The organism is Paenibacillus sp. EKM301P (genome assembly GCF_011800295.1).
GTDB classification, from domain to species: domain Bacteria; phylum Bacillota; class Bacilli; order Paenibacillales; family Paenibacillaceae; genus Paenibacillus; species Paenibacillus polymyxa.
The window spans coordinates 576,713-688,428 of the sequence record NZ_JAALFM010000002.1 but is presented as its reverse complement, the minus strand read 5'-3'; the positions used below and the strand labels follow the sequence as shown (position 1 = coordinate 688,428).

General features: G+C 46.2%; 79 protein-coding genes and 1 pseudogene (1 of these 80 cut by a window edge). 63 read left to right on the top strand and 17 right to left on the bottom strand.

The window, feature by feature from the left end:
• Positions 1-16 precede the first annotated feature (16 nt).
• Positions 17-10,528, top strand: a complete 10,512-nt coding sequence (locus tag HFD99_RS08330) for a non-ribosomal peptide synthetase (RefSeq protein WP_274597396.1) — start codon at positions 17-19, stop codon at positions 10,526-10,528.
• A gap of 29 nt (positions 10,529-10,557) precedes the next feature.
• Entirely contained in the window at positions 10,558-11,865 is a 1,308-nt protein-coding gene (locus HFD99_RS08325; protein WP_019686267.1) for an MFS transporter, read from the top strand.
• Positions 11,866-11,949: 84 nt separating this feature from the next.
• Here the strand turns inward: HFD99_RS08325 and HFD99_RS08320 are convergent, their stop codons facing one another.
• The 3 genes from HFD99_RS08320 to HFD99_RS08310 are packed head-to-tail and all read right to left on the bottom strand — an operon-like array spanning position 11,950 to position 14,527.
• Positions 11,950-12,648: a DUF4097 family beta strand repeat-containing protein gene (locus HFD99_RS08320; RefSeq protein WP_025364135.1), complete on the bottom strand. Its 699-nt coding sequence runs from the start codon at positions 12,646-12,648 to the stop codon at positions 11,950-11,952.
• A 35-nt stretch (positions 12,649-12,683) separates the two neighbouring features.
• Positions 12,684-13,619: an ABC transporter permease gene (locus tag HFD99_RS08315; RefSeq protein WP_025364136.1), complete on the bottom strand. Its 936-nt coding sequence runs from the start codon at positions 13,617-13,619 to the stop codon at positions 12,684-12,686.
• Entirely contained in the window at positions 13,616-14,527 is a 912-nt protein-coding gene (locus HFD99_RS08310) for an ABC transporter ATP-binding protein (protein WP_017426300.1), read from the bottom strand. Before HFD99_RS08310 ends, HFD99_RS08315 begins: the two co-directional genes overlap by 4 nt.
• A 146-nt stretch (positions 14,528-14,673) precedes the next feature.
• Here HFD99_RS08310 and HFD99_RS08305 point away from each other — a divergent pair, with 146 nt between their 5' ends.
• The 15 genes from HFD99_RS08305 (at position 14,674) to HFD99_RS08235 (ending at position 29,989) form a co-directional block, all read left to right on the top strand.
• On the top strand, positions 14,674-16,458 hold the full coding sequence (locus HFD99_RS08305; RefSeq protein WP_025364137.1) for a hybrid sensor histidine kinase/response regulator transcription factor: 1,785 nt from the start codon (positions 14,674-14,676) through the stop codon (positions 16,456-16,458).
• 490 nt (positions 16,459-16,948) lie between these two features.
• Complete coding sequence (locus HFD99_RS08300; RefSeq protein ID WP_013369616.1) at positions 16,949-17,395, top strand: tellurite resistance TerB family protein; 447 nt, start codon at positions 16,949-16,951, stop codon at positions 17,393-17,395.
• Between the two features lie 28 nt (positions 17,396-17,423).
• Positions 17,424-18,017, top strand: a complete 594-nt coding sequence (locus HFD99_RS08295; RefSeq protein ID WP_016821473.1) for a TerD family protein — start codon at positions 17,424-17,426, stop codon at positions 18,015-18,017.
• A gap of 46 nt (positions 18,018-18,063) precedes the next feature.
• The gene (locus tag HFD99_RS08290) at positions 18,064-18,639 is read left to right on the top strand and encodes a TerD family protein (RefSeq protein ID WP_016821472.1); all 576 of its coding nucleotides are present in this window, start codon (positions 18,064-18,066) and stop codon (positions 18,637-18,639) included.
• 31 nt (positions 18,640-18,670) lie between these two features.
• On the top strand, positions 18,671-19,252 hold the full coding sequence (locus HFD99_RS08285; RefSeq protein WP_013369619.1) for a TerD family protein: 582 nt from the start codon (positions 18,671-18,673) through the stop codon (positions 19,250-19,252).
• Between the two features lie 102 nt (positions 19,253-19,354).
• The gene (locus HFD99_RS08280) at positions 19,355-20,620 is read left to right on the top strand and encodes a TerD family protein (protein ID WP_025364138.1); all 1,266 of its coding nucleotides are present in this window, start codon (positions 19,355-19,357) and stop codon (positions 20,618-20,620) included.
• Between the two features lie 26 nt (positions 20,621-20,646).
• Complete coding sequence (locus tag HFD99_RS08275) at positions 20,647-21,381, top strand: TerC family protein (RefSeq protein WP_013369621.1); 735 nt, start codon at positions 20,647-20,649, stop codon at positions 21,379-21,381.
• A gap of 167 nt (positions 21,382-21,548) precedes the next feature.
• Complete coding sequence (locus HFD99_RS08270) at positions 21,549-22,736, top strand: HpcH/HpaI aldolase/citrate lyase family protein (RefSeq protein ID WP_039268856.1); 1,188 nt, start codon at positions 21,549-21,551, stop codon at positions 22,734-22,736.
• Between the two features lie 52 nt (positions 22,737-22,788).
• On the top strand, positions 22,789-24,135 hold the full coding sequence (locus HFD99_RS08265) for a phosphoribosyltransferase family protein (RefSeq protein ID WP_025364140.1): 1,347 nt from the start codon (positions 22,789-22,791) through the stop codon (positions 24,133-24,135).
• Positions 24,132-25,283 (top strand): cysteine protease StiP family protein, encoded by a 1,152-nt coding sequence (locus HFD99_RS08260; RefSeq protein WP_025364141.1) that lies wholly within the window; start codon positions 24,132-24,134, stop codon positions 25,281-25,283. The genes HFD99_RS08265 and HFD99_RS08260 overlap by 4 nt, the downstream gene beginning before the upstream one ends.
• The gene (locus HFD99_RS08255; RefSeq protein ID WP_025364142.1) at positions 25,280-26,107 is read left to right on the top strand and encodes an HAD family hydrolase; all 828 of its coding nucleotides are present in this window, start codon (positions 25,280-25,282) and stop codon (positions 26,105-26,107) included. The genes HFD99_RS08260 and HFD99_RS08255 overlap by 4 nt, the downstream gene beginning before the upstream one ends.
• Positions 26,108-26,132: 25 nt before the next feature.
• Positions 26,133-27,164, top strand: coding sequence for an ATP-grasp domain-containing protein (locus tag HFD99_RS08250; RefSeq protein WP_025364143.1), 1,032 nt, complete (start codon positions 26,133-26,135; stop codon positions 27,162-27,164).
• Positions 27,165-27,222: 58 nt separating this feature from the next.
• Positions 27,223-27,903, top strand: a complete 681-nt coding sequence (locus tag HFD99_RS08245; protein WP_025364144.1) for a hypothetical protein — start codon at positions 27,223-27,225, stop codon at positions 27,901-27,903.
• A gap of 96 nt (positions 27,904-27,999) precedes the next feature.
• Positions 28,000-29,100 (top strand): toxic anion resistance protein, encoded by a 1,101-nt coding sequence (locus tag HFD99_RS08240; RefSeq protein ID WP_016821463.1) that lies wholly within the window; start codon positions 28,000-28,002, stop codon positions 29,098-29,100.
• Positions 29,101-29,440: 340 nt separating this feature from the next.
• Positions 29,441-29,989, top strand: coding sequence for a hypothetical protein (locus tag HFD99_RS08235; protein WP_016821461.1), 549 nt, complete (start codon positions 29,441-29,443; stop codon positions 29,987-29,989).
• Between the two features lie 369 nt (positions 29,990-30,358).
• On the opposite strand, the gene HFD99_RS08230 is transcribed toward HFD99_RS08235, so the two are convergent.
• The 4 genes from HFD99_RS08230 to HFD99_RS08215 all read right to left on the bottom strand — a co-directional run bounded on the left by HFD99_RS08230 (position 30,359) and on the right by HFD99_RS08215 (position 34,501).
• Entirely contained in the window at positions 30,359-30,739 is a 381-nt protein-coding gene (locus HFD99_RS08230) for a DUF3899 domain-containing protein (RefSeq protein ID WP_025364145.1), read from the bottom strand.
• Positions 30,739-32,382: a peptide ABC transporter substrate-binding protein gene (locus HFD99_RS08225; protein ID WP_025364146.1), complete on the bottom strand. Its 1,644-nt coding sequence runs from the start codon at positions 32,380-32,382 to the stop codon at positions 30,739-30,741. Before HFD99_RS08225 ends, HFD99_RS08230 begins: the two co-directional genes overlap by 1 nt.
• 240 nt (positions 32,383-32,622) lie before the next feature.
• Positions 32,623-33,573, bottom strand: a complete 951-nt coding sequence (locus HFD99_RS08220; protein WP_016821457.1) for an ABC transporter permease — start codon at positions 33,571-33,573, stop codon at positions 32,623-32,625.
• Between the two features lies 1 nt (position 33,574).
• Positions 33,575-34,501, bottom strand: coding sequence for an ABC transporter permease (locus HFD99_RS08215; protein WP_016821456.1), 927 nt, complete (start codon positions 34,499-34,501; stop codon positions 33,575-33,577).
• 318 nt (positions 34,502-34,819) lie between these two features.
• Between HFD99_RS08215 and HFD99_RS08210 the strand changes: the two genes are divergently transcribed.
• The 3 genes from HFD99_RS08210 to HFD99_RS08200 are packed head-to-tail and all read left to right on the top strand — an operon-like array spanning position 34,820 to position 37,054.
• Entirely contained in the window at positions 34,820-35,587 is a 768-nt protein-coding gene (locus tag HFD99_RS08210) for an amino acid ABC transporter substrate-binding protein (RefSeq protein WP_016821455.1), read from the top strand.
• A gap of 40 nt (positions 35,588-35,627) precedes the next feature.
• The gene (locus tag HFD99_RS08205; protein ID WP_017426315.1) at positions 35,628-36,287 is read left to right on the top strand and encodes an amino acid ABC transporter permease; all 660 of its coding nucleotides are present in this window, start codon (positions 35,628-35,630) and stop codon (positions 36,285-36,287) included.
• 14 nt (positions 36,288-36,301) lie between these two features.
• Positions 36,302-37,054 carry an amino acid ABC transporter ATP-binding protein gene (locus HFD99_RS08200; protein ID WP_017426316.1) on the top strand — a complete coding sequence of 251 codons (753 nt, stop codon included), beginning with the start codon at positions 36,302-36,304 and terminating at the stop codon, positions 37,052-37,054.
• 295 nt (positions 37,055-37,349) lie between these two features.
• On the opposite strand, the gene HFD99_RS08195 is transcribed toward HFD99_RS08200, so the two are convergent.
• Complete coding sequence (locus tag HFD99_RS08195) at positions 37,350-38,243, bottom strand: AraC family transcriptional regulator (protein WP_016821445.1); 894 nt, start codon at positions 38,241-38,243, stop codon at positions 37,350-37,352.
• A gap of 158 nt (positions 38,244-38,401) precedes the next feature.
• Between HFD99_RS08195 and HFD99_RS08190 the strand changes: the two genes are divergently transcribed.
• The 3 genes from HFD99_RS08190 to HFD99_RS08180 all read left to right on the top strand — a co-directional run bounded on the left by HFD99_RS08190 (position 38,402) and on the right by HFD99_RS08180 (position 40,269).
• Complete coding sequence (locus tag HFD99_RS08190; RefSeq protein WP_025364147.1) at positions 38,402-39,304, top strand: DMT family transporter; 903 nt, start codon at positions 38,402-38,404, stop codon at positions 39,302-39,304.
• 53 nt (positions 39,305-39,357) lie between these two features.
• Positions 39,358-39,690: a chaperone CsaA gene (gene csaA, locus HFD99_RS08185; RefSeq protein WP_016821443.1), complete on the top strand. Its 333-nt coding sequence runs from the start codon at positions 39,358-39,360 to the stop codon at positions 39,688-39,690.
• Between the two features lie 105 nt (positions 39,691-39,795).
• Positions 39,796-40,269, top strand: coding sequence for a DinB family protein (locus tag HFD99_RS08180; RefSeq protein WP_017426319.1), 474 nt, complete (start codon positions 39,796-39,798; stop codon positions 40,267-40,269).
• Between the two features lie 137 nt (positions 40,270-40,406).
• On the opposite strand, the gene HFD99_RS08175 is transcribed toward HFD99_RS08180, so the two are convergent.
• Entirely contained in the window at positions 40,407-41,345 is a 939-nt protein-coding gene (locus tag HFD99_RS08175; protein WP_017426320.1) for an EamA family transporter, read from the bottom strand.
• Positions 41,346-41,454: 109 nt separating this feature from the next.
• On the opposite strand from HFD99_RS08175, the gene HFD99_RS08170 reads away from it, so the two are divergent.
• The gene (locus HFD99_RS08170) at positions 41,455-42,342 is read left to right on the top strand and encodes an AraC family transcriptional regulator (RefSeq protein WP_017426321.1); all 888 of its coding nucleotides are present in this window, start codon (positions 41,455-41,457) and stop codon (positions 42,340-42,342) included.
• Positions 42,343-42,443: 101 nt separating this feature from the next.
• On the opposite strand, the gene HFD99_RS08165 is transcribed toward HFD99_RS08170, so the two are convergent.
• Positions 42,444-43,796, bottom strand: a complete 1,353-nt coding sequence (locus HFD99_RS08165) for an MATE family efflux transporter (RefSeq protein ID WP_016821439.1) — start codon at positions 43,794-43,796, stop codon at positions 42,444-42,446.
• Positions 43,797-43,932: 136 nt separating this feature from the next.
• Here HFD99_RS08165 and HFD99_RS08160 point away from each other — a divergent pair, with 136 nt between their 5' ends.
• The 20 genes from HFD99_RS08160 to HFD99_RS08065 all read left to right on the top strand — a co-directional run bounded on the left by HFD99_RS08160 (position 43,933) and on the right by HFD99_RS08065 (position 73,723).
• Positions 43,933-44,625, top strand: a complete 693-nt coding sequence (locus HFD99_RS08160) for a TetR/AcrR family transcriptional regulator (protein ID WP_025364148.1) — start codon at positions 43,933-43,935, stop codon at positions 44,623-44,625.
• 374 nt (positions 44,626-44,999) lie between these two features.
• Entirely contained in the window at positions 45,000-49,025 is a 4,026-nt protein-coding gene (locus tag HFD99_RS08155) for a DUF5695 domain-containing protein (RefSeq protein ID WP_025364149.1), read from the top strand.
• A gap of 135 nt (positions 49,026-49,160) precedes the next feature.
• On the top strand, positions 49,161-50,459 hold the full coding sequence (gene melA / locus HFD99_RS08150) for an alpha-glucosidase/alpha-galactosidase (protein WP_025364150.1): 1,299 nt from the start codon (positions 49,161-49,163) through the stop codon (positions 50,457-50,459).
• A 13-nt stretch (positions 50,460-50,472) separates the two neighbouring features.
• The gene (locus HFD99_RS08145; protein WP_025364151.1) at positions 50,473-52,299 is read left to right on the top strand and encodes a sensor histidine kinase; all 1,827 of its coding nucleotides are present in this window, start codon (positions 50,473-50,475) and stop codon (positions 52,297-52,299) included.
• Positions 52,300-52,315: 16 nt separating this feature from the next.
• Positions 52,316-53,908: a response regulator gene (locus HFD99_RS08140; RefSeq protein WP_025364152.1), complete on the top strand. Its 1,593-nt coding sequence runs from the start codon at positions 52,316-52,318 to the stop codon at positions 53,906-53,908.
• A gap of 123 nt (positions 53,909-54,031) precedes the next feature.
• The gene (locus HFD99_RS08135; RefSeq protein ID WP_225164849.1) at positions 54,032-55,387 is read left to right on the top strand and encodes an ABC transporter substrate-binding protein; all 1,356 of its coding nucleotides are present in this window, start codon (positions 54,032-54,034) and stop codon (positions 55,385-55,387) included.
• Between the two features lie 33 nt (positions 55,388-55,420).
• On the top strand, positions 55,421-56,326 hold the full coding sequence (locus tag HFD99_RS08130; RefSeq protein ID WP_017426328.1) for a carbohydrate ABC transporter permease: 906 nt from the start codon (positions 55,421-55,423) through the stop codon (positions 56,324-56,326).
• Positions 56,323-57,249 carry a carbohydrate ABC transporter permease gene (locus HFD99_RS08125; RefSeq protein WP_016821430.1) on the top strand — a complete coding sequence of 309 codons (927 nt, stop codon included), beginning with the start codon at positions 56,323-56,325 and terminating at the stop codon, positions 57,247-57,249. The genes HFD99_RS08130 and HFD99_RS08125 overlap by 4 nt, the downstream gene beginning before the upstream one ends.
• 18 nt (positions 57,250-57,267) lie before the next feature.
• Positions 57,268-58,374, top strand: coding sequence for a M24 family metallopeptidase (locus HFD99_RS08120; RefSeq protein ID WP_025364154.1), 1,107 nt, complete (start codon positions 57,268-57,270; stop codon positions 58,372-58,374).
• A gap of 70 nt (positions 58,375-58,444) precedes the next feature.
• Positions 58,445-59,968 carry an Ig domain-containing protein gene (locus HFD99_RS08115; RefSeq protein WP_123796844.1) on the top strand — a complete coding sequence of 508 codons (1,524 nt, stop codon included), beginning with the start codon at positions 58,445-58,447 and terminating at the stop codon, positions 59,966-59,968.
• Between the two features lie 152 nt (positions 59,969-60,120).
• Entirely contained in the window at positions 60,121-61,329 is a 1,209-nt protein-coding gene (locus HFD99_RS08110) for an NAD(P)/FAD-dependent oxidoreductase (protein WP_031462996.1), read from the top strand.
• Positions 61,326-62,327, top strand: coding sequence for a proline racemase family protein (locus HFD99_RS08105; protein WP_031462997.1), 1,002 nt, complete (start codon positions 61,326-61,328; stop codon positions 62,325-62,327). Before HFD99_RS08110 ends, HFD99_RS08105 begins: the two co-directional genes overlap by 4 nt.
• Positions 62,328-62,381: 54 nt before the next feature.
• On the top strand, positions 62,382-63,269 hold the full coding sequence (locus tag HFD99_RS08100; protein ID WP_031462998.1) for a dihydrodipicolinate synthase family protein: 888 nt from the start codon (positions 62,382-62,384) through the stop codon (positions 63,267-63,269).
• A gap of 15 nt (positions 63,270-63,284) precedes the next feature.
• Complete coding sequence (locus HFD99_RS08095; RefSeq protein WP_123796845.1) at positions 63,285-64,721, top strand: aldehyde dehydrogenase family protein; 1,437 nt, start codon at positions 63,285-63,287, stop codon at positions 64,719-64,721.
• The gene (locus HFD99_RS08090; RefSeq protein WP_031463000.1) at positions 64,714-65,121 is read left to right on the top strand and encodes a (2Fe-2S)-binding protein; all 408 of its coding nucleotides are present in this window, start codon (positions 64,714-64,716) and stop codon (positions 65,119-65,121) included. Before HFD99_RS08095 ends, HFD99_RS08090 begins: the two co-directional genes overlap by 8 nt.
• Positions 65,118-65,453: a (2Fe-2S)-binding protein gene (locus HFD99_RS08085; RefSeq protein WP_017426336.1), complete on the top strand. Its 336-nt coding sequence runs from the start codon at positions 65,118-65,120 to the stop codon at positions 65,451-65,453. Before HFD99_RS08090 ends, HFD99_RS08085 begins: the two co-directional genes overlap by 4 nt.
• Positions 65,450-66,676 (top strand): NAD(P)/FAD-dependent oxidoreductase, encoded by a 1,227-nt coding sequence (locus HFD99_RS08080; protein ID WP_031463001.1) that lies wholly within the window; start codon positions 65,450-65,452, stop codon positions 66,674-66,676. The genes HFD99_RS08085 and HFD99_RS08080 overlap by 4 nt, the downstream gene beginning before the upstream one ends.
• Before the next feature lie 61 nt (positions 66,677-66,737).
• Positions 66,738-69,062 carry a glycoside hydrolase family 127 protein gene (locus HFD99_RS08075; RefSeq protein WP_031463002.1) on the top strand — a complete coding sequence of 775 codons (2,325 nt, stop codon included), beginning with the start codon at positions 66,738-66,740 and terminating at the stop codon, positions 69,060-69,062.
• Between the two features lie 429 nt (positions 69,063-69,491).
• Positions 69,492-70,436, top strand: coding sequence for a copper amine oxidase N-terminal domain-containing protein (locus HFD99_RS08070; protein ID WP_103042229.1), 945 nt, complete (start codon positions 69,492-69,494; stop codon positions 70,434-70,436).
• 5 nt (positions 70,437-70,441) lie between these two features.
• Complete coding sequence (locus tag HFD99_RS08065; RefSeq protein WP_123796846.1) at positions 70,442-73,723, top strand: DUF5704 domain-containing protein; 3,282 nt, start codon at positions 70,442-70,444, stop codon at positions 73,721-73,723.
• Positions 73,724-73,882: 159 nt separating this feature from the next.
• On the opposite strand, the pseudogene HFD99_RS08060 reads toward HFD99_RS08065, so the two are convergent.
• Together HFD99_RS08060 and HFD99_RS08055 are read right to left on the bottom strand one after the other, a co-directional pair.
• A pseudogene (locus tag HFD99_RS08060) lies at positions 73,883-75,088 on the bottom strand (DUF4179 domain-containing protein).
• Positions 75,060-75,644 carry an RNA polymerase sigma factor gene (locus tag HFD99_RS08055; protein WP_103042232.1) on the bottom strand — a complete coding sequence of 195 codons (585 nt, stop codon included), beginning with the start codon at positions 75,642-75,644 and terminating at the stop codon, positions 75,060-75,062. The pseudogene HFD99_RS08060 and the gene HFD99_RS08055 overlap by 29 nt, the downstream one beginning before the upstream one ends.
• Before the next feature lie 366 nt (positions 75,645-76,010).
• Between HFD99_RS08055 and HFD99_RS08050 the strand changes: the two genes are divergently transcribed.
• A complete protein-coding gene (locus HFD99_RS08050; RefSeq protein ID WP_167440856.1) occupies positions 76,011-78,449 on the top strand; it encodes a rhamnogalacturonan lyase in 2,439 nt (812 codons plus the stop codon).
• Between the two features lie 332 nt (positions 78,450-78,781).
• Here the strand turns inward: HFD99_RS08050 and HFD99_RS08045 are convergent, their stop codons facing one another.
• The gene (locus HFD99_RS08045; protein ID WP_167440855.1) at positions 78,782-79,828 is read right to left on the bottom strand and encodes a substrate-binding domain-containing protein; all 1,047 of its coding nucleotides are present in this window, start codon (positions 79,826-79,828) and stop codon (positions 78,782-78,784) included.
• Positions 79,829-80,341: 513 nt separating this feature from the next.
• Here HFD99_RS08045 and HFD99_RS08040 point away from each other — a divergent pair.
• The 16 genes from HFD99_RS08040 (at position 80,342) to HFD99_RS07965 (ending at position 102,838) form a co-directional block, all read left to right on the top strand.
• A complete protein-coding gene (locus tag HFD99_RS08040; RefSeq protein ID WP_016821412.1) occupies positions 80,342-81,304 on the top strand; it encodes an ABC transporter permease in 963 nt (320 codons plus the stop codon).
• Positions 81,305-81,319: 15 nt separating this feature from the next.
• A complete protein-coding gene (locus tag HFD99_RS08035; protein WP_013369666.1) occupies positions 81,320-82,201 on the top strand; it encodes a carbohydrate ABC transporter permease in 882 nt (293 codons plus the stop codon).
• Positions 82,202-82,264: 63 nt separating this feature from the next.
• Positions 82,265-83,854 (top strand): ABC transporter substrate-binding protein, encoded by a 1,590-nt coding sequence (locus HFD99_RS08030; RefSeq protein WP_031463008.1) that lies wholly within the window; start codon positions 82,265-82,267, stop codon positions 83,852-83,854.
• A gap of 25 nt (positions 83,855-83,879) precedes the next feature.
• Positions 83,880-85,337 (top strand): glycoside hydrolase family 32 protein, encoded by a 1,458-nt coding sequence (locus tag HFD99_RS08025; protein ID WP_103042650.1) that lies wholly within the window; start codon positions 83,880-83,882, stop codon positions 85,335-85,337.
• Between the two features lie 41 nt (positions 85,338-85,378).
• The gene (locus tag HFD99_RS08020; RefSeq protein ID WP_045244237.1) at positions 85,379-88,636 is read left to right on the top strand and encodes a GH32 C-terminal domain-containing protein; all 3,258 of its coding nucleotides are present in this window, start codon (positions 85,379-85,381) and stop codon (positions 88,634-88,636) included.
• Between the two features lie 233 nt (positions 88,637-88,869).
• Positions 88,870-90,606, top strand: a complete 1,737-nt coding sequence (locus tag HFD99_RS08015; RefSeq protein WP_080942665.1) for an ABC transporter ATP-binding protein — start codon at positions 88,870-88,872, stop codon at positions 90,604-90,606.
• Positions 90,587-92,425, top strand: coding sequence for an ABC transporter ATP-binding protein (locus tag HFD99_RS08010; protein WP_016821407.1), 1,839 nt, complete (start codon positions 90,587-90,589; stop codon positions 92,423-92,425). Before HFD99_RS08015 ends, HFD99_RS08010 begins: the two co-directional genes overlap by 20 nt.
• A 253-nt stretch (positions 92,426-92,678) precedes the next feature.
• Positions 92,679-93,335: a DJ-1/PfpI family protein gene (locus HFD99_RS08005; RefSeq protein ID WP_031463013.1), complete on the top strand. Its 657-nt coding sequence runs from the start codon at positions 92,679-92,681 to the stop codon at positions 93,333-93,335.
• 110 nt (positions 93,336-93,445) lie between these two features.
• Positions 93,446-94,645, top strand: a complete 1,200-nt coding sequence (locus tag HFD99_RS08000) for an MFS transporter (RefSeq protein WP_019686305.1) — start codon at positions 93,446-93,448, stop codon at positions 94,643-94,645.
• Positions 94,638-95,294, top strand: coding sequence for a TetR/AcrR family transcriptional regulator (locus HFD99_RS07995; protein ID WP_019686306.1), 657 nt, complete (start codon positions 94,638-94,640; stop codon positions 95,292-95,294). The genes HFD99_RS08000 and HFD99_RS07995 overlap by 8 nt, the downstream gene beginning before the upstream one ends.
• Before the next feature lie 109 nt (positions 95,295-95,403).
• Complete coding sequence (locus tag HFD99_RS07990; RefSeq protein WP_045244137.1) at positions 95,404-96,315, top strand: AraC family transcriptional regulator; 912 nt, start codon at positions 95,404-95,406, stop codon at positions 96,313-96,315.
• Positions 96,316-96,773: 458 nt separating this feature from the next.
• Entirely contained in the window at positions 96,774-97,454 is a 681-nt protein-coding gene (locus HFD99_RS07985) for a hypothetical protein (protein ID WP_045244136.1), read from the top strand.
• A complete protein-coding gene (locus HFD99_RS07980) occupies positions 97,442-98,866 on the top strand; it encodes a hypothetical protein (protein WP_045244135.1) in 1,425 nt (474 codons plus the stop codon). The genes HFD99_RS07985 and HFD99_RS07980 overlap by 13 nt, the downstream gene beginning before the upstream one ends.
• Positions 98,867-98,881: 15 nt before the next feature.
• Positions 98,882-99,310, top strand: a complete 429-nt coding sequence (locus tag HFD99_RS07975; protein WP_045244134.1) for a DUF4280 domain-containing protein — start codon at positions 98,882-98,884, stop codon at positions 99,308-99,310.
• A 20-nt stretch (positions 99,311-99,330) separates the two neighbouring features.
• Complete coding sequence (locus tag HFD99_RS07970) at positions 99,331-102,594, top strand: phage baseplate assembly protein V (protein WP_045244133.1); 3,264 nt, start codon at positions 99,331-99,333, stop codon at positions 102,592-102,594.
• A 16-nt stretch (positions 102,595-102,610) separates the two neighbouring features.
• Entirely contained in the window at positions 102,611-102,838 is a 228-nt protein-coding gene (locus HFD99_RS07965) for a hypothetical protein (protein ID WP_045244132.1), read from the top strand.
• 603 nt (positions 102,839-103,441) lie between these two features.
• Here the strand turns inward: HFD99_RS07965 and HFD99_RS07960 are convergent.
• From HFD99_RS07960 to HFD99_RS07945, 4 genes are all read right to left on the bottom strand, one after another.
• Positions 103,442-104,842: a sugar porter family MFS transporter gene (locus HFD99_RS07960; protein ID WP_016821403.1), complete on the bottom strand. Its 1,401-nt coding sequence runs from the start codon at positions 104,840-104,842 to the stop codon at positions 103,442-103,444.
• Positions 104,843-105,066: 224 nt separating this feature from the next.
• The gene (locus HFD99_RS07955; protein ID WP_167440854.1) at positions 105,067-106,407 is read right to left on the bottom strand and encodes an AraC family transcriptional regulator; all 1,341 of its coding nucleotides are present in this window, start codon (positions 106,405-106,407) and stop codon (positions 105,067-105,069) included.
• The gene (locus HFD99_RS07950) at positions 106,382-107,827 is read right to left on the bottom strand and encodes a sensor histidine kinase (RefSeq protein WP_017426353.1); all 1,446 of its coding nucleotides are present in this window, start codon (positions 107,825-107,827) and stop codon (positions 106,382-106,384) included. The genes HFD99_RS07955 and HFD99_RS07950 overlap by 26 nt, the downstream gene beginning before the upstream one ends.
• Positions 107,824-108,822, bottom strand: a complete 999-nt coding sequence (locus HFD99_RS07945) for a substrate-binding domain-containing protein (RefSeq protein ID WP_017426354.1) — start codon at positions 108,820-108,822, stop codon at positions 107,824-107,826. The genes HFD99_RS07950 and HFD99_RS07945 overlap by 4 nt, the downstream gene beginning before the upstream one ends.
• Positions 108,823-109,040: 218 nt before the next feature.
• On the opposite strand from HFD99_RS07945, the gene melA (HFD99_RS07940) reads away from it, so the two are divergent.
• Together melA (HFD99_RS07940) and HFD99_RS07935 are read left to right on the top strand one after the other, a co-directional pair.
• Positions 109,041-110,555, top strand: a complete 1,515-nt coding sequence (melA, locus tag HFD99_RS07940; protein ID WP_016821399.1) for an alpha-glucosidase/alpha-galactosidase — start codon at positions 109,041-109,043, stop codon at positions 110,553-110,555.
• 587 nt (positions 110,556-111,142) lie between these two features.
• Positions 111,143-111,716, top strand: partial view of a glycoside hydrolase family 6 protein gene (locus tag HFD99_RS07935; protein ID WP_016821398.1) — the 5' portion only. 1,580 nt of this gene lie beyond the right edge of the window; the window shows 574 of its 2,154 coding nt (coding positions 1-574); the start codon lies at positions 111,143-111,145; the stop codon falls past the right edge of the window.

Below are 111,716 nucleotides of genomic sequence, written 5' to 3'. Positions count from 1 at the left end.
GCTGTTCTCGTGGGCGATTCAGGGAGCGACAGTATGCTTTTTGGAGCCAGGAGGCGAGAAAGACCCGGCAACGATAGTCGAAACGGTGGAGGCCAACGGGGTAACAGCAATCCATTTTGTGCCATCCATGCTGGGAGCGTTCCTGGAGTATATCGAGCACAGCGGAGCCGCCGGGAAAATGCGGAGTGTACGGCGAGTATTTGCCAGCGGGGAAGCGTTGATGACAGAGCATGTCCGCCGATTTAACCGTTTGCTTGGGACCGAAGGAGCTACGCTGCACAACCTGTATGGACCGACCGAAGCAACGGTAGAGGTGGCGTATTACGACTGTCCTGCGGACCAGGAACCGGAGAGTATTCCGATTGGGAAGCCGATTGACAACGTGAAATTGTATATTTTGGACCATAAAGACCGATTGCAGCCAGTCGGCGTACCGGGCGAGCTGCATATTGGAGGGGACTGCGTAGCCCGAGGATATGTGAATCGGAAAGAACTGACGGAGGAGAAGTTCGTAGAAGACCCATATACGTCAGAGGGACGGATGTACCGGACGGGAGATTTGGCGAGATGGCTGCCGGATGGAAACATTGAATATATGGGTCGGATTGACCATCAGGTGAAAATTCGGGGCTACCGGATCGAACTAGGTGAGATTGAAGCGGCCTTACTCGCGTATGAAGGTGTCAGGGCGGCGACGGTACTTGCCCTTGATGATCGAGATGGCAGCAAATATTTATGCGCATATGTTGAAAGCGGAGAAGGTTTGAACACATCTATTTTAAGGGCACATTTGAAGGCACTTATACCGGATTACATGGTGCCAAGTCATTTCGTTCGGCTAGATGTTATGCCGCACCTGTCCAGTGGCAAAGTTAACCGTAAAGCGCTACCCGAACCGGATCATGGGATGCGAGCCACCAGCTATGTTGCACCAAGAAACGAAACGGAAAGAAAACTGGCCGAGATTTGGGAGAAGTTGCTGGACATATCGTCCATCGGTATACATGACAACTTTTTTGAACTGGGTGGACATTCACTAACGGCGACTCGACTCATGTCTCGAATCAATAAGCTGCTCCAAGTTGAGATTCCACTTCGTGATATTTTTGCACATCCGACCATCGAAGAAATGAGTGTTTTGATCTGCGGATCAGAGGTTGCAGCCGGGACGGTGATGGATATTGCTCCTGCCGAGCTACGTGATTCTTATCCGGTGACATCCGTTCAAAAGAGACAAATGATTTTACATCAGTTTGAAGGAGCAGAAACAGCATACAATATGCCCTTTGCCTTACTGATGGAGGGAGAACTGGACATCCAGCGGCTGGAGCGAGTGTTCAGGGATCTAATAGATAGGCATGAGGCATTGCGGACATCATTTGAGTGGGGCACAGAGGAGCCAGTACAAAAAATTCATAGTGAGGTTCCATTTCAACTGAGTTTCCAACAAGCTGATGATATCGGAATAGAAGCACAGGACAAACAGATTCAAGCGATATTCAAAACGTTCGTAAGACCGTTTGACTTAGGTCAGGCTCCATTGTTGCGGGCGAAGCTGGTGCGTATTTCGAACAATAGGCATATTTTGATGGTAGATATGCATCATATTGTTGCAGATGGTGTTTCCATGAGCGTTTTGGCTAATGATTTCACGACATTGTATCACGGGAACTCACTGCCACCATTGCGTATTCAATATAAAGATTACGCCGTTTGGAATAGTGAGTGGATCAAAGAAGGACACTTGATTAAGCAGGAACAATACTGGCTAGATTTGTTTTCGGATGAGCTTCCTGTCCTTAATCTACCAACTGATTTCACGAGACCTCAAGTACAAAGCTTTGAAGGTGACCGGTATTCTTTTCAAGCTGATAAGACACTTCGTGAAGGTCTACAACAATTTGTTACAGAAAATCGGACCACTTTATTTATGGTACTGCTATCGGCTTACAACGTATTGCTGCATAAGTATTCAAGCCAGGAAGATATCGTGGTAGGGTCTCCAATAGCAGGTCGTAATCATACGGATTTAGAAAATATTATGGGGATGTTCGTTAACACACTTGTGCTGCGCAACCGCCCAGCTGCTGACAAAACGCTCAAGCAATTTTTACTGGAGGTGCAAAGAAGCAGCCTGGAAGCATTCGAACATCAGGATTATCCAATAGAAGATCTTGTGGATAAGCTCGAACTTCACAGGGATTTAAGCCGAAATCCTCTGTTTGATACGATGTTCTCTCTAGAAAATACCGATTCGGTAAGCTTACAAGCTGACGGGATATCCATATCGCCCTATTCTGTTGAAGCTGGCATAGCCAAAGTTGACTTAACGTTAACAGCAGAAGCGGATCAAGAGGGACTCTCTTTTCGAATTGATTATTGTAATAAGCTGTTTTACAAAGAAAGTATTGAGAGAATGTCGAAGCATTATTTGCAGATTTTACAGACTATTGTGGACTCTGCGGATGCACGGATTGGCAACGTAAACATGGTAACTGCATCCGAAGAAGAGATTTTGTTAACGAAATTTAATACGGTACCCGCTTCTAACGAGAAAGATAACCGAAAATTGCTGCATCAGCTCTTTGAAGAGCAGGTAGCGAAGACGCCGGAGCGTGTCGCAGTATCGTTCGAAGAACAACAATGGACTTACAGCGAGTTAAACGATAAAGCGAATCAGCTTGCCAGAGTGCTTAGAGAAAAAGGAGTACAGGCCAATACGCTTGTAGGCATGATGGTAGAGCGATCTTTTGAAATGATAGTCGGAATCCTAGGGATTTTAAAGGCTGGGGGTGCGTATGTTCCTGTGGCACCAGATTATCCTGCGGAGCGAATTAGTCTGATGCTATACGATTGCAAGATAACACTATTATTGGCTTCCCATCATGTCCTGACTGAATCAACTTTCATAAAAGAGGCAGGAGCAGATGCGTTTGCAGGGGAAATCCTTGATTTGGATCAGCTCGATACTATCGTTAAGGATTTGGATTCTAGTAACTTACCTTATGTGAATGAACCGGATGATTTGGCATATGTGCTATATACCTCTGGCTCAACAGGTAAACCAAAAGGGAATCTGACCATGCATTATAACGTGGAGAGATTGATTAAAAACTCCAATTATATCGATCTTACGGAACAGGATATTCTCTTGCAGTTATCCAACTATGCCTTTGATGGGTCGGTCTTTGATATATTCGGCGCTCTGGTCAATGGTTCTAAGCTGGTTCTCTTACGTAAAGAGAATATGCTGAATCCAGAAAAACTGTCTTCCTTGATTCGAAATGAAAATGTCTCGGTATTTTTTATTACTACCGCCTTGTTTAACACGTTGATAGAAACCAATATTGAATGCTTTACTACAATTCGCAAAATACTTTTTGGTGGAGAGCGGGTTTCGCTACCGCATGTGAGCAAGTTGTTTGAACATATCGGGCCCCATAAAATGCTGCACATGTACGGTCCTACCGAAAGCACGGTCTTTGCTACCTGTTATGGTGTAGATCAGATTCATGAACGGAAAGGTACAATTCCGATTGGAGCCCCGATTACAGGTACTACTGTGTATATTCTGGATAAAAATCTTAAATTGCAGCCTATTGGTATACCGGGAGAGCTTTGTATAGCAGGGGATGCACTATCCCAGGGCTACTTGAACCTACCTGATTTTACAAACGAAAAGTTTATAGACAATCCATTTAATCCAGGCGAGAAAATGTACAAAACAGGAGATATTGCAAAATGGCTTCCAGATGGAAATATTGAATTTGTAGGCCGCCAAGATCATCTGGTGAAAATTAGGGGATTTCGTATAGAGCTTGGAGAAATTGAAAATCGGCTACTATCCCATGAACGCATTAAAGAGGCAATAGTTGTAGCTAAACCGGATCCATCCGGTCAAAATCGTATTTCTGCATATATGGTGACAGATGGGGAATTAAATACTTCAGCTATTCGCCGTTACTTGGCGAAGTATTTACCAGATTACATGTTGCCATCCAGCTTAATCCTGCTGGACAGTTTGCCGCTGAACGCTAATGGCAAGGTGGATCAGAAGAAACTGCCAGAGCCTCATATTAACTTAGACTTGAGCACGCTGTATGAACCACCAACAAGCCCTACGGAAGAGAAGTTGGTTAAAATTTGGGAAGGCGTGCTGGGACAAGAGGGAATTGGAATTAGTCACAGTTTTTTTGACCTTGGAGGAGACTCTATTAAGGCCATTCAAGTTATCGCAAGGTTGAGCCAAGAGGGATTAAAGCTGGATATGAAGGACATATTTCAGCACCCTACTGTTCAGCAAGTAGCACCATATGTCCAACGTCGTACCAGAATCATTGACCAGAAGGCGGTAACAGGTGAGGTACAGCTAACTCCAATCCAAAGATGGTTCTTCGAAAATGTACAGGATGATCGGAACCATTTTAATCAAGCAGTTATGTTGTTTACTAGTGGTGTATTTGATGAAGAAGCCCTAAAGACTGCTTTGGAGAATATTATTATTCACCATGATGCCCTACGAATGGCGTATGAGATTGGTCAGAGTTCTGTTTGCCAATACCATACGGAGACGCAGTTAAGGCCTTTTCATTTAAATATTTATAATCTACAAGGAAATAACGATGCTGAAAGCAAGATTGAGGAAGAGGCGAGTCGGCTACAGGCTACCATGGACTTAAGAGCAGGTGAGATGATCCGGGTTGGCTTGTTCCAAACAGATCAAGGCCAGCATTTGCTGATTGCTATTCACCATTTGGTTATTGATGGGGTCTCCTGGCGAATCTTATTGGAAGACTTGGAGAGCGCATATACCCAGGCATTACAGGGTGAAGATATCGCTTTGCCGGATAAAACGGACTCTTTTCAGTATTGGTCCGACCGGCTTGCAGAGTATTCGAACAGTCGGACTTTACTGAAGGAGAAGGCATATTGGCAGCAAATTGAAGGTGTTCAATGTGAGTCTCCATTTCCTCAGAAGAGCACAGTTACTGATGAGGGTGGAGTGAAAAAAGAAAGAACGAGCATAGCTGTCCGGTTGGACAAGCAAGATACACAGCTACTGCTTGGAACTGCTCATCAGGCCTATAATACCGAAATTAATGACTTATTGTTATCAGCACTTGGATTGGCTATTAAACAATGGGCGGGTAGTAAAATCTTCGCTATTAATCTTGAAGGACATGGCAGGGAAGAGATTATGGAGGAGATAGATGTTACTCGAACCATAGGTTGGTTTACTTCGATGTTTCCTATTGTTCTGGATATGAGGGATAGTGAAGATATTTCATCTGTTATTCGGCGAACTAAGGAAATGATTCGGCATATCCCTAATCGAGGGATTGGCTACGGAGTTCTGAAGTATTTGACCGATGTGGAACATACTCAAGATTTAGATTTTAACATACAGCCACAAATCAGTTTTAATTATCTGGGACAATTTATGGATGGTACGCAAGAGGGGAGCTTTGAATCGTCACCGCTATCTCCGGGACGTTCTGTTGGTGAAGGGGCAGAAAGTCATTTTACACTGGACATTAATAGTATTGTTTCCCAAGACCAACTGTTACTTGAATTTGGATATATTCGTGGCGAGCATGCAGACCATGCTATTGAACAATTATCCCTTATGTATATTGAGCATTTAAAAATGTTAATTAATCACTGTACAAGCATTTCACAGAAGGTTCTCACACCATCTGATTACCAAGACCATACTCTCTCTATTCCTGAGTTAGATCAGATTCTCAAGCAGTTTGGTGGGACTGAACAAGTAGAGCATATTTACTCGTTAACACCTATGCAGCAGGGAATGCTGTTCCATTACATGATGGAGCCAGAAACTACAGCTTATGTGGAACAAGTAGCGATTGAAATGGAAGGTGAACTGCAGCAGGAACTTCTGGAACAGAGTTTTCAAGAATTGTTGGCAAAATATGAAGTATTACGTACGAATTTTGTGTTTACCAGTATACGTGAACCTCGGCAAGTAGTGCGTAAACATCAACATGCAGAGTTTCAGTTTTATGACCTTACCGGGATGGATGAGCAAGAAATTACCGCTTATCTTGAGGATCACAAAAAACAAGATCTTCTGCGTGGATTTGATTTATCCAATGAAGCACTAATACGTATAAATGTATTAAAAACAACTCCTGATAAGTTCCTTATGATGTGGACCTTCCATCATATGATTATGGATGGATGGTGCGTAGGAATTGTCTACCACGATTTTATGAGCATGTATCTAGATTTGAAAAATGGTAGACCGCTTAAGTCTGAGACAGCCCCTGCTTATTCAACTTATATCCGTTGGCTGGAAAAGCAGGACAAAGGGGAGTCCATGCAATATTGGAAACAGGCTTTGGATGGATATGCGCAATGTGCAGTTATACCGAAGACGTTCAAATTGCAGGCTAAAGAAGGTGGTTACCGGACGAGTCAGCTGGAATTTTCGTTAGACCAAACAATGACACGACGATTAACAGAGATTGCATCTCATAATCGGATTACAGTCAACACGTTGTTCCAATCCATATGGGGGGCATTGCTTCAAAGATATAACAATACCAACGATGTAGTATTTGGAGCCGTAGTTTCAGGGCGACCGCCAGTAATCCCAGACATTGAGAGCATGGTAGGTATTTTCATTAATACTATTCCCGTGCGAATTTATGGCGAGGAGAATGAAAGCTTCATTGAAATGGCCAAGAGAGCTCAACAAAGCTCCATCGAATCTGTTAAGTATGAGTACACATCATTAGCGGACATTCAGTCCGTAACCACACTGAAGCAAAGCCTGTTAGATCATATTATTGTGTTTGAAAATTACCCTGAGTATGGCGAAGAAGAGGCGCTACAGAAGCACAATCTGAAAATTCATGTGCGAGATATGGCCTTTTATGAACAGACAAACTATGACTTTAATCTTATTGTTTCCCTGAAAGACGAACTGAACATTAAATTTCTGTACAACGCTGATACCTTAAGTAGAGAATTTGTGGAACGTATAAAAAATCATCTAAATGGCGTAGTCCGACAAATCGTGGATAATCCAGAGATGAGTATATCCTCGATTGAAGTAACTTCTTTACCGGAGAAAGAAGTGATTTTGAATGAATTTAACAATACGACAGCGATCTATCCGCGAGCGAAGACAATCCATCAATTGTTTGAGGAGCAGGTGGGGCGAACACCGGAACATCCAGCAGCCCTTTACAAAGGACGGCAGTTAACGTATCGGGAGCTGAATGCCCAAGCGAATCGGTTGGCTCATGTGCTGCGGGAAAAAGGAGTAGGACCTGATCGTGTGGTGGGGATCGCGGTTCACCGATCGTTGGAGATGATTATCGGACTACTAGGAATCTTGAAAGCAGGTGGAGCCTATCTGCCGCTGAATCCAGAGGACCCTGAAGAACGACTGGCGTTCATGCTGGAGGACAGTGGAGCATCCATTTTATTGACCCAGCAGGAGTTAGTGGAGCAGCTTCGCTGTCATGGAACAACCAGGGAACTGATCGCTATCGAAGATTTGCTGGTACAGGAAAAGGAGCAAACAGAAAGAGAAAAGAATCCGGAATCGATCAATCGCTCGACGGATTTGGTGTATGTGATTTACACCTCGGGATCTACGGGTAAGCCTAAAGGAGTCATGATTGAGCACGCCTCGCTGATCAATCGTCTGCACTGGATGCAAAAGCGGATTCCGTTTGGAGCGGAGGATGTAATCCTGCAAAAGACACCGTATACCTTTGATGTATCGTTGTGGGAATTGTTCTCGTGGGCCATCCAGGGGGCAACGGTATGCTTTTTGGAGCCGGGAGGAGAGAAGGACCCGGCCACAATAGCTGAAACAGTTGAGTCTAACCGGGTAACGGCATTGCACTTTGTGCCGTCGATGCTGGGCGCGTTTCTGGAATACATGGAACACAGCGGAGCTGCGGGGAAAATGCGCAGTGTACGACGGGTATTTGCCAGCGGGGAAGCGCTGATGACAGAGCATGTGCGTCGGTTTAACTGTCTGATAGGAGGCGGCGGTGCCACGCTGCACAATCTGTATGGGCCAACGGAAGCGACCGTGGAGGTGGCGTATTATGACTGTCCTGTCGAGCATGAACCGGAGAGCATTCCGATCGGGAAGCCGATTGATAACGTAAAATTGTACATTTTGGATAAGAAGGACCGTTTGCAACCGATAGGGATACCTGGCGAACTGCATATTGGAGGCGACTGTGTAGCGCGAGGATATGTGAATCGGGAGGAATTGACGGAAGAGAAGTTCGTAGAAGATCCATACGAGCCGGGAGGACGGATGTACCGAACAGGGGATCTGGCCAGATGGTTGCCGGATGGAAATATCGAATATATGGGCAGAATCGATCATCAGGTGAAAATCCGCGGATATCGGATCGAACTGGGTGAGATTGAGGCGGCTTTGCTTGCGCATGATGGAGTTCGGGCAGCGGCAGTACTTGCCCGTGCTGATGACCGAACGGGGATGCCTAGTTTGGGGGCGTATGTTGTTGCCGAACCTCATGTGACAACGGCAATGTTGCGACAAAATTTATCTGTCTCAGTTCCAGAGTATATGATTCCAGCCTATTTTGTATTCTTGGATCAGATGCCGCTCACGTCGAGTGGTAAGATTAATCGTCGTATGCTATTAGAGATTGAGCTGGAATTTGGTACCGGAACGGAATATGTGGAGCCAAGCAGTGAGCTGGAAAAGGAATTAGTTGAGATCTGGATGAGTGTACTTGGTATTGAACATGTGGGTATCGACGATAATTTCTTTGAACTGGGAGGACATTCTTTAACGGCTATTCAGCTTGCATCCAGGTTACAGGGGATTTGGAGTAGTGAATTACGGTTGAGCAGTATCTATCAATACCCTACGGTCAGAGAGTTGGCACTACATGTGGAAGGGATGGAAGAAAACCATTCTGCACTTGCTCAACAATTTGATCAAATTATAGCGTTGCTGCATCAAAAGCTGAACGTTAAGGGATGGTTACAACAAGAGCAATTCAATGGAAAATCTTATATCGTTCTGCATCTAGAAGATGGAGCCATTTCTTTTGAAAAAGAGATTATGGAACTGTTGGACATGAAATGCGATGAATCAATTCAGCCTCATTACATCACTTGGCATGGAGAAGAAACCCTGAGACTGGAAGAGGCCAATCTTGAAGACATTAAGAGCATATGGACAGAAAGAATTGACAATGATTTGGACGTTTTCTCCAAAGCTATTTTAAGCCTAGGAGTGATAGAGAGGCTGCCTGTTTCTCCAACACAACGTTACCATCTCCAACATAGTGATATTTCTGGCACGATTATTCCGCTAGAAAAACATATGAACATGGAATATGTGGAAGAAGCGATTCGGCAGATTATTCGAGAGCAGGATTTGATGAGAAGTACGCTGTGTGAAGAAAACGGAGAATTGCAGTGGCAAGTAAGGGAAGCACCAGATCATCTTCCTGTACCACTGGTTGATATCTCTATGTACGATGAAGATACACAGCAAGTGATTCTGAATAATATCGTCTGGCCTTATTTTTACAGGCAGCATGAACTGAGCAATTCACTCTTATATCGGATATTGATTGTGAAAAAGAATCTGAAAGACTACATGCTTATATTACCTTTTTCGCACTCGATCTTTGACTTTATGAGCAGTGAGATTATTAAGCACCAGTTCAACACTTATTATGAATGTGTACGAGCTGGAAAGGAAACGCCTAAAGGGAGCAGAAATCGTTACTCTGATTTTACAGCTCATATTATGGAAGGACCTCAGGGTGTTGATGATCTGGAACTAGCTACTACCTATAATCTAGATAAGTTTGATCGTGCAATTGGTCGTATAACCGATTTTGTAAGTCAAAAAGCAGTACTTGAAGGGCATACAACTGTCATTTGGGATTTGAAATCTTCCGAGAGAGCAGTTCACTTGGACAACACAAGTCATTGGGAGGTTGCATTCTTTACGTTCACTGCTTTTTGTAAAATGTATTTCGAGCTTAGTCAGGTACCCATTTGGGTAACGCAGTATGGCCGAAGCTTTGGAGAGAAGCGTTACTATGATGTTATTGGTGAATTTGTGGATCATATCCCGATACTAACAAATTTAGACCAAAACCTGGTATCTCTAGAACAGCAGGTTCGCCAAAGTGTTCAATGGGCAGCTGAACATAATATCAGCTTTGCTAACTTAATGTATAACCCGGATGTACAGAACGATTATCCTTTATCTGGAGGATACTTGCAGCAGGCTTTGGATAGAATGCCAATTGTATTTAATTTCCTTGGTGAGCTGAGAAGTGAGCATCAACTCCTACAAACGGTGGATCTGGGTAATGTCAATGTTGAAGGAAGAACACGAATCTTATGCGAAGTTTGGCATGATAGCGAGTCTAATCTGTTTGTGGCACTAACTCTACCTTTTTCAGAAGACGAAAGTATAGTACGGAATCATCTACAAAGTGCCTTGGAGCAATTGGAAAGACGCTGGGCAACCGTTCTGTAACTCTTGCCCTAACCGAATAGGGGGATCTCATGAATCAGCCAAAGGAATTTTCGTTTTATGCTCGCCGGAACCTATTTATTTTTTCTGTGACCAGGCTTATATCGGAGCTAGGAAGTTCGATTTTTAAGTTTGCTTTAAGTCTATATATTTTGGATATCACCGGATCGGCCACTGTATTTTCAATGGTGTTAGGCTTGTCCATTCTGCCCGGAGTATTTGTCAATATTTTTGCAGGGGTAGTTATAGACCGGAGCAATAAGAAGAAAGTGCTTGTCATAACCGAAATATTAAGCGGAATAGCGCTACTAATCTTTTTACCCATTTTCTTGTTGGATTCAACCAATGTCATGTTACTTGCCGTGTTTTCCGTTATATTAAGCCTAATTCAATCATTTACGTTCCTAACGCTGAACGCCTCAATTCCTAACTTAGTGGAAAGAGACAACGTTCATAGCGTAAACTCTTCCTATCAAAGTATAGGAGCAATCATAAATGTACTGGGCCCGATCCTGGGTGCCATAACTTATCGAGCTTGGGGCTTGGAAACGATTGTGATGATTAACGGAATAACATTTATTTCGGCCGGATTGATGCAACTATGGTTACAATTTAGGAAAACTGATGAACAAACGGTATCCTCAAGTTATTTAGACAGTGTCAAAGATGTGTTTGCGTATATAAACAAGCAAAAAGCCATAATGTATTTACTTGTTATCTTTGTTGGTATCAATTTTATGCTCGCTCCATTAGTCCAGGTTGTGCTGCCGTATGTGACTTATCAGGAACTTCAACTTTCAGCTCAGCAACTATCTGTTATTCAAGGAGCCTGGTTCGTAGGAGTCATTGCGGGAGCCATTGTGGTTTCACGTCGGAAAGTACATCAATTTGTTATTACCAAAATATTTATCCTGTTTCAGCTTCAAGCCATCTTATTCCTAACATGGTGTTTCCCATTATTGTTTCCCTCAACATCAGGAAGCCTGATACAGATGACGTTCATCTTCATTATGATTTTGGCAGTAACCGGATTTTTTAATTCAATGAGCAATGTTCCCATGATTTCTTATGTGCAGCTGTATACTCCAGAACATATCAGAGCCGGGGTGTTTGGTGTAATCAGCTCGATCACTATGCTAGCAACTCCGCTCGGAATCGGGTTGTACGGAATACTATTGGATAGAATCCATTGGGTATACCTTCCTCTGGCATCGGGAATAGTTGCTCTGGTGATGGGGATCATGGCTCATAAGAACAAAGCATTACGTAACTTTTTCAGTCAAAATGCCGAACCAGTCCTTAATAGCGTAGGTGAAAAAGAACGAGTATCAGCATTATAAACTGAATTTCTGCCCATGATGATGTGATTGAAGGACCTGATGTTAATGGAAAGGCCAACTTATGTTGGCCTTTTGGTCTTTCAGTTATTTTTTGCTTTGAGTCACTTTCCCCTTCACATCACCGATGCTTACTTTTCCATTGCCGCTCTGAATAATGACAACATCTTTTGCAACTTGATCAATATCCAGAGAGCCGTCACCTAACTCAATATATGCAGTACCCCCTATTTTATCTGCTTGAATATGTCCGTTTACATTTTCAATATTGACATCAGATGAGCTATTTTGAATAGTAATCCCACCATCTCTGTTGGTTAAATCAATGGCTCCACCGATTTCTTTAAGCGTGATATTACCATTCACATTTTCAATGCTTACATCCGAGGCTAAATTCGTTACTTGAATATCTCCATCTCTATGTGGATGTTTAATTTCTAGTTTCATTTTTTCCGGAATGGTTAGCTTGACATCAACTGTTTGGGGACCTGTTGACATGAATTGTCCCTCGAAAAAAGTATTAAGAGTAGCTACACCATCTTTTCCCTCCAGACTTAATTTTAGCTTATCCATGTTGCTGCCATTAGCAACGACACTGGCTTGTATTTTATCTGTATTCTTGTTTCCGACAACTTCAATTTGACCGTTGCTATTATCTAGAACTAAGCTGGAAATACCGGCAGATGATAATTCAAGTTCCTTGTTTAAAGATGTTGCAGGTTTGGATGAACAGGCTGTAATTAACAGTAACATTGAGATCATCACTAAAGTAGTGAGCCATTTCATTACAATCACTCCGTTTCAGAATAGTTAGTATAGATTTAGATTACATCCCGTTTTGTAAAAATAGGATATGAAACGAGATGCATAGCGACCAGATGAAGTAGAAGGAGGAACAGTGAGAAGCCCAAGGTCATTCCTTCCACTGGCGTCGTTCCAAAAAAATAAGGATTGAGATCTGTACTGGAAAACACAAAGTATTTTGTCCAAGGCCATCCATTCATGGTGATACTCAGGACGAATCCTGCTATAGCTGCCAGCATAGAGAACACAATAGAAAATGTAACACTGCGAAATGCTGCAGAAATCATAAATGCAAATGTCAACACGATAACCATAAAAGGTATATTAAATAAAAACCCTCCTAACAAGGCTTGAATCATATCTGCCTGCTGAATGGTTTGATCCTTGACGAAGAAGTAGGGATCGCCGATCCCCTTAAAGCTAAACATTAATCCACCGAAAAATATGGCAGCCAGAAAAGTAAGCAAAACCAAAAATATTCCAAACAAGAGAGTTGCAATATATTTAGAAAAATAAATTTTTGAGCGTGTAGCTGAACGTGTCAGTAAAAATTTGATTGTACCGGCAGAAAACTCAGAGGCTACAATATCGCCAGCCACGATAAGAGCTAAAAGAGAGATACCTACAATTAAATTTCTGGATTGGCTCACTGTAAAACTCCAAGCATTGGATTGAGGAGCGATGTTATGGTCCAAATAATACTGATTCATCAAAATTTTTTCTGCTGCCATTTTTTTCTCAATGGGTAGAGCATCTGATTTTGCCGCATCTCTCGTTAGCTTTGAATTTTCATGCTGTAAGAGTGTTTTCCAGCCTTCATTGTACTCAGTCATACCAGAACTTTTTAAATTAGCCATCTGGATTAATACATACAAAATAAGCAGTATGATGATAAGCCAGGTACGTTTACGCTTATAAATCTTCATGTTTTCATTGCGAATTAACTGAATCACTTTTCAATTCCCCCTGTGATTTCAATGAATTTATCCTCTAGTGTCTGTTTCGTAATCTGAACGCTGTATATGTTCACCCCCGTATCCATAAGTTTCTTTGTAATACCCGGAATTTGATCCTTTGTAATGTCAACTTGTAGAGTTTGTTGATCTGCAATAATTTCTTTCCCCGCCAGCATGGACTGGAATACAGGAAGAGCCAATTCGGGTCTGTCTACTTCAAACCGAACAGGAGCAAGCCGATTATCCATCATCTCAGCTACATTATGGATACCAATCAGTTTTCCCTTATTTAAAATCGCTACCTGATCACACATCAGTTCCATTTCAGCCATAAGATGGCTAGAAATAAGAACACCAACGCCTTCTTTTTGAGACAGATTGATTAAATGTTCCCGAAGCTCTCTTATTCCTGCTGGGTCTAAACCATTGGTAGGCTCATCAAGTACAAGTAAGGAAGGTTTATGGGCCAGTACAACGGCTAATCCCAGTCGCTGCTTCATTCCTAGAGAGTAAGTTCCCACTTTCTTATCAATGCTGTCCTCAAGTCCGACGAGCGAGATTACTTCCTGAATACGTTCCGAAGAAACCCCTGGAGACATTCTTGAGAAATGAATCAGATTGTCATAGCCGGATAAATATTTGTACAGATCTGGATTTTCGACGATAACTCCAACATGTCTCATTGCCTTTTCAAAGGAGCGATCAATATCTTGGCCGTGGATAAATACCTGGCCTCCCGATTTTGAACTTAACCCCACGATCATCCGAATAGTGGTCGTCTTGCCCGCTCCATTTGGGCCAACAAGACCCATGATTTCCCCCGCCTTTACATCCAAGGACAGTCCTTCAACAATGGTTTTCTTTCCAATCTTTTTACTTAAATTACGAATCTGTAATAGTGACAACAACGATTCCCTCCCCGCCAACAGTTTGATTGTCTATAAAGTATCAGGAGTGCAGTCATACTCCCTAGTGACAAAATGTCATGACCTTGTTATGATGTGAAAAGATTGAAAAAATTACCTTAATTTAAGAAGAATGGGGTACTTACATGCTTGGATGCAATATGCGCTGGTCTTGGCAGGAATGGATTGTTGCTGTATTCCGAATCTTGTGGTTGATTTGCTTTGTTTTGCTATCGTATCAAGACCGCCCATCTTTCCCTTTCACTGTTGTATTTATCTCTGTTCTCGTTTGCTATTCAATACCTTTGTTCATTGATCGAATTCATTACCGCTGGTATTTGTTGGCGGAAGTATTTCTAGTGGGTGGAATTTCTTTGCTATTTGCTCATCAATATGAGCTTGTCCGACTATTTCTGCCAGCTGTTTTTACGATTTCGTTTTATAGCCGTGGCCGTTCACATGCGGTAACTTTTCCTCTTGCGTTGGTGATGTTTTGTCTGGGAGGAAGAGGGGCGTTTCATTGGACGATAGAAGACGTATTCCAGAACCTAGTGGATGCTTCGTTTGTATACGGTATTGGTTTCGGATTACAAATGGCATTTCGTTCTATAGATCGGATCAAACAAAAACTCGAATTAATAAAAAAGCAGTATCAAACCCTGGAGCAGTATTCGACTCAGGTTGAACAAATGACACTATTGGAAGAAAGATACCGCATGGCTCGCGAGTTGCATGACTCGATTGGCCATACATTCACTTCCATTATCTTAGGTATGGAAACATTACGGCCTTATATCTCTTCTGAAGAGGGGACTGAAAGATTGCAGTCTGTTCTTCAACTTGGTCGCACAGGGCTCGAAGATATCCGAAAGCAAGTTCATCAGATGGACCCTATGGAGGAGGATCCATCTTTGGATCTATCCTTGCTAAATATCATTAATGAATTCAAAAAGAATACTGCCATTCGTGTTGTGTTCAGAACGATGGGGGAGCCGCTTCCTGTCATAAAACAGTCAAAACTGACCTTGTACCGCTGTTTACAAGAATTATTGACTAATGCCAGCCGACATGGGCATACCAATTCTATTCAGGTGCTTCTTCACTACGACCGTAACCAGATCATTTTGCAGGTGCAGGACAATGGGAAGGGAAGTGACGAAATTAAGTTCGGGTTTGGTCTTTCAGGAATGAAAGAGCGGCTTTCGTCTCTTCAAGGCAAGCTATACCTTCATTCCAAAGAAGGCGAAGGAACGATTGTGACCTGTTCTATACCATTGCTTCAGGATACAGATGTTAGTAATCCAGAGATCAAGGTATTGTTGGTGGATGATCAATTACTCATTCGGGACAGTTTAGGCCTGTTGCTCAAAAACGAACCTGATTTTCGAATTCAAACGGCGGAAGACGGAAACGTTGCTGTAGATCAATGTGCCAGCGACCCGCCAGACGTTGTATTAATGGATGTACATATGCCCCAGATGGACGGTATTACTGCGACGAAGCTAATTAAAGAAAGCTGGCCTAACATACGTGTAATTATGATCACCACCTTTGATGACATTTCGTATGCTACGAAATCACTTGCTTTGGGTGCTGAAGGTTATGTACTAAAATCAATTGATCCAAGAGAGCTGGCTAATACGATACGGCTAGTGCATCACGGAGGAACGATGATAACCCAAGAAGTAGCAAGTACATTGTTTCAGCAAATGACAGGGACGATGAAGAATCCTTATGGACTGACAGAGCGGGAGTTGGAAATTCTGCATTGTTTAACTGAAGGACACCGTTATAAAGCAATTGCAAGCAAGGTTCACTTATCTGAAGGAACGGTTCGAAACTATATTTCGACCATATACTCAAAAATGCAAGTGCAAAGCCGTGACGAAGCGATTGAAAAAGCTAAAACAGAGTTGCTTACAGACTATTAATAAAATGCAAGATGGGTAGACTGCGTGTGTCACTTGTTTAAACAACGTGAAAGAGATATCCTACATTAGACAGAGGTTTTCAGCTTCGGAATTAAAAGAGTAGCTATATACGACCGAACCTAATAGATTGAAGTGAAAATAGCGTCGTCCTAAATTTGGTCGACGCTATTTTTGTATGCTGTGATCCGCAAGTATGTGCAACGTTTACCTTAGCAAAACCGTATATGTAGAATAGCAACTGTATTTTGTTGCATATCCATAGAAGTCTACCATTCTACAAACTTGCATTTGCGCTATCAAATGGGTGATAATGGAAGAGATACTTTCGACAGAAAATAGGGCTAAAGATAGAGAGGATACCTACAAAAGGTAGATCGGATTTACCGCATTTTTGTATATTATTGTAGAATAAGATCGTAATTCAGGTTATAGTAAAGGAAGAAATTAACTAGGATAGATTATACCCAAATACGTAATTGTGGAGGGAAATATGAGTACATTTAAAAATTGGTTGAATACAACTAAAAAAGGACTGGGCGACCAGGTTAAGAAATTTAAGAACAAAGATTTTATGGAAGCTGTTGTTGCAGGTTGTGCATTAGTGGCATTTGCAGACGGTACTATTAGTCCGGAAGAAAAAACAAAAATGGCCGGATACATAAATATCAGTGAGGAATTGAAAGTGTTTGATATGGGTGAGGTCATCAACCGTTTCAATCACTATGTAGCAAACTTTGAATTTTCACCTGAAATCGGCAAACAGGAAGCATTGAAAGCGATTGGTAAATTGAAAGGCAAGCCTGAAGTAGGTCGACTTGTCGTCGGCGTATGCAGTGCCATTGGTGCAGCTGACGGTGACTTTGATGCCAATGAGCAACGGATTGTTGCTGAGATTTGTGGTGCGCTTGGTTTGAATCCGTCTGAATTTAGTCTGTAAATTTTATGGAAGGGAGGTGTGTTAATCAGTGGCTGTAATTAATCTGGTCAAGGGCCAGAAAATTGATTTGACCAAGGGAAACACAGGACTAACCAAGGTTATAGCCGGATTGGGATGGGACCCCGTGCAGTCCAAAGGATTTTTTGGTTTCAAGAAGCAACCCAATATTGATTGTGATGCTTCTGCCATTTTGCTGGATGCCAACGGGAAACTAACTCAATCTGACAATGTAGTATGCTTCCATAATAAAAAAAGCCCGTGCGGCTCAGTCGTGCATTCCGGTGATAATCTGACCGGACAAGGTGACGGCGATGATGAACAAATTATGATTGACCTGGCACGGATTCCGGCCAATGTCGATAAAGTGCTTGTTGTTGTGAATATATATGATTGCGTAAACCGGAAACAGGATTTCGGCATGATCGAGAAAGCGTATATCCGCATTCTGGACGGTGCTAATTCTAAGGAACTGGTGACGTTTAATTTATCTGATAATTTTGAGGGAATGACTGCACTGATCTGCGGAGAACTCTATCGCCATAACGACGAATGGAAGTTTGCTGCAATCGGTGCAGGCACCCATGCCGTACATATTGATGTGCTGGCTCAGCGTTATATGTAATTTTAGATTGCTCATACAAAACTAATGAGAAACGGGGTACTTACTCATGGCAATTAACTTATCTAAAGGTCAAAAAATCGATTTGACGAAAACAAACCCAGGCTTGTCCAAAATCACGGTTGGTCTCGGCTGGGACACCAATAAGTACGATGGCGGTAAAGATTTTGACTTGGACGTATCCGTATTTTTGGCGAATGCGGACGGCAAAGTGGAAACGGAAAAGAACTTCGTCTTCTTTAATAATCCACAAAACGAGAACGGTTCTGTCGTTCATACCGGAGATAACCGCACAGGTGAAGGTGACGGAGATGACGAGCAAATTAAAGTTGATCTGAGCAATGTACCTGCTAACGTAGAAAAAATCGCTTTTACGATTACGATCTATGATGCACAAGAACGCAGCCAAAACTTTGGACAAGTGTCCCGTGCCTACGCACGTATCGTAAATGAGGCAAACAATGAAGAATTGGTTCGCTTTGATCTGGGAGAAGATTTTTCGATCGAAACAGGCGTCGTGGTAGGCGAGTTGTATCGCCATAGCGGTGAGTGGAAGTTCAATGCCATTGGCAGCGGTTACCAGGATGGTCTTGCAGGCTTGACACGTGATTACGGCTTAGCTTAAAAAATCTACACAAAGAAGGCAGGTATGCAGTATGACGATTAGTCTTTCCAAAGGACAACGTATTGATCTGACCAAAACGAATCCAGGCTTGACTCGTGTTGTCGTAGGTCTTGGCTGGGATACCAATAAATATAGTGGCGGCGCAGAATTTGACTTGGATGCTTCGGCTTTCCTGCTATATGAGGACGGTAAAGCGAAGGCAGCTGACGATTTTGTATTCTATAATAACCCAACAGGTGGAGCGGGTGCTGTTACTCATACAGGCGATAACCGCACAGGTGAGGGCGACGGGGATGACGAGCAAATTATTATTGATTTTGCAAAGATTCCTGCAAATATCCATCGTATTGGAATTACAGTTACGATTTATGACTATGAGGCACGTGCGCAAAACTTTGGACAAGTGTCCAATGCCTTTGTACGTGTGGTAGATGCGGCAACGGATCGTGAAGTGTTGCGCTACGATTTGGGAGAGGATTTCTCCACCGAAACAGCTGTGGTATTCTGTGAATTTTACCGTCACAATGCAGACTGGAAATTCCAGGCTATCGGTAGTGGTTTTGCTGGTGGATTGGGTGCGCTTGCTAAAAACTATGGCTTGGACGCTCAATAATATCCACATGGGGGTGGTGTCCAAAGGGCGCTACCTCTTTCTTTTTAAGCCATTGAAGGGCGTACGCTGAACACGACAAACGGACAGAAAGGTGACACAATCATGGCTGTTATCGTAGTAAAGGGGCAGAAGGTGGATTTGACCAAAACGAATCCGGGCCTGAGCCATGTCAACATAGGGATCGGTTGGGAGTCTTCAGCGGCTCTGGAACTTGATACTTCTGCATTTTTGCTGGGCCCTGGAGGGAAAGTATCAGGCGATGAGGATCTGATCTTTTACAATAATCCGACTACACCTTTTATCACCTATTCAGATGGACAACAGTTTGGTGACAAGAAACAATTTTCCCTGGACCTAACCAGAATACCTTCACATATCGAGAAGATTGCGTTTACGCTGACCATTTATGATGCGGATCAGAAACGGCAAAATTTTGGACAGGTTCAAGGCGGATTTATACGTTTTGCTCATCCGATAAGTGGAGAGGTTTTACGATTTAATTTGGATAGTGGCTTTACAGTCGAGACGGCCATTGTAATAGGCGAGCTGTACCGCCATAACGGTGAATGGAAATTTAATGCGATAGGCGCAGGTTTTTCCGGTGGATTGGATGCGTTGTGTGAAAATTTCGGCATTGAAGTGGAAAATAATCCGGCCCCTCCGGTGCCGGTGCCTACACCACCTCCAGCACCTCGACCAGTACCCACACCGCCGCCTGCACCTCCTGTTCCAAAGCCAGAGCCATCTGCAACTCCGGTAAATCTGAATCTGCGGAAAATTGAGCTGAAGAAAAAGGGAGATACCATTAACCTGAAAAAGGGCTCAGGCGGATTAGGTGAAATCCTAATCAATCTGAACTGGAATCAGGTACAGCAGAGCAAGGGCTTTTTCAGTCGTGGCTCCAAGGGTGTCGATCTGGATCTGGGCTGCTTGTATGAGATGAAGAACGGGGATAAAGGTGTCGTTCAGGCGCTTGGGGAAGTTTTCGGTTCTCTAAGTCGCTTCCCGTACATTGCTCTGGATGGTGACGACCGTACGGGCTCTGTGAAAACAGGGGAAAATCTCCGCATTAATGGGGCTAAAATTTCTGAAATTAAGCGAATTTTGGTGTTTACCTTCATTTATGAAGGAGTCACGAACTGGTCACAAGCAGATGGGGTAGTCACGCTGTACCAGAAGGACGGGCCAGACATTATCGTTCATATGAATGAACATGACAATCGCAAAGGGATGTGTGCGATTGCAATGATCCAAAATGTGAACGATGAAACGTTTAGTATTGAGAGACTCGTACAGTTTTATGGCGGTCATCGTGAAATGGATCAGGCATATAACTGGGGCATGCGCTGGACGCAGGGTAGTAAATAAATTGAATTATCGGAGGCACTCTTTTCATGTTGAATGATTTATTTAAAAATATCAGCGAGAACTACGGGCATTTCTTTTCATGGAGTGATGTGGTAGGTACGCTTACTGACCCGGTGAGTTGGGGGATTATTGGAACTCTCATTTTGCTGGAAGGTCTTTTGTCGGCGGATAACGCCTTGGTTCTCGCAGTTATGGTTAAGCATTTACCAAAAGAGCAGCAGAAGAGAGCCTTATTTTACGGGATTTTAGGTGCGTATATATTCAGGTTTCTGGCCATCGGCTTGGGTACCTTCCTGATTAAGTTCACGCTGATTAAGGTGCTGGGTGCGGCTTATCTGCTCTACATCGCTTACAAGGGCTTATTCAAGTCCGAGGGTGATGGGGAAGTGAAAAACAAACCTACTTCTTTCTGGAAAACCGTATTAATGGTCGAACTGATGGATATTGCCTTCAGTATTGACAGTGTCATTGCCGCTTTTGGTGTGAGCGAGAAAGTATGGGTTCTGTTCCTGGGTGGTATACTCGGCGTTCTGATGATGCGTGGTGTTGCACAAGTGTTCCTCAAGCTCATTGATAAATTTCCGGAACTGGAACAGACAGCCTTTATTATGATCGCCATTATTGGGGGTAAAATGTTGGCTGCTGCTTTTGGCTTTCATATGTCGCAAGTATTATTCTTCGGCATTTTGATTGCCGTCTTTGTAGGCACAATGATTCTTAGCTCGGCGAAAAGAAAGAAAAAGGCCGACAAAGAGGCTTAATGTACAAAGTATAGCGAAATCCCTCCTGAAACTAAGGGGGGATTTCTTTTATACCCGAGGCACAGGGCTTCAGTCAGGCGAGATAGAGCAAGAGGAGGGGAAGGGCCCTGAAATATTTTAATGATTTAACCTCTGAGGAAGTAGAAGCGATCTTCTGTACTCCACCGATGGAGTTTCATAACCGTTCACCCAAAAATATATTGGCTTATGCCATAGGAGCGGCTTTGTACATGCCGGCAACCCGCTCGGAGGTAGCGGAAGAGATCAAAAATGGAAAGCATGAAGGACTAACCACAGTCATTCTGGACTTGGAGGATGCTATAGGGGATCAGCAGGTCGGACAGGCCGAAGAATCGCTGGCACAGCAACTGCTTCAACTCTTGTCCTATGTACGGACAGGGGTGATGAGTGAACAGCAATTACCTTTGCTGTTTGTACGTGTGCGCTCTGTGGAGCAGCTGGAACGACTGCTGAACAGTTTGGGAGAAACCCTGGCGCTGCTCACGGGCTTTGTCCTCCCCAAGTTCTCTTCTGATAATGGACGGGCGTATTTTGCACTCATTGCTGAATATAACCGGACTATGCATACAGGGGCAGGAGACGCAAGCCGTACGCCTGTGTTGTATGGATTGCCGATTCTCGAAAGCTCTAAAATTATTTATCGGGAAACTCGTTGGAAAGAACTGCTGGCGATTAAAGAAATTTTGGATGAGGTTCAGGAATATGTGCTGAATGTACGAATTGGGGCCACCGATTTCTCCAGTCTGTATGGGCTGAGACGCAGCCCGGATATTACGATTTATGAAATTGCCGTCATTCGGGATTGCATCGCAGATATTATTAACTTGTTCGGACGCGTGGACTCGGACTATGTCGTTTCCGGTCCTGTATGGGAGTATTTCTCTCACCGAGAACGTATCTTTAAACCTCAATTAAGAGTATCGCCCTTCGAAGACGCATTTGGGAAGCCGGGACGCTACTTGCGAATGGACTTCATCTCAGATGCAGTGGACGGACTGATTCGCGAAGTCATGATGGATAAAGAGAATGGGATTATTGGCAAAACGATCATTCATCCGTCCCACATTAAGCCGGTACAGGCCATGTATGCGGTGACCCATGAAGAGTATATGGATGCACTTGAAATTGTTGAACGTAACGACGGTAGCCTGGGGGTATTCAAGAGCACCTATGCCAATAAGATGAATGAAATTAAGCCTCATTTGAATTGGGCTTATCGTATTATAAATAGATCTAAAGTATACGGGGTGTTACATGAACAACAACATTTTGTCAGTCTCTTACCCAACCACGAAAACACATCTGCTGCCAATTCTGGAGCAGTTCAGCGTTAAAATTACGGAGACTCATAACTCATTCCGTCTTCCTGTGGACAAGCTGTTTGCAATGGCGGCACGGGTCAACAAAAAGCGTTCGTTTTTGTTTGTCAGCAAGGTGCTGGGCAAGCATATTCCGGTAAATCCATACACCTCTCTGTTAAGTGGGGCGGCCCTGGCGATCCTCCTATATAAAGAGCTTGTCCCACAGTCAGGACAACAGATGGATAAACTGATTGGAGAGGCCGTGAGAGGACTCCTTGACCCGAATTATGCAAAAGAGGCCTATCAAAAGCTGATGGATGAGCGTTTGGCTTTTTCTTTTCCAGAACCGATTAAATTTGTTGGTTTTGCCGAGACGGCTACAGCACTGGGACACAGCATGTATCGGTTGTTTGATGGCGGTGCCACGTATATTCATACGACACGCGAGGATATTCCGGGCCTTCGGCCTATTATTCGGTTTGAAGAAGAGCATTCTCATGCTGTTGATCATCGTTGTTATGCACTGAATGAGGATGCTTTTGCCGGAGATGGACCCATTGTGCTGGTAGATGATGAGATTACGACGGGAAAAACAACGCTTAATATTATACGGGATATTCAGGAACATTTTCCGCGCAAACAGTATGTGATAGCTTCGTTATTGGACTGGCGGACAGACAGCGACGAGCGAGCTTTTGCTGATCTGGAAGCAGAGCTAGATATTAGGATTACGCCTCTAAGTTTGCTCAAAGGAAAGATAGAAATACAGGGAACACCGATACTGGATCACGCAGAATATGCCGGACAGACCGGGAATGTAGAGCATGCAGCCACTAGCACCGCAGAGGTTAATAAAGATTTTTCTGGAACAATTGACCGCTGTTTTGAAGAGGATGCTTCCGCTTTTGAGCGGATATCACATACCTCCATATCTACCGACGGGTACGCCAATACAGCTCCTTATCTTAAATATACTGGCCGTTTTGGTCTACAATCCGCCGACAATCCAGCGCTGGATGCAGAAATCGCGTACACAGCTGAACGACTGAACCAACTTCGTTCAGGACAACGAACACTGGTAATGGGTACGGGGGAATTCATGTACATTCCAATGCGGATTGCAGCGGAGTTAGGCCCGAACGTATATTATCAGTCCACCACACGCAGCCCGGTGTATCCCCATAGAGAAGAAGGGTATGGCGTCGCAAGTGGTGTGACCTATCCCTCACCTGAGGACAGTACGGTACGCAATTTTATTTATAATGTAGAGCCAGGTCAGTATGACGAAATATTCGTTTTGCTGGAAAGAGAGTCGGACCCAGAGCGAATGAAGCCCATGTTGGAGGCATTGAGCCGTCTGGGCTGTGATAAAGTGCATGTCGTTTATTTTAATGGTTTAACTAGGCAGGAGAGTAAAGGAGCGCGGATATGAAGCAAGCACTTATGGAGCAAATACAGCAGAAGAACATTCATCCGCCCGTACCGCTAGGCAGTTATCCTGCCTCGGATGTCACTTTTTTATTAAAGGATTTGAGCCGGGTTGCGTTGGAAAAAGGGACGGAGGATCGGGAAGAAGCGATACAGTCGGGCGTCCATTATTCAGAAATGCTGCCAGTGGAATATCAGCCCACAGCAGAGTATATTGGATTGTTTCACGACACGCTTGCCCAATCTGCCGAAAAGGTTGCATTAGCGGCAGCTTCTGTGGCTGAGATGATTGTGAGAAAAAGAGGCCTAAACACGGCGATTGTTTCTCTTGCCAGAGCAGGGACGCCTATTGGTATCCTGATCAAGCGTTATATTGACTGGAAATATGGCGTATCCTTGCCGCATTACAGTATTTCTATTATTCGTGGCAAAGGCATTGACCGGAATGCTATTTTGTACATTCTACAGCAGCATGGGCTGGGGATTGAACTTCAGTTTGTCGATGGCTGGACGGGGAAAGGCGCCATTCGTCAGGTGTTGATCGAGGCCTGCCGTGAGATGAATGCAGATTACGGGCTGCGCCTAAATGATGATCTGGCGGTGCTGGCCGATCCGGGCAGCTGCTCGGAGACCTTTGGTACACGAGAAGATTATTTAATCCCGAGCGCTTGTCTGAATTCAACCGTATCAGGTCTGATGAGCCGGACGGTATTACGCGATGATCTGATAGGTCCGGACGATTTTCATGGGGCTAAATTTTATGAATCCTGGCGGTCGGTGGATCAATCCAATACGTTTGTGGATACGGTGTCCGGTTATTTTCAAGCCGTGGCTAAAACGGCGGCTGCCTATGCGGAACAGATGACATTGAATCCGCCTGTCGTGACGTGGCAGGGCTTACGGGATATTGAGGCGATTCAGCAGGCATTTGGGATTCGGGATATTAATCTGGTCAAGCCGGGAGTGGGGGAGACGACTCGCGTACTGCTCCGCAGGGTGCCATGGAAAATTCTGATTGACCGTGAAGATAATCCGAATCTTCAGCATATTATGCTGCTGGCCAAGGATCGTGGAGTGCCTGTTGAGGTATTTGAAGGATTGACCTATTCCTGTTGCGGAATCATCAAGCCGCTCAAGGGGGGACAAGAATGATCTACGCCAGTGACCTGGATCAGACGCTGATTTACTCCAAACGCTCGCTTGGCGTGCCGCTGGAGTCCCCTGGTCTGTTGCCTGCGGAACAGATCGATGGGGCGACGTCGGCCTTTATTTCTACACAAGCTTTGCAATGGCTCAAGACACTACCGGCAGATGTCATGTTTATGCCTGTGACGACTCGGACCATGGAACAGTATAGACGAATCACCGTGTTTCAGACGGAGCTGGTTCCCGCATATGCCGTGACGAGTAATGGCGGAAACATCATCGTCGGAGGCGAGGTGGACCGAGAGTGGAACCGACGTATTCACGAACAAGTACGCCGCGATGGTGCTCATGCGGAAGAGGCACGTCAGGTGTTCGGACAGGTTCTTCATGAAGACTGGGTCGTAAACGAGCGTTTTTGCGATGAACTATTTTATGCTTTTGTAATTGAACGGGATCGGATGCCGCTGGAACAGGTGCTGGAGAAGGCGCGGATGATGCATGAAATGGGCTGGGAGGTATCCATTCAAGGGCGCAAAGTATATCTGGTGCCTGCGGCCGTGAATAAACAGGCAGCCGTGGCGCATATCCGTAACCTCACCAATGGGGGAGCTGTGGTTGCATCCGGTGACTCTTTACTGGACCGTTGTCTGCTGGATTATGCCGACTATGCGATTGCCCCGCGTCATGGTGAATTGTATCGGGAACAGCAGCGGGATAAGCTAGAGGTCAATTACCGATTTACGGAAGTGTCGGGGGTTTATGCAGCAAATGAAATTATGGAATATGTCTATGAAGTGCACGGGAGCGTGTCAGCGGCTCGTACTTCATGATTAAACTAATAGGGGACGTGGCGCTGTGAAGAAGGTCAAAGTGTATTTTAACCGCTGGTTTTCGGTGGTGTATCATTATATGAATGCTATTCGTAACAATGAGGACGGTATTCCGTTCGAGATCTATGCCACACACTCTGATCCGCAGCACATGGCACTACAGGCCAGTGATGTAGCTGAAGTTGAGCCGCGCACGAGCGGTGTGGAGTATGCACAGTTTTGTGCTGATTTTTGCAGACGCCATGAAATTGATATCTTTATTCCGCGGTGGAATATGCTCGATATTAGCAAGCATCTTTATTTGTTCGACGATATTGGTACAGAAGTAATGGTGTGCCGGGATACAGCGCTGCTGGAGCAATTGATGGAGAAGGACCTATTTTATGAATCTATTCGTCAAAAGGATATTGTCACCATTCCCGATTATGCCATTGCCAGTAATGCCGAGCAGTTTAGACAGGCTTACGAGTCATTAATGGCGCTTGGGCATAAGGTGTGCTTCAAGCCATGTAATGCAGAAGGTGGAATGGGCTTTCGTATCATTGATAATAAACGTGATCCGCTGGAGGAACTGTTCGGCCATGCACTGAATCATATTTCGTTCGAGGAGGCCTATCGCGTATTGTCTTCCACAGAGACGTTTCCCAATTTGATGGTGATGGAACTGCTGGAGGGATACGAATACAGTATCGACTGCTTGGCTGACCGAAACGGAAAATTGTTAGCAGCTGTTCCGCGTAGGAAGGCAGGAGGACGATTACGGCTGCTGGAGCAGCATCCTGAGCTGTTGAAGGTGGCAGAGAAGGTCGCTGAGGCGTATCACATTCCGTACAATTATAACATTCAAGTGAAATATAACGGCGAGCAGGCCAAGTTGCTAGAGATCAATCCGCGGATGTCTGGAGGACTTCATGTATCGTGCTTGTCTGGTATCAATTTTCCTTACCTGGCGGTGAAATCGGCTTTGGGTTATGAAATCGGTCCACTACACCCGCAATACGACATTCTAGCCAGTCACATCGAGCAGCCAATCACGATACGCAAATCCTTACATTGACATAGGCAAATATTGTTTTCTACAATATGGTAAGGGTTTACGTCAGGAGGTATAAGCTATGACTTCTAAAATGTGGGGTGCCACGATTGCTGTGGTCAGCTACCTGATTGCGCTTTTACTAAGTTATTGGTTGCCGTTGTTTGTGTGTCTGGCAATCCCGATCATTTGTATCGGAGGATACAGTGCTGTCATGGCTGTTCGCCATCCTCGTCCTAATCTGACCGGTTCCGTGATTCCGGTGATGCAGGAGCAGGCTGATCAGGCACAGCAACATAAAGAGGAAATCGCCGCACCGCGAGAGTCTATAACAGGACAAGCACGTTTGCCGGATCAGGTGAGCAGTGAATTTGCTCAGGTCATGGAGTATTTGGAAGTACTGGAGGATATGGTGATCTCCGAGGGACAGAAAGATGCGCTTGATAACGAGATTGTCGAGAAGGCGCTGGCTCTATTTGCACGTTTGCAGCGGGTCATCCCGCTTTTGCATGAATTGAACAACAGCGAAGTGAATCACACGGTTCGGAGATTGATTTTGAAGGACTTGAATGGACTGATTAACCCGTTTCTTCGTCTCAGTGGCGACGCGAAACGGACCAACCGCAGGACGCTACTAAACGGATTGCGAGATGTAGATAGCAAAATATCTGTAATTGTATCCACGGTGGAGCATAAGGACCTGATGGAATTACAGAGCAAAGCAGAGCTTATTCACCAGCGGTACAGCAGCTCCGAATTGTAGGTTATTTTAATAGAATACAAAATCAGCAGCATAGCTGCTCTGAAAAACACTATTAGCCTTGGGCAACAGTTGTTTTCAGAATAGGAGGTTAGCATCATGGCGACCCCATGGGCTGAATTGAAAAAAGAAGATGAACAAAAGGTGACTGAGGAGGCTTCACAGCTGATTCAAAAGGTATCGCAAAGCGATGTTATGAGTCTGGATACCTTAATGGATGACATTGGCAAGCTTGGGGTTAAAACGCAGGAACGGGCGGGACAAACCCTTAAAATGTTGGATCGTCCGGTAAACGACCTCATGTCTGGTGACCGGGCTGAGGTTTCAAATATGATCTTAAAACTCCGGGATGAATGCGAAACGCTCCAGCAGAGTAAAGATGTAGGTTTTTTTGGCAAGCTCCTGCGTAAAAGCCCGTTGAAAAACTATATCTACAAGTATCAGTCGGTGAAGACGAACATCGAGAAAATCATTACTGCCTTGAGAGATGGTAAGGATAATCTGGAAGAGAATATCGTCAGCATGAGACAGTTGAAGAAGGCTTCCATTGAAGAAATCTACAATTTACAGACGAAAATTGCCTTTGGTAATCGCTTGAAAGAGCTGTTCGAAACCGAGATTGCCAAGCCGGAAAATGAAAATCGTAAGCCTCATCTGGAGCGGGGATTGCGCAAAGTGGTTACTCGCACACAGTCGATGACTGAAATGATTTTGTTATACAATCAGGCGATTGCAGCAACGGATATTATTAATGATAACAATGATAAACTGATTGATTCTGTTAATAATGCGATTGATAAAACATCGAATCTGATCACCGTATCGGCTATGATCGCGATGGCACTGGCGGACCAAGATAAAATTATTTCAGCCGTTGATGCGACTAACCGTACGATTGAGGATCAATTCAAGGAAAATGCGAAGCTTCTCAAAACGACGACCGAGAGAACAACGGATCTGCTTAGCAAGCCTTCTATGTCATTGGAGGCTGTGAATCAGGCGATTGGTGATTTGGTATCTGCTTTGGATCTGTCTGAAAAATCGAACCGTCGAATTATTGAAAGTTGCCACGATTATACAAGTAAAATGACAGCAATCAATGCCAATCTTAGCCAGCGTTTGGGCATCGAAGGGAAAGAACAATCCAAACCACTGAAGGACAACCATTCTTCTGAGGGGCTAAGTTCGTTTTTGAACTGATAACTAATACTCAATAAGCACAATAATCTATGAAAAAAGACGCCAGGGTGATTCCAAAAGGCGTCTTTCTTTGGTTTGGCAGCGGAGCATAAAGGACATGATGAACATATATAGCATTCTCGTGCATAAACTCTTAAAAAGTGAAATGACAAAGGAGAGAATGAGCGTATGATGTCCTTTATTTTGGGGTGTGTGATTGTCTTTTTACTCGTGGCTGCCAGTAGTGAAAAAGCAGACTCTATTGTGGAGTTAAATGAAACTGTGAAATAAAATTTTTTATTGAAAATCATGCATTTTCTGATAGGATAGAGTTAAATATTGGAATCCCAAAGGAGAATGCATGCTGGAATTTTCATTTGAAATCATCGATGAATCGAAAATCAACATTGTATATCAGTATGGGAGCAGCAGCTTCAATTTTAATTTATTTTTTAACTACGGTGTGTGGACGCTACATCCCTTTGATGGGATTCTGCTGCAAAACAAGGAAATGTGCCGTCTGATCGTTACGGATCTGTTTAAGAACAAAGATTTTCATGTCATGCTGGCACGTGAAAATATTTTATTGTCAACCCTGCGTACCTCTATTGATCTCAATCCCGAAACTCGGGGAGAGCGATATCAGGAACAGGATTTTGATGAGCTGTCTGAATTTGCTGAGACACACAGCTTTGAAGATGTGCTGCAAATCGAACAGGATTCCATCCGCGAGCGTATGGATTTTTTCCAAAACATTATCCAAAGGATGTATATGGAAGGATTCGGTCCGGAAGACAATGATTTTAACAAGGTGCAAGCGATCCTCCGCATTTATAAGGCTGCACATGACCAACTCGGAGAATTGAGCGACTTTCCCCTAAGTGGCGACGAGCGACGACGCAGATGGTAGATTAGACGAGTTCACGTCATGGCTGCAAGAAGCAAAGGAAAAGCGCATTTATTAAAATAAAAAAGAGAGAGTCCCATGAATAAAATCCACGGAACTCTCTCTTTTTTTGTAGATCAGTTACAAAGCGGCAGGACAAGTGATTTACTCTTGGTCTAATTCACTCCTACACCTACTCTAAAACATGTAGAAGCTCTATTGGCGGTTGCCAGCGGAGCGGGCAGAATTGTTCTGGAGAAGCGAAGCGTTCGCTTTTGTCCCCGGATTTTAACCTTTACAGGTTCTATTTAATAGAAATCCGGGGGCGGTGGCGATCGGAAGAACAATCTGCACGCGCAGCGCCCACCAACCGCAAGAAAGCTCCTCATCCCCCTAACTCATCCCCATTAATACTATCGAGCAAAATATAAGTCCCGTTCCGCACCCCGAAGTATATACCTTGAGGTGGCGGAACATGGATGTTTTCCAGGCTGACAGAGATTCATCGGAACGCAAACGTTCATTTTCCTCCTGCAATGCCTTGGATTGACGAATGAACAACTGCCCGATGTCGGCAAATCCCCGCAGAAAGAGGGTGAGAAAGCCACTTTGCAGGACATGGAAGATGGCACCGATTACCAAGCCTAGCAATCCTAACAGAAATAGCAGATTTGCGGTAGCCAGGTTTTCACGACCGTACACGAGGTGGGGTGCGGCGTATAGAAATCCTAAGATACCAACAATCAGGGCAGTGATCCCAAAACGTAAAATCATTATTTTACGACCCGTTTTGCAAAACGGAGATCTGGATTCGAACGAGCATCGAATACGATGCCTTGAATTTTAGGACTGATTAAGGCGGTGTCCGCAGAGAACTGGATCGGAATAATCGGCAGATCTTCCATCAATACGTCTTCCGCCTGGTGAAGCTGTTCAAAACGTTTTGCCGGATCAAGCTCAAAGGTTGAGGATTCGATCAGCTTGTCATACTCCGGGTTGCTCCAGTTGGTAAAGTTGTTCGAATTTTTGGAAGTATAGTGTCCCAATACGCCAAGCGGATCAAGGAAGTTTCCTTCCCAGCCCATACGGGCAATCTGGAAGTTCTTTTGTTTAAAGGTATCAATGTATGTTTTCCATTCCTGATTCTCCAGCGTCACTTCAACGCCCAGATTCGTTTTCAGCATTTCCTGAATGGCTTCAGCTACTTTTTTATGCTTGTCTGACGTGTTGTATTTGAAAGTGATCGGAGGCAGCTTGCTTAAACCCTCTTCTTTCAGACCTTCGGCCAGCAATTGTTTTGCTTTTGCTGCATCAAACTCATAGTATTTTTTCGGCGCTTCATCACGGAAGTCCTTGCCGGACGGTGTTGTTGTTCCGTATGGAACATAACCGTATGCCGGAGTTTCGCCACCTTTGGTTACGTTGGTAGCCAGTGCTTCACGGTCAATGGCGTAGGCAATGGCCTGTCTGATTTTTTTATTGTCAAACGGCTTTTGTTTTACGTTGAAAGAATATGTGTACACACTGAAAGATGGGTGCGACAGGAATTCCTTGCTGCTCTTTTCCTGATCCAATGTATCCACTGGAAGGCTCAGGATCAGATCCAAATCACCTGTTTTGTACATTTGATAATAGGTTGTGGAGTCTTGCACCATTTTGAAGTTAATCGTTGCCATCGTAATGGCATCTTTGTTCCAGTATTGATCGTTTTTCGTCAGCGTAATTTGTTCGTTATGTTTCCATTCCTTGGCTACATACGCGCCGTTGCCGACAATCGTGTTAGCTTCAGCTGCCCATTTGTCGCTTTTCTCTACAACAGCTTGGTTCACAGGTAAATAGGCGTGACCGACAGCAATCGTAGGGAAGAAGCTCAGCGGTGATTTTAGCTCAACGACAAGCGTCTTATCATCTTTAGCCGTAACACCTACGTCTTCAATTTTACCTTTGCCTGTGTTGTACGCTTCGGCACCTTTGATGTAGTAGAGGGCAGAAGGATCATAAGCAGCCGTTTTCGGATTCAGTACCCGTTTCCAGGAGTATTCAAAATCCTTAGCTGTCAGCGGGTCACCATTCGACCATTTTGCGCCGTCACGAATGGTAAAGGTGTATGTTTTACCGTCAGGAGACACGTCTACTTTGCTGGCAGCACCTTCTACGATTTTACCGGCTTTGTCGTATGTATACAGCCCTTCATACAGGTTATCAATGACAAAATAGGACGTTGTATCTGAGGCGAAAGCAGGGTCCAGTGTATAAGGCTCGCCACCTGCCAGATTGGCTGTAATTTCTTGCGGGACATCTGCTTGAGACGCAGCGGACGAGTCGTTGCTTGCTGTCTTGTCTGCAGTGCCAGAGCATCCTGCCAAAGCCGTTACGGCTAAAAGTAAGATGATCGTCATCCAATGCATTTTTTTCATCGTGGTTTTCCTCCATTATTATGGTTAGTTATTTGAACGTTGTGTTTAAATCCCAAAGCGATTTCAAATCAGTAATATATAGAGAGCGAAACGATCAGCCGGGATTTATTCAACCTCCTTTCCGGCAGGTATGCCGCGTGTGCGCACTTCCATAAAGGAACTGCCGTTTTTTCTGCGGTTAGGCGAGAAGCTGCGGATCATGTTGACACCCCTCCTTGTCCAATTTGGATATCTGTGTTTTTAATGCTGTGAACGCGGGTCAAGTGCATCCTGAAGCCCGTCTCCAAGTGTGTTAAACGCCAGCATGGTGAGCGATATCATCAGACCGGGGAAGAATAGACGCCACCATTGACCACTTAAAATAACGCCGAGCGAATCGTTAGCCATCGTCCCCCAACTGGCCGAAGGAGACTGAATCCCCAGACCAAGAAAACTCAGGAACGATTCGGCAAAAATAGCCGACGGAATAGTGAACGTCAAATTTACGATAATGATTGCTGCTGCATTCGGCAGTAGATGCCTGAAAATGATGCGTGAATGAGATGTTCCCAGGCTACGGGCTGCCAGTACATATTCCTGCTGCTTGAGCTGTAGGATTTGCCCACGTACTACCCGTGCCATGCCGACCCATCCAGTAATAGATAAAGCAATAATCATCGTGAGCAGGCCGGGCTTCATAATGACGAGCAGCAGAATGATGACCAGCAGATAAGGAATGCTGTACAAAATCTCAATAATTCGCATCAGGACATTGTCGATTCGGTCGCCCATTTTACCATGGCCTGCACAATAACCAGCTACACAGCCGACGAGAATGCCAAGCACTAAATCAATGGCAGCAGCAGCAAAACCAATCATAAGTGAAATTCTAGCTCCGGCCCATGTCCGTGCCCATACGTCCCTGCCCAGATCATCCGTGCCAAACCAATGCTCTTTCGAAGGAGAGAGATTCGTCTTCAAAAGGGACTGGTCACTCGGAGCATAAGGAACCATGGAAGGTCCGACAATCGCCAGCACAATAATGATGATAAGTAGGGAAAGCCCCAACAGAGCAAGCTTGTTGTTAAAAAGTCTGCGAAGCCGATCCCGCCATGGTGACTCTTGGGGTCTGGTCAACGCGGGGGTGGGCATCTGGCTGCGGTCTACAAGACTAAAAAGGCTGTCCTTTTCGACAGTAGGTGCTGCTTTCATGTTAATCTCCTTTGCTGACTAATTTGATTCGTGGATCGACAAGGCGATAGGAAATATCAATTAAAAATAAGGTGACGACCAGAATGGCACTGTAGAAAATGGTCGTACCCATAATGACTGGATAATCCCGGTTAAAGATACTGTCTACAAAATATTTACCGATGCCGGGAATGGCGAATATTTTTTCGACGACAAAGGTACCTGTAATCACGGAAGCGAATAGCGGTCCGATAAAGGACAGCACCGGAATCAATGCATTGCGTAGTCCGTGACGAATGACTACTGCCCAAGAGGACAATCCTTTCGCTTTGGCGGTGCGTATGTATTCCTCATGCATGACTTCCAGCATACTTGTCCGCATAAAACGGGCGATAACAGCAAGAGGTGAAACAGCGAGAGCTAGCGATGGAAGCACCGTATGCTGCCAGGTTCCCCATGAGGCGACCGGAAGCAGATGCCATTTGACGGCAACATACTTGATTAACAGTGGTGCCAATATGAAGCTGGGTATGGAAATACCCACAATGGCGATAAACATCGAAATATAATCCAGTGGTCGATTATGGTGTAAAGCAGCCAATGTTCCAAGCGCAATACCGGCTATAATCGCAACCACGATGGATTGAATACCCAGCAGTGCAGAAGGTGGAAAGCCTCTGGCGATAAGCATATTTACGTCAGTCGTTTTCGATTGAATAGACGGCCCCATATCCAGCACGAGGAGATTTTTGAGATACAACACATACTGCACAGCGAGCGGCTTGTCCAGATTGTACCTAGCACGCATGTTTTGCAATACGGCCTCCGGAATCGTCTTGGAATCGTTCGAGAATGGATCTCCCGGAATGATGTGCATGATAATAAACGTTAAAGTGACGATAATCCATAACGTAATGAGCATCGTGAAAAGACGTTTTAAAATGTACATGGGACTTTATTTCTCCTGTCTATCAAGCTGATTTACATTCTATTGCTGCTGAATCTTCGAAATAAATAAAAGTATATAAGAATACTAGGAAATGATAAAACGGATAAGGTAACATGTCAAGGTAAGGTTTTACATTATAGAACACAGGTCAAATTTTCGTCACAAGTTTTCCATGTTTATAAGGCTAAGATTCCGCTGATTCCTCTCGACGAGTATCCTGCGGTATGTTATGATGATACTCTGATAACGTGTTAACGAACTAAAGCGTTTGCCACCTGTTTTTGAATACGGGGGTCACCATTGTTGGAGGGGAATAAGATGAGAAAAGCAGCCATGTTTACGATGATGATTGGGTTGATTATGATCGTGTTGGCCGGATGTTCCGGCGCTAAGGATAGCAGCAAGTTGATTATTGGAATTGATGATAAATTCGCGCCGATGGGCTTTAGAGATGAAAATAATGAGCTGACCGGTTTTGATATTGATTATGCGAAGGCGGCAGGGGAACAAATGGGCAAGCAAGTGGAATTCCAGCCGATTGACTGGTCTGCCAAAGAATCCGAGCTGAACAGTGGACGTATTGATCTCATTTGGAATGGATACACCATTACAGATGAGCGTAAGGAAAAAGTACTGTTCACGAAGCCATATTTGAAAAACAGTCAGGTCATTGTTGTTCCAGCTACCTCCAGTCTTTCCAAGCTGGCTGATCTGGCGGGCAAAACGGTGGGACTCCAGACGTTGTCCTCAGCAGCCGATGCATTGGATGCGAATCCGATTAAAAGTAAATTGAAGTCAGTGTCCGAGTACCCGGACAACGTTCTCGCTTTGACAGACTTGAAAACTGGTCGCCTGGATGCAGTTGTCATTGATGAGGTTGTTGCCAAGTATTATATGTCCAAGGAACAAGGGACGTATAAGCTGCTTGATGAATCACTGGCCCCTGAGGAATACGGCATCGGCGTGAAAAAAGGGAATGAAGAGCTGTTGACGCAGCTACAATCTGCTTTGGATGAGCTACACAAGAACGGAAAAGCAGCTGAGATTTCAAAAAAATGGTTCGGTGAAGATAAAGTATTAAATTAATATGTAGTGTAATGAACTAAGGGTTTAGGAGTCGAAGGTTATGAGTATGGAATATATTTTACGAATTATGAAGCCTATGCTTGAAGGGGCACAGATGACGGTTATTTTATTTTTCATTACGCTCATCTTGTCTATTCCGCTGGGGTTTATCGTTACACTGCTGGCCAAAAGTCGGTTTAAACCTATTGCCTGGCTGATGCACACGTACATTTATGTTATAAGAGGCACGCCGCTATTGCTGCAATTATTGTTCTTTTGTTTTGGTCTACCGATGTTGCCTGTCATTGGGGAATATCTGGTACTGGACCGTACAACGGCTGCGGTACTGGCATTTGTACTGAATTATGCGGCGTATTTTGCAGAAATTTTTAGAGGCGGAATGTTGTCGATTGATAAAGGGCAATACGAAGCTTCGCAAGTGCTGGGCTTGAGTAAGTCGCAAACGCTGATTAGAGTCATTGTGCCGCAAATGGTACGGATTGCTTTGCCTGCGGTAACCAATGAGGCGACGACCTTGGTGAAGGATACAGCTCTGCTGTATGCGGTAGCGGTACCGGAACTTCTGCATTTTGCTAATACAGCTGTAAACCGCGATTTTACGATTGTGCCTTATGTTGTAGCGGCCGTTATTTATTTGTTGATGGCTTTGGTGCTTACCATATTCTTCAGAGCGCTGGAAAAACGCTTTAAATTTGAGTAAAAGGAATGTCGGATATGAACACAAACGCAATAGAAGTAACCGATTTGAAAAAATCGTTCGGCCAACTCGACGTTCTGAAAAGAGTGAGCTTTAATGTTAAAGCGGGCGAGGTTGTAGCTGTCATCGGTCCTTCAGGCTCAGGGAAAAGTACCATGCTCCGTAGTTTGGTACACCTGGAAGATGTGACGGGTGGGACGATCCGCATCCATGATAAAGCACTGGTGGAAAATGGTCACTATGCTCCGGCAGGCGACATTAAGAGCATTACTACCGGAATGGGCATGGTGTTTCAGCATTTTAACCTCTTCCCTCATTTGACGGTGCAGGATAATCTGGAACTGGCTCCAAAGCTGGTGAAAAAGGTGAGCAAGGCTGAGCTGCGACGCCAAAGCGCCGAGTTGCTGGCTAAAGTCGGCTTGGCGGATAAAGCGGATGCGTATCCGTCCCGATTGTCGGGGGGACAGAAGCAGCGTGTAGCGATTGCCCGGGCAATGATGATGAACCCTGATATTTTACTGTTTGACGAGCCAACCTCGGCCCTTGATCCTGAGTTGACAGGCGAGGTGCTGCGAGTAATCAAAAAGCTGGCTGAAGAGCATATGACAATGGTCATCGTGACCCACGAAATGAATTTCGCGAGAGATGTGGCGGATCGCGTCATTTTTATGGACAATGGAGAAATTGCGGAATCCGGTACACCGGAGCAGATTTTTGGCAATCCGCAGTTGGAGCGGACGAAGGTGTTTTTGAATCGGGTGGAGGCTTAAAAACATAGTTCTTTCCAGGGGAGGCGCTGCGCGTGCAGATTGTTCTTCCGATCGCTGTTGCAACGGGATTTTTTCATTTATATGACACCTGGTAAGGTTAAAATCCCGTTGCAAAGGCGAACGCTCCGCTTCTTCAGAACAATTCTGCCCGCTTCGCTCACCGACCACTGTGCATGTAATATGTTTTTAAGCAGGAAGTGTGAGTAGGAATAAGAGAAAGGAGATGGCAAAGCGCCATCTCCCTTTTTTGCAGTTGTTAGGTTGCAATAAAAGCTGACACTGGCTAGTTCATTTCTTAATTCATGAATTCATTTCTTAATTTGCGGAATTCTTTAGGTGTTTTATTATAATGTTTTTTAAACGACTGAATGAAGTGATTTACGTGATTGAAGCCCGCTCTGTGGGCTATTTCAGTGATGGTATATTGTGTTGAGGTTAGTAATTCACTGCTTTTCTTGATGCGGTATTTAATCAAGTAGTCGTAAGGTGTCATATGAATGGTCCTCTTAAAACTACGAGTGCACTCTGAAACACTTAAATGTGCTATATCGGCAATTTCTTGCAGGGTTATGTTGTTGAAGTAGTTTTGATGGATAAAGCTAAGCATCAATTGAAGTCTTTCCTGTTGTATTTTCACGTATTTAGGTGCTTCCTCAGAAGAAAGCGAAATATTAGATATTAAGATGAACCATAATTGTGCTGTTTTGATGGCTACTTCATATTCCCATCCCCAACTTTTTTTCATATCAAACTTCTGTTTCATATCCCACAGCATTTGTAGTATTTGAATTTGCCATTCAGCATCTCCTTTAATTACTAGTGACAGTAAGGAAGAGTTTGTATAAGGCAGTACATAGTTTTTTTCCATCGCACTATCCGCATAAAAGGCCAACAGCTTCTCTGGAAAATTAAAGCTGACATATTGACCGTGATGTGAAAGCTGGGTAGTCACGTGAAGAACACCCTTATTAATTAAAATAGCTTGACCTGTGTCTAATTCATGATCAATCCCGTTCACTTGTATAACAAGTTTCCCCTTAGTAACCAAAGTGATCTGTAGTTCTTCATGCCAATGTAAATCGTTAAATCCTCTACCTTTAGGAATACTTTCATGAACCGAATGGGTGTACATGATGTATGGAAATGAAACATCGGGATAGAGAATGGTCTCGTGCAGTTGTTTTTCCATTGAAGAAAGATTCCTTTCTTATGACGATATTCCTATATAAATGAAAGATATACTTACACAAAATAAATAAAAGCGGTGATATTATTATACTCAGTTCAGTTTATTATTCAATTGTTCTGTGCACAGACAAGGGGTCAAAAACATCTGAGAGGGTCATTATGAAAATAAATAAAACATCGCTATCTTTGAATCCGTATTTTTTACTGTTCATCAGTATTTTGTCGGTTTCCGTCTCTTCCATCATGATAAAATCTTCACATACTCCAACCTCCGTGGCTGGAATGTATAGATTGTATATGTCAGTCATATTAATGCTTCCTTTTGTACCCTGGAAAATGCTCGGTACCTCAGATATGACCAAAAGAGATTGGGGTACCGTTTTCTTGGCTGGTCTTTTTCTCGGGTTACATTTCTTATTCTGGATGGAATCTTTGGTATATACCTCAGTTGCGAGCTCCATGGTCATCTTATCATTACAGCCTTTATTCGTAATGATTGGTTCATACTTTATGTTCAGAGAACGAGTAAACCTATTCACTATTTTTTGCTTGATCGCTGCTCTTATCGGTTCAATCATTATAGCTTGGGGAGACATAGGGACGTCGAAAGGGGCATTAATCGGGGATGGGTTATCCCTATTAGGAACAATCTTGGTTTCGGCTTATATGATAGCAGGACAGAAGGTAAGCCACAAAATAAGTGCAAATTTTTATAGTGTGATTGTCTTTTTTCTTGGCGGCAGTGTCCTGCTAGTCTACAATTTGGTGAATCATTATTCCTTGATCGAATATGACTCGTCGGATTGGACGTATTTCTTATTACTTGCAGTAATTCCAACTATTTTTGGTCAATATATTTTTAATCTGCTGTTGAAGTCAATGGGGGCAACTACGGTGTCAGTGGGTATTATTGGAGAGCCTGTTCTCGCCATCCTTCTCGCCTACTTATTCTTGGGAGAAATCATGTCTGCATTTCAATTCATAGGTGGAATCATGACTTTGTTCGGTATGGGGATGTATTTTTGGGCAAAATCGCTAAAGTTTGCGGTTGCAAAATATTAAAATTGTTTACGGTTTATCGTGAAATTTAAGAAAATAATGAGGAGAATACTTACATGGCAACGATTGATGATTTTTTGAAACTCGATGTTCGGGTTGGAACCATAATTAACGCTGAGTTTTTTGCAGAAGCTAAAGTACCTGCTATTAAGCTTGAAATCGATTTTGGACAAGATATTGGAATAAAAAAATCGAGTGCACAAATTACAAAAAGATATGTGGCGGAAGAGATTATAGGAGAACAAATCATAGCTGTAGTCAACTTTCCTCCTCGGCGGATAGCAGGCTTTAATTCAGAGGTATTAGTCCTTGGAGGTATTCCCGAGAGTGGGGACGTGGTTTTATTGAAACCAGATATTAAACTACCTGATGGAACGCCTATTGGATGACAAATCGTTCCTTTTTCATCTGTGTCCTTTTCATAAAAGAAGGTAATTGGTTGCAAGTATAGAATTATTATCTTAGAAAACTACTAAATTTTGGAGGCTGGTAGCATGTCTGTAGTAGCTCAATATCTTCAGGAATGGCTAAGGCACAGATCGGTGTTGCAAGAATTGGTTGAAGTCATTCCTGATGAGCATATTGACTTTAAGCCTTGGGACAATGCGATGCCCATGGGTTCCCTAATCGTTCACATAGCCAGTTCTATGAAAATGTTCGTGGATACCGTAAAAAATGGTACCTTCACTCCACCGACAAAAATAGACGAATATCACACAATAGCCGATGTACGCAACATCGTCGATCAATTGACGGAGGAAACAATCCGAGAATTGAAGGAATTAAATGCTCAACAGCTAGAACAGGAGATTGAATTTAGGAACTTTCTCGGCACTGGGAGCTTCTGGCTATCCATGGCGAAAGACCATGAGATTCACCATAAAGGTCAATTGTTTACGTATGTACGAATGGTTGGAGTAGAAAATGTGCCTTTTATGATTAAGCAACCACCTCAAAATAAAAACTAACGTTCGATGTATTATCTAACGAGCTCAACACCTCAAACAGTAGATTCATAAATATAATGAAACGGCAGCCATAAAAACGGCTGCCGTTTTCTCCATTAAGGAGCAGCTTTATCCTAATGCCTCTCCATAAGCTTAGCTTACTCTGAGAGCGGGATATCTTCTTTTGATTGGTTATTTGAAGAAGGCTTTTTATTGAATGCCAATAACAATATCAGTCCGATGATACATATTACACCTACCCATTGAAAAAAACCAAAAGGCTCTTTTAACCAAAACACAGTTGTTAGAACAGCAGCTAGAGGTTCCAGACTACTTAGAAAGCTTGTTTCTTTTGGTGAAAGACTCTGTAAGCTTTCTATATAGAACCAAAATGCGATCATTGTGCCGAATATGATCACGAACGCTAGATATAAAATGGTTTCTAGTGACAAGCTTTGAAAGTCTATCTGCCAAGGTGGATGGACCAAGCTTAGTCCAAAACCGCCGATGACCATCGCCCAACCCACAATAACTAGGGAATCGTATTGCTTCAGAAGAGGTATTGCGTATAGGGTATAAAAAGCTAGGGCTATTGCTGATAAGATCCCCCAAACGATTGCGACCGTCGGAACGGATAGCTGAGAAATGGAGCCGTTTGTTAACAAGAAGAAACAACCCACTAAAGCCAGCAAAATCGCTGACAGATCCTTTCGTGTGAAGACAGTGTGCTTTCGCAGAATTAAATAAATGATAATCATTATAGGTGCTAAATACTGTAATAGTGTCGCAACAGCAGCATTACCTCGTTGGATCGATGCCATATACGTATATTGAACTGACAGCATACCAACCAAACCGTAGACAACGAGTTGGAAAGCAGTCCTTCTATTTTTCCACACACCCCATATTTGTGTACGGTCTTTTATTAAAAATTGAAGGGCCAAGAGTAAAACACCAGCAATGAGCAAACGTGTTGTTACAAGCCAATTTACATCGATTTGTTGAAAAAGTTTTTTTGCAACGGTCCCACTGATTCCCCAAAATATAGCTCCTGTGGTAACAAGAAATAATCCTGTTTTTCTAGCTGATTTATCCATGAATGTTCTCCACCTTGAAATATAATAATAGTGTTATAATAGGTGAAAAAAATTTTAAATTATACCTGAATTTGATGTTAAAATATAAATATATTGAGGTCGTGATGATTTGCAAATAAAAGATTTCATAATTGGCCAAAACCTAAAAGAACTAACCGAGCATCGGACGGTCGTACTACCGGTTGCATGTTATGAAACAACGATTAGCCAAAATATACATGGATACATACCACTTCATTGGCATGATGAAATTCAATTTGTTCTGGTTGTAAAAGGGGAGGCGATCTTCCAAATAAATGAGGATAAACGAATCGTACGACAAGGTGATGGGTTATTTATAAATAGTGGCTGCCTACATATGGCGGAAGATCAGAATCAATCGGGTTGCGTCTATGTCTGTTTAAATGTTTCTCCTCATTTCGTTTTATCACAAGAGCTTTACACACCTTACGTAGCTCCTTACATTCAAGCGACAAATTTACCTTATGTATACATAGATTCTAACGAGCTTTGGGGGAAAAACATTTTAGATGCCATGTTGAAGATTAATCAATGTATTCAACATAAATCTCCATACTATGAAATCGATATTACGATGTATTTAACATTAATTTGGAAAAACCTAGTCATGAATGGTTTTCCATTAGAATACGACCAGGTGGAAATGGTAAAGAATCAACGGATCAAACAAATGTTAAACTGGATCTATATACATTATGCTGAAAAAGTCACATTAGATGATATTGCAAAAGCTGGTCAATTGAGTCGTTCGGAGTGCTGCCGATATTTCAAACGAATTTTAAAGGTAACTCCGTTGAATTATGTAATGGATTATCGGATTCAAAAAAGCTTAGTCTTATTGCAACAAGCAGAATCTAACGTTACAGAAGTTGCCTATAAGGTTGGATTTAACAGTACCAGCTATTTTATAGAAAGATTCAGAAAAGCGATGAACATGACACCATTAGCCTACAAAAAATTAAAAATGGATGATTGATATTCAGGGCTTTTTTATCTACCACGCTAAGTAGCGGCGGAATCTAAAAAGACAGGATCGGTTAATGTCCTTATCCTGCCTTCTTGCATGTTATATGTTTTCTACTGTACTAAATGATCCAGCTCTGGCTGCAATCTGTTCCGCAGCACATACAGCATAATAGCTCCAACAAGGAACGCGACGGCATCCGCAATGACGAGCGACCAGACCACCCCGTGGAAGCCACTCATTCGATTGGCAATGTATAGCACGGGGATCAGGGTAATTCCCTGTATGACGGACATAATAAACGCAGCGGTTCCCTGCGCCGTTGCTTGGAAAATCCCCGTAAACAACGTGGTCATCCCCGTAATGAACAAGGATAAGAAGGTCACATGGAGAATGTAGCTGCCCATTACAATTAATTGCGGGTCATTGGTAAATAAACCAATTAGATGGTCGGAAATCAGATAGACGATGATGCCAAACACGACTGCCAAGGCCAAAATCGCTTTGATTGTAAATCCAATGGTTTGTTTCATTCGTAATTTATTCGCTGTAAAACTAAAGGCAATCAATGGTACAACACCCTCGCATAAGCCCATCAAAATAAACTCAGGAAATTGTAATAAACGTGAGGAAATTCCGTAAGCCGCTATGGCCTGATCCCCATACTCGACAAGAAAATGGTTAAAGACGAGTGACATTGCACCCATGAAGAGACTCATAATAAACACGGGAACTCCGATTTTGAATACATTGCTCAGAATATCCTTGGTAGCCTTGAACCATTTTATGGAGATGGTTAAAAATTGACTCTTATATCCCATATGGAAGGCGTAGAATATACTCGCAACCACATTAGAAATAACCGTAGCTGACGCAACGCCGATCACGCCCCAATGGAAAACGAAGATGACCAGCGCATCGAGAATAATATTCACGACAACACTGAGTATCATACCGATCATCGACGTAATTGCAGCACCCTCCGAGCGCACGATATTCTCCAGTGTGAAGAATAATACGACGAATGGCGAACCTATAAGCATAATCGTGACATAGTCCTTCGTGAAGCCGAAGGAGTCAGGTGTCGCCCCCAGACCCTGAACGAGTGAATCGATCAACGGGAGACCAAGGGCCATCAAGATAAGACCGAGAACTAAACTGCTGTAAAAGGCGAATGAAGACACATTCTTTACATCAGCATACTTTTTCTCTCCCAGCAATCGGGAGATAAATGCACCGCTGCCGATGCCAACCAAATTTCCTATCGCCATAATGGCCGCGAATAACGGCAAGGTTAGTGCGAGTGCGGTTAACATGGCGGTATTGTGGAGAGTGCCAAGGAAATAGGCATTTAAGATGGAATAGATGACACTCATTGACGTACCTAGCATCATCGGTACAGCGAAGTGAGCTACGGCTTTAGCGATCGGTGCTTTTTCAAAGTAATGGAGGTTTTCTGCATCCATGCGAGTCACTGCTTTCTTTATTTATTTGGCCTAATCTAACACCGTTAGATTGAACCTTACAGTGTTAGATGTTATCATGAATTAATAAATCTGTAAAGAATAAACTTACACTGTTAGATTAAAGGGCGGATAACCGATGAAAAAGCAGCAACCTCAGATTTCGGAAGATAAGATCTTAGAAGCTTCGTGGGAGCTTCTAGGGGAGGATGGTATCGAGAAATTCAGCTTGAGACGATTGGCCGATCGGCTGGGGATTCAGGCTCCCTCTCTATATTGGTACTTCAAAAGCAAGCAGAATCTCTATCAGCGTCTGGCCAACCAGGTATCGAAAACGATTCTGGAGGAGTTTCATTCCGAGGGGGACTGGAAGGAGCAACTGAGGGAGCTGGCGGTAACGATGCGGAGTGTACTGTATCGGTACCCCTGCTCCACGCAGCTCATGATGATGACGCTGCCCCACGAACCGGACATCATCCGGTTCACCAACCGTATGCTGCTCTGCGTGGAGTCGGCGCCGCTTGAGCAAGAGCAGAAAATGCAAGTGGTTACAACGCTTGTGAACTATGTCTCCTACTTCGTCCTGGACGATTATCAGCATGAACGTAATGTCTCCGCGATCCTTAAGGATAAGGGCAAGGGAGCACTTCCGGGTGAAGAGATGATTCACCTTCTGGATTCCATGAGTGAGACAGAAGTAGGACTATTCCGGCGGATGTTCAAAAATGGGCTGTTCGAACTGATGGGAACCGATAGAGCATTTGAGTTCGGATTGAGGCTGATTTTGTTGGGGATTGAGCAGGTGATCAAGGAGCAGGAAAGTAGTATGTAAAAAAACAGCCCATCCATTAATGGATGGGCTGTTTTAATTAGGTTTGCGTTTACCCTAAATTGTTATTGAATATATAACTTTATTCCCCACTATAGCAGCTCAATATAAATTTCTTGAAAAAATTTCGTTGCAACAGCGAGCGGAAGCACAATCTGCACGCGCGCGCTCACTTCCTTCGTCGTAACTCATCCCACGACACAATTAGGTTGAAATCCTATATAAATCGGTTGAAAATGTTGATTTTACCAATGGACAAGGCTTTGTACAATAGAGTTGTAGCGCTTACATTTCCAAGGAGGTTGCGGCGAAATGAAGAGACTTCAGGTGATTGACAAGCAAATCAGGACCCCGAGATCAAAAAGGAGGCCGTGTTGATGAAATTTAAGGGAATATTGGCGGCGTTTTTGTTTTTAACCACAGCGTCTGTGTTGTTTGGGGCGCATACGGCAGAGGCTCATGAGCTATCTAATGACAAGCTGACGATTCAGACAGGAGAGCATGGCGAGATTTCATCTATCCGTATCAAAGGAGATGCTTTTCCGACGGAATATGTCATGAACGCATCGGTGACACCTGAGCAGAACACGGCAGATCATCAGTGGCTAGGGGAGCTGATGTTCACGTACCGACTGGATGAAGGTAGCTGGACGAAGGCATGGACAAATAAGTCGGCAGACGCACGTAAGATTACGACCAGCGGCAACCGTGTTACGGTCACGTATGAGAACTCAAATAATGCAGAAGGCATACGCAATTTTAAAGTCATTGAAACCTATTCAGCGGAGTCGAATGGTTCAGTACTATGGAATATACAGGTACAGAATACGAGTGGCAAAAAATTAGAGATTGGCGATTTTGGATTGCCTTTACCTTTTAATGAGCAGTGGACCTATGGTGATGCGATTTACGAAACGAGAGTCGTGACGCATTCCTTTGTCGGCAATAACAGCTCCTATATTACAGCTGGGCGACCGAGCGGCATTGGTTCATCGCTGCTACTGATTCCTGATTCCACAACAGGAGCAGGCTTTGAATATCAAGATCATTGGCGAGATGAGGAGCATCCAGGCAGCAAGTGGGCCTGGAACCCGGCCAACGAAGGCAAATGGCTGGAGGGATTGAATGTATTTTATATTCATTCCAATGTGATCAAGTCCACCAACCGTGGATATTTACCCAACACAAGTCTGATCCTAAATCCCGGACAAAGCAAAAACTATGGCTTCAAGTTTCTGGCGGTGAAGGACGAGCATGATGTAAAAGATACGTTGTATCAAGAAAACTTGGTGGATACTACAGTCGTACCAGGCATGATTGTGCCTACGAATCAAAAGGCGAAGGTGGATCTGCGTACCAAGCAAACGATCAACAAGGTGACCTATCCAGACGGAACCGTTATTCCGCAGACGGATAGCAAGGCCGGAGGACACCACATTTATGAACTGAAATTTACTAAGCTGGGCCCGAATTTCATTACGGTGGAATACGGCAATGGCAGCAAAACGGTTTTGCAATTCTATGCCATCGAACCGATTGATCAGGCGCTACAACGGCACGCTACCTTTATGGTAGACAAAACCCAGTGGAACGTGCCAGGTGATTTGCGCGATAAGGTATTTGACGATTGGATGATGCATACCAAATCCAAACGCAACATTTTCAACGGCTATTGGGGCTGGGGGGACGATTGGGGACTGACCCACGGACAGTTCCTGGCTGAGAAAAATACGCTTTCTCCAGTCGCCAAAGAGGTGCGGGCCATAGACGATTATTTGGAGACGGCAATTTGGACGAATCTGATGAATGGACATCATGAGGACTATTTAATTCATGATTTCCTGATGCCGGAGCCGAATGATACACCGACCTACCGGGGATATGCATACCCGCATGTATACAACACGTATTTCAGTATGTATAAGATTGCCAAGGAATACCCGGATCTCGTCACTTACAAGCATCCGAAGGAAACCTATTTGCTGCGGGCCTATAACATTTTCAAAGCATTATATGAAGGACCCGTTGCGTACAACTGGGAAACAGGTTTGATGGGCGAGCTGACCACGCCGGATATTATTCAGGCCCTGCATGATGAGGGCTACGATGATGAAGCGAATGATCTCAAGGAAAAAATGGATCGCAAATATAACAATTTTAAAAATACAAAGTATCCTTACGGTTCTGAATATAGCTACGACAATACAGGCGAAGAGGCTGTATATACGTTAGCCAAGCAGAATATAGATACAGAGGGCGAGCAAAGTAAAGCCCTGGAAATGATGGGGAAAATTAATGCCAAAACTCGTGCGTCACGCGGTCATATGCCTGTATGGTACTACTATACCGATCCGGTGACGATTACCGGGGAGAACTGGTTTAACTTCCAGTACACGACTTCACTTGCGGGATATGCGATGGATGACTGGATTCGTCATCATGAGGACAATCATCGCGAGGAGCAACAACGGCTGTCCTATGCTGCCAAAATTGCCAATGTCGGAGCGATTAACTCCGGGCAAATCAGCTCGGACCCTGAGAACATCGGGGCGGTCGCATGGACGTATCAAGCGGAAAAAGGCAATAACGGAACAAACGGCACCGGCGGCGGTAAAAACGTCCCGCTCTTTAACGGCTGGCGCGGCATGAGCGGTGAGGCTGACCTCGGATTGTTCGGTGCACTTAAAACCTTAAGCGCGGATATCGCGGTTGATCCGATATTCGGATTGACGGGCTACGGTGCAGAGGTGAGCAAAAGCGGTAACGTGTATACGATCAAGCCGCTGGACGGTTTGTTCAAACGGGTCAATTTGATCACGGAAAAGCTGTATATCGAGCTGGAAAAGGATCAGTATACTGAAGCCAAGCTGGCAACATCCAAGGATAATGTATGGCTTCAATTGAAAAATCAAACGCCGGGCCAAGCTCATTCTACGTACGTTACATTTGATGGTTTAAAGAAAGGAACGTACCTGGTTAAAGTGGGGGGACAATCGCAAGGCAAGTTTAATGCGTATGCACCAACCAATAAGCTTAAATTGGAAATTGGTACAGCATCCTCCTATACGGTAGAGCTGACACCAACCACACCAGATCCCAACAAAGCACCTGTCGTTGATGCAGGCAAAGATTCCAAGGTGAAGCTGCCAGATCAGATTATTCTGAAAGGTACGGCTACAGATGATGGGCTTCCGCAAGGAAAAGTGACAAGTGAGTGGAGTCTGGTTGAAGGACCACAGAATGCGAAGGTCACATTCAGCAGCAAGACATCAATACGTACGAAGGTGGATGTTTCCGAGCCAGGAACGTATATCTTCAAGCTGACAGCCAGCGATTCCCAGTTATTAGGAGAGGCTAAAGTAACTGTGATCGCTGAACCGGCGGCACCGTTACCTGAACGGCTTGCCGTTTACAAGTTTGACGAAACAAGCGGTGCTCTTGCTGTGGATTCATCAGATAGCGGCAATGATGCTACCGTTAAGGGGACCGTGGCATGGGCTGTGGGTAAAACAGGCAATGCTGTCAGTCTGAACGGCAAGGACAGCTATGTGCAGCTTCCGGCGGGAATTGTCAGTCGGGCACAGCAATTGACCGTATCCGGCTGGGTCAAAGCGAACAGCCTGAGCGATTATGTGCGGATTTTTGACTTCGGCTCCGGGACCAATGAATATATGTTCCTGACCCCTAAAGCCGGGAACCGGATGCTATTTGCCATTACGAATCAGGGTAACGGGCAAGGACAGGAACAGACGATTGATGCCCCTGTATTGCCGACAGGCGTATGGAAGCATGTTGCGGTCACGCTTTCGGGCTCCACAGGTATTTTGTACGTGGATGGGAAAGAAGTGGGACGCAATACCAATCTGACCTTGAATCCAACCAGTCTGGGACAAACGAAAAATAATTTCATCGGTAAGTCCCAGTACCCTGATCCATATTTCAATGGTCTGGTGGATGACTTCCGGATCTACAGCCGCGCATTGAATGCAAACGAGGTGGCAGGTCTGGCCTCTGGTACAGCACAGAGTCTGGTGGCAACTGAGGACATCACTGCGTTAAAAGAGGTGAGTGTAACCACTCATGTGGGTGAAAAACCTGAACTGCCAAGCGTAGTGGAAGCTACGTATGGAGAAGGCTCCACGAAATGGGTAGCTGTGGAATGGGAGGATATGGACCCTGCACAATATGCTGCTCCAGGTTCGTTTGAATTGAAGGGCAAGGTGGAAGGGACGGAGTTGAAGGCAATAGTCAAGGTGACCGTAATGGAGGCAGGGGCCGTGGCTTCACCGGCAACATCAGTTAGCCCGGAGACTTCAACAACTCCGCCAACTACGACATCCCCGGTAACATCTGTCTTGCCGCCTCGGCTTATCAGCCCAGCTAAATCAGTGGGGGTATCCTGAGTGGGAGGCAACAACGCATAGTTATGGCTAATCTTTCCCATCGTCACTTTCTTCCTGCAAAGGGGAGAGTGGCGATGGGTATCCTTGCATTTGAGGTGCAAAGCTGCGAACAAAAAGCTGAATGGGGGACAAAGTATGAGCAAGATTACATTTCTGGGTGCAGGCAGTACGGTATTTGCTAAAAATGTACTTGGCGATTGTATGTTGACGCCTGCTTTACAGGGCTTCGAACTGGCATTGTTCGATATTGATCCCGTTAGGCTGAAGGATTCGGAAAATATTTTATCCAATTTGAAAAAAACAACGGGGAGTACCTGTGTGATTCGCTCTTACACTGATCGCAAGGAAGCACTGCGTGGAGCAGCCTATGTAGTAAATGCCATTCAGGTGGGCGGCTATGATCCGTGTACGATTACGGATTTTGAGATTCCCAAAAAATACGGTCTGCGCCAAACGATTGCCGATACGGTCGGCATTGGCGGCATTTTCCGCAATTTAAGAACGATCCCCGTGATGCTCGATTTTGCGGCAGACGTGCGCGAAGTATGCCCGGAAGCACTGTTCCTCAACTATACAAATCCGATGGCTGTGTTGACGAATGTAATGAACGTACACGGCGGTGTCCGGACAGTAGGGCTGTGTCATAGCGTACAGGCGTGTATACCGGAGTTGTTCAAAAGTCTTGGACTGGAGCAGGCAGGGGTAAAGGCGAAAATTGCAGGTATCAATCATATGGCATGGCTGCTCGAAGTGAGCAAGGACGGGGTGGATTTGTATCCTGAGATTAAAAAGCGGGCTGCCGCCAAGCAGCAGGAAAAGCATCATGATATGGTGCGCTTTGAAATGATGCTGAAATTCGGCTATTACATTACGGAATCGTCCGAGCATAACGCAGAGTATCATCCGTATTTTATCAAACGGACATATCCGGAGCTGATTGAACGGTTCAATATTCCTTTGGATGAATATCCGCGCCGCTGCGTAAGCCAGATTGAACGCTGGGAGACGATGCGTGAGGAACTTTTGGGCAATCAGGATCTGCGCCATGAACGGTCGAACGAATATGCTTCTTATATATTTGAGGCAATTGAAACCAATCAGCCTTTTGCCATTGGCGGTAATGTGATGAATACAGGTTTGATTACCAATTTGCCGAAGGAAGCCTGTGTGGAGGTGCCCTGCCTGGTGAATCGTAATGGGGTTACGCCGACCTTTGTCGGGGATTTGCCGCCCCAATGTGCTGCACTGAACCGAACGAATATCAACACCCAACTATTAACGATTGAAGCTGCGATTACGGGGAAAAAAGAACATATTTATCACGCCGCTATGCTGGACCCGCACACTTCAGCTGAGTTATCCATGGATGATATCGTTTCTCTGTGTGACGACCTGATTGCAGCGCACGGGACATGGCTTCCCGCTTATGTGTAAGGGAGGCCGATGAATGGGGGGCAGAGGGCGTCAAAAGTTTGCCGGGATTCCTACGATCCGTGGGAAATTTATCGTATTGACGCTGGTACTGACCGTCATTCCGATGGTAGTGCTGACCTTTACCTTTTACCGGATTGCGGCCCATTCTCTTGGTGAGAAGTCAGAAGCACTGGCAATGCAGTCCCGGCAAATGAGTGAAAATTACGTTAATGCGACACTCTCCGATTTGAATGATCTAACCAACGCCATTCTCAGCAATCCTGATGTGCAGTCCACACTGGAGACCAAGCCGGAAGATGATTATGAATACTTGCGGAACGACGAAACACTCAGCATGGTCGTTCGTACGCAAACCCAGACCAAGCCGTATATCACATCCTCGCTCATCTATGCCGCCAATGGCGGACTCAAGCATTCCCTCTATCAAGGGAATGTTTCGGTCCGTTTTGGCGGCCTTCCTACATTAAAGGAAGCACGTGTGTACTACCGCCGTCTGCTCGCCGAGCAACCTATGATGTGGATGGCTCATCCGCCGTTTGAATCAGGACGCGGGATGGCGGAGGATCGTATATACGTCGGGAAGCTGCTGCGAAAAACGACGGGAGATTATGAGCCACTTGGATTTTTGCTGTTGGAAATCGACAAGGACAGTCTGTTTCGGGGGCTTGCTTTTCATGAAACAGACAGCAATACCCAGATGTGGGTGCTGAATCAGGAAGGCGAGCCTGTATACCGATTGCCGGAGCAGAGCATTGCGGACCTATCGCTATTGCGACAAATCGCCAAATCTGCTGTGGATAGACCCGTGCTTACGAAGGACTGGAGAACATGGAACGGCCGCCAGACGATGATTTCCTACGGACCGTTAAACGAGGGACAATGGACGCTCCTACAAAAAGTCGATCAGTCCGTACTATTCGAGGACGCGCGGCAAATTGGGGCCTGGACCATCTGGACCTTTTTGATTGCACTGGTGTTGGGCTGGATGCTGTCTTATCGGCTAAGTGATACAATTCGTCGCCCCCTGCTTCAATTGAGCCGATTAATGGCGGTGGATGGGAGTGTGACCACCACGGCCTCAGCCCAAGCTCCTGAAGCTCCTGCTTCCGTTGTATTTAACCCTAAGGATGAGGTAGGGCAGATCGGGGAGCGATTTCTTCATATGATGCAAAAAAATCATGAGCTGTACGGGCAAGTATACGAAGCGTTGCTGTCGCGCAAACAGGCCGAGTTTCGCGCGCTTCAGGCGCAGATTAATCCGCATTTTCTGTACAACACACTGGAGTCACTGAAGGGAATGGCGCTGGCGAATGGGCAGCGGGATATGGCAGAGGTGATTGGTGCCTTCGGTAAATGCTTTCGCATTTCGCTAAGTTATGGTCGAGAGCAAATCAGTTTGGGACAGGAAGTCGAGCATGTAAGCGCCTATGTAAAGGTACAGCAGTTTAGGTTTCGGAATTCGTTCGAGTGGATATGCGAAGTCGAGGAGGATATTTGCGGGTTTTACGTACCCAAGCTGATTCTCCAGCCACTCGTTGAAAATGCCATTTACCACGGTTTGAAAGGGCGTACCGACCGCGGCTATATTATGTTATCCGGTGCGAGGGAAGGCGATGCTTTGCGTTTAACAGTTAGCGATGATGGGGGCGGTATTGGAGCCGAGCGTCTGGACGATATTCGGAAATCGCTAGATGCCGAGCGGGGGAGTGCGATTGGCTTTGGACTCCGCAATGTACATGAACGTCTTCGGCATTATGGTCCCCAATATGGTCTGTCTGTGACAACCGAGCTGGGTCAGTACACCTCGGTTACCTTACTGGCACCCATTCGAACCGAATAAGAAAGGGGAGGATGGCATGTACCGGCTGCTGATTGTGGACGACGAATATCATATTCGGGAGGGACTGAGGCTGATGGTGGCGGAAAGTGGCCTGTCAGTGGAAGTCAGTGATATGGCGGAGGACGGCGCAACGGCATTACGGTTGTATACGGAGCGGCGACCGGACATGATTTTACTGGATATTAATTTACCGGATATGAGTGGGCTGGACATAGCCAAAACCATTCGGGAAAAGGATCAGCAGACCCCGCTGTTATTCCTGACAGGGTACGAATCCATGACGTATATTCGTCAGGCCGTTTCGCTTCAAGCGGTTGATTATTTACTCAAGCCAGTGACAAGCGAAGACTTTGAAGCGGCTCTGAGACGGGCTGAGGATCGCATTGCGCAATGGCGTAGAAGCGAGGAGGAAGCTATTCACCGTCATCGTTCATTGGAGCCATTGTACAGGGAGCACTTGCTGCTGGATCTGCTCCAGCAGCGGCGCCCCGCAGCCGAGGTCGTTCAGGAGATGGACGGGCTGGGATTTTTCGGCGAGACGAGCAGACCGCCTTATACTGTGCTGTGCTGTGAGCTGGAGGAGGCCTCGCAGCAGGTAGCATCCGCTCCTAGCGAGTCGCAGAGTTCCACCAATAAGAGCACGCATGTATTCGCCGAGTTGGCTTGGGAGGCTGCGGCAGCAGCCGGGACGAAGGCGCATGGTGCGGCGGTTTCCCGTGATCGGCGTGTTGTACTGCTGGCGGCGGCATCTTGCAGGGCAGCGGAGCAGACGGCCCGGCAGATTCGTCAGGCGGTGCAGGAACGATTGAGTCAGGGGATGTCCATCGGGATTAGCCGTCCCGTACAACAGATGGAGCAGCTTCCTGAAGCATATGAGGAAGCAGTACAGGCTGTGGAGCATCGGGGGTGGGTGGGCTATAGCCAGATCATCCCCTTCGAGAGCATTCAGGCGGCTGAGCCGAACAGTAGTCATTTGCTGGAGAAGGAATTGCTGATGATTACGGAAATTCGTGCCGGCAATGATGCTGCTGTACATGCGATTTTGCAGGAATGGTCTGGACAATTAGCGGGCTTGCCTGTCAATCAGGTGAAAATGATCGTCACTCAGCTTGTTCTGTTCGTTATGCGTATTGTTCAGAGCGATGCATCCGAAGGACAAACATCCATACAGCAGCAAGACCCATTATTGGAACTGTCCCGATTGCGGCACGGACCTGAGATGATTGATTATGTATCGCGCTATTTTGTCCGGGTGGGTCGCCAAGTCCGGGAATCGCGCGAAAAGGGGATTCCGCGCAAATTCCAACGGGCCAAGGAATGGATTCGTGAGCACCTTCAGGAGGATGGGGGATTGAACCGTCTTGCAGCGTACATGAATATGAGTCCCAAATATTTGAGTGCCCGTTTTAAGCAGGTTACAGGTGAAAGCTTCGCTGAGTATCAGACGCGTGTGCGCTTCGAGCGAGCCCGGGAATTGCTGTTGGACCCGAATCGCAAGGTGGCAGAGGTGGCGGAGGCTGTGGGCTTCGCAGATACGAACTATTTTAGTATTGCCTTTAAAAAGCATACCGGATTAACGCCAACGGAATTCCGCAAAACATTTTTGTAAACGCGCTGTTAAAAAAATCATACCAAAACAAAGAGAGTCTGGAGTCGTTAGGTGGTCGGCTTCGGGCTCTCGGCGCATAATAGGCTTGTAAGGAGAAACCAGTTCAGGAAGGGGCCGGTTGATTTGCGAAAACGAAGGTTACGGACATGGATGGCTCTGGTGATGACGGCGATGCTGACAGGGCTGACGGCGTGCAGTGGTAGCGCTGGCGAACCGGCTAATCCCAATGCGGTCGAACTCAAGTTTATGTACTGGGGGAGCAATGACGAAAAGCAGGCAATGGAAAAGATGATTCAAAGCTTTAATGCATCCCATCCGAACATTCGGGTGAAAGGCGAGCATGTTCCTGGTGACTACACCACGAAAATTAACACGTTAATGGCTGCCAATCAGCTTCCTGATATCGCCTACCTGGGCGATTCGCTCACGATGAAATGGGCAAGTGAAGGTAGACTCCTAGATTTATCCTCCTATTATGACGAATATCCCGAATTAAAAAACAAGCTCAAATCCTCCTATCTTTACAGCGAACCTGGCAAGTCTATCGGCAATTACACTGCGTTGGAAGTGATGCAGCTATTTTACAACAAGGAATTGTTTACAGAAGCAGGGGTACCCGTTCCTCCGGCTGATCCTGAAAAAGCGTGGACATGGGATGAATTCCTGGAGATTGCCAAAAAGCTGACCAAGGATCAGAACGGCAAGCATCCGGGAGACAGCGGATTTGATCCGAAAAATATTGTGCAATACGGCTTTGCCTTTGGCAACGACCGCAGCTCCTGGGGGCCGCTCTTAGCAAGCAATGGCGGAGGTTTAACCGACAAAACAGGCAAGAAGTATACTCTGAACCGCCCTGAGTCGGTAGAGGTGTTTCAGAAGCTGCAAGATCTGGTTTTCAAGGAGCATGTTTCTCCTGATTTGATCCAACAGCAGGACATGCCGTCCAATACGATTCGGCTCCAGACCAAAAAGGTGGCTATGGTGGTAGACGGAACATGGTCCCTGCTCGATTTTTCAAACAACAAGCAGCTGCAATGGAGTATCGGCGTTTTGCCGAAGCTTAAAGAGCCCAAAACGATGATCGTTGCGGGGGCCACAGTTATTTTCCAGAGCACCAAGCACCCGAAAGAAGCGCTCGAATTTTATTTGTACCATAACAATCCTGAAAAGGTGGATCTGTTCAAGTCCGGTCTATGGATGCCTATCGAAGAGAAATATTATACCGACGAGCAGGCCATCCAGTCGTGGACGAATAATGCCGCACATCCACCGGAATTTCAACAGGCTGGCATTGAGTATGCCAGAGATTATGCGATCAAGCCGTCAACTTCGACTCTTCGCAACTGGCCTGATATTGGTTCCAAGCTGACCCCAGGGCTGGATCTAATCTGGACGAACAAGAAGACGCCGCAGCAGGCGCTGGATGAACTGGAACCCATTATTCAGCCACTACTTCAAGGAGTGTATCCGGATGAATAATGCGGCAGGACAGCTGCGAAAGGAGAACGGCCCATGAAGCGACCAAAATCAGGAATGATGCGCATGGAGCGAAACTGGGGTCTGCTATTCGCGCTGCCTGCCATCCTGGGATTAATGATATTTACGATTGGACCGATTGTGGCATCGTTCGTATTCAGCTTGACCGATTGGACGATTGGTGGACAGATGACCTTTATTGGATTGGATAATTACCGAACCATTTTGACCGAGGATACTACCTTTTCCCAATCCATGTTCGTGACCACGTATTATGCACTGGGCAGCGTACCTCTAGGCTTGGCGGCAGCTTTTATCATTGCACTGCTATTAAATCAAAAGGTAAAAGGTTTGTCGGTGTTCCGCACGATTTACTATTTACCTACCATTGTGCCGAGTATTGCCAACACGATGCTGTGGCTGTGGATGTTCAACCCAGATTTTGGTCTGTTAAACTCGCTGCTGGAGAGTGTTGGACTGCCAGGGAGCAAATGGATTTATGACGAGAATACTGCAATACCCTCGCTCATCATGATGAGCACCTGGGGGATTGGGAATACAGTCATTATCTTTTTGGCGGGACTTCAGTCAGTGCCCACCCATCTGTATGAAGCAGCTGAGGTAGACGGCGGCAATAGACTGCATAAATTTTTTCATATTACGATTCCTTCGATGACACCAACCATCTTCTTCAATCTGGTTATGTCTTTAATCAGCACCTTTCAGGCATTCAATCAGGCGTATGTCATGACAAATGGGGGACCTAACAATTCAACCCTGTTCTATGTGTTCTACCTGTGGCGCACAGCCTTTACGGAGACCAAAATCGGCTACGCCTCAGCGCTGGCCTGGATCTTATTTTTCGTCATTATGGTCCTAACTGTTCTGATTTTCTCCACGTCCAAAAAGTGGGTTCACTATGAAGGGGGGGAACGTTCATGAATCAGGTTACTTCTTCTGTCAAACCTTCAGACACACCGCAACATCCACTTCCACAGCCTGAACGCTCTCGAAGTCCTGCTACCGCCGCCCGTTCCAAACCATTCCAAATCAGCCGCATCGTACTGTATATCGTTTTAATGATAGGCAGTGTTTTAATGCTGTTGCCATTTGTATGGCTCATTCGTAGCTCTCTGATGGGAACATCGCAAATTTTCGTATTCCCGCCAGAGTGGATACCCTCTCCTTTTCAATGGAGCAATTACCCAGAAGCACTGACTTCGGTACCGTTCGGCAGGTATTTTCTGAATACGTTCATCATTGAGGTGTGTGTGCTGGCAGGAGTAATGATGACCTCGATTGTGTCGGCGTTTACCTTTGCCCGCCTGCGCTGGCCTGGACGTAATCTGATTTTTTCTCTGCTGATCGGATCGATGATGCTGCCTTATGCGGTGACGCTCATACCTACTTTCGTCATGTGGCGTGAACTGGGCGGGTTGAATACATTTCTGCCGCTGATTGTTCCTGCATGGTTTGGTGGAGGGGCGTTCAACATCTTTCTGATGCGACAATTTATGCTGACGATTCCGCGCGATCTGGACGAAGCCGCTTATATGGATGGAGGTACACCGCTAACTGTATTATGGCGCGTCATTATTCCTTTATCTTCGCCTGCATTGATCGTGATCGGGATATTTACCTTTATTGATGTGTGGAACGACTTTTTGGGCCCGATTATTTATTTGAGTGACGAAAAGCATTTTACACTGGCGCTGGGGCTGGCGACTTTTCGGGGATTGAACAATACCAATTGGCCTTACCTGATGGCGGCATCCAGCACGATTTTGGCTCCGATCGTCCTGATATTTTTTATCGGACAACGCTATTTTATTGAAGGCATCACACTGACAGGGATTAAAGGCTAGAAGGAGGCTGATGTAGCTTTGGATAAACCCAACGGTTCAGCAAAACGGTTACAGGGTGTTCCAGGCAGACTGGCTCGGTTACGCTCGGAATTCCCGGCTCTAGGGATAGATGCACTACTTATTACACATGGACCCAATCGACGATATATGACCGGATTTACAGGCTCCGCCGGAATTGCGCTCGTTACGCAGGAAGAGGCTTTGTTGGTGACGGATTTCCGCTATATGTTGCAGGCAACAGATCAGGCAGCAGAATATTCAGTTATTCGGCATGAGGCACAAATCTTCCAGACCATCGCTGACCTCACAAGTAAATTGGGTGTTCGTAGACTGGGTCTAGAGAGTCGGCATGTCTCACTTCAACAGTCAGGACAGCTTCAAGCCGCACTAGGATCGTTGGAATACGTGCCAACGGAGGATGTAATTGAACGGCTGCGTGACGTGAAGGACGAGGAAGAGATTCACACCATCCGTGAAGCTGCGCGTATTACCGATGCCGCCTTTACGGAAGTGCTGAATTATATTCAGCCTGGAGTTACAGAGCGGCGGATTTCGGCGGAACTGGAATATCAGCTCCGGCTCGCAGGCGCGGAATCAGGCGGTTTTGCGTTCATTGTTGCTTCAGGTGAACGCTCGGCCCTGCCCCACGGACTGGCCAGTGACAAGGAAATTGGTCAGAACGAGTTTGTCACGATGGATTTTGGCGCAAATGTGCGTGGTTATCTGTCTGATATTACGCGTACCGTATTCGTTGGAAATCCATCAGAACGGCACGAGGAACTGTATGCTATTGTGCTGGAAGCGAATATGACGACGATTGCAGGACTTCGCTCTGGCATGAGCGGTCGGGAGGGAGACAGTCTGGGGCGGAATGTGATTGCCTCCTATGGCTATGGAGAACAGTTTGGTCACGGATTGGGCCACGGCTTTGGCTTGGAGATTCATGAGCAGGTGCGACTGTCCCGTGAGAGCCAATCTGTGCTTGTACCAGGACATGTCATTACCGTGGAACCGGGCATTTATATTCCGGGCTTCGGCGGAGTTCGGATTGAGGACGATGTACTGATCACAGATGACGGTGCCAAGGTGCTGACTGCCTCGCCCAAGGAGCTGCTTTTGTTATAAAACACAGTGGCGTTATAGATAACTATCCATGAATTGAAAAAAATCCCAATAAACGAGATGGAGGGATCAAATGAACACGCATAAAAGGAAAACCAAAGTATGGCTTACCACACTGGCAACTTCTCTCATTGTGGCTTTGACACCAGTTCTTCCGGGTCAACAGGCTTATGCCGAGGCAGAATCGGATGTAAAAGTCATCGACATCTTTAGCCGGACGGTGAACGACTATGGTATAGATCTGGTCGATTGGCAAGGGTATCTGGCGAACCCATATGTGAAGCTAAAAGTGAAGCCGCCTGCCAATGCCGCTTTTCCGTTAACCGTTACGTTAAAAGCGCAAGGCACGTCCCGACTGATGATGGATTTGCCAAGTACGCTGTCGGCGCAAGGAGCAAGCAAAACGCTGACCTTTGCCAATGCACAGGAGGAAAAGGATTTCCGGCTGGCCATTCATCCTGACCGGATTGGAGGAAACGGTGAAATAGAGAACTATACATTGTCTATGTCCGTTGCCGAAAATAACGGTCACACAACCACTCAGTCTATTCCGATTCGTGTGCTGGATCAGGACGATAATGAAGAACCCACAATCCCCCTCCATTTTGACTACAGATTCGATACAATCAAGCCTTATTTCAATGACGCGGCTACCAAAAAAGCCGCAGAGCTGGCAGTGAAGGACTGGTTCTATTTCTTTGATCTGAAGCCGTTTGATGAGGTTCCTGCCAATGCGGAAGTAAACCATCTGCCAGGAGATGATTGGCAAAATGAAATACAGGTGACGAATAACAAACCCTACAAAGGCATGTGGGTATTTATGAGAGGGCTAAACGGGCCGTATTCTACGGGCTTTCCGGCAGCGAATGGCAATTACCATACACGTAACGGTGTGACCGTCCCAGGGAACTTAAACCGTTCCTATAGTCTGATTCTGGATTTCTATGATGATGCCATTCCATTCACATCGGTAGACGATGAAGAATGGTATCAATCTGATCTGTCCAAGGTGACAGATGTGCACGGGCTGATCATGCACGAATTCGGTCATGCAATTGTATTCAGCGACACGTTCCCAGGCGTCAAGGCGCTGAAGGAAGCGGCTGGCAATGACCCCGATATTATGGCCTATCAGCACAGACCGGCTGCATTGGACGACAGCTATCATCTCTCTGGAGAGCTTGCAGAGGTCGATAGATTGAGCGGACAAAATGGAGGCTGGCGCCACCTGTTCCCGACCCGGCGCTGGATGAACACGAAGCTTTCGCTGCTTGTAGCAGAAAAGGCAGGCTGGCCGCTGCGCAAGGACCTGACTCTTTTCCTCGCGCCAGAAATCATAACAAAGCAACTGCCAGCACCCGTCAAAGGAAAGACATACACGGCGAAGCTGGAAGCCAAGGGAGGCGTACCATTTTACGATTGGACGGTGACCCGCGGTCAACTGCCCACAGGCTTTACACTGGACCGCTTTACAGGAACGATTAGCGGAAAAGCAGACAGCGGAGCAGCCAACAAGACGTATACGTTCACCATACAGCTGCGGGATTATGACGAGCTGAGCAAGCCTGTCACACAAACCTTTACGCTCAAGCTGTAATGAATGCCCCCAAGAGGTGGCTGTCCCGAATGTCTTGACTGAACTTGGATGGGGCTGAATGACTATAAAGCAACTTGCCAAAATAGAGCTTTGGGGCAAGCCGCCGGATTGTTTTCCATTCATATGGAAACGGTTGAAGGGAGGGAAAACGAATGAAACACGATGCGGCGGATCTGGTCATTGTAGGCGGTGGAATCATCGGTACAGCTATCGCTTATTATGCAGCTAAATCTGGTATGAAGGTCGTGCTGGCTGAACGAGGGGAAATTGCTGGAGGTACTTCTTCCCGATGTGATGGAAATATATTGGCAATCGACAAAGAGCCCGGCTTTGACAGTCGGATGTCACTGTTATCACAGAAGCTGGTGGCAGAGCTGGCTAAGGAACTGGAAGATGAATTTGAGTATCGTGCGCCTGGAAGTATTCTGGTCTGTGAAAACGACCAGGAGATGCAGGCCGCAGAGCAGTGGGTCACCCGCCAGCAGCAGGAAGGGCTTCCGTTTCGCATGCTGGATCAGCAGGATTTGCAAGAGGAATGGCCGTATCTAGCCAAAGATTTGCCGGGCGGACTGGAGTGTGCGACAGATTCTACTGTAAATCCGGTGCAGATGACGTATGCCCTGGCCAGGGCCGCGCGTCGGATGGGAGCCAGGCTATTGCCGCGCATGCCGATACAGTCGGTTCTCAAGGACGAAAGGGGGAACGCCTGCGGAGTGGAGACGCCAAACGGCGTGATCCATGCTGATGCAGTAGTGTTGGCCGCAGGTGTATGGACACGCAGCATCGGTCATTCGCTAGGTTTGGACCTTCCGATTATACCGCGCAAAGGACATATACTGGTGTCTGCCCGAATGCCTTCGATCGGAAACCGCAAGGTGATGGAGTTCGGTTATCTGATGAGCAAGTTCGGAGGTCAGCGGAGTGTAGATGAGGTTTATGAAAAATACGGTGTAGCGCTGGTATTTGAGCCCACCGCATCCCAGAACATTTTGATTGGCAGCAGCCGTCAGTTTGTCGGTATGGATACAGGAGTTGATCAGCAGGTGATTCGCTTAATCGCCCGCAGAGCCATTCGCTTCTTTCCTGCCTTGGCCAATGTGCCGCTGATGAGGGCGTATACGGGTTTGCGTCCATGGACCCCTGATCATTTGCCCATCATATCCGCAGTGGATGAAGTACCGGGGCTATTTATCGCTTCAGGCCATGAAGGAGATGGTATTAGCCTGGCGGCGGTTACAGGTAAGCTGGTGACCGAAATGGTACGCGGCGAACCCACTTGTATTCCGGTAGAGCCGCTGCGTTATGACCGATTCGGAGAGGCTTTTACCAGCCACGATATTCACGGGGAGGTAACTGGATGAGTGCAGCGGGCAGAATTACTACGATTGATACTCATACGGGAGGCAATCCGACGCGGACAGTCATCCACGGCGCGCCTAAGCTGGTAGGGTATACCATGCTGGAAAAGATGACTTATATGGCAGCGCACCATGATGATTTTCGCCGTCTGCTGATGTTTGAGCCGCGTGGTCATGAGGTGATGTCAGGCTGCATTTTAACAGAGCCTTGTCATCCAGCTGCAGATATGGGTGTGGTCTTTATAGAAACAGGCGGCTATTTGCCGATGTGTGGTCACGATACGATTGGCGTCTGCACGGCACTGGTGGAAGGTGGCCTGATTGCTGCGGATAAAAAATCTATATTGCTGGACACTCCGGCAGGCCCGGTTCAAGTACGGCTGGATATAGATGAGGGCAAGGTGAAACAAGTAACGTTCACCAATATTCCTTCCTTTGTGTACCGCCGTGAGGTGGAGGTTCAGGTAGAGGACATCGGTCGAGTTACTCTTGATATTGCCTATGGAGGAAACTTTTACGGCATTATAGAGGCGGCCTCCTTCGGTCTTGTCCTGGATCAGAGCAATGGAGCAAAAATTGTACGAACAGCGGTACAGATTCGGGAGGCAGTGAATGCTGCTGTTGAGGTAGTACATCCTGAAAATCCGGTTATTCAAGGATTGACGCATATTGAATTTTACGGAGAACCCGTGGCTTCACAGGCCGATTGTCGCAATGTTGTCGTCATTCCGCCAGGCGGTATCGATCGCTCCCCTTGTGGCACAGGAACCTCGGCCAAGGTAGCGGTGCTGCACGCCAAGGGAAAGCTGGGCTTGCACGAGCCGTTTGTGCATGAAAGCATCACAGGCTCCATGTTTCGGGCTGAAATTGTGGGCGAGACGCAGGTAGGTCCTTATCCGGCCGTGATTCCGCAAATTACAGGCTCGGCTTGGGTGACGGGACATCATCAATTTGTGCTGGACCCTGACGACCCGCTGAGAGAGGGATTTTTGCTGATGTGAGCTTTTTGCATCATTTAAATAAGTAAATAAAAATGGGAGAGGGTAGGTGAGCATATGGCACGTTTTGAAGGTGTATATGTGGCCTTGGTTACACCGTTCACGGCAGAGATGGAGGTCGACTACAAGCGTCTGACCGAGCTGTGCGAGCATCTGATTGCAAGCGGTATTAGCGGACTGGTACCTACGGGATCGCTGGGAGAGTATGCTGCCTTGTCTCCAGAGGAACGATCGCAGGTGGTGCATACGGTCATTGACGCTGCGGCGGGACGTGTTCCTGTTGTAGTCGGCTCGGCCGCTCCATCCACTAAACAGGCGGTACATTGGGTGCAGCATGCCAAGGATGCCGGGGCAGCGGGTGTCATGGCGTTGCCGCCCATTAATTATAATCCATTGCCCCATGAGGTAACGACTCACTATGAAGCATTGTCAGAGGTGGGCCTGCCGATCATTGCGTATAACAACCCCCATGATTACAAGGTTGACCTGACCCCGGATATTCTTGTGGACTTGTCACATATTGAGAATATTGTAGCAGTCAAGGAATTTTCCGGGGATGTACGGCGTATTCACGCTATTTTGGACCAGACAGAGCTGGAGGTCATGGTCGGAGTAGATAATCTGGCGATGGAGGGAGCATTGTTCGGCGCGACAGGCTGGATTTCGGGGGTACCTAATGCGTTACCAAAAGAAGGAGTAGAGCTGTTCCGGCTTGCGCAGGCGGGAAATTTGGCGGAAGCGTCCGCGTTGTATCGCAGACTATTACCGCTGTTCCACTACGATGCCAGTCCGCAATTGGTGCAGTCCATCAAATATATGATGGAGCTGGCTGGATTCCCGGTCGGTCCGACACGGCCGCCCAGACTTGCGTTGCCACAGGCGGAATATGACCGGATTCGTGAAGCTTTTGAGGTGGCAGTTCGCCCGAGCGGGGTTTCATCTTGAATGGGGGTGAAGACAATGGAGAGCCGAAATTGGATTGGCGGTGAGTGGCTGAGCCCTTCCGGCGAGGAGATGGTGGTTCGTAATCCTTCGGCGTTGCAGGAAGAAGTGGGGGTCGTCCATTTCTCCAATGAGCGTGATATTGCCCAGGCCGGGGAAGCAGCACGACTGGCACAGGCAGGATGGGCAGCATTAAGCCCGGCAGCACGGGGAGCTTACTTGTTCAAAGCAGCCGGGTTGTTGGAAACAGCCGCACCTGAATTGGCTGAGCTGGCCAGCAGAGAAATGGGCAAGCCAATTACCGAGATGCGAGGAGAGGTGATGCGAGGTGTTCATCTGCTTCGATATTATGCGGCAGAGGGCGTACGTTCCATTGGGACGGTCATTCCTTCGAATGAGTTGGGAGTGCTCCAATACACGAAGCGCATCCCGCTGGGGGTAACGGCTGTCATAACGCCGTGGAATTTTCCAGTAGCAATTCCGCTGTGGAAAATTGTTCCTGCACTCTTGTGTGGCAATACGGTCATTTGGAAGCCTGCCGAACATGCTTCATTAACCGCAGTACGGATCGCTGAGCTATTTGAAGCGGTGCAGCTTCCGCCCGGCGTACTGAATCTCGTCATTGGGCAGGGGAGTCGTATAGGCGATGCCCTACTGGAGCATCCAGCATTGGAGGCGGTCAGCTTCACGGGTTCTACCGCTACAGGTTTGGGCATTGCTGAACGGTGCGCACGTCGGAACATCAAATACCAGACTGAGATGGGCGGCAAAAATGCTGCCGTGGTGCTGAAGGACGCGGATGTGTCACAGGCGGTGGCGATGATTGCCAGTGGTGCCTTTCGGTCAGCCGGACAAAAATGCACGGCCACTAGCCGGGTGATTGTAGAACGGTCTGCCTATGAGACGTTCACAGAAGCTTTACGCCAAGTGGTGGAAAAAATCCAGATCGCTCCAGCGCTTGACCCCGGTGCGTATCTCGGACCTGTGGCATCCAAGGGTCAGTACGAGAAGGTCATGTCCTATGTATCGCTAGCTCGCCGGGAAGCTGATATTTTGGCGGAAGGTGGAGCCGCCGCCGGGACAGATAACGGTTATTATGTGCGTCCACTGCTGGCGGCTGGTCTGGATTCGTCCCATACCTTGATTCAGGAGGAGGTTTTTGGCCCAGTCATCAGTGTCATACAGGCCGACGACTTTGAGGATGCGATTCGGCTGTGCAATGATTCTATTTATGGGTTAAGCGCTTCCCTGTTCACCCGCGATTTGCGGCTTGCTCATCGGTTTCTGGATGAAGCGGACGCGGGAATGGTACGGGTTAATCAGGAGACGGCGGGAGTTGAGTATCAGTCTCCGTTCGGTGGTCTGAAGCAGTCAAGCTCACATACCCGGGAACAGGGTCAGGCGGCGCTGGATTTTTATTCAGCGATTAAGACCTGTGCGATCAGCTATGCGTAAACGCGCGACGGAACGAAGTGTCACGGATAGGACGGAAGTGCAGGGGGAAAAGACCCATTATGCAGAAAATCAGTACGCAGAAAACCAGTATGCTGGATCTCCGGGCGTGCAATCAAAAACATTTGGCGCGTCAGGCCATGTGCTTGTATGTCGATGTGAAGAAGTGAGTATTGCACAGATGGAGCAGGCCTGCCTCATGGGTGTGGACACCGTGCGCCAGCTTAAAATGGCTACGCGGGTGACCATGGGGGCATGCCAGGGCAGGGTATGCCGACAATTAGTGGAATCATGGTTTTACAATCAGGTTCCTGCTGCCCGCCGGGAGGCGGAGTTGTTATCACAAAGGCCCCCGGTGCGTCCCGTAACGTTCGGTCAGCTGGCAGAAGGAGGTTCCCTATGAGCCGTGCGCGTATTGTGAATCATCCGATTTTGGGACCCAAGCCAGAGCGGCGGCAGGTATCTTTCATGTTTGATGGTCGTCCCATGCAGGGATTGGCTGGAGAACCGCTAGCGGCAGCGCTCCTCGCCAGCGGTGTCCGTTTGCTGAGAAGGCATGAGGAATCCGGTACGGCCAGGGGCGTATACTGCGCCATTGGGCACTGTAACGAATGTCGTCTGACGGTTCATCCGTTTGGTACGGTTCGTTCCTGTCTGACCAAGCTGGAAGAAGGTATGGTGGTGGAAACCGGACGGCAGCTTTCGAATGAAATCACAGGGAGAATTGTGACATGAATAAAATGGCACATCTCATCGTCATTGGCGCAGGTCCGGCCGGACTGTCTGCAGCGGCATCGGCTGCTGAACAAGGATTGCCAGTCACGGTACTGGATGAGTTTACTGAGCCGGGTGGACGTATGCCCGGGCAATATCATGAGGAAGGCAGTCAAGGCTGGTGGATCGGAAAGCATGTTTCGGATGAGCTGATTACCCGCTGCGCGGAGCTTGGGGTGGACATTCGCTGTGGCGTTTCTGTACATGGCATGGAATATACGACAACGTGGGAAATTTCCACTTCCTGTGGGTTGATCACGGCTGAGTACGTATTGCTGGCGACTGGAGCGGCTGAGATTCCCGTTCCGCTGGATGGCTGGACGTTACCGGGTGTAATGTCCATCGGGGCTGCGCAGGTGCTGACCAATGTTCATTACGTCAAGCCGGGAGAACGCGGCATTATTGTAGGCATGAACGTATTGTCGATGGCGATTGCCCGCGAGCTGTCCGTCGCCGGGGTAAAGGTGGCGGCGATTACACTGCCGTGCGCGGGTCCGCTGGCTGGTGCAGCGGCAGATCCGACAGCCTCCGCGAAGCTGCTGCTTCAGCTGTCGGGGTTGGCGCCTGCCGCCTGGATGCGCGTCGGCGGCAAGCTGGCAGCGACGATGCGGATGGAGAAGCTCATCGCGCGCTGCTATCCCCACAGAGGCTTCCGTCTGTGGGATATCCCGATCCGTTTGCGGACAGCAGTGCAGTCCGTCAACGGGCAGGACCGGGTCGAATCCGTGACCCTGGTCCACGTTAAACCGGACGGCTCGCCGATTGCTGGCAGCGAGCGCGTCGAACCCGCCGACTTCGTGGCGCTGAGCGGCGGCTTGTATCCGCTCGCTGAGCTGGCGGCGGTAGCCGGGTGCAAATTCGTGTACAGCCCTGAGCTGGGTGGGCATGTTCCACTGCATGGTGAGCGAATGGAAACCTCGCTCAAAGGACTGTACGTTGCCGGCAATATTACCGGCATCGAAAGCGGGCTGGTCGCCATGGCTCAAGGGCGATTAGCAGCCGCTTCCATGATCCATGCTGCTGGACTTGGCGGAGCAGGCGGGGAACAACGGGTGCAGGAGGCGATCCGTGAGGTTCATTTTGCACGGAAACATGCGCTAATTCAATTTCATCCCGGCATTACAGAAGCGAGAACGCAGCTGTACCAGCAGTGGGGGCAAATCTCTTCTGGGAGCGGCGCGTAACGGCTCGTTAGGTTGGATATGCGTTTTTTACCCCAAATTCGCCTTAAAGGAGGAACGGAAGATGACTCTTAAAGCAAAGGCCCATATGAAAGCAGCACCGTTCGCACTGAACGAGGTGGTATTGGCTGAAGGTCCCTTCAAACAGGCGATGGAGCTGAACCGATCTTATCTGTTGGAGCTTGAGCCTGATCGTCTGCTGGCGCGTTTTCGGGAATATGCCGGGCTTGCGCCCAAAGCGCCTCAATATGAAGGCTGGGAAGCGATGACTATTTCCGGTCATACGCTGGGACATTATTTGTCCGCTTGCTCCATGATGTTTGCTTCGACCAGCGATGAGCGTTTTAAGGAAATTGCACATTACATTACGGATGAACTGGATGTTTGCCAGGCGGCGCATGGGGACGGATATGTATCTGGCATTCCTGGGGGAAAGGAACTTTTTGAAGAGGTATCTGCCGGAAATATTCGTTCGAAGGGCTTTGACCTGAACGGTGCCTGGGCTCCTTTGTATACACTACACAAGTTATTCGCTGGTTTGCGTGATGCGTATCATTTGACAGACTGTGACAAGGCATTAGGTGTAGAGCGCAAACTGGCGGACTGGCTCGAAGGAATTTTGAAGCCGATGAGCGATGAGCAGATGCAGCAGATGATGTTTTGCGAATATGGAGGCATGAATGAGGTATTGGCGGATTTGTATGCGGATACCGGGGAAGAGCGCTACTTGCGGCTGGCTGAGTGCTTCTGGCACAAGCTGGTGCTGGACCCGCTTAGCTCACAGGAGGATTGCTTACAGGGCATTCACGCCAATACACAGATACCGAAACTAATCGGGCTTGCCAAGGAATATGAGCTCACGAATGACACGAAGCGTCGGAAGACGGTAGAATTTTTTTGGGAGCGGGTGGTGGATCATCATTCGTATGTCATTGGCGGCAATAGCTTTGGAGAATATTTTGGAGCGCCGGATGGCTTGAATGATCGCATCGGACCGCATACGACGGAGACATGCAACACCTATAACATGCTCAAGCTGACTAATCACCTGTTTCAGTGGAATGTTTCTGCCAAGGAAGCGGACTTTTATGAGCGAGGTTTATTCAATCATATTTTGGCTTCTCAGGACCCGGTTCACGGGGGTGTTACGTATTTTCTGTCGCTGGCCATGGGCGGGCACAAGCATTTTGAAAGTAAATTTGATGATTTTACATGCTGTGTGGGCACAGGGATGGAAAACCATGCGAGCTACGGTAGCGGCATATATTTTCACGATCACGATAAGTTGTATGTCAATCAGTTCATTGCTTCTACGCTGGCATGGAAAGACACAGGTGTTATGCTAAAACAAACTACGTCCTATCCAGACACGGATCATACCACGCTGGAAATTCAATGTGATCAACCTGCACCATTTATGCTGCTCATCCGCTATCCTTATTGGGCTGAAAAAGGGATCACTATCTGTGTAAACGGCAAGGAACAGTCGGTTGAATCAGAACCGGGCAGCTTTGTCTCTATCGCTAGAACCTGGCTTGATGGTGATGTTGTTGAGGTGACAATTCCGATGTCGCTCAGACTGGAGCAGATGCCAGATAACCCGGATCGGGCGGCTGTCATGTATGGACCGCTGGTGCTGGCAGGTGATCTGGGACCCTTAGAAGATCCTAAAGCCAAAGAGTTCCTCTATACCCCGGTATTCATCCCTCCAACAGAAGAACTGGATCATTGGATACAGCCCGTGGAGGGCAAAACGAATACATTCCGTACCTTAAAAGCAGGGCATCCCCGAGATGTGGAACTGTCTCCGCTGTATAAAATGCATGACCGTACCTATTCAGTCTATTGGGACATTTTTACGAAGGAAGCATGGCAGGAGGCGGAAAAGGAATACACAGCAGCACGCGAAAAGCTGGCGATTCTGGAGCAGTGCACGATTGACTTTGCCCAACCCGGAGAAATGCAGCCGGAGCGGGATCACAACTTTCAGGGAGATGCTTCGACTCGCACCGGATATGTGAATAACCGACCTTACCGGAATGCGGGAATTGACGGCTGGTTCTCTTTCGATTTGAAGACAGATCCGATTGCTCCAATGCTGCTGGTTATCACCTACACGGCTACGCTGGAAATGCCAAACTGTGATTTTGATATTTGGATTAACGGTCATCTGCTTGAGCATTTTAGTGAAGGCTTTGATGAGGCTGACAAGTTTTACAACGTGAATGCCGCTATTCCGGCTGCATATCTGGAGGGTAAGGATATAGCCACAGTGACCTTCAAAGCCAAGCCTGGACAGCGTATCCGCAGATTGTTTGGGCTGAGGATGGTCAACAAGGACGTGTATGAGCAGCTATATCAAGCTGGGAGTCCAGGTGCACATGAATGATTTTTTGAGCTGTTTCGTGAGAAAATTAACGTTTGATTTTTAACCAGTAATGATTTATGATGTAAGAAATATTGGATGATGCTGGAATAATCCATAGGATATGAACTGATATATTCATAGTTTTTGCGCGTGAAGCACACGGGCTGTTTCTTCCTTCAGAGGGGAGAGGCAGCCCTTTTTTGATGAGATTTTGCAGAAATATAAGTTATATAAGGAGGCAATTCTATGATTTAGAGCGGGAGATTTCTCATAGGAAATGATTTTTAGAGTAGTTATATTAGTTATTTTTCTTATAGATTTTGTAATTGGGAAACCCTATAATATATAAGTTGTATCCAGTATTTTCCGAAAGTGGGGATGCGATGAGTTTATGAGATTAGAGTTGATATACATAGTTTATAAGTTTAAGCAGACAAAGGGGATCGAGAGATGAGTATGAAAAAATGGGTGTTGAGTTTGACCGCAGTCACGTTGCTATGGGGCGGGGCAAGTACGATTCCAATGGCGGAGGCGGCAAGTAGCACCAAACCAATTGAAGTCTTATTAAATGCGAAAAAAATACAATTCCCGGATGCCAAACCTTTTCAGGATAGTAACGATTATGTGATGGTTCCAATCCGGTTTGTATCCGAGGCATTGGGTGCTAAGGTGGGCTGGGAGAAAACAGGCGGCCAATTAGCCGTGTCGATTAATAATGATGCACATGCTGTTAATATGACAGTGGGGCAAAACACCGCTACCGTAGATGGGCAAACGAAAACGTATGAAACGAAGATTATCTTGAAGCAAAACCGTACTTTTGTGCCGCTGCGGTTAGTGAGTGAGGGTTTGGGACAGACGGTAGAATGGGATAAGGTCAGCCGCTGGGTCTGGATTGGGAAGAAAGAAATCGCTGCGTTGGAGGATACGGGGCATCAGGCAGTTAGTATTGAGCCGTATAAAAAGGCGATTGCATCTAATTCTTACATACTCAAAAAGCCTTTTGGTGGAACTTACGATAAGGCAATGCTTTTTAAACATTCAGACCTACCAGTCAAGCTTCTTGAGGATATATACTCTATTGAACCGTACACTAACGCAAAAGGTACGCCTTACCTCAAGGTCAGAGCTAAAACTAAATCAACGGCAGGTGATATATTCTATATCACAAAGTTTAACGATACTCGTTTTCGTAATGAAGTTAGTCAATTGACGATAGATAACGGAGACGGAACGAAATTGCTGTATTATCCGATCTATTCTACGTCAGATGAGACGTTTCAAGGTGTGCAGAATTACAGATCCTTGAAACTTCAAGATATCCAATACATAGGCTTTGCTTACGCGGCAGATGACTATATACCGATAATGGTCAATCCGTGGAGGGTTAATTAAAGCACATGAAAAAGATGCAACGCATTCTGGCCGTATTTCTGGTGGGGGTACTGCTACTATTGCAACTCCCACCTTTTTCTTTCCCTACAAACAAGGCGGAAGCCGAAACAGAAGTTACACCGCTGTCCTATTTTGCAGATAAGAGTGACCGCTACTTTGTTGGTATGATGTACTTTGACATGTGGCGAAACACTAATGGTGAATGGGTAACTCAAAAGAAGGAGCCAAATAAGGGACTGCACGGAGAAGCAAATTTTACTTATAAGTTCCAATTTCCAGGCAGAAGTATAAAAAAAGTCGAAGCTTTTTTATACGATCCTATTAAAAATAAAGAAAACAGGGATTACATCAAATATTTTGAGAAATCTAGGCCGGATAAATACTCCCGTTATTTCGCACATATTAGTCAAGGCACTCTCAATTCAGATATCCGACCGCTTCAAATTCAAGGTATTGGTACTGATACTACAGTCATTCCAATCGTTGTTAACATGATGTTGAATGCTGATAGACCCGAGAATATAAAGGATGAGTTATGTCCTACCTGTGCTAAGGAAGTAGAAGCGTACCGCATCTACCAACCAATTCTATTTAAAATCGAACTAGAGAGCGCACTCATCGTCAAGCATTTTACAACTGACGGAAAGTCACTTAACAACGTATTTACACCAATAGAAGATGAGCTAAAACCTAATCAACCGTATGATTTCACCCCGCCAACCAATCCGAAATATGAGTATGTGGGTTACAAGAAAAGCACGACAGGTAAACCGCCAAGCGGAGATATTTTGCCGGGAATTGTACCCGGGTTTACCTATGACGGTTCTTTTGAGCAGTTTACCGCTTATTTGTATTACAAAGAAGCTCAGGGCTGTCCTAAGCCTGGAGAAAGCCAAGAGGGAGCGCCCTCAGATTGTCAAGATCATGAACAGCCAACGAAAGGTGTTGTCTGCTCACGTCCCGTTCCAGGTTTGCGCCTGGAAACCGCCGAACTGGACCCAGTAGTATCTGCCGTGATCAAAGCGGACCAGCGTGGTCGGGAACGATTTGACGTATCCAAAGGTATTCCTACCTCTGAAAGCCTGTACGGTCATGTACAAGCCAAGAGATACCTTTTTCAACATAAGTTTGTGAACATGACGGGTCAGTGTACATATACGGTGAACGTAAAACGGGAATATCGGTTGACCTGGCGGCCTAAGAAAAAGTCTCGGCGGAATGAGACTGTGAAGCGAACTTATACTTACCAAATCGTCCGTCCGTACTCCTATTGGAAGATAGACAATTTGGAGGTATATGGCATCAAGGAGGCTACACTCCGAAACTATGCGTTACCCAATGAAGCAATCACCCTGCGTCCGCAATCCTATACTCCCCCTTCTTATATTACGGCGACCCAGGGTAACTTTTATCCGCCCCCTGCACCAGGCACAGTGGACGGAGGTAGTCGCAGCAAAAATGGCGGCAGCAGCAAGCCCAGTGTGCCTGATGATCGCAGTGTACTGAAATCTAAGGCAGAGGAGGCAGTTAAGGAAATCGAAGTGGAGAACGATACTTTGACCTTTGAAAACAAGATCATTATGAATCCAGAGCGCGTCAAGGTAAATGGCCCTAAACCAGGTGTGATTCCCTCTTCCGGGGCGATTGGGGCCGATGTGCTGTACAGTCCGAATCATGTGATTGATAAGCATAAGATCAATAAGCCCAACACGCCCAGCAGTGGTAACATCACTTACGCTATTCTCAAAGGAAATATCAATGGAGGTGCGGATAAAACGTTGCCGATACAGGGAATCAATACGGTGACTGTCCACACTCCCGTAGTGAATCTGTCTATAGTGTCGGATGATGCTGCTCATAATCAGAAAACCCAACCTACGAAGGGGCGATCCGCACTTATTTTGGAGCGTCCTTTCCGGGTGACGATTTCGACAACAGGTCCGCATTTGAATATTCCCGGCTATGGTGATCGGGAGTATGCCAAATATGTACGAACCAAGCAGGTGCGCTTTCCGTTCGATGTGTACGACCAAGGAAAGACACATTTTTATCCGCGAGGTACCTGGATCGACATTCCGGTGCTGCAGCTGGCCACAGACTTTTATTTGCCCGTATGGGTCGATGAAGGCAATTATACAGTTGAGTTCCGCACCATTGCCGAAAATGCACCGGATGGATTCACCGAGCAGCGCCATGCCAACACGGATCTCGCCCATCATGTTGCTAATGATGTGGTGAATATTGAGGTCATCGGACGGATGTATGATTTTCATATCACGGATATTGCAGATTACCATTGGGAGCGTGTATTTCGGCAGCAAAAAGGCAGCCCAATGCATAGCGGTCTGTCCTATTGGACAGGGCTTGGCAATATTGACGGGGAGCCCAGAGGGAACACGCAGCTTTTCACATTGCCCGTTCGCCCAGGTAGTCACCCACATGAAGGTTACGCAAATGTGGCGGTCAAGACAGGCTACCATTTCAAGTTTGACCTCAAAACCAAAGGCAATATGTTCGGCGCACAGGATGGAATTCGCATTACCCCTTCATTTTATTGGGTGAGCAAAGATGGGCGACAGCGGGAAGAGGTGGATTTGTATACACATGCAGGCAGCCGAAAATTTATCCGTGTAGGATCGGCAGAGGACCGGGAAAAGCGATATGTTATTTTGAATGAACGGCTACGCAATGTCCCTATGGAGGAAATGCAGGATACAGCAGCCTACCAATATCAACATGGACTGAGTGAAGCAGAGCGAAGTCAGTTAATGCTGGAACATTATGTGGCGCTGTATGTCCAGCGTATTACACGCAGCAAGACCTGGGTTGGACGCTACGACTGGCTAGTACTGCCTGCTGCTGTGCGTACCTTGATCGGTCCAAAGACGGACCTGCCGGAGGGGGTTGATGCCGATCGTGCGAATGCGGCGATTCAGCGCTGGTATGGCGAGTATAGTCTGCCTGCTGATGTGTACGCCGTTACCAAAGGGACGGATTTGCACGAGGTCAGTCACCGTCAGGAGCTAAACGAGCATACAGATATATTCAAGAAGACAGGCTTTATAGTGGTTCACTTTAATTTGGAATCACTCCGTCAGGGGGACACCAAGCATCCACATTTGCAATATATTAATGGCCCGCTTTTGAACCAATGGCAACTGGAGGGATATCGTAGAGAGATAAAGGACCCGTACGGACACACCTTTCATTTACAGGATGGAGATGTCGTGTTTTATCATGCAGACCAGTCCAGCCGGGATGATTTTCGTTCATTTGTCCCTCACTAATTGGGAAATATACAAATTAAAGATAACCTAAACTTATCCTTTGCTTGTATAACCAGTAAAAAACAGTTGAATAAGCAGGAGAAGGGACGGGTTAATGTAAATCGAGCCAAATGAGCAAGCCTGGATTCTCATCCAGGCTTGCTTACTCTTGCATTGATGTTATTGGGCTGGCACAGGGATTTCCATTTCCAGTTCTTTGATATACGTTTTGTCGCCTTTCTTCACTTCGTTGCCAACCTTGTCATTCACTTGTCCCACAATGCTCCAGTCGGTAGGCTTGACGGTCAAAGTGAACGGCTTAATCGTCACGTATTTCGTGCCCGGTTTAAGAGCATCGTACAGCTCATCCACATGATATTTTATCTTAGGCTTGCTGTGGAAATAACCGAATTTGAGCTGCTCTAGAATGTTGCCCTGATCATCTGCAATATCGTAATACATCATCGTTGGCGCATACTCTCCCGTCTGCTCCTGAGAAGCAGGCACTTCACCTGTACTGTCCAGCACTAGACGAGTCGTTGTTGAGGTGGATTTCAGCTCCTTCACGGTATAGCTGAAGTTATTGCTGGTCTTCGTCTAATTCGGTTGGACCACAATCATGGTGTTGTCGATTTTCACCGGAACTTTGAATTCATAGGGCTCGTTGACACCTGTCATCGAAGTTTTAACCGTCAACTCAAACTCGTCCGGCAAAGATCCTAACTGCATGAATTCCCCAACGACAGAATTTTTTTTGTGCGGATCATCACCGTATATAAATTGTTGAGAGTCAACCTTTTTTCCATTAATCTGTACTTCGGGATGCTTAAAGTAGCCCTTAAGCTGATTCTTCTCAGGCACTTTATGTGCCTTTACCCATTCGCCATCGCTATTTTCAGTTTTGGCATCCATAGGTACATAAGGGCTTATAGAGCCTTCCGGCAAATTCTCACCTTTACGCTCAATGGAGAAGGACAGGCGTGTACCGTCATACAGAACATCGCTTAATGTCAGCGTAATTCCGTCATGCGTCACACTTTCATTAGGATGACTGAGAATGCCCTTATCTACAGCAGTCTGAATTTCATCCGAGCTCAATCCATAAAAAATACTGCCAATTCCGGGAATCTGCTTGAGTGTAGCCGCCATCGTGGGTGATACAAACCCGGCGCCTACCACTCCTGCCCCTAATATGCCAACTACGGATGCCGCCAGGACAGCCCGTTTTGCAAACTTTGGTTTCGTCGTCTTTCTTTGTATGGCTCTATTTTCAATCTCCTTCATAATTTGATCACTCATACTGCCTCTGGGCATGACAGATTCATGGATCCAATTTTCCAACGGGTCCATTTCACGCTCATAAGGTGGTGTTAGATGTTTGTCCATTAACAAGTTCTCCTTTGCTTCTGTGGTCCAGCAGCTTGCGCCGAAGCCGCTCATATTTTTTGCGGATGGTTGCCGACTTTAAGCCCATGATGCTGCTAATTTCCTCAAAGCTGTATTGCTCGACAGCCTTCAGTAGCAGAATATGACGTTCTTCTGGGGTAAGATAAGTCAGCAGCTCTTCAATCACACTTATATAAGGTGATACTTGGGCGATGGACTCTTGTTCCTTGACCTGCTGAACCAGTTTGAGCCAGCGGCTGTGTTTCCTTTTGATATTCATTAAGTGATGATAGGCTATCTTGTATAGCCATGCCGAGAAGCTGGTCTGTCTGCTGTATTGATGAAGATGCTCATAAGCTCTGATAAAAATGTCCTGAACCGCGTCCTCTGTGGCTTCATGATTCTTCAAAATATAAAAGCAGTAGGTGTACATCTGACGCTCGAATTGCCGAATAATGATTTCATAAGCCTGCTGTTCACCAGCCTTGATACGTTCTATGGCCAGCTCAATCTGGCTGTATTTGTCCTGTGTATCCCCGGGGATGGTTGCCTGCAAGAGCTCACCTCCTTGTATTTATGTCTATATAACAATCGCAACGGGTCATTTTGTGACATCATTTTTGTGGAACCTTGATAGGTATGTATGTTTGATCACAGCTCGTTCATTTTATCATTTTATGATATTCGGATATTCTCACTTCAACTAACATGGTCGACTCACAAATGGACCGTTTTAAACGGTCTAATGGGGTCATTTCAATAGAAACGGACAACAACACGGATTTGTGTAGAGAAATACTCGGATATTTAAACGCGTTTGGGGGAACAGCAAAACTATAATAATAAGGAATTTAAATTATGTAAGCGCAATCATTTTCTGTATTTGCTTGTCATCACAATACAATTGAGGAGGACGAATTGGATGGCTCAAAGGAAAGGCGCATGGCAAAAGGGAACCTTGACCGCCGCGTTGGCAGCAATGCTGGCGATGACGGGCACGACTGGAGGAGTGGCTGCGGAAGACTTATCCGAACCCACGCTGCAGGCAGAATCAGCAATCGCAGTAGAACAAAACCGTAGTGGCAGCATTCAGCTGGAAAAGCTGGATCGCGGTCTGGTAGCTGCGGCGACGCAAGAGGGTGTATTTTTAAGCTGGCGGTTATTGGCCCAGGAAGTGAATGGCTACAGTTCAACAGGGCTGACAGGAGCAGACTTTAACGTATACCGTGATGGCAAGAAAATCGCGACGGTGACGGACAGCACCAATTATCTGGATAAGGAAGGAAACGGAAATGCGGTGTACAGGGTCGCTTCAGTCGTTAAAGGGAAAGAAAAGGATCGCAGTGCCAAAGTGAAGCCATGGCAGCAGGGTTATTATGAGCTTCCTCTGCAAAAGCCTGCTGATAGCGTAACACCCGCAGGTGAATCCTATACTTATTCGGCCAACGATATGAGTGTGGGGGATGTGGACGGAGACGGCCAATATGAATTTTTTGTAAAATGGGACCCATCCAACTCCAAAGATGTATCTCAGAAGGGGTATACCGGAAATACGTATGTCGATGCGTATACGTTCGAGGGCAAGCTGCTGTATCGGATTGACCTCGGTGTGAATATTCGCTCAGGTGCCCATTATACACAGATGATGGTGTATGATTTTGACGGCGATGGCAAAGCCGAGCTGATGTTCAAGACCGCTCCGGGGACCAAGACGATTACTTTTGACAAAAAGGGCAAGCCCAAAAAAGAAAAATATATTACCCTGCCCCGTGAGGATCGCAAAGCCGGAATTACACATAAAGATGATTATCGTTTGAGCCGCACGGATTATTATGAGCATGTAGTGAATATGTTTATGAACTGGACGAAGCATGAAGAAGTGGTCAAGGGGCAGTGGCCTGCTACGCTGGAGGAATGCTTTGGTATTGCTCCAAAGTATAGCTACCCGTTATCCCGAAAGGATGCGGAAAGCCTGACGGATTACTTTATGGATGTGTATGCTCCTGCGCGGAGCGACAAAAACAAGCTGAGAGAATATGAAGGTTTCATTGTGGATGGACCGGAGTATTTGACCATTTTTAAAGGGAAAACAGGTACCGAGCTGGAGACGATTCGCTATGAGCCAGAGCGCCATGATGACGGTCTTATGTGGGGAGACTACGCTATGGCCCGGATTGAACCTGCTAACCGTGTAGATCGTTTTCTGGCAGGGGTAGCGTACCTGGATGGACGCAAACCATACGCCGTATTTGCACGCGGCTATTATACTCGCTCCACCTTGGTCACTTATACGTGGGATGGTCGCCATCTCCAAAAACATTGGATGGTGGACAGTGGCTGGGCACCGATGACCAATCCGTTTAATGATAGCCCGCACGGACGGGATGGAACGGACCCGAAATTCGGCACCTTGACTACACAAGGAGCGCATTCGCTGAGTGCCGCAGACGTGGATGGAGACGGCAAAGACGAAATTGTATATGGCTCCGCCACGATCGACCATGATGGCAGCCTGTTGTACAGTTCATTTGATGTTATGCCTCCTGAAAGCGCAATTCCGGGCCAAACCGCCAGATTGGGACACGGTGACGCGCTGCATGTGACTGATATTGACCCTGATCGGCCAGGAAAAGAAATCTTTATGGTGCATGAAGGCGGCACCTATGCCCCTTATGGTTATTCGCTGCGGGATGCCAAAACGGGTGAAGTCATCTACGGTGGGTATTCCGGTAAGGATACAGGTCGGGGGATGGTCGGTGACATAGACCCGGATCAGCGAGGACTGGAGACTTGGGCCATAGGCTTGTGGACCGCTGCGGGCAAACAATTGGATACCAAGATGCCGGGTACCAATATGAGTATCAAATGGGCGGCTGATATGACCACACAAATCGTGAACGGGGCGATCGACGTAACCCCAACCATTGAAGATTGGAAACGAGGCACATTACTCACCGCAGCAGGTACCAAAACGAACAATTATACCAAAGGAACGCCATCGTTGGTCGCTGACATTTTCGGAGATTGGCGCGAGGAAATGCTTGTCCGTACAGCGGATAGCTCTGCGATTCGTATCTATTTGAGCACCGAGCCTACAACGCATAAATTGTACACGTTGATGCATGACCCGCAGTATCGTGCGGATGTGGCGCGTCAAAATACCGGCTATAACCAGCCGTCCTACACGAGCTTTTACTTTGCATCCGATATGAATTGGGCGAACGTGCCGATTCCCAAGCTCTATACACCAAGAGCCTTGATGAATGAAGAGAGCAGTGACGAAGCGGAGGCAGAAGCGAAGAAAATAGAGGAAGAGCCAGCAGCCCCAGTAGTTCCTGTAGTTCCAGCAGAGGATCTATAAACGATTAGCCGGAGACTAAAACTGTAGCACCCCATCCATTAGTTAATAGACTTAGTAAAATGGCAAGCCTCTAAATCATCAGAGGCTTGCCATTTTGTATTCTTAAAGTTTAAGAGTTTAGACGATTCTATCCATGGTTGGTGTTTCTGGTTTTAGAACATCTCTAAAATAGCAAATTTGCTGAAAGTAGCGGAGAGAACGGAACGATTGAGAAAAAGCGTCAGCGGTCGCCTTTGTATCCGGATTTTTACCACAAAGCTATTCAATAATATCCGGATACAACAGCGATTGGAGCAACCTTCCGTTCGCGGAGCGTCGCCAGACCCCCTCTTTTACTTTTCTATTTGTAAAGGAGTCGATTCTCTAAATATCGGCTCAGTTCTGATATGCGTAATCTGATAAGGCCTGGAAGGATCTTTGACTCGCGCCAATAGCATCTCAGCCGCCGTAATCCCCATCTCGTTGTTGTAGATATGCACGGTGGATAAATGAGGCTCTACAATCCGGGATTCAGGAGCGTTATCAAACCCAAACACAGCAATATCTTCGGGAATTTTCAAGTTTTTGTTTTTGAGCGCTTTCATGACACTGACGGCGATAAAATCATTGGCGCATACGAACGCAGATGGAAGCACGCTCATGCCCTCCAATTGTTTATCCATCCAATCCGATTCGGAGAAAAAATTTCGGTCCTGATCAACGATGCAGCAAGATAAATCCACACTTAGGCCTGCTTCGATTAAAGCACGGTTATATCCAACCCACCGCTCGTTGAAGCTTTTGCAATGTTTATAATCCCCAGCAAAACCAATCCGCGCAAATCCACGATCAATCAGGCTTTTGGTAACAGAATAAACGCTATGTTCATTTTCCATCAACAATAAATCCGCTTTCAAATCAGGATAAAAAACGTCCACCGAGCAATCAATAAAGATTGTGGGCAGTCCCAAACTCGTAACGAGCTCACTATACTGTGGATCGAACATTTCAATGCAAATGATTCCGTCAACCTTGGAGGCTTCAAAATTATTAGGAAGTGTTCCCGCTTGGATTTCGTTTTCCCGCACAATATGAATCGACAAATTATACCCTTCTGCACTTATTCTTTTTTCCAGCCCACTGATCAGAAAGGAGCCAAAATGCGAGCTGTTCGGCAGATTGCATGTAAACAGGGCAATGTTACCTTGGTTCTTAGGGATGATGCTGTCTGTTTCCACATAGGCAAATTGCTTATATTTGAGCTCGATCGCTTTTTTAATGACCTTGTTCCGAGTATCAACCGGGATGCTGTCACTACCGTTAATCGCTTTGGAGGCGGTATTTCGGGAGATTCCCAAAGCGTCAGCAATGTCTTGAATGGTGACTTTTTCTTTCTTCATAGACTGGTTCCACCTTCACTTAATAAATGGATTGCTTGAGAGGTACAGTTGCCTCTGCCAGCTCTCCGTTCAGACCTAAAATGTATCCTAAATGTATAATAGTTCGCATAAAATAGCAATGTTGAGATTACAAATGTATAAAATATTTTTACATTTGTAAAGTTTATTTAATAGCCTGTATTTATCTTTATCAGATCGAAAAATGAACTGAAATTCAAATTTGTATAAGCTGGATAAAAAAATGCTCATTGAAACAGAGAGGGTACATTAGGGTCGAATAAGTGAAGCGGTCATTGTTAATGGGGAACTTTCAGATTTGGATCATAGGGGATGATTATTTTTGTTTTTTGTTACAAAAGCTCAGAATGACAATAATATTTTGGTCAAATGTAAATAAAATATTTTACAAAAGTTATTGACGAATGATAATTTGATTTGGTAAATTGAAGATGAGAAATGTAAGCCTTTTCAGTTGTCTTGTACAGACGGTTATTACAGATGGGGGGAACGCAAATGGCAAACTTGGCTAAGGCAGCTCAGAGACATGCCGCACTGGGGGAGCAAAGGTCCATTCGCAGCAAGCTAGACTATATTCGCAAAAACTATTTTCTTTACGTACTGCTGGCGCCTGCACTGATTCTTACGATTCTTTTTAAGTATGTTCCGATGTATGGGGCCATTATTGCATTCAAGGATTTTAGCCCGCTTAAAGGGATATGGGGAAGTGACTGGGTTGGACTGAAGTACTTCACTAAATTTTTAGAATCGCCCAATTTTACGGATATTTTCTTTAATACGCTGAAACTGAGCTTCTATGGACTTGTACTCGGGTTTCCTGTACCAATCCTGTTAGCGGTCATGCTGAATCAAATCCGCAAGGCGGGATTGAAAAAGAATATCCAGCTTGTTTTGTACGCCCCTAATTTTATTTCAGTTGTTGTCATTGTGGGTATGTTGTTTATTTTCTTGTCTCCGACCGGACCTTTGAATCAAATCATTGCATCGGTGACCGGCAACCCTGTGATCTTTATGACAGAGCCTGAATATTTTCGCTGGATTTATATCCTGTCTGGAATTTGGCAGGGGGCGGGGTGGTCTTCAATCATTTATGTAGCTGCGCTCGCTAATGTTGATCCCGAACTGCATAATGCGGCAAGTCTGGACGGAGCCAACCTGCTTCAGCGCATATGGCATATTGATTTGCCGACGATTAAACCGATTATGGCGATTGTTTTTATCCTGGCAGCAGGAGGAATTATGTCGATTGGATTTGAGAAGGCGTATCTTATGCAGACATCCATGAATTTGCCTACTTCTGAAATTATTCCTACCTATGTGTATAAAGTCGGCTTGCAATCCGGCAATTATGCTTATTCTGCGGCGGTCGGGCTGTTTAATTCGGTGATTAATGTGGTTTTGCTGCTGACCGTTAACTTTATCGTCAAGAAGCTCAATGAGGGAGAAGGGCTTTATTAGGAAAGGAGCCTCTTTATGCATGTCAAACATTCCAATCTGGACCGCTTCATCCTAGGTGTGAATTACATTGTGCTCACTTTAGCTGTTTTGATTATTGTAGTTCCCTTGGGTTATATCGTGATTGCTTCGTTTATGGACCCGACCGTTTTGTTAAGCAAAGGCCTATCCTTCCGTATTTCGGATTGGAGTGTGGAGGGATATCGGAAAATTTTGTCCAACCCGGCGATGCTCCGTGGGTTTGCCAATTCGGTGTTCTATTCTTCATGCTTTGCCTTGATCTCTGTGACGGTTTCGATTTGCGCTGGCTATGCCTTATCGGTGAACAGCTTGGTAGGGCGGAATTTCTTTATGACATTGTTTATCATCACCATGTTTTTCAGTGGAGGTCTGATTCCAACCTATTTGTTGGTCAAAAATTTAGGGATGCTGGATACCGTATGGGCTATTCTTCTTCCCGGTGCAATCAATGTGTGGGATCTGATTTTGGCACGAACGTTCTTTAAAGGTGTACCTAATGAATTAAAAGAGGCCGCCAACGTGGACGGAGCCTCGGACTGGACGATATTTTTTAGAATTGTCCTGCCGCTGTCCAAACCCATTATTTTTGTCATTGCGCTATATGCCTTTGTTGGTCAGTGGAATTCTTATTTTGATGCCATGATTTATCTGGATAATGCACAGCTGCATCCGCTTCAATTGGTGCTGAGATCGATCCTGATCCAAAACCAGACGATGCCTGGCATGATTAGTGATCAATTAGCAATGGCGGAACTGAAACGTCTTTCGGAAATGATCAAATATTCATCGATTGTCATATCCAGTCTTCCACTGCTTGTGATGTATCCTTTTTTCCAAAAGTATTTTGAAAAGGGCGTTATGGTCGGCTCTTTAAAATAACAGATGCCGCACACTTCATTTGCTATATGTGCTTTTTACCATTATCCGATGGAGGTCATCCAGATGAAAACAGTCAAAACTGCCTCATTTGCCGCACTGGCGGCGATCTTAGTTCTTTCCGGCTGCGGCAGCAGCAATTCTTCTAATGAGAGCGATGCAACAGATGTGAATGGAAAAGTGACGCTCAACTTTATAACCCAAAGCTCTCCACTCGCTCCGGCAGATCCGAACGACAAGCTGATTAACAAACGGCTGGAAGAAAAAACGGGCATTCATATTCGTTGGAAGAACTTTACCAGTGACCAGTTTGTAGAAAAAAGGAATCTGGCCATTGCCAGCGGCGATTTGCCGGATGCAGTGTTCGACGCGGGCTACTCGGATTATGACTTGCTCAAGCTAGCCAAAGACGGTGTCATTATTCCAGTGGAGGATTTGATTGAACAGCATATGCCGAATTTTAAAAAGGTATTGGAGCAATCCCCGGAATATAAAGCGATGTTGACTGCGCCGGATGGACATATTTATTCCTTTCCGTGGATTGAAGAATTGGGGACAGGAAAAGAAGCGATCCAGTCCGTGGATGATTTGCCGTGGATTAATGTGGAGTGGCTGAACAAGCTGGGCTTGTCCATGCCAACAACGACCGAAGAGCTGAAGCAGGTCCTAATTGCCTTTAAAACAAAGGACCCCAACGGCAACGGGCAGGCGGATGAGATTCCATTATCGTTTATCGATAAGCCTGGCGGCGAGGATTTGGCCTTTTTATACGGGTCCTTTGGGCTTGGAGAGAACTGGGATCATACAGTAGTGACGAACGATGGGAAAGTCGTTTTTACAGCAGCGGATAACGGATATAAGGAAGCAGTCAAATATATTCATGATTTATACAAGGAAGGGCTGGTGGACATAGAGTCTTCCCAGCAGGATTGGAACACCTATCTAGCCAAAGGGAAGGATCACCGCTATGGTCTGTACTTTACATGGGATAAGGCCAATATTACAGGCCCGAATAAAAAATACGATCTCATGCCGCCGCTGGCTGGACCGGATGGACATGTGAATGTTACACGGACGAATGGCATCGGCTTCGATCGCGGGCGCATGGTGATCACCAGTGCTAATAAGAAGCTGGAGGCGACTGCCAAGTGGATTGACCAGCTGTATGATCCGATCCAGTCTATACAGAACAACTGGGGAACATACGGGGACACCAAACAGAAAAATATCTTTGAGTATGATGAGGCAAAGGGAATGTTGAAGCATCTGCCGCTGGAAGGCTCGGCTCCGGTGGAAATCAGACAAAAGACGAACATTGGTGGACCGTTAGCTGTATTGGATGAATACTACGGAAAATACACAACCCAGCCAGAAGATGCCACATGGCGATTGGGTTTGCTCAAAAAGGTGATGGTTCCGCATATGCAAGCGGATCATAATTATCCTAAAGTATTTTTCTCTATCGATGAGCTGGATCGTTTATCGACCATTGAAACCGATCTATTCGCCTATGTTCTTCGTAAACGTACGGAATGGTATCAGAACGGCAAGGTCGAAGAGGAGTGGCCGGAATATTTGCAGGAACTGAACAGTCTGGGATTACAGGAATGGCTGCAAATCAAACAAGCGGGTTATGACAGAAGCACAAGTAAATGAATCTTTTTTCGAGGGAGATGAGTATATGAACGTGATTAGGCAAGAGAAATACCGCCCATCCTATCACTTTTCACCAAAAAGCGGATGGATGAATGATCCGAATGGAATGGTTTATTATGAAGGGCGCTATCATTTGTTTTATCAGCATCACCCATTTGGCACCACATGGGGACCTATGCATTGGGGGCATGCTGTCAGCACTGATTTGATGAATTGGGAGGAGCAGCCAATTGCCTTGGAGCCGGATGAGCTAGGAACGATTTTTTCCGGGAGCGCTGTAGTGGATGAACAGGATACATCCGGATTTTTTGGCGGCAAGCCGGGCTTGGTAGCCATTTTCACCCATCATGCTTCGCTTCCGGGGACGGAACAGGTGCGGCAGTGCCAAAGCCTTGCCTATAGTACCGATTCGGGGAAAACCTGGATTAAATACACAGGCAACCCGGTGCTGGAGGATAAGGAATGCATTGATTTTCGGGACCCGAAAGTGTTTTGGCACAAACCTACAGAGCAGTGGGTGATGGTGCTGGCCTGCGGTCAGACGATTCGAATCTATCATTCTCCGAATCTGAAGGAATGGACTTTTGCCAGTGAATTTGGACACGGTATTGGTAGTCATGACGCGGTGTGGGAGTGCCCGGATTTATTTCCGCTATATATTGATGAGAAGCGCGAACAGGTGAAGTGGGTCATGCTTGTAAGTATTGGTGATGTTCCGGAGATTCGGGAAGGGTCCAGAACACAGTATTTTACGGGTGAATTTGATGGGACAACATTTGTGGCAGATGCGGAAAGTGAAAAAGTCCGCTGGCTCGATTATGGCAGAGATAACTACGCAGGTGTGTGTTGGTCGGATATCCCGGCAGAGGATGGACGACGCCTGTTTATGGGCTGGATGAGCAACTGGAGATATGCCAATCAGACACCGACGGAGCGCTGGAGAGGTGCCATGTCCATTCCGCGAGAACTCGCGCTGGAAACGAGAAAGGGCACAGTTGCGCTTGTTCAGCGCCCTGTTCGGGAGCTGGAGGGATTAAGAACCCCTGTCCTGTCACTCACAGAACCATCTTGGGAGGAAGTGCGAAACGCATTGTCTGCTTTGCAGCTGGATTGCTACGAACTTGTGGCTGAATTTGCAACCACTGGAGACTTTGGCTTTAAAGTGCGGGTATCGGATGAACAAGAAACACTCGTCGGGTATACTTCTGCCACGCAGGAGGTATACGTGGACCGGAAACGGTCAGGTCGCTCGGATTTTCATGAAGACTTTGCAGGCAAACATGGAGCCTCATTAACAATCTTACCGGATCGCATGGACATCCGTATCTATGTAGATCGCTCGTCTATCGAAGTGTTTTTCGATCGCGGACAGGTAGCCATTACCGATTTAATATTTCCTGATGCAGAAGCTAAGGGTCTTGAAATATTCTCAGCGGAAGAGCAGATAACTGTATTTTCACTGGAGCTTTATGCGCTGAAATGAGATTTTCTTCGTAATCCGTACTGGAGGGTAGGAAATTGGCGATGAGAATAGAGCTCACAAACACGCGCACGAATTTGACGAACTGGCAGATTAAAGGGCAGGGACACATAGAAAATAACATCCAGGGACTTTTGTTGAGGTCAGAGCCACAGGAAAATGTGATGGCTATGTCTGGAACTACATCGCAGGATTTTACTTTTGAAGCGGATGTGATGGTCACAGACATACAGGCAGACGCTACCCTAGTATTCCGTTCCAGTGAGGATGGATGGTCTTCCTATATGCTTCAAATCGTGCCAGCTGCCGGATTATTACGGTTGCGCGATGCTGCCGGGGATATCGAAAGACTCAAAGAGGAACGGCAGGTAAAATTACAAAAAGGAGATATTTATCATCTCAAGGTGAAGGTAGAAGGCTCGCGTCTTAAAGTGTACTGGGATGAAGGGTATAGCCCGATTATAGATGTGGTCGATACGACGTACGCATCAGGATATTTGGGACTGAATGTCTGGAATGGGTCGGCATTATTTCAGAACATTCAAGTCAGTGATATGGATACGAATGTAGATGAACCGTTCTTGATCCGTGGAAAATGGCAACCGGACCTCAAAGGGCAAAAAGCTGAGGGAACAAGTTCTGAAGGAGCATTGAAAATATTTAGTACGACAGCTGCCGATCTGGTCATGGAAGGTAGTGTGACGCTGAATCCTTCTGAACCGGGAATGGAAGCAGGGCTATTTTTCAGAGGGAATCCGAAGGGTACAGAGGGATATGTTGCTTCTGTGCAACGTGAGGATCAGCAGGTTCAGGTACATCTGAGAAAGGCGAATGGAGCGTTGGTTACAAGCTCTGTCATGGTGTATCCGAATACATCGGGCAGTAAATATAGTCTGGAAATCATCGCATATGGAGAGCGAATTCGCGTGTTTGTAGATGGCTACACGCCTGCGGCGATTGACATCGTGGATAACAGTTACTCCAGTGGTTTTATAGGTATGAAGGCAACTGGGGGTACGGCTTATTTTCAGGATATCTACCTTACCTCCGTCTCGAATTACTATACAGAAAAATATCGCCCGCAGTATCATTATTCCCCTGCCAGAGGCTCGGCCAGCGATCCGAACGGATTGGTATATTTCGAGGGAGAATATCATCTATTTCATCAGGATGGTGGACAATGGGCACATGCGGTCAGTCTGGATTTGCTGGATTGGAAAAGGCTTCCCTTGGCATTAAAGTGGAATGATTTGGGCCATATCTGGTCCGGCTCGGCTGTAGCTGATCTCACCAATACTTCCGGCTTGTTCAGCGACTATGGCGGAAAAGGGCTGATTGCATATTACACCTCCTATAATCCCGATCAGCCCAAGGGAAACCAGAGAATTGGCCTTGCTTACAGCACAGACCGGGGACGGACATGGCAATACCCCGAAAACAATTCAATTGTAATTGAGAATCCGGGCCAAAATGAAAACGATCCTGGCAACTGGGATTTTCGTGATCCGAAAGTGGTATGGGATGAAGCGCATCAGCGCTGGATTATGGTCGTGTCGGGAGGTGACCATATCCGCTTCTTTACCTCCGCCAACCTATTAGATTGGAGCTGGACGGATAACTTTGGCTATGGTGATTATATACGGGGCGGGGTATGGGAGTGCCCAGATCTATTCCCGCTCGCGGTAGACAAGAGCAACACCTCTAAATGGGTGCTAATGATTAGTACTGGAGCCAGCACGAACACTCAAGGCTCGGATGCGGAATATTTTATCGGTGAACTGACATCTGATGGCAAATTTCAAAATGATCTTCCGCCGAGAAAGGTATTGAGAACCGATTGGGGCAAGGAATTCTATGCCTCGATGTCTTTCTCCAATATGCCCTGCGGGCGGCGTATCATGCTGGCATGGATGACAAATTGGGACTACCCGTTCAGCTTTCCGACTTCACCCTGGAAGGGGCAGTTCAGCATCCCGAGAGAGTTATCGTTAAAAACAACCCATGAAGGCATCCGCTTGATACAGCATCCGATATCCGAACTGACTTCGCTACGTTCTCATTTATTTTCGCTAGAACATGCAAGTATCACGGAATCTTCTCCGAATATACTGGAAGGTTTAAAGGCGGGTGCCTATGAGATTGAGGCGGAGTTCGAATTTCCTTCCGTTGGGATGGCATCGACTTTTGGGTTTTGCGTACGGGAAGGCGGTGAGCAAAGAACGGTAGTTGGCTATAAAACAGATGTACAACAGATGTTTATAAACCGTACCGATTCAGGGCTTACCGATTTCTCTCCCCTATTTTCAACGCTTCATGAAGCATCGTTGGCACCGGTCGGGAATCGAATTCAAATGCGTATATTTGTGGACGAATCCTCAGTTGAGGTGTTTGGTAATCATGGGGAAGTCGTATTTTCTGATATCATTTTTCCAGATTCGGCGCGTAGAGGGATGAGCTTCTATGCTCAAGGTGGTGAGGTGAAAATTGTTTCTCTTCATGTGTATGCGCTACACAATAGCTGGAGGGTTACAGAGGTTTCACCCATCAGACTGATCATGGATTACACTCAGCTGGAGCTTGCGGAAGGACGGTCGAAACGTCTGTATGCGAGTGTGGAGGATCATTCCGGGAGAAAAGAACATTTGCTGAATTGGGAATCCAGCAACCCCGCAGTCGTCAAGGTGATCTCGTCAAATGAAGGCTACGCGATCACGGAGGCACTTTCCCCTGGAGAAGCCGTAGTTACAGCCTCCATTCCGGGAGATACGGTAAGAGCAAGTACCTCTGTCACTGTGCATGGCGGGAAGTTTTATACCAACCTTTCAGGTTGGGTGCCGGATGTCTCCGCATCCCGCTGGATGGTGACGACGGATGGTATGCGCGGAAGCTATATTAGCGATGCGAATTATATGGCTTCTGAGCAGGCGAAAGATTTTACGTATGAGGCTGATATGAAGCTGTATGGAAATGGGAGCGCTGGGTCCATGATTTTTCGTGCCAATGCTGACGGGGCGAGTGGCTATTATTTGAATTTGGACCCGAACATGAAATCCATTCGTCTTTTTTATAAAAAAGAGGGGCGATTTGAGGAGCAGCAAGTGCTGGCCAAGGTTCCAAGATTTGTACTGCCGGGAGTAACCTATCATATTAAAATCCAAGCAGAGGGATTACGCCTTCGTATAGAGATTGATAACGAACAGGTAATGGACTTGGAAGATGATACATTTGCCGAAGGGCATTTTGGTATCAATGTATTTGGAGGGCAGGCTTTTTACCAACATGTAAGGATCGAGAAAATGTGATATGAATTTCTTATGTCAGAAGGAGAGCTGTATTTTACGAGCTCTCTTTTTTGCGTCTTTTTTAGCCGGAGCCTGCAATTTGCTGGTTAAACGAAAACCTTCAGGGGGGTATAATAAAATATAGTGCTATATAAAGTGCGTATACATGGTGTTACAGCAGATTTGGATTCATACAACCATTAGATGCTGATCTGGAAGGACGGCTATGGGCCATTGGAGGAATGCTTGTGGGGATGATGTTCACTTTTCTAAAAAAATATCGGGTTCCAGCTATCGCGGCGCTCGTGATGATGCTACTGGAATTGACGGTAGAGTTATCGCAGCCGTATTTGATCTCCAAAATCATAGATGAGGGCATTCGACAGCAGGATTTGCCCGTCGTCTGGTTATGGGGCGGTGTACTGGTGGGCAGTGCCGTTATCGCTTTTATGGCAGGGATATCCAGCTCCTTTTTTGCTTCACATGCAAGTCAGGGTTTTGGCTATGATGTGCGGGAAAAGCTATATCAAAAGGTGCAATCCTTTTCTTATCCGGTGTTCAAACGGTTTGCTACTTCGTCGCTGATTACTCGCCTGACGGGAGATGTCACGCAAGTACAAGATACAGTGTTTATGAGCCTGCGATTTATGACACGAGTTCCGCTGGTGGTGATCGGCAGTATTGTGATGGCCTTGGTTGTACATTTTAGGCTTGGGCTGCTACTGGCGGTTATGGCCCCGGTGCTGTTCGTATTTGTGCTGGTGATGATGCGGAGGACTGTCACTTTGTTTAAAAGTGTCCAGCGGCGCTTGGATGACGTTAATGGAGTAATTCAGGAGAATCTGACAGGCATTCGGCTTATCCGGGTTTTTGTGCGGATGCGACATGAAATTGAACGTTTTGCTCATTACGGAAGTGAATTGATGAAAGGGACGGTGTTCGCTCTACGCTGGACAGAAACGACGATGCCGTTCATTTTGTTTACGATGAATGCAGGGATTATTGCAGTACTTTGGTTTGGGCGCGGCCAAATTTCCACTGGAGATGCCAGTGTAGGACAGGTGGTTGCAGTCGTTAATTATTCCCTGCGGACGATTGGAGCTTTGTCTGCTTTATCCGGTATCGTTGTGGTATTTTCCCGGGCTACTGCATCTACAGGGCGGATTCGAGAGGTTTTGGAAACACCTAATGAAGAGGGGAGAGAGCTGAAGGGTGTTCCAACACAGGATACACGGATTGAGGGACAGGTGGAAATGGATCGGGTGAGCTTTCATTATCCGGGCAGTGATTTGGCTGTATTAAAGGACATATCCTTTAAGGCACGACCGGGTGAGCGAATCGCTATTATGGGAGCTACTGGTTCGGGCAAATCCTCACTTGTACAGTTGATTACACGTCTGTATGAAGAAGATGCAGGTCATGTACGCTTTGACGGAAAGGACGCTCGTCAAATGGATGGCTCCATACTACGTGAGGCGATTGGCTATGTCCCCCAAGAGGTACTGCTATTCACCGGTTCGATTCGGGATAATATTGCCTGGGGGCTGGAGCATGCCAGTCTGGAGCAGATTCAGGAAGCCGCGCGCATGGCACAAATCCATCCTATGATTGAACGCTTGCCACAAGGCTATGACACCATGCTCGGACAGCGTGGTGTTAATCTGTCCGGCGGACAGAAGCAGCGGCTGTCGATTGCCCGCGCACTGGTGCGTCAGCCGGCAGTGCTGATTCTGGACGACAGCACAAGTGCGCTGGATGTGGGAACGGAAACCGCATTGCTGAATGCACTCGATGGCCTGTCCTGTACGACATTTCTCATCACGCAGAAGATTAGTTCAACTGCATCAGCAGATCAGATTTTACTGCTGGATGAAGGGCGCCTGATCGCAAGTGGAAACCATGATCATCTCATGGATAGCTCAGAACTGTATCGACGTATCTATGAATCACAATACGGAAAGGAGGAGTCGCATGCTCAAGGAACTCATTGAACCGTTCCGTCAGCCTACGCCGGAATCCGGTGTGCTGCGAAACCCGGCTGGCGCTGAAGGACGACGCAAGGCCAAAGCGAAGAACTGGTCTGGCACGGTAGGGCGAATATGGGCTTATCTGGCCCGTCGCAAGGCCAAGCTAATGCTGGTCCTGTTCATGGTGTTGCTCAGCTCCGGGCTGTCGCTGTTGGCTCCATATCTGGTCGGTGTAGCGGTGGATGATTTTCTCGAAGGGCCGGGTGGACGCACGTGGATTTATTTTCTCATAGGTTTAGGGGCTGTGTATCTACTGAACTCGCTGACCTCCTGGCTGCAAAATATCTGGATGATCGAGATTGCCCAAGAGACGGTGTACCGCATGCGTTTCGATCTGTTTTCACATTTGCATCGACTCCCCATTCCTTTCTACGGCAAACGTCAGCAGGGAGAGATCATGAGTCGTCTGACCAATGATATCGAAAATGTCAGTTCTACGCTGAACAGCTCGGCTATTCAGATTTTTTCGAGCATATTGACGCTAATCGGTACACTCACTGTGATGCTGTGGTTAAGCCCGCTGATGACCCTGCTAACCTTTATCGTGGTGCCGTTAATGGCAGCCGGGATGCGCTGGATTACACGCCGCACCGGGCCTTTATATAAGGAACGGCAGAAGAACTTGGGCGAACTGAACGGATACATTGAAGAAACGCTGTCCGGTCAGCAGATTATCAAGGCATTTTCACAGGAGAAGAGAGTCATCCGTGGTTTTCGTGAGCGTAATGACCGTATTCGGCTGTCGGGTTTCTGGGCACAAACGATTTCAGGCTTTATCCCCAAGCTGATGAACGGACTGAATAATCTCAGCTTTGCTATTGTAGCAGGGATCGGCGGGATTTTAGCCATTCGCGGCTCGATTACGATAGGGACGATTATTGTATTTGTAGAATATGCTCGTCAGTTCACTAGACCGCTGAACGATTTGGCTAACCAGTGGAATACACTGTTGTCCGCCATTGCCGGAGCTGAGCGCGTATTTGAAATATTGGACGAAGACGAAGAGTCCAAGGATGAACGCGGCGCAGTAAAGGTGAAGCATGTGGAGGGAGCTGTACAGTTTACGGATGTTTTCTTCGGTTATGATGAGGGAAACGCTACGCTGGAAGCCATCTCTTTTGAAGCTAAACCTGGTGAAATGATCGCGCTCGTCGGCCCGACCGGGGCAGGAAAAACGACACTGATCCAGCTCCTTTCCAGATTCTATAGCCCAGACAAGGGAACGATTACGCTGGACGGGCGTGACATTACGACCATAGAGCGTGAAAGCTTGCGCTCCCGTATGGCGTTTGTGCTACAGGACACCTTCCTGTTTCAGGGGACCATTCGTGAAAATATCCGCTTCGGCAGGCTGGATGCCACTGATGAGGAGGTTGAACAAGCATCGAAACTGGCCAACGCCCACTCCTTTATCATGCGGATGAAGGACGGGTACGACAAGGTGCTGGAAGCGAACGGTAGCGGCATCAGTCAAGGGCAAAAGCAGTTGCTGGCGATTGCTCGTGCGATTTTGGCCAACCCTTCTATCCTGGTGCTCGACGAGGCGACCAGCAGCATTGACACCATCACCGAGATGAAAATTCAAGAAGGACTGGAACGGCTCATGCAGGGGCGAACAAGTTTCGTTATTGCACATCGGTTGAATACCATTCGTCAGGCTGACCGGATTTTGGTCTTAAAGGACGGTCGTTTGGAGGAGCAAGGTTCTCATGAGGAGTTGCTGGCTCACAAAGGCTTTTACAGTAATTTATATTATGGTCAGTTGAGAAAACAAAGCTCATAAGCTGGCTTGATCAACAGACTTACAGGCATACTTAAAAAGGGCTACCGTGGGGTGGCCTTTAAGTATGCCTTTTTATAGGTATGTATAATTAAAGACTTTACATAGATATTGCACAATCCGTATTTGTGATCAGAGACGTTTGAAATTGAGATACTTACTGATTTCACATTTAATTAGTATACCCATACCCCGTATATGTATGTTAACATGGGCGTGCAACAATAAAATTTCGCCTCAAAGGAGAGAGATCCTCATGAAAGTCGCCATCATGCTTTTCGATGGAATCACAGCATTAGATGCCATAGGTCCATATGATGTATTTGCTGCTACACTGAAATGTGAAGTGAAGTTTGTCGCTAAGAAAAAAGGGTTAGTCAAACTGGACTCAAACATGGGCTATTTGCATGCCGATTATAGTTTTTCTGAAGTACCTTCAGCTGACATTCTTGTTATTCCAGGTTGCAGTCCGCCAAATTATAAAACTCCAATGAATGACGAAGAAACATTAAATTGGATTCGCCAAATACATGAAACTACAAAATGGACCACATCGGTTTGTAATGGCTCTCTGATTTTAAGCGCCGCAGGCTTGTTAAATGGAACCATAGCCACAAGTCATTGGGGTTCCTTAGACCTGCTCCAATCTCTTGGAGCCATTCCAACAGATGAGCGAGTGGTCCGTCAGGGCAAAATCGTTACAGCAGCTGGTGTCTCCTCTGGTATTGACATGGCACTCCAGCTCATCGCATGGGAACTGGGAGAAGATATGAGTAAGGGAGTCCAATTGATTTTGGAATATGATCCTCAGCCTCCGTTTGACACGGGTTCACCCCAGAAAGCACCTGCTATATTGGTAGAACAAATAAGAGGTATGCTGCAAGAGTTTGCAAAACGGGAGCCTTATGTGTAAGTCCTGCATTAGGTTCTGTATTTTTATTTACAAAGCCCCCTAATTCAACTAATATGGTTTACACATAGTAAAGGATTGCAAAGTGTAAACCATTGGAGGGGGTTACAAACATGAGCAGCTTACCTAAGTCTGCTACATTTCCGCTTTTCATTTTGATGCTGAATCTGTTTATTGCTTTATTGGGTCAAGGCATGGTGATTCCCATTCTGCCTGAATATTTGAAACAATTTAATGCGGCAGGAGCTGCTGCGGGGTATCTTATTGCCGCTTTTGGAGCAGCACAGTTTATTTTTTCACCTCTAGGTGGACAGCTATCGGATAGATACGGGCGTAAATCAATGATCATCACCGGTCTGTTTTTAACCGTCATTTCGGATCTCATGTTTGCTGTATCTACGACATTGCCCCTTCTATATATTGCTCGGTTTATTGGAGGGATAGGTATTGGATTAATGGTTCCTTCCAATATGGCCTATGTCGCTGATATTACCACTCCTGAAACTCGCGCTAAAGGAATGGGGTACTTGGGTGCTTCCATGAATTTGGGGATGGTGCTTGGTCCGGGGTTAGGCGGTATGATCGCTGAGTTGGGCATTAGGGTGCCTTATTTTTTTGCTGGTGGACTTGGACTTGTAGCAACGCTGCTTAGCTTATATATGCCAGAGACACTGCCCAAGGAACAACGAAAACCCGTTGGCCAACGGGTCCGTAGGGAGCCGATTCGAAAGCAAATTCTGAATTCATTTCGAACGTCCTATTTTCGTTATCTTCTCCTCATATTGATCATGACATTAGGCTTGATGAATTACGAAACGGTGTATGCTCTTTTTGTGGAACGAAAATACGGTTTTGATGCCACTAAAATCTCAATGATCATTACGGTTGGTGCCATAATAGGCATCGTGGTGCAGGTATGGCTGCTTGATTACCTCATCAAGAGACTTGGCGAGATGAAGCTTATACGCCTCTCTTTGATCATGACAGCCACTGCTTTACTGTTCATGCTTATTAAGATCAATTTAGGTTATCTGCTGTTGGTATCGGCTCTGTTCTTTGCTTTTAATGCCTTCTTAAGGCCCACAGTAAGTACAATGATTGCCAACTCGGCTGGAGATCGTCAAGGATATGCCGCCGGACTGAATACGACGTATACCAGCCTAGGCAGTATATTGGGGCCTATTTTAGCGGGTTTGTTGTTTGACAAACACATTCATATTCCTTATATTTTTGGTGCATTAATCCTTGCATCTGCCCTTTTCTTAACCTTTCAAACATCAAAAAATGAGAAACGGATGGTTGCTAATGACTGAGAACTGGCACCAGAACTTGAAAAACAAAAATCGGGAAGAACTCATTGCGGCTGCGAAGGAACTTTTTATGAAGCAGAGCTTTCTCAAAGTGAATATTAAGGATGTATGCCATGTGGCTGGTGTAAGCCGGGTTACATTCTATAAGCATTTTCAGTCCATGAATGAAATAGTTTTTGAGGTCCAAATGGAGATCCTTGAGAGCATGACTGAATTTGTTAGAAGAGCACCTACAGCCGAAATGAATGGTAAGCAGATGCTTACTTCGATGCTTGATGCATGGATTGATTATGCTGGGCAACATCCAAATTTCATCAAGTTTATTCTGTTATTCGACCTGCATTACGAAGCTTATGATTCAAATGAAGAACTCAAAGAACGATATAAACATTTTGTTAACCAAGGAAAGGAACGACATTTTCTGATAGATGCTCTGGAAGCTGGAATCCAAGATGGATCCTTAAAGTCGGATGCTGAACCGCTAAAGACTGCGCATTTTATCTTCACGTCTATGATGGCGTTACTCCAGAAAATGAGTTTGACTCCCAAGGAAGATTGGAATGGCGAATCTCAGGATGTACAAATGGCTAACCGATTTGTAGGGATGCTGGTTCAGTATTTAAGTTCAGAAAGTGATGAATCCTCTATTTAAGACAGGTGGACGCAATAGAATAACAAGGGTCAGTCTGCTAAACTGTGAAAATAGAACGGGTACATATACGTTGCCATATTAGCCTGATTTATTTTGCGGAGGTGCGGGGATGAACGGAAGTCTGTTTGAGCCAGGACTGCTGGACGGGGATTATATTCCCCGTTTTTTTGCTTACTATTACAAGCAATGGCGTGACTATACGATGTCTTACCACGATCATCATTCCACTGAAATTATGTATATGATTTCTGGCTTGTGCAGGATAGATGTACAAACCGGAAAGAATACGGAAGAAAGCATTACGCTGCGCAAAGGCGAGTTTATTATGCTGGATGCAGGCGTCCCGCATCGGTTGGTGGTGGAAGGAGAACAACCGTGCCGGATGCTGAATGTAGAGTTTGGCTTTAAGGAAGGGGTGAGGGTAGGACCATCTATCCAACAAATAGCAGCGGAGGAGCAGGAAGTCACAGCCTTTATGTCGCGTCCATTCCCATATCTGGTGCTATCAGACCCGGAAGAGGTATATTATGCGCTCAAAAGTCTCGTGCTGGAGCTGGATCAACGTAAAGAACAGCCGGGTGCCATGGCAGAAATGCTTTTTATGCAATTGCTTGTACGAATTGCACGTTTACGGGAAGAGGCAGAGCGCAGCAATACGCAGCAAACGGATATGTACGTCAAGCGATGCATTGAATTTCTCCATCTGAACTATGACCGGGATATTGCAGTCAAGGACATGGCCGCAGCCGTCAATCTGCACCCAGGGTATTTGCATCGAATTTTCAAAAAACATACGGGGCTAACGCTTACCGCGTATTTAACGATGCTGCGAATGGACAAGGCCTGTATGCTGCTTCAGCAAACGGACATTCCCATTCAGGAAATTGCCGATTATGTTGGCGTCGCCAGCAGACAGTATTTCCACATGTTGTTTAAAAAGCACACAGGCAAAACTCCTGTTGAATACCGCACCGCCGTCGAGCGTGATGTGAGGAATTATGCGGAGGAGGGAGGGGACTGAATATATAGGGAGTTTTATGATTTATTCATATTCGTGTGGAGCTTACCTGGTAAAAAAGGTAGGCTTTTTTGCTTTCAAAAATAGGCATTTTGATTTAGGTTCTAAAGAATCATTTTTTAGGAGTTAAAGCCCGTATGATGAAATTAAATTTAAGAGACTGATATGTAAATTAACTTTATATCGATGTAAAAGAAGATGTATTTTCGCAAATGTGGAAATGTAACCTTGGGTAAAAGGAATTTGAATGATAGCAAAAATTTCATTTTTGTGCATGAAAATAGGTCTTGTATCTTATTTCACTTATAATAGTTATAAATTGACAATCAGAAGAATGCTTCGTATGATACTTTTAATGTAAGGCATAAATTGGAATTCAAATGGTACTTTGGATTCATTTATGTTATTAAATTCCACAAAATGAATATCGAGATTGGACATAAAAGGAGTATTTATCGACGATGGGACATATGGATGAGCAAATTGTAGCCATGATCCATGCTGCACGGAAAGAACAACAGGATGCATCAGGTCTTCCGAAATCGGATTTACATCATGACATGGAGTCAGAGAGCAGCTTGGAATTGGAGAAAGGGGAAATGGAGCTTCATCCACTTATGATGCTGGATGGAGAACGAATCGCTTTTGCAGAACGTCCTTTGCTAAACGACAAAATTTCGATGTGGTTGCCTCGGACATTCACCGAGATGGGCGAGCGGGAGATTGAACTTAAATATCCTTCGAGTTATCGCCCACCAGTCATTTTGACCGATCCAACGGGGGAGATTAATTTTTCTTTTAACCTGACAGCAAGCGAACTGGCGGATGAGGAGCTAGAGACGTTCATCAGCGAAATGGTTTACATTTTGCACCACACGCAAAAGCTGACGGAATGGTATGGAGACGGTATGTGTGAGGTGTACGGACATAGGCTCGGATACTGTGAATTTATGACTCCAGTTTTGAATTCTCGTTTGTATAATCTGACCTTTTTTGCAGTTCTGGAGGGGCATGTGCTTATATGCTCGTTTAACTGTACGGAGGAGCATATGGACACATGGCGTCTGGTCGCTCAGCGTATGATGAGCACACTGAAAATTCTGCCCAGTAAGGCCAAAGGAGAAGAAACATGGAGCAAATAAGCACCACCTATTCTAATCTGAAAATCACACCATATCAGCTTATCAATGTACAGGAGCTCTATATGGTCAAGCGTCTGAATGACCACACTCGGTTACGCTTTACCGCTGTCGTGCCTGAGGAACTAAAGGACACGTATGTGGATATGACCAAATTTGATTCACCTGTCGGAATCTCACAACTGGCAGAGAATGGCACGGAGGTTCCCTTGTTTAGCGGAACAGTGCTGGCAATTGAAGTGAAGGCGGTACGAGATGTGTACTACCTGGAGGTAGAGGCTGTGTCGCATACCTACAGGCTGGATGTACGCCCCCAAAGTCGTTCTTTTCAGGACAAAAATATGAAGGTGAATGAACTGCTGCGTCGTATTTCGCTTCTTTATCCTGGCTTGGACATCATGGATTCGGCCACCGGGGGAGCGTTGATCGGGCGGATGTGGGTGCAGTACCGCGAGACTGATTGGAATTTTCTTAAGCGTTTGGCTTCCTATTACCATACCTCTCTTATGCCCGCAGCCATATTTGATACCCCAAAGTTCTATTTTGGCATTGAGGAAAGCGGAACAGCCGTTCAACTAGATAATTATCATTACACGGTAAGCAAAAGAATCTCGGCATATCGCTATTTTGCAGGCAATGATACAGCTTCGGTGAATGAACAGGATTTTCTCGATTATACCGTTGAAACAGAGCAGGTGCTGGAACTAGGCAATGAAATCCAATTCCGTGGCAAAACGCTATATGTATACGAGGGACAAACTCGTATGAACCATGGAGTACTGCTGCACACATATACCTTGACGACACATAGGGGGTTGCGACAGAAAACGTATTATAACGAGCAGCTGACGGGTCTGTCTCTGGAGGGAAAAGTGATCGCTGTTGAACGTGATCGGGTTAAAATACATCTGGATATCGATCCGGAGCAGGACAAAAATACAGCCCACTGGTTTCCTTATGCAACAGGGTATAGTGCAGAGGGATATAGTGGCTGGTATGTGATGCCTGAGTTGGGGGATAAAGTGCGTATTTATTTCCCGAACCAGCATGATGATGAAGGCATTGCCAGTAGCTCGGTCCGGCAGGATCGGGGAGATGGTGGCCACAATCATATGAAGCATCCAGATGTAAAAATATTTCGAACGCCACATGGGAAGGAAATCCGTTTGACACCGGACGAAGTGGTAATCACCGGCAAGGATGGTGCTGTTTTCATCAAGTTAAATCAAGGTGACGGTATTCATATGGTGAGCAACAAAGATGTTCATTTTTCGGCAGGCGGTAACATCCACATGGAGGCGGGGCAAAAGGTGACTATTTCCGCTGGTCAGGAAATCAACCTGTCCAGCCGCAGCAGCCATATTATACTCGGTGGTGACACATCGGTCGTTGGTAGCGAAGTCAAAACGAATTAACGGAGGAAGCAGACCATGGCAGAAGAAAAAGCATCCATGACCATTCAGGCCGGATCAGGTTCAAAAAAAGGATATGTGGTTGCAGGGGCTATTTTGAAATGCAACCGTGGTACACAACCCACCCGGCTCAAGCGTCCGCTTAGCCACGGTGTTTACATCAAGGACAAGGCCCAGATGAATGTGGGGGATCACGAACCGGGAGTTCATATATATGGGTTTGGTAACTGTTTTAGCCCGGCCAATCCGGCGGTTCAAAATAGCCAGATGGTGGACATTTTTGGTGTGAAGAAGGCACCTTGTGTCCCGGTTATTCTTCAACCCTGGATTGGAGGCAAGCAGGATGTGCTCGTCGAGGGGAAGCCTGCCCTGCTGGAGCATTGTACCAATGCCTGCCTGTATTGCGGAGCAATCACGATTGAAAATGACGGGCAGAATCTGGATTGATAGTGGGGGTTTCTCATTAAATGGACAAGGTGCAGGAAACATCCGGTTACCGTCATGTGGAATTGCTAAGTAAAGTTCCGCTGCAAACTATGACAGACATTCGTATTGAGCGTAGATTGGGCGACCATGTGCGTTTGGTAGTGAGTGGCATCGTGCCGGAGGAAAAGCAGGAACGGTTTATGGAGTTGGAGAATGAAGCCGAACCGATTGAAGTCATCGAAAAGGACAAGGATGGCCAGCGGCTGCGTACGTTGTTCCATGGACAAATGACGCGTATCACGCTGAAGCAGGTACACGGCATTCATTACGTACAGTTAGAGGCCATATCGCATACGATTCGACTCGATGTGAGGCCTGTGTCTCGGTCTTTTCAAGATCGTACCATGACATATGGGCAACTGCTGAAGCAGATACTTGCTAGTTATACAGGCGCTGATGTGATTGATACAGTCAGCGGGGATGCCCGGCTGGACGCTCTGATATTGCAATATAGAGAGACAGACTGGGCATTTTTGAAAAGGATAGCTTCCAGATTTGGAGCCGTGCTTGTGCCGGAGGCTGCCGCAGATGCCCCGAAGTTCTGGTTCGGTATTCCCGAGGGACGACCCGAAACACTGGATGAAGTACCGTATCATTCAAGAAAAAGCTTTGTCGGCGCAGATGGAGCTTTTTCTGACGGGGATCGGTTGACATACGGACCATCGTCGGTATACGAAGCCGAAGCAATCCTTGGCGGCCCTCTTCCGGGATCGAGGCATGTGAACGATGGAATAAATGATATTTGGAGTGATTCAAGCAGCAGTGAGCGGCTATCTGCTGTCAGCGTAGGTGGCTTCATGGGCAGAGCATTGCCTGGGAGAGCAGATCTGTGGCATAGAGAGCCGGGGATTCAAATAGGTATGTGTCATAACGAAGCCAACACCCCCTATGGTACCTTCTATACTGTGGAGAGTGCACGATATTTCCGACCGGGAGATGTACTCTCTTTTCAAGGCAAGGAACTGCTCGTTGTGGATATCGTGTCCCGGATGGATCGGGGGTTGTTTTTACATACCTATACACTGGTTTCTGAAAATGAAATTCAGCAAAAGCTGATCTGGAACGGTTCAATGAGGGGAGCCTCCCTAGAGGGTCGGGTACTGGAGGTTGCACGGGATCAGGTTCGTGTACATCTCACCATAGATGCTGTGCAGGAACGGGAAAAGGCATGCTGGTTCCCCTATGCAACAGGCTATAGTGCAGAGGGGCATAGCGGCTGGTATGTGATGCCCGAAAAAGGAGACATGGTGCAGGTACAGTTCCCGACCTTGCAGGAGTCGGATGGTTTTGCAGCCAGGTCTTTGAGGCGCAGTGGCAAGTCTGTACCCGAGTTGGGCAATCCGGACATTAAATACTGGGGTACTCCTCATGACAAGCTGGTTAAGCTAAGCGCGCAAGAGTTGCTGGTATCGGCTAAAACGAATAACGTATATATTTCACTTGATGCGAAGGGAATACAGGTACACAGTGACCATGCGCTATCAATTGCAGCTAAACGGGAGCTGACGATCCATGCGGAGGACACAGTGGATATTGCGTCAAACGAGGCCATTTATTTGCAAGCAGGCAGTAGCAGTATGGTGATAGACGGAGAGACGGATATTCGTTCGTCACGAGTGAAGCTGGATGGGATAATCAAGCGTCCGGTTTTCGTCGCTGATCTAGAGCCTGTACCGGAGCCGCCGCTGATGTCGATCAAGGCGTATCAGGCCGCCCATGCGCCGAAGAGTACTGGCGGATCTGGAGCGGGTTCACCTAAGGGGGGAAGCTCAGGTGGTGGCCAGGCGGGGAAGGCAGGTACTTCACCCACCACACCTGCATCGCCAAAGGCAAACCTGCTTGGAGGGGTACTAAACGTAGCTCAGAAGGCACTGAGCATTATTGGCACGATTCCTGTGTTGGGAACGCCTGCCCGGATGGCGAGCAACAAGCTCACTTCGATTCGCCGTGACGTCGCCAAGGGAGGGCCAACCCGTGCCTTGAAGTACGCAGCAGCAGGGTTATCCATGCTGGCAGGTGTGCCATCAGGAGGCTGGGCTGTGCTGGGTGGAAGGAGTCTGGCGCGGGAAGCCGCTGCTTTTAACCGCCGGGTAGCCGCCTATAAAAAGAACAGCGTCGGACAACGCTACGCCGCCGCTTACAGGGGCAAAGTATGGACGGCAGCCCGCAACGTCGCTAGTTCCAGATCATTAGGGGAGCTAGCGAAAAGTCTAGCCCATAATATGGACAAGCTGAACACGGAGTATCATAAAATTCCGCTTGAAGTAAGAGTGGGCTGGAAGCCCAAGAATATAGAACAGCCTCCAAGGCAACCTTGGGGAAAGATGAGTGTGCAGGAAAGGATAGAGCCTACTGAGGAAGATAAAAAGAAGTGGGGGATTCGTGGAACGTATGTTTATATAACGGTTAATGAAGACTACAGACCTGATATACCTGAAGGAAGTTATTGGGCAGCAGATCAAGTGGTGCGCAAAGCAAATGGCGATCCTGATCTTAAATATTATGAGGATTGGAAAAAAAGTTATCCTGGCGACTTTCTGATTTTATCGAATAAAGAAGGTATTTCTCAAGAAGAGCAAAAGTGGATGTCATTATCTAACATGACGGAAGGTCCTTTTATATTTGATGGACGAGGCGGAGGGCGTGGCCCAAGTGCGGAAGAATTTAAACAGTTTTTCTCACAGTCGAGCAAGAAACAAATAACGAAGGACATAATTTCGAATAGTGCCCCAGTGAAACAGCAATCGAAGAATATACTCGAGCAAGAAGTTAAACTTGGGACTAAGGGAACTCGTTATGCTAAACCAACTGACCTATTCAAAGAAGATACCTTTGCACCAAATGGGCAAAGAATCGCACCTAAGAATTTGTATCGAGAACTGAAGAAGTCAAATGTAGGAAAAGAAACAGTAGACTTAATAAAACAAAATAATATAAAAATCAAACTGGATTATGGTGAAATTCCTTTAGATGACTTTGGAAACCAAATCTTGGGATTTGCAAATGTTAATACAAACACTATAAGAATATATGTAAAAGGAACAGAGTCTGTTACTAGGACTACTCAAACAATTATCCATGAAGTTACACATAATTCTTTGAAAAATCCTACTTATACTCAACGCGAAGAGGTTATTGCGTTTTTAAGAGAAGCAAAGCATATTAAAGAAGATCTTTCATATAGTGAAATTCGTGCTATCCTCAAAGAAGTGAAACTTCTTTATCCTAATTTACCGTATCGTTGACTTTAAGGAGGAAAATATGGATAACAATAATAAAGATAAGAATGATATTGATAGAAAGGTCTTGAATGGTGAAAAAGTCCCCTGCCCAAATTGTGGAAAAATCCTTCTTTATCAAAAAGCAGAAAGTGGTATGCATCCAAGTATTATATGTCCATCTGGAGACTACCATGTGCGGTTAAATACTAATAAAAGCGATATATTAGACAGGTTGGGTTTAACAAAACGGAACAAGGGTAATAAATAGGATTACATTGTTTGGTTATAGATATATTTTATTGATTATATGAAAAAATATATTGTAGTATTGTCAACAACAAGAACGTGCAATACAACCAACAAACAACTTAATAAACTTTCAAAAGCTCTTTTCAACTTGAACCACGAGTAGGAATGAGCTTTTTTGCATGCAGAAAATGAGCTGAGGTACTGAACTAAATGACAAAACGTGAAACAAGTCATTCAACAGATGAGGCTGCTCACATAGACACATAAAACATACGAACAGCTTATGAAGGGAATTCGTGGTTACTGCAGCAAGCCAAGGAATTGCCCGAACAAGCGGCAGAGTTGCAGCGCTCAGGACGTATAGACTTTCAAATAAGAGATGAAATTAAACAGTTACTGGATCAGGCGGCGTTAATCAACGCTACGTCGTCTCTATCCATTAATCAAAAACAGCCCATTCATAATTTCAAGTGATTTAAGGAGAAGCGGGAAGGTAAATTACAAATGATCAATAAAAAACCTCTGAACCATTACCGATTTAGGTCGGTCGGTATGAATTCAGAGGTCGTGTGATTTCAAACATTATAAAACGTATCGGGCTTCTTGAGAGCTAAAGTTTGGGTCATTTTTCGAGCCACATATTTTCCATCTGTTCAAGTGATCTCCCCTTGGTTTCGGGAACTTTACGCCATATAAAGACTACGACGAACAGCGAGATGGCTCCGAATATCCAGAAGGTATTGGACGGACCAGCTGAACTCAGCAGAGGGGGGAATGCCTGGGAGACCAGATAATCGCCGGCCCATAATGCCATCGAAGCAATGGCGACAGCTTTGCCGCGAATACGGTTCGGAAAGATCTCCGAGATCATGACCCATACGATTGGCCCAAGTGATATAGCGTAGGAGGCCACGTAGATCAATATCATGATGAGCACGAGCGGTCCAGTGGTTAGACCCATTTTGAATGCGGCTCCAATAATGATCAAGCAGAGGGTCATCAACGAGGTACCGATCATTAGTAGAACTTTTCGTCCCGCTTTGTCGATCAGCCATACGGATACGATGGTAAACAACACATTGATCAACCCGATCCAGATGGTCTGGGTCAAAGAAGCGTCCGTACCGAGCCCCATTCCTTTAAAGATGACCGGTGCATAATACAAAATGGCATTGATGCCGGTAATATGCTGCATAATGGCGAGCATGATACCGATAAAGAGAGCGACCCGAATACCGGGAGCGAACAATTGTTTCAATGAGTCATTCTCATTTTTGAACGATTCCTTGATATCAAGTACTTCCTGTTTAGCGGCTTCTTCACCGTGAATTTTCAGCAGAATTGGCAGCGCTTCATAAGGCCGATTCTTTTTGATAAGCCATCTCGGGCTTTCGGGTATGAAGAGCATCAGGAGCATAAAGATCAGTCCCGGAACAGCTCCCACTCCGAACATCCAGCGCCAGGCTGTTGAGACACCCCAGGCTTCATCCCCCAGGCTGACGATCCACGAATTCTGAAAATAAACGAGGAAAATACCCGTTACGATCGCCAGCTGATTTAAAGCAACCAAACGGCCACGGTATTTGGCGGGAGCGATCTCCGCGTTATACACCGGACAAATGGTGGAAGTGATTCCTATGCCGACGCCGCCGATCATACGAAAGATAACATACCCGGTGAACGTATCTTGAATTGCAGAGCAGATCGAGCCGATGACAAATAAAAATCCGGCGGCCAGCAATACCTTTTTTCTGCCGATCCTTTCACTCATGTAGCCGGAGAGAGCCGCACCCGTGATGCTCCCTACAATCAGACTCGACACTGCCCAACCGACCTGAAATTCGCTCAGCGAAAAACGCTGCTGTAGGAATTCAACTGCTCCCGAAACTACCGCGATATCAAAACCGAACAGTATGCCTCCAAGCGCAGCTACGATGGATACCAACGTCACAAAAAGCATATTGGGTTTTTCTGATTGAAGCGCTTTCTGTTGAGCGCTTTCATTATGGATGATTACTCCCATATGATCATCTCCCCTCCAGATTCCTAGAACCTCATTCCGTTCTTCGAGGAGAAGTATAACATGCGCTTATAAAAGAAAGGCCGGTGATCGTCTTCAATAAACGGACCTTTTCACGCACGATTTTGGCTTCAGTTCCCGAATTGGAGACGGAGGGGCTAAATCTAGCATTACCTTGTCATTCGAGCTTAAAAAAATCCATGCCGATGGTCGGCATGGACGAAGCTCTACGATTTTTGACCTTTGAACTCCGTGGGAGGAACGCCCGTTATCTTCTTAAAGACACGGCTAAAATAGTTCGGGTCCTTATAACCCACTTCAAAGCTGATTTCCTTCAGGGCAAGGTTGCCCTCCTTAATTAAAGCAATAGCTTTATCAATCCTTAACCTGGTTACGAAGTCGATGAACGTTTCTCCATATTCCTGTTTGAAAATTTTACTGAAGTAGTGAGGATTCAAGTGGACGAAATCAGCCACTTCTTCCAGTGAAAGGTCATCGTTGAACCGTTCCTCGATATACATCTTTGCTCTGCCCAGCATAGTCAGTGTTTGAACCTCCCGCTGTTCGCGTATCCGTTGTAATGCTGACATGACGTACGTCTGCTGAAGCATTCCATTCTCCTCTTTGACGGCAAGCACAGAGGCGTTTCCAGCCTCTGACGACTTCAGTTCATCAAAGTTGCAGTAACCTCCATCGCGCTTGCGTAGGGTGGAGGCAAAAACGGCTTCGAAATAGGACTTGCGAAGTCCTTCCTCGCCGCTATGAAGCGAGCCGATTCCAATAGCTGTCTTTATGCCAAATTGCTGCTGGGCCAGCTCGGAGAGCTGTTGAACAAGATGCTTAATCCGCTGTTGCCAGTCGTTTTCGCTGGTGGCAGGCGGCTTTTGTAAAAAAGTGGCCACATGATGGTCGATCAGGGAGCTCACAATGGAATTGGGGCCATGTGTTTTTACATAGCTTCGGAAATGATCGTAAATTTTCTTTTTGTCCTGCTCGTCTGCATATCCTTCAAAGGCAGCAATGATGGCGCTTCCCTGATCAAGAGGAAAGTCCAGCCATTCCGACAGTTGAGAAGCGCTCGAATCCACCGTCTGGTCGACCATAAGCATTAAAGCCAGCTCATTTTCTGCGAGCGGCATCAGCTGTGAGATTTTGTGCCTAAGCTCCAATTCTTCCGTGCGTGCTCGCTTCTCGCATTCAATTTCTTCAATCAGTCGTTTCAGTGTACTGATGATTAGTTCTCGCTTCGCTGGCTTCAGAATGTATTCTTTTACGCCCAAAGAAAGCGCCTCACGTGCATAAGCAAAATAATCATAGGCGGTGACGAGCACGAAACGGGTATCAGGAAGACGCTCCTTTAATTCACGAAGCGCCCCAAGCCCGTCAATTCCGGGCATATTAATATCCAGAATGGCAATATGAGGCCGGTGCTCTTCCGCACATTCGATCGCCATGCGGCCGTTGTCGGCATGAATAAACCGAAATACCCCCGGCATTGCCCGTTCCACTATCAATTCCAGTCCTTCCCTCTCCAAAGCTTCGTCATCCGCGATCAACAACCGATACATTCGTCTGCTCACTCTCCTTCTTGACTGGAATTCGTATTGTTATGGTAGTACCTAATCCGATATGGCTTCGGATTTCAACCATTCCTTCCTTTTCGTAGAACAATTGCAGCCGCCTAAACACGTTTTGCATTCCAAGTCCTGTTGAACTGCTGCTTTCAGCTCCACCTTCTAAACGGAGCACGGACAGTCGGGTTTCCTCCGTCATACCCTTTCCGTTGTCTGAAATTTCAATTTGCACATCCTCGCCCGCTCTCGACAGCGTCAATGTGATAATGGCTCCGTTTTCCATATCAGCTACACCATGAAGAAAGGCGTTTTCAATAAATGGCTGGATCGTCAAGGCTGGAATTTGCTGCTGAAGTACGGAAGCGTCAAAGTGAAGATCAAAGCGAATTCTGTCCCGGAAACGCGCCTGCTGGATGGTTACGTATTCGCTTATATGGTCTAGTTCTTCCTGGAGCGTTACGGGTTTGTCCAGCTTTTGCAGACTGTACCGTAATAGATTGGACAGCGAAACGATCAGGTCGCTGGTCTTCTCCGCCCCTTCCAGGATCGCCAGTTTGGAGAGCACATTTAAGGTATTGAACAAAAAGTGCGGGTTAATTTGATTTTGCAGAGCCAAAAGCTCTAGCTCTTTCACAAGCCGCCGCATTTCCAGACTCTGTTTATCCTTTTCGATAAGGATGCTCAAATCAGCGGACATTTGCAAAATGGCGTCTGCCAATACGCCTAGCTCGTCATCTCGCCGCGGTTGGGGCTCGATATTCAGATCACCTGTGGCGATTCGCTTCGCCAGTCCGACCAGTCTGCCGACAGGGCCCGTAATGCTGCGCGAGACCCAGATGGCAAGCAAAACCCCCATCAGCGCGTTCATGCCGAACAACGCCACTCCCAATCCGTTCATTTGCTCATTCTTGTTCCGAATGTTCTCGATGAGCGGCCGGTAATAAGCCAGTTCAGCATCGATCAGTCGCTGGCCCTCCTCATGAATATAGCCGACGGTTTTCTCCGCTTCAATGTAATGCTCAAAAGCCGATTGAGGATCTTGTGCCTTTGCATCCAGAACTGCAGCTTGCTTCTGTTCAAGAAATGTGGCTAACAGATTCATGTAGTCCTCCTCGGCAAAAGAAGGATCGGTCGAGTCAGAGACTTCCTGGATTCTGCCTTTCAGCTGTTTCAATTGGTATTCCGTCGGGCCCTGCACACCCGTATCGTCTCTTGGATTGAGCAGATAGGTATAGAGGAGATTTAAGTTGCTCTCCGCCGATTCGGAGGTTTGCTCGATGAGAAGAATTCGGCCAAGCATTTCATCGTAGCTCTGTTGGACGACCTTCCCGCTTTGGAATACAAAGTAAGCGATGATATTGGCGAACACAACTAGAAGAGGGATGAACAGAAGCAACTTCGTTCTGATCGTCATCGTCTGTCATCTCCAGACATGTTGTCGGGAGTGTCCGCATGCACTTCATATACCCTGGTGTATGTTAATTCCTGGGGATCATGTCCCTTTAGATAAACATTCAGCAATTTTATAGCCTTAGCCCCCATTTCCATTGGCTGTTGAACAAGGGTGAGCTCGATTTTGCGATGTTTGATAGCTTTCAACGTCTCGGCCATATCGTCAAAAGCGAAAATCTGCAAATTCCGCACGCCGCGCCGCTCCGAGGCTTCCAGAATGCCAAGGCCGTCCAGCGCACTGAATCCGACCATGTAGTGAATCTGCGGATAATGGGTGAGCATGTTCTGAGCTTGCTGGGCTGCCTGAAGCCGTGAAATATTTGAGGAGCGAATCTCCACAATGCGGAGCTTGGGATAGCGGCTGATCACAGAACGAAATCCCGCAAGCCTGAGCCGCTGATTCTCGACGCGCTCGCTGCTGATCATAACTCCAATATCGCCATGCTCCCCAGAGGCCTTCGCCAACAGCATGCCCATCTGTTTTCCTGCTCCTTCGTTATCCGTTCCGACGTAAGCCAGCCTTCGGGAGTCCGGCTCATCCGTATCGATCGTGATGACAGGTATGCCGAGTGCGGCAGCCTTGTTGATTAATCGTCGATACTCTGGATCATTTATCCCTTGAACCAGAATCGCATCTGCCTTGGCGGCGATCGCTTTATCCAGCAGTTTGATCTGCTCGGACGGATTAATGCGGTCCGGTCCGATATAATCGAGCCTCATACCGTACTGCTCTGCTTCCTTTCGAGCTCCTTGTTCAATGGACCGCCAATAATAATTGTCCAGCTCTTGTGATATCAATACCACTTTTGTATCGGAACCCCCGTCGTTTGGTGAAACCGTCTTCAATTGTTCTGCAAATTGGTGAATTTGAAGAGAAGACAGAGTGAACTGAAACAACAGCCAGGCAAATAGCAGGAATACGGGAATAAGGATAAATGTCCATTTACGGTTTGACATGTCTTGCTCCTTTGGGAATATTTAGAGACACAAATCATTATACAGTAAACAAGAGAAGCACACGCAGCTTCGTCAACGGCAAGTAGCATCTGTTGATGCGAAAGTTAGGATTTTTGACACCTAAGTACGAATCTGGTCATGATTTTGATAACGCTTTCTACAGGCATATTGCTACAATGACGGTATATTACAATTCTAATTACCGGAGGTTGAATGCCGTGTCATTTAAAGTAGCTTTTATTGGAGCAGGAAGCATCGGTTTTACCCGTGGAATTTTGCGAGATCTGTTATCAGTACCGGAGTTTAACGATATTGAAGTGGCTTTTACGGACATCAGTCAGCACAATCTGGATATGGTTACTGAACTGTGTCAGAGGGATATTCGTGAGAATGGGTTGTCCATACAAATACAGTCCTCTACGGATCGAAAGGTAGCTCTAAAGGATGCCAAATACGTCATTTGTACAATCCGCGTCGGCGGTCTGGAAGCCTTTGCGACCGATGTGGATATTCCGCTAAAATACGGTGTGGATCAATGCGTGGGCGATACATTATGTGCAGGAGGCATCATGTATGGCCAGCGTGGTATCGCTGAAATGCTGGAGATTTGCAAAGATATCCGCGAGCTAAGTGCACCGGATGTGCTGCTGCTGAACTACTCGAACCCAATGGCGATGATGACCTGGGCCTGCAACAAGTACGGTGGCGTGCGTACGGTTGGTCTATGTCACGGCGTCCAGAATGGGCATCACCAAATTGCCGAGGCGTACGGTCTGGAGAAGCAGGATGTGGACATTGTATGCGCCGGAATCAATCACCAAACATGGTACATTCAGGCCTCGCATAAGGGTAAGGATCTAACAGCCGGACTGCTGGAGGCTTTTGAACAACATCCTGAATTTAGCCGCACCGAAAAGGTACGCATCGATATGCTTCGTCGTTTTGGCTATTACAGCACAGAGTCGAATGGTCATCTCAGTGAATATGTGCCTTGGTATCGGAAGCGTCCGAATGAAATTCTGGACTGGATTGATCTGGGCAACTGGATCAACGGAGAAACAGGCGGCTATTTGCGTGTATGTACGGAAGGACGTAACTGGTTTGAAACAGATTTCCCTAACTGGATGAAGGAAGATCCATTGGAGTACAAGGCAGAGCATCGAGGTGAAGAGCACGGTTCATACATTATTGAAAGCCTGGAAACAGGACGTGTGTACCGGGGGCACTTTAATGTCGTGAATAACGGTGTAATTTCCAACTTGCCGGACGATGCGATTATTGAAGCTCCTGGATATGTGGATCGGAACGGTATTTCTATGCCGCAAGTTGGAGAACTGCCGCTGGGTCCTGCTGCCGTGTGCAATGTTAGTATTTCCGTTCAGCGTTTGGCTGTTGAAGCGGCTGTACATGGAGACGATAAGCTGCTACGCCAAGCGTTTATGATGGACCCGTTAGTGGGCGCGGTGTGTAATCCGAAAGAAATTTGGCAGCTGGTCGATGAGATGCTGGTGGCACAGGAAGCATGGTTGCCGCAATACGGGGCAGCGATTGCCGAGGCGCGCCAACGCTTGGCTACAGACGATCTGATTCCAACCCGACCTTATGAGGGAGCAGCACGGCTTAAGGTGAAGACGGTTGAAGAAATGCAGCTGGATCGGGATGCTGCCAATAAAAACGCAGGACAATCTGACAAAGGCAAGGATCGCGAAAAAGTACAGAACAGCAATGCGTAACAACTATTTGGTACAATTGCAGTAACGCTCATTCCATGGACCTGCTAATGAGCAGAGAGGGATTGAACAACAATAAAAGGGTGTTTTCATGGTCGTAGGCCTGAAACATCCTTTTTTTGCTGTCGATAGGTTAACGATTGGCGTAGATAGCAGCCTAAAGTTTATCCTTGTCGATTTGGGCTGACGGAAATTAAAGAATACAGTCTTGTTTTTTATGAATCCACACTTTTACTGTCGACTCTGAATCTCCTGAGGGCTTGTCATAGCAGGGAAGTTCAACAAATGATAGAACCAATCTCAAAAAAAGAGAGACCATGCCGAACCGTCGGTGTGGCAATTCATATGCCGAATTAATAATTGTAGTCCTTAATTTATTCAATTTACAGCAGATTTCCAGCTCACTATAATCTAACATAGGAGGTGACAAAAAGGGGAAAAATGTGAGCGCATGAACAAATAGAAAGCGCTTACCTTTCGCAACTATGAACGCTACTTTTTCTAGGGAGAGAGTAGGCGTAACACACATTTAATCATATAACAATCAGGTGCCGACATAGGAAGATTCAACAAAATCTACGGAAAGATAGGTGAAGCAATTGAAAACAAAGCAAGTGCTTCGTAAAGGAATGAAGTATGCTTTTGCGCTATCACTCGTCGCAAGCAGCTTTCTACCAGGTGCAGGATTTACGGATAAAATACATGCAGAATCCCATGTCGATAATCCTTACCAAGGGGCGACAAAATACGTTAGCCCTGATTATGCGGCTAGTGTCGACACATCGATTGCCAAGGTTACGGATGCGAATCTGAAGGCAAAAATGCAAACGGTCAAAACATTCCCGACAGCCGTTTGGCTTGATCGTATCGCCGCTATTAACGGCGGTGGAGGCAAGCTTGGCTTGGAGGCACATTTAGACCAAGTATTGGCGCAAAAGAAAGGCAACACACCGATTACGGCGGAGTTCATTGTGTATGATCTGCCCGGACGGGATTGTCATGCCTTGGCTTCCAATGGTGAATTGCCGCTGACCCAGGCAGGTCTGGAAACTTATAAAAAGGATTATATTGACAAAATAGCTTCTATTTTTGCAAATCCCAAATATAAGGATATTCGTATCGTTGCGATCATTGAACCGGATAGCTTGCCAAATCTGGTAACCA

Bases quoted from the DNA above. Each gene is read 5' to 3' on its own strand.
- HFD99_RS08325 (WP_019686267.1), top strand. From the start codon at position 10,558: ATGAATCAGCCAAAGGAATTTTCGTTTTATGCTCGCCGGAACCTATTT.
- HFD99_RS08320 (WP_025364135.1), bottom strand. From the start codon at position 12,648: ATGAAATGGCTCACTACTTTAGTGATGATCTCAATGTTACTGTTAATT.
- HFD99_RS08305 (WP_025364137.1), top strand. From the start codon at position 14,674: ATGCTTGGATGCAATATGCGCTGGTCTTGGCAGGAATGGATTGTTGCT.
- HFD99_RS08300 (WP_013369616.1), top strand. From the start codon at position 16,949: ATGAGTACATTTAAAAATTGGTTGAATACAACTAAAAAAGGACTGGGC.
- HFD99_RS08290 (WP_016821472.1), top strand. From the start codon at position 18,064: ATGGCAATTAACTTATCTAAAGGTCAAAAAATCGATTTGACGAAAACA.
- HFD99_RS08285 (WP_013369619.1), top strand. From the start codon at position 18,671: ATGACGATTAGTCTTTCCAAAGGACAACGTATTGATCTGACCAAAACG.
- HFD99_RS08280 (WP_025364138.1), top strand. From the start codon at position 19,355: ATGGCTGTTATCGTAGTAAAGGGGCAGAAGGTGGATTTGACCAAAACG.
- HFD99_RS08275 (WP_013369621.1), top strand. From the start codon at position 20,647: ATGTTGAATGATTTATTTAAAAATATCAGCGAGAACTACGGGCATTTC.
- HFD99_RS08270 (WP_039268856.1), top strand. From the start codon at position 21,549: ATGGAGTTTCATAACCGTTCACCCAAAAATATATTGGCTTATGCCATA.
- HFD99_RS08265 (WP_025364140.1), top strand. From the start codon at position 22,789: ATGGCGGCACGGGTCAACAAAAAGCGTTCGTTTTTGTTTGTCAGCAAG.
- HFD99_RS08260 (WP_025364141.1), top strand. From the start codon at position 24,132: ATGAAGCAAGCACTTATGGAGCAAATACAGCAGAAGAACATTCATCCG.
- HFD99_RS08255 (WP_025364142.1), top strand. From the start codon at position 25,280: ATGATCTACGCCAGTGACCTGGATCAGACGCTGATTTACTCCAAACGC.
- HFD99_RS08245 (WP_025364144.1), top strand. From the start codon at position 27,223: ATGACTTCTAAAATGTGGGGTGCCACGATTGCTGTGGTCAGCTACCTG.
- HFD99_RS08240 (WP_016821463.1), top strand. From the start codon at position 28,000: ATGGCGACCCCATGGGCTGAATTGAAAAAAGAAGATGAACAAAAGGTG.
- HFD99_RS08235 (WP_016821461.1), top strand. From the start codon at position 29,441: ATGCTGGAATTTTCATTTGAAATCATCGATGAATCGAAAATCAACATT.
- HFD99_RS08230 (WP_025364145.1), bottom strand. From the start codon at position 30,739: ATGATTTTACGTTTTGGGATCACTGCCCTGATTGTTGGTATCTTAGGA.
- HFD99_RS08225 (WP_025364146.1), bottom strand. From the start codon at position 32,382: ATGAAAAAAATGCATTGGATGACGATCATCTTACTTTTAGCCGTAACG.
- HFD99_RS08220 (WP_016821457.1), bottom strand. From the start codon at position 33,573: ATGAAAGCAGCACCTACTGTCGAAAAGGACAGCCTTTTTAGTCTTGTA.
- HFD99_RS08215 (WP_016821456.1), bottom strand. From the start codon at position 34,501: ATGTACATTTTAAAACGTCTTTTCACGATGCTCATTACGTTATGGATT.
- HFD99_RS08210 (WP_016821455.1), top strand. From the start codon at position 34,820: ATGAGAAAAGCAGCCATGTTTACGATGATGATTGGGTTGATTATGATC.
- HFD99_RS08205 (WP_017426315.1), top strand. From the start codon at position 35,628: ATGAGTATGGAATATATTTTACGAATTATGAAGCCTATGCTTGAAGGG.
- HFD99_RS08200 (WP_017426316.1), top strand. From the start codon at position 36,302: ATGAACACAAACGCAATAGAAGTAACCGATTTGAAAAAATCGTTCGGC.
- HFD99_RS08195 (WP_016821445.1), bottom strand. From the start codon at position 38,243: ATGGAAAAACAACTGCACGAGACCATTCTCTATCCCGATGTTTCATTT.
- HFD99_RS08190 (WP_025364147.1), top strand. From the start codon at position 38,402: ATGAAAATAAATAAAACATCGCTATCTTTGAATCCGTATTTTTTACTG.
- csaA (WP_016821443.1), top strand. From the start codon at position 39,358: ATGGCAACGATTGATGATTTTTTGAAACTCGATGTTCGGGTTGGAACC.
- HFD99_RS08180 (WP_017426319.1), top strand. From the start codon at position 39,796: ATGTCTGTAGTAGCTCAATATCTTCAGGAATGGCTAAGGCACAGATCG.
- HFD99_RS08175 (WP_017426320.1), bottom strand. From the start codon at position 41,345: ATGGATAAATCAGCTAGAAAAACAGGATTATTTCTTGTTACCACAGGA.
- HFD99_RS08165 (WP_016821439.1), bottom strand. From the start codon at position 43,796: ATGGATGCAGAAAACCTCCATTACTTTGAAAAAGCACCGATCGCTAAA.
- HFD99_RS08160 (WP_025364148.1), top strand. From the start codon at position 43,933: ATGAAAAAGCAGCAACCTCAGATTTCGGAAGATAAGATCTTAGAAGCT.
- HFD99_RS08155 (WP_025364149.1), top strand. From the start codon at position 45,000: ATGAAATTTAAGGGAATATTGGCGGCGTTTTTGTTTTTAACCACAGCG.
- melA (WP_025364150.1), top strand. From the start codon at position 49,161: ATGAGCAAGATTACATTTCTGGGTGCAGGCAGTACGGTATTTGCTAAA.
- HFD99_RS08145 (WP_025364151.1), top strand. From the start codon at position 50,473: ATGGGGGGCAGAGGGCGTCAAAAGTTTGCCGGGATTCCTACGATCCGT.
- HFD99_RS08140 (WP_025364152.1), top strand. From the start codon at position 52,316: ATGTACCGGCTGCTGATTGTGGACGACGAATATCATATTCGGGAGGGA.
- HFD99_RS08130 (WP_017426328.1), top strand. From the start codon at position 55,421: ATGAAGCGACCAAAATCAGGAATGATGCGCATGGAGCGAAACTGGGGT.
- HFD99_RS08125 (WP_016821430.1), top strand. From the start codon at position 56,323: ATGAATCAGGTTACTTCTTCTGTCAAACCTTCAGACACACCGCAACAT.
- HFD99_RS08115 (WP_123796844.1), top strand. From the start codon at position 58,445: ATGAACACGCATAAAAGGAAAACCAAAGTATGGCTTACCACACTGGCA.
- HFD99_RS08110 (WP_031462996.1), top strand. From the start codon at position 60,121: ATGAAACACGATGCGGCGGATCTGGTCATTGTAGGCGGTGGAATCATC.
- HFD99_RS08105 (WP_031462997.1), top strand. From the start codon at position 61,326: ATGAGTGCAGCGGGCAGAATTACTACGATTGATACTCATACGGGAGGC.
- HFD99_RS08100 (WP_031462998.1), top strand. From the start codon at position 62,382: ATGGCACGTTTTGAAGGTGTATATGTGGCCTTGGTTACACCGTTCACG.
- HFD99_RS08095 (WP_123796845.1), top strand. From the start codon at position 63,285: ATGGAGAGCCGAAATTGGATTGGCGGTGAGTGGCTGAGCCCTTCCGGC.
- HFD99_RS08090 (WP_031463000.1), top strand. From the start codon at position 64,714: ATGCGTAAACGCGCGACGGAACGAAGTGTCACGGATAGGACGGAAGTG.
- HFD99_RS08085 (WP_017426336.1), top strand. From the start codon at position 65,118: ATGAGCCGTGCGCGTATTGTGAATCATCCGATTTTGGGACCCAAGCCA.
- HFD99_RS08080 (WP_031463001.1), top strand. From the start codon at position 65,450: ATGAATAAAATGGCACATCTCATCGTCATTGGCGCAGGTCCGGCCGGA.
- HFD99_RS08075 (WP_031463002.1), top strand. From the start codon at position 66,738: ATGACTCTTAAAGCAAAGGCCCATATGAAAGCAGCACCGTTCGCACTG.
- HFD99_RS08070 (WP_103042229.1), top strand. From the start codon at position 69,492: ATGAGTATGAAAAAATGGGTGTTGAGTTTGACCGCAGTCACGTTGCTA.
- HFD99_RS08065 (WP_123796846.1), top strand. From the start codon at position 70,442: ATGAAAAAGATGCAACGCATTCTGGCCGTATTTCTGGTGGGGGTACTG.
- HFD99_RS08050 (WP_167440856.1), top strand. From the start codon at position 76,011: ATGGCTCAAAGGAAAGGCGCATGGCAAAAGGGAACCTTGACCGCCGCG.
- HFD99_RS08045 (WP_167440855.1), bottom strand. From the start codon at position 79,828: ATGAAGAAAGAAAAAGTCACCATTCAAGACATTGCTGACGCTTTGGGA.
- HFD99_RS08040 (WP_016821412.1), top strand. From the start codon at position 80,342: ATGGCAAACTTGGCTAAGGCAGCTCAGAGACATGCCGCACTGGGGGAG.
- HFD99_RS08035 (WP_013369666.1), top strand. From the start codon at position 81,320: ATGCATGTCAAACATTCCAATCTGGACCGCTTCATCCTAGGTGTGAAT.
- HFD99_RS08030 (WP_031463008.1), top strand. From the start codon at position 82,265: ATGAAAACAGTCAAAACTGCCTCATTTGCCGCACTGGCGGCGATCTTA.
- HFD99_RS08025 (WP_103042650.1), top strand. From the start codon at position 83,880: ATGAACGTGATTAGGCAAGAGAAATACCGCCCATCCTATCACTTTTCA.
- HFD99_RS08020 (WP_045244237.1), top strand. From the start codon at position 85,379: ATGAGAATAGAGCTCACAAACACGCGCACGAATTTGACGAACTGGCAG.
- HFD99_RS08015 (WP_080942665.1), top strand. From the start codon at position 88,870: ATGATGTTCACTTTTCTAAAAAAATATCGGGTTCCAGCTATCGCGGCG.
- HFD99_RS08010 (WP_016821407.1), top strand. From the start codon at position 90,587: ATGCTCAAGGAACTCATTGAACCGTTCCGTCAGCCTACGCCGGAATCC.
- HFD99_RS08005 (WP_031463013.1), top strand. From the start codon at position 92,679: ATGAAAGTCGCCATCATGCTTTTCGATGGAATCACAGCATTAGATGCC.
- HFD99_RS08000 (WP_019686305.1), top strand. From the start codon at position 93,446: ATGAGCAGCTTACCTAAGTCTGCTACATTTCCGCTTTTCATTTTGATG.
- HFD99_RS07995 (WP_019686306.1), top strand. From the start codon at position 94,638: ATGACTGAGAACTGGCACCAGAACTTGAAAAACAAAAATCGGGAAGAA.
- HFD99_RS07990 (WP_045244137.1), top strand. From the start codon at position 95,404: ATGAACGGAAGTCTGTTTGAGCCAGGACTGCTGGACGGGGATTATATT.
- HFD99_RS07985 (WP_045244136.1), top strand. From the start codon at position 96,774: ATGGGACATATGGATGAGCAAATTGTAGCCATGATCCATGCTGCACGG.
- HFD99_RS07980 (WP_045244135.1), top strand. From the start codon at position 97,442: ATGGAGCAAATAAGCACCACCTATTCTAATCTGAAAATCACACCATAT.
- HFD99_RS07975 (WP_045244134.1), top strand. From the start codon at position 98,882: ATGGCAGAAGAAAAAGCATCCATGACCATTCAGGCCGGATCAGGTTCA.
- HFD99_RS07970 (WP_045244133.1), top strand. From the start codon at position 99,331: ATGGACAAGGTGCAGGAAACATCCGGTTACCGTCATGTGGAATTGCTA.
- HFD99_RS07965 (WP_045244132.1), top strand. From the start codon at position 102,611: ATGGATAACAATAATAAAGATAAGAATGATATTGATAGAAAGGTCTTG.
- HFD99_RS07960 (WP_016821403.1), bottom strand. From the start codon at position 104,842: ATGGGAGTAATCATCCATAATGAAAGCGCTCAACAGAAAGCGCTTCAA.
- HFD99_RS07955 (WP_167440854.1), bottom strand. From the start codon at position 106,407: ATGTATCGGTTGTTGATCGCGGATGACGAAGCTTTGGAGAGGGAAGGA.
- HFD99_RS07950 (WP_017426353.1), bottom strand. From the start codon at position 107,827: ATGACGATCAGAACGAAGTTGCTTCTGTTCATCCCTCTTCTAGTTGTG.
- HFD99_RS07945 (WP_017426354.1), bottom strand. From the start codon at position 108,822: ATGTCAAACCGTAAATGGACATTTATCCTTATTCCCGTATTCCTGCTA.